Below are 115,343 nucleotides of genomic sequence, written 5' to 3' on the forward strand. Positions count from 1 at the left end.
GGCAACCGCATGATCCTCAAACCGCACCTGAGCAGCAGTTGGAAACACCTGTATGGCAACGTCGACAGCCGCGTGCGCCAGTCCTTCGTCCATGAAAAACGCGAGGACTTCAACAGTGAGTTCACCATCGGCGGCACGTCTCTTGACCGCAACAGCCTCGCGCTGCGCACCGGCCTGGACCTGACGCTGTCGGCGGAACACAGCGTCGGCCTGGCCTACACCGCGGAATTTGGCAGCAACAGCCGCAACCAGGGTCTGACGGGCCAGTGGGCGATGGCGTTTTAAAGGCGAAAAAAAAGGGGGCACATGCCCCCCGAGGATTAAACGTTAGTGTCGAAGGCTGTATCAGCCTTCGACTTCAATCAAGATTTCGCCAGGGTTCACCCGGTCGCCCTTGGCCACATGGACAGCGGTTACCTTGCCGGCAATCGGTGCCTGCACTTCGGTTTCCATCTTCATGGCTTCGGTAATCAACACCGCCTGACCGGCCTTGACCACGTCGCCTTCCTTGACCAGCACGTCAACGATATTGCCCGGCATTGCGGTGCTGACATGGCCCGGCTCGCTGGCCTGCTTGCGCTTGCTGCTGCCGCCGCCGACAAATTCGTTGAGCGGCTCGAACACCACTTCTTCCGGCATGCCGTCGATGGACAGGTAGAAATGACGCTTACCTTCGGCTTTTACGCCGACACCGGTGATGTCCACGCGGTAGCTTTCGCCGTGTACGTCGATGACGAACTCGGTCGGCACACCTTCGCCACCGGCACGGGCTACGCCGCCGGCTTCAGGGATGGGTAACAGCACTTCAGGGGCCAAGGTGCCGGCGTCGCGCTCTTCGAGGAACTTGCGGCCGATGTCCGGGAACATGGCGTAGGTCAGCACGTCTTCTTCGGATTTGGCCAATGCGCCGATTTCTCCGCGCAGCTTGGTCATCTCTGGCTTAAGCAGGTCGGCTGGGCGCACGTCGATCACTTCTTCGCTGCCGATGGCCTGGCGACGCAACTTCTCGTTCACAGTGCCCGGCGCTTTGCCGTAGCCGCCTTGCAGGTAGAGCTTCACCTCATTGGTGATGGTCTTGTAGCGCTCACCGGCCAGCACGTTGAAGAACGCTTGAGTGCCGACGATCTGCGACGTTGGCGTCACCAGCGGCGGGAAGCCGAGGTCTTCACGCACACGCGGGATTTCGGCCAGTACTTCGCTCATGCGGTTGAGGGCGCCCTGCTCTTTCAACTGGTTGGCCAGGTTGGAAATCATCCCGCCCGGTACCTGGTTGACTTGCACACGGGTGTCGACGGCGGTGAATTCGCTTTCGAACTGGTGGTACTTCTTGCGCACGGCGTAGAAGTACAGACCGATCTCTTGCAGCAGTTCCAAGTCGAGGCCGGTATCGAATTCGCTGCCTTTAAGGGCGGCGACCATCGACTCGGTACCCGGGTGGCTGGTGCCCCAGGCGAAGCTGGAGATGGCCGTGTCGATATGGTCGGCACCGTTTTCGATGGCCTTGAGTTGGCACATCGCGGCCAAGCCGGCGGTGTCATGGGAGTGGATGAAGATCGGCAGGTTCTGCTCGGCCTTCAGCGCCTTGACCAGCTCGCCGGTGGCGTATGGGGTCAGCAGGCCGGCCATGTCCTTGATCGCGATCGAATCGCAACCCATGGATTCCAGTTGCTTGGCCTGCGCCACGAACGCGTCGATGGTGTGCACCGGGCTCGTGGTGTAAGCGATGGTGCCTTGGGCATGTTTGCCGGCGGCTTTTACGGCTTCGATGGCCACGCGCAGGTTACGCACATCGTTCATCGCATCGAAGATACGGAACACATCGATGCCATTCACTGCTGCCTTGGCGACGAAGGCTTTCACCACATCGTCGCTGTAATGGCGGTAGCCCAGCAGGTTCTGACCACGCAGCAACATTTGCAGGCGGGTGTTAGGCAACGCGGCGCGCAGTTTGCGCAGACGCTCCCACGGGTCTTCTTTCAGAAAGCGTACGCAGGCGTCGAAGGTCGCGCCGCCCCAGACTTCCAGGGACCAGTAGCCGACTTTGTCGAGCTTGTCGCAGATCGGCAGCATGTCGTCGGTACGCATGCGGGTCGCCAGCAACGATTGGTGGGCGTCGCGCAGGATGGTGTCGGTTACGAAGATTTTCTTGGTCATTGTTGTATTCCTCACAGGCCTGCGTGGGCGGCGATGGCGGCGGCGATGGCCAGGGCCAGCTCTTCGGGTTTGCGCTTGATCGAGTAGTTGGTCAGCTCAGGGTGGCTTTCCACAAAACTGGTGTTGAACTGGCCGCTACGGAATTCCGGGTTACGCAGGATTTCCTGGTAGTAGGCGGCGGTGGTCTTCACGCCTTGCAGGCGCATGTCGTCCAGGGCACGCAGGCCGCGGTCCATGGCTTCTTCCCAGGTCAACGCCCACACCACCAGTTTCAGGCACATGGAGTCGTAGAACGGCGGGATGGTGTAGCCGGTATAGATAGCCGTGTCAGTGCGCACGCCGGGACCGCCGGGCGCGTAATAACGAGTGATCTTGCCGAAGCTTGGGAGGAAGTTGTTTTTCGGGTCTTCCGCGTTGATGCGGAACTGCAACGCGAAGCCACGGTGCTGGATGTCTTCCTGTTTCACCGACAGAGGCAGGCCCGAGGCGATGCGGATCTGCTCACGAACGATGTCGATCCCGGTGATTTCTTCGGTGATGGTGTGTTCCACCTGAACCCGGGTGTTCATTTCCATGAAGTACACCTCGCCCTCGGCGAGCAGGAACTCCACGGTACCGGCGTTCTCGTAGCCCACGGCCTTGGCCGCGCGCACCGACAGGTCGCCGATGTAGGCGCGCTGTTCAGGGGTCAGCTGTGGGCTTGGGGCGATCTCGATCAGCTTCTGGTTGCGACGCTGGATCGAGCAATCACGCTCGAACAGGTGCACCACGTTGCCGAAGCTGTCACCGAGGATCTGCGCCTCAATGTGCTTGGGATTGACGATGCATTTTTCCAGGAACACTTCCGCCGAACCAAAGGCCTTGGTGGCTTCGGAGATGACGCGGGGGAAGGCTTGTTCAAGTTCTTCGCGACTGTTGCAACGACGAATCCCGCGACCGCCACCACCCGAGGTGGCCTTGAGCATCACCGGGTAACCAATGCGGTCGCCTTCGGTGAGGGCTTCGGCGATGTCGGCGACGTTGCCTTCGGTGCCTGGCGTGACCGGCACGCCGGCTTTGATCATGCTGCGGCGCGCTTCGGTCTTGTCGCCCATGCGGCGGATCACTTCAGCGGACGGGCCGATGAACTTGATCCCACGCTCAGCACAGATGTCTGCCAACTCGGCATTTTCCGACAGGAAGCCATAGCCAGGATGCAGCGCATCACAACCGGTTTCCACGGCCAGGTTCACCAGCTTGCGCGGGTTTAGATAACCGGCCAAAGGCTCGGCACCAATGCTGTGAGCTTCGTCGGCACGTTTAACGTGCAACGCGTGGCGGTCGGCGTCGGAATAGACCGCGACCGAGCGAATGCCCATCTCGGCGCAGGCACGCACGATTCGTACGGCAATTTCACCACGGTTGGCGATCAGGATCTTTTTTATCACTTGGAAATTCCCTTGAGCCGATTGCTGCGTTCTTCGACCCCTGGAGCTGGGTCGGCGCGTGACTAAATGTTTCATGACAGTCGCGAGACACACACTAAGCCCCAGCAGGGATTAACAAAAATCAATAATTATTGGGTTGTGTATAAGTAAAGACTTATAGTCACCGCATTACGGCCGGGATGGGTATTTGAATTATGCGTAAGTCATTGATGCGTATGACATTGCGTCAATTGCAGATTTTCAATGAAGTGTGCGATTTACGCTCTTACAGCCGTGCAGCCGAGGAAATGTCTCTGACACAACCGGCCGTCAGCCTGCAAATTCGTCAGCTGGAGGAGCTGATCGGCCAGCCGCTCTTCGATTACGTCGGTAAAAAACTCTACATGACCGAGGCCGCCGAGGCGCTGCAACGGGCCAGTCGTGACATCTTCGGGCGCCTGGAAAACCTCGATATGCAGCTGTCGGACATGCAAGGTTCATTGCAAGGTCAGCTAAAGCTCGCGATTGAATCCAGTGCCAAGTATTTCGTGCCGCACCTGTTTGCCGCGTTCAAGCGCCAGCATCCGGAAGTACAACTGCACCTGACAGTGGTCAACCGCGCCCAGGTGATCCGGCGTCTTTCCGACAACCGCGACGACCTCGTGATTATGTCCATGGTGCCCCAAGACATGGGGTTGGAATTCCTGCCGTTTCTCAACAATCCGATTGTTGCCGTCGCTCCACCCGATCATCCATTGAGTCTGCAGGGGCCACTGCGTCTGCAAGACCTGGAGCCTTACACACTATTGGTGCGCGAACCGGGCTCCGGCACGCGACTGGCCTGCGAGGAGTATTTCAAGGAGAAGCGCGTGCACTTCACCCAGACGGTGGAAGTGGCTTCGGCCGAGGCGCAGCGTGAATGCGTGTGCGCAGGCTTGGGCGTGGCTTTGCTGACGCGCCATGCGGTGAATATGGAACTGGCCACCGGCGGGCTCAAGGAGCTGCCGGTGGAAGAGCTGCCGCTGTACCGCAGTTGGTGCCTGGTGCAGGCCAAGGCCAAGCGCCTGTCACCGGTGGCCCATGCGTTCCTGGGCTTTATCCGCAGCGAGCGGGTGCAAATCAGCGCACTGGCTGAACGCTTCGCTGGGCAGCCGCGGGTGCCTGCCAGTGGAGTTCTGGGTAGTCACTGATGCTCTGGAGCAGTTGGCGCTCCTGGCAACGGTCTTCAATTGCGCGACGGAACGCCATGCGACGCTGGTCTTCCTGCTGACGACGGGTCTTTACGGTGCTGTTGCTGTCTTCGTAGGGACGGGCCATTTGGTGTCTCCCAAAGCGAGTACGGGGAGTACAGGATGGGTCGTAGCGATGACGGTTTAACGGCGCGGGGGTTACAGGACGATGAATCTTCCGAATAGGTAAACAATCCAAATGTGGGAGGGGGCTTGCTCCCGATTACAGTACATCAGCCGATTTCTCTTTGACTGACCCACTGCTATCGGGAGCAAGCCCCCCCACATTTTGAGCGTGTATGGCCCTGGATCAGTCGTCGAGGGCTTTGACGGACTTGGGCGACAACCGCAGGCTACGCAAGCTGCGCTTCACACTCTTGAGGTGGTTGACCAGGCTCGGTCCGCGCGCCATGGCCACGCCCATCGCCAACACGTCGATCACCACCAGATGGGCGATGCGTGACGTCAGAGGCGTGTAGATCTCGGTGTCTTCATGCACGTCGATCGCCAGGTTGACTGTGGACAGTTCGGCCAACGGCGTCTGGCTCGGGCACAGAGTAATCAACGACGCGCCGCTTTCACGCACCAGATTGGCGGTGATCAGCAGGTCCTTGGAGCGGCCCGACTGGGAAATACAGATCGCCACATCCGTCGGTTTCAAAGTCACCGCCGACATCGCCTGCATATGCGGGTCGCTGTACGCCGCTGCTGTCAGCAGCAGGCGGAAGAATTTGTGCTGGGCATCTGCCGCCACCGCGCCGGACGCACCGAAGCCGTAGAACTCCACACGCTGAGCCTGGGACATGGCAGTCACGGCTTTTTGCAGCTCCACCGGGTCGAGCTTCTCGCGCACTTCCATGAGGGTGTGCAAGGTGGTGTCAAAGATCTTGAGGCTGTAATCGGCGACGGAGTCGTCTTCATGGATTGCAAACTGACCAAAACTGGCACCGGCGGCCAGGCTTTGGGCCAATTTGAGTTTCAGGTCCTGGAACCCGGAGCAACCGATGGCGCGGCAGAAGCGCACGATGGTGGGCTCGCTGATGCCAACGCTGTGGGCCAAGTCGGCCATGGAACTGTGCATCACAGCCGCAGGGTCAAGCAGCACGTGATCGGCAACCTTGAGTTCCGATTTGCGTAACAGGTGGCGCGACTGGGCGATATGTTGCAACAGGTTCAAAGGACGGACTCTTGTTATTGGCAGGGCCAGGGGATGTAGCAAGCTTGTAGTTATACTACAAGAATTGTCGTTTTGCCCGTCCGACGCATCACTTAATTGCCCTGCCACCCTCATATTCAAAGGCCAGGAGCTTTGTAGCCACTCCGGCGCCCTTGGCGTCGCTAAGGATAATCTGCATTTTTCCGTAACAATTCTGCCAACCCGTCAGCCTGCATCGGCCGGCTGATCAAATACCCCTGTACTTCGTCGCAACGCTCCGCCCGCAGGAAATCCAGCTGCTGCTGATCTTCCACGCCTTCGGCCACGACCTTGAGCGCCAAGCCGTGGGCCATAGCGATAATCGCTCGGGTGATGGCCGCATCCTCGCGCCCCTGTCCGAGCCCACGGATAAAGGTCTGGTCGATTTTCACGTAGTCCACAGGGATGCGCTTGAGGTAGCTGAGGGACGAGTAACCCGTGCCAAAGTCATCGATGGCAAGCTTCACCCCCAGGTCACGCAGTTGCTGGAAAGTGGCGATGATGTGTTCAACGCTGTCGAGCAGTTGGCTCTCAGTCAGTTCCAGCTCCAGGTATTGCGGGTCCAGGCCGGTTTCTTCCAATACTTGGCGCACCAGGCTGACCAGCTTGCCCTGGCGCAATTGGTGAACCGAGAGATTCACCGACACCCGAATCGAAGCCAACCCCTGGCGCTGCCATTCACAGGCTTGCCAGCAAGCCTCGCGCAACACGAATTCGCCCAGCGGCACGATAAGGCCCGTTTCTTCGGCCAGGCCGATAAAGTCGCAGGGCGGCACCATGCCCCATTGCGGGTGCTCCCAACGCACCAACGCTTCAGCAGCATTGAGCCTACCGGTGGCCAGGCACAGTTTCGGCTGGTAGAACACCGAAAGCTGGCGCTCCTCGATGGCTTTACGCAGATGGTTTTCCAACTGCAGGCGCTCAAGGGTGCTGCCTTGCAGGCTGTCGGTGTAGAACTGGAAGTTGTTGCCGCCCAGGTGCTTGGCGTGTTGCATGGCCATATTCGATTGGTTGACCAGCTCGGAAATTTCACGCGCATTGTCCGGCAGCAAACTCACGCCCATCGAAGCGCTAACCACCAGCTCATGCCCCTCCACCGTCACCGGCACTCGCAGCTTGGCCAGCAGCCGCGTGGCCACCCGCGCCAGGCTCGACAGGCTACCGTAGGCGTCGAACAAGACAGCGAACTCATCGCCGGACAGGCGTGCAATGGTGTCGGCTTCGGGCAAGGCGTTGATCAACCGGCGGGCCATCTTTTGCAGCAACTGATCGGCCACCTCATGGCCCAAGCTGTCATTGAGCAGCTTGAAGCGGTCCAGGTTGATATGCAGCAACGCCAGACTGCGCCCGCCCTGGCGCACGCGCTGGTGGGCTTCGCGCAGCCGTTCGCGGAACAGCGAGCGGTTGGCCAGTCCGGTCAATTCATCGTAGTGAGTGAGGTAGCGCATGCGCTCCTCGGACTCGCGCCGCGCCGACAGATCAGCGAAGAAGCCCACGATGTGACTGACTTTTCCACGAACATCACGCACAACATTCAATTGCAGCCACTGCGGGTAAAGCTCGCCGTTCTTGCGTGTTTCCACCAGTTCACCCTGCCAGGTGCCGTGACTGAGCAAAGCTTGGCGGATCACCGGGAAGTGGCGTCGGGCATCGCGGCTGCTGGGTAGCTCCACCACGTTGCGACCGAGCATGTCATCAATGTCAAAACCGGTGACGCGACTGAAGGCCTGGTTGACTGCGATCAGCGCGTAATCCGGGTCGAGGATCACGATGCCTTCGCTGGCGGCTTCGAACACCGTCGAGGCCAGCCGCTGTTGTTCTTCGAGCGCCTTGCCGGCACTGATGTCGCGCCGCGTACCGAGCATTCGAATTACTCGCCCGCTCGCAGCGCGCTCCACCGCGCGGCCACGGTCTTCGATCCATACCCAGTGACCATCGCCATGGCGCACGCGGTATTCCACCTGGTAATCCTCGGTGCGCCCCTTGAGGTGCTCCACCAACGCGCGTTTGAGCAACGGTAAGTCATCCGGGTGCAAGCGCGGTTTGAGGTGGCCGAGCATGGCCGTGACGTACTCCGGCTCCAGGCCGAATAGCTCTTTGAGCTGGGTGTGATGGACTTCGTCGGTTTGCAGGTTCCAGTCCCACAAGCCCAGTTCGCTGGCTTGCAACGCCATGGCCAGACGCGCTTCACTTTTATTCAGGGCCAGGCTGGCGACGTCCAACTCCTGACTACGTTGCGCCACACGGTCCTGCAGGCCGATCTGGGCTTCGCGCAGCTCTTGTTCGACCTGACGGCGCTGCTCGACTTCACGCACCAAATCCTGATTCAACTGTTCGCTGCGCTGCTGCGCCTGCTGGAGATGCTCGATCAGCGCCTGGTTCTGGAAACGCCGCAGGAGTTCACGCTGGATCAGGCGGTTGACCTGCCAGGCCACCAGGTTCAGCGACACCAGCAGGATCAGGCCGAGCACACCCCAACCTTGTTGCTGCGGGCTACCATCCCATAACAGGTAGACAATAGACGGCACCAGGCACGGCACAGCGAAGGATAGAAACGCCGGCAGGCTCACGGCGTAGGCCACGCTGGCCGATAATGTCGCCGCGCCGATCAGGCCGAACACCCAGGCTTGCTGCATGAAGCTGTTGACCGGCGCCAGGGCGATGGCCGCAGTGGCCAGCGTCAGGCCACTGACCGCCGAACCGAGCATGAACATGCGCCGCCACACCGGCTGCGCCTGTCGGCTGGGCATCGCCGAATCAAACGCTGCCACCTGGATCACGCGCATGGCCACCAGGGCGAGGAGCCACACCAGCCAGATGCTGTCGAGCACGTATTGTTTGGGGTTCCACAGCAGCCAGGCGCATACCAGGCCGTTCACCAACATTAATAGGGTCGGCAGCAGCGAACCTTGATACAACAGGCGAGTGCGCTCGACCGCCATCTCAGTGGCGTAGTGTTTACGGATAACCTGCGCAGGCGCCATCGAGGGGCCAGGCAGGTCGGTGCTGAGGGTCATAGGCAGTGTTCTTATAATGGTGAGCCCGAAACGTGGACGGAGCATACACAAGCAAACGCTTGGGCCAAACTGCTCCACGTCATAAAAACTGCGTGGTCACACGCCGCAAAGCTCGGTGCCAGACGGCTTCAGCGAGACCCGGCGCGGGCTGTGGGCATTGACCGACCGGTCATCACCCTGAGCAGAATATTGAGCCGGCCCGGATCACGTTGAATATTTTCCATCGACCACCCGGCATTGGGATTTGCCCGACTCCCCCCAGCACCCTAGAATGCGCCGATGCGCGATGATCTCTCTCTTTTGCTGAACTCCCTCAACGATGCCCAACGCCAGGCCGTAGCGGCCCCCGTTGGCCGTCAGTTGGTCCTGGCCGGTGCTGGCTCCGGTAAAACCCGAGTGCTGGTGCACCGTATCGCCTGGTTGATCCAGGTCGAAAACGCGTCTCCGCACTCAATCCTGTCGGTGACGTTCACCAACAAGGCCGCTGCCGAGATGCGCCATCGCATCGAACAGTTGATGGGCATCAGCCCGGCCGGCATGTGGGTCGGCACCTTCCACGGCCTTGCGCACCGCCTGTTGCGGGCCCATTGGCAGGAAGCTGGCCTCGCCCAGACCTTCCAGATCCTTGACAGCGACGACCAGCAACGCCTGGTCAAGCGCGTGATCCGCGAACTCGGCCTCGACGAACAGCGTTGGCCCGTGCGCCAGGCGCAGTGGTTTATCAACGGCCAGAAAGACGAAGGCCTGCGCCCGCAACATATTCAAGCCAGCGGCGATCTTTTCTTGGCCACCATGCGCAGCATTTATGAAGCCTATGAGGCTGCTTGCGCACGTGCCGGCGTGATCGACTTCTCCGAACTGCTGCTGCGCGCCCTCGACCTGTGGCGCGACAACCCCGGCTTGCTGGCCCATTACCAGAAACGCTTCCGCCACATTCTGGTGGATGAGTTCCAGGACACCAACGCCGTGCAGTACGCCTGGTTGCGCCTGCTGGCCAAGGGCGGCGACAGCCTGATGGTAGTGGGTGACGACGACCAGTCCATCTACGGCTGGCGTGGCGCGAAAATCGAGAACATCTACCAGTATTCCGAAGACTTCCCGGACGCGGTCACTATCCGTCTGGAGCAGAACTACCGTTCTACCGCTGGCATCCTCAAGGCCGCCAACGCCTTGATCGCCAACAATACCGGACGCCTGGGCAAAGAGCTGTGGACCGACGGCGGCGAAGGCGAAGCGATCAATCTGTACGCAGCCTTCAACGAGCACGATGAAGCGCGCTATGTGGTGGAAACCATTGAAAGCGCCCTGAAAACCGGCCTGGCACGTAGCGATATCGCGATTCTGTACCGCTCCAACGCCCAATCGCGGGTATTGGAAGAAGCCTTGCTGCGCGAACGCATCCCGTACCGCATCTATGGCGGTCAGCGCTTCTTCGAGCGTGCGGAAATCAAGAACGCCATGGCCTACCTGCGCTTGCTGGAAGGTCGCGGCAATGATGCGGCGCTGGAGCGAGTGATCAATATCCCGGCCCGCGGTATCGGCGAAAAAACCGTCGAAGCAATCCGCGACCACGCGCGCCACGCCGACGTGTCGATGTGGGAAGCCATGCGCTTGCTGATCGCCAACAAAGGCCTGACCGGGCGGGCAGCGGGTGCGCTGGGCGTGTTTGTAGAGCTGATCGAGAATCTGGCCGCCAAGTGCCTGGAAATGCCCCTGCACTTGATGACCCAGACCGTGATCGAGCAGTCCGGACTGATCGCCTATCACGAAGCGGAAAAAGGCGAAAAAGGCCAGGCCCGAGTAGAAAACCTTGAGGAACTGGTCAGCGCCGCCCGCGCGTTCGAAAACACCGAGGAAGACGAAGAGCTGACCCCACTCGCCGCATTCCTCGGGCACGCCTCGCTGGAAGCCGGTGATACCCAGGCCGATGAGCATGAAGACAGCATCCAGCTGATGACCTTGCACAGCGCCAAGGGCCTGGAATTCCCGTACGTGTTCCTGGTGGGCATGGAAGAAGGCCTGTTCCCCCACAAGATGAGCCTGGAAGAGCCCGGCCGTCTTGAAGAAGAACGTCGCCTGGCCTACGTGGGTATCACTCGGGCGATGCAGAACCTGGTCATGACCTACGCCGAGACCCGACGCCTGTACGGCAGCGAGACCTACAACAAGGTGTCGCGCTTCGTACGTGAAGTACCGAAGGGCCTTATTCAGGAAGTTCGCCTGTCCAACAGCGTCAGCCGCCCGTTCGGTGGCGGCCAACAGCAGAACTCCAGCAGTATGTTTGCCGGTTCCGAGATTCCGGAAACTCCGTTCAGCTTGGGCCAGCAGGTCAGGCATGCGGTCTTCGGTGAGGGCGTGATCCTCAATTTCGAAGGTGCTGGCGCCCAGGCACGAGTGCAGGTGAACTTCGCCGAAGGTAGCAAATGGCTGATGATGGGTTACGCGAAGCTCGAAGCAGTCTGAAACATTTGCCTACATGAAGCTTATTGGCCCGCCCTTGTATTCAACGAGCGCGGGCCAATATCAGTAATCAGTCCTACAGATCCTTCGGAATCGGTCTTACGCAAAAGCCCGAAACATTATGCCGCTAGCCACTGCCACTACACCTGTGCAACATGGCGCGCGTGCAATCCACAAATGGGAATTCCCTTTATGAAACGTTTTCTTAGCATCGCCATGGCGTTGTGCATCGGCCTGACGATGAGCCTCGACGCCAACGCCAAACGCTTCGGTGGCGGCAAAAGCTCGGGTGCGGCACCGACTCACCAGACCAGCCAAATGGCTCCATCCGCCGGTGCAGGCGGTGCTGCCGCTTCCGCAGGCGCAGCCGGTGCTGCTGGCGCCGCAGCCAAGGCTGGCGGTGCTTCACGCTGGCTTGGCCCTCTGGCCGGTATCGCGGCCGGTGGCCTGCTCGCCTCCATGTTCATGGGCGGCGGCTTCGAGGGCATGCAGATCTTCGACATCCTGATCATGGCCGTCATCGCCTTCCTGGTCTTCCGCTTTATCGCCGCCCGTCGCCGCAAGCAGCAGGAGCACCTGGCTCCAGCCGGCGCGCCAATGCAGCGTGAAGTGTTCGAGCAGAAACCAGCCATGGGCTCGATCTTTGGTGGTTCGGCAGCGCCTGCTGCGGCCCGTCCGGTGATCAACGCACCGGCCTGGTTCAATGAAGAGCGCTTCGTCGAAGCGGCCCGCAGCCACTTCCAGTCCCTGCAGCAACACTGGGACGCCAACGAAATGGACAAGATCGCCGAGTTCGTGACCCCGCAACTGCTGGAGTTCCTCAAACGCGAACGTGCCGAGATCGGCGACGCGTTCCAGTCGACCTACATTGACGACCTGCGCGTTCAGTTGGACGGTGTGGATGATCGCGCCGACAAGACCATCGCTACCCTGACCTTCAGCGGTGTGTCGAAGACCTCGCGTTTCGACCAGGGCGAAGTGTTCAGCGAAAGCTGGAACATGGAACGCCCTCAAGGCGAGAACCAGCCATGGCTGGTCGCCGGTATTCGCCAAAACGGCTGATACCCACGCGCTTGAGCACGCCGTAACGAAAAACCCCGGACATGTCTCATGTCCGGGGTTTTCTATTTCACGGTTGCACTTATAGCGAGCTACTGTATAAAACGCCCCTATAAACCGCGCCATCTAGCAAGAGGATCCCGGCCGTGGAAGAAATCATCGAACAATTGCGTGAAGCCAACGAACCGGTCCCGGTTCCTCTGGAACTGCCTGACGAAGATCAACTGGTGGAAATCGAAGAACAACTGTTCATCGACATCCCGTTTGTCTTCCGTGAATTCCTGCTGACCGTCAGCGATGTGGTGTACGGCAGCCTGGAACCGGTGACCGTCACCGACCCGCAATCCCACACGTACCTGCCGGATGTGGCAGCCAACGCCTGGGATGCCGGCGTTGACCGCAGCATGATCCCGATCTGCCAGGACGGCGACGACTACTACTGCGTTGAAGAAGACGGCACCGTGGTGTTGTGGTCCGGCGAAGAAGAACTCGTCACCGAAGAAACGTGGGAATCGGTGTGGCACTGGGCGCGGGATGTTTGGCTGGAAAGCTGAGTCCTGTTACCCGTGGCGGACCGGTTTTTGTGGCGAGCAAGCTCGCTCGCCACAAGCGAATGCACCGCAGCATCTTAGTGCTCCGACGTGTCCTTGTGATTATCCAGAGTCTCCAGCAAGGCCACCTGCACCCGCGTATGCACGCGAATGAACCAGCGCCACAGAACGGCCGCTACCGCCGCCGCGACTACTGCAATCAGCACCAGCAACTTGTTGGTCGGCAAAATGCTGGCCGACAAGGCTGCCAATAGCAGAAAGATCACCAGCAACGACAGAATCGGGATCAGCTCCGAGATTACCCTTCGCACGCGCTGGGTATGTCGCCCGGCCATTTCCGGCTTCACGCTCATTTCTGCCAGCAGCATCGACAGCGCCTTGAGCTTGCGGTAAGCCGCTATCAAGAACGGCAGCGACAACAACAACGCCCCTCCCCAGATCAACGCCTTCTGCCAGCTCGGATCACTGATCCAACCCTCCAGATACCCGCCAATGCGCACCGCAAAAAAGCTGCCAGCGAAGAAGATCGCGATCACCAGCGCGAGGTTCACCCCTACTTGCAGGATGATCTTGCGGATCATCGACGCCAGCATCGCGCCCTCGCCCTGAGGCTGAATGCTGCGCAACCACTCGCCGTACATCCCGAAGACCCGACTCATGCGCTTGGGCATCACTGCCGCAATCTTCAGCGACAGGGGATCAGCACCGCGAATCAGGTAGGGCGTGAGCAGTGTAGTGATCGCCGAAACCGCCACCGCCACCGGATACAGGAAGTCGCTGGTTACCTGCAAGGTCATGCCCAGCGCGGCGATAATGAAGGAGAACTCGCCAATCTGTGACAGCCCCATGCCCACGCGCAGTGAGGTGCGGCCGTCATTACCGGCGATAAATGCGCCCAGGCCGCAGGACAGCATCTTGCCCAGCACCACGGCCACGGTGATTACCGCGATTGGCCAGGCATATTGCAGCAGGATCTGCGGGTCAATCATCAAGCCAATCGCCACAAAAAAGATGGCGCTGAACATGTCGCGAACCGGCTCGATCAGGCGTTCTATCTTAATCAACTGCTTGGACTCGGCCATGATCGCGCCGATCAGGAATGCCCCCAGCACCATGCTGTATTCCAGCTTGACCACCAGCAGGCAAAAGCCGAAGCACAGGCCCAATACGGTGATCAGCAGCATCTCATTGCTTTCGAACTTAGCTACGTAAGCCAGCAGACGCGGCACCAGCAAGATGCCAATCACCAAGGCGACGATCATGAACAGCGAGAGCTTGCCGACGGTGGAGAACACCTCGCCGGAGCTCACGGTGCCGCTGACGGCGATGCTCGACAGCAAGGCGATGATGCCGATGCCAAGGATGTCTTCAACGATCAACACGCCGAAAATCAGCTGGGCAAAACGCTGGTTCTTCATTTTCAGGTCATTGAGGGCCTTGACGATGATGGTGGTCGAGGAAATCGCCAGGATCGCGCCGAGGAAGAGTGAGTCCATGGTGTTCCAGTCGAACCAGCGGCCGATTTCGTAGCCGATCCAGATCATCAGGATGATTTCCAGGAAGGCTGCGATAAACGCCGTCGCGCCCACCTTGAACAACTTGCGCAGGCTGAACTCCAGGCCCAGGCAGAACATCAGGAAGATCACCCCTAGCTCGGCGAGGGTCTTGATGGTGTCTTCGTCGTGGATCAGACCGAACGGCGGCGTGTGGGGACCGATGATGAAGCCGGCGACGATGTAACCCAGCACCACCGGCTGCTTGAGGCGGTGAAACAGGATGGTGACCACCCCTGCCACCAGCATGATCACGGCCAAGTCCTGGATAAAGCTGATGGCGTGCATGGCGAGGGGCTCCTTGAGGGTACTGGCGCTTTTCCCACTTCCGCCCACGCACATGAAAATGCGCAAAGTGCGGAAGGAAAAGTCTGCCTTGATCGTAAGAAATGCCCTGACATGGGCTTTTGAAGGTTAACACCGCGACTTCCAGCAGAAAGCCGGTGCAATATATGGAAACAGATCGGTGCAGGCGTGACGGCAAGCCGCCCACCGGCGTCCCGTAAGGGATGGCGCTGCAAAGATTCCAGCACCCGCAGAGGTGCACCCCAACCAATGCCTACAACCCGTGAGTGTGTTATGGAACCCGGAAACGCCCAGCTGTCGATGACGGTATTGATGACCCCTGACATGGCCAACTTCTCAGGCAATGTCCACGGCGGCACCCTGCTCAAGTACCTCGACGAAGTGGCCTACGCCTGTGCGAGCCGTTATGCCGGTCGCTATGTGGTGACGTTGTCGGTGGATCAGGTGATTTTTCGCGAACCGATCCATGTCGGCGAATTGGTGACGTTCCTTGCATCAGTCAACTACACCGGCAATACGTCGATGGAAGTGGGCATCAAGGTGGTGACCGAGAACATCCGCGAGCGCTCGGTGCGTCATACCAACAGCTGCTTCTTCACCATGGTGGCCGTGGACGACCAGCGTAAACCCGCTGCCGTACCACCGCTGCAACCCCATAACAGTGAAGACAAGCGCCGGTTCATGCAGGCCCAGCAACGCCGGCAGATTCGCCAGGAGCTGGAGAAGCGCTACCAGGAAATCAAGGCAGACGCGCTGTAAGTCCCAAGCCGCAAACCCGATCAAAAATGTGGGGGGGCTTGCCCCCGATTGCAGTGGGTCAGCCATTACTTAGGTAGCTGATACACCGCCATCGGGAGCAAGCCCCCTCCTACATTGGGTGTTGTGTACTTACAGTCCGATCGGGGTGGCTTCAAAGCGCACACGTGGATGGGCAATGCGATCCTGGGCCCGCACCAACTCCAACTCGTAACTGGCGCAAGCCTGGGTTTCCAGCAGCACTTCATGCACGGCCGCTGCGGTGAATTCAAACGCGGCCAGCAGGCTGTCGCCTAACAACACCCGCGCCAGGAACAACCCCGAGGTCAGGTCGCCCACGCCCACCGGTTGGCGCGGGAACGCCAGCAGCGGTCGACGCAGGTGCCAGCTGCCGTCAGCGGTCACCAGCAGCATCTCGAAACCATCCGGCAACTTGCCCGGGTAATCCAAGTGTTTGACCAACACGGCTTTAGGCCCGCGAGCCAGCAACGCCTTGGCCATAGCCAGACAATCGAACAGCGACTGCGGTTTGCGCCCGGCAAAGCTGTCCAATTCCAGTTGGTTGGGGCACAGGAAGTCGGCCATGGCGACGGCTTCATCGAGCAGGAAATCGCTGACTTCCTGGGGCACGATGCAGCCTTTTTCAGGATGACCCATCACCGGGTCGCACAGGTACAAGGCCTTGGGATTGATCGCTTTAATACGCGCCACACCGGTGAGAATCGCCCGGCCCTGAGCCGCGCTGCCCAGATAGCCGGACAGCACCGCATCACAGTTGCCCAACTCACCGATGGCGGCAATCCCTTCCACCAACGCCGGAATTTGCTGCGGCGCCAACACTTCGCCCGCCCACTGGCCATACTGGGTGTGGTTGGAGAACTGCACAGTGTTAAGCGGCCAGGCGTTCACCCCGACCCGCTGCATGGGGAACACGGCGGCGCTGTTTCCGGCGTGGCCAAAGACCACATGAGACTGGATCGCAAGCAGATGAGGTGTGCGTTTCATGCAGGGGATTTCCGTAAAGCCATTGAAATTCTGGCCGCGCAGTATGCGACTAAACACAGCCTGTACGACAGGCCAGCGACACAGTTAAGCTGCTCTCACTTTGTTGGAGTTTTTCGCATGCTGACCCTGGGAAACATCTTCGTGTTGATGCTGCTGGCGACCGGCGCCGCCTGGGTTTGGCACAACCACGGCCTGCGCGAACGGGCACTCGCGCGGGTGAAGCAGCATTGCGCCAAGCTCGATATCGAATTGCTCGACGGTGCCGTAGCGTTGAAACGCATCGGTTTTGTGAAGGACGCCAATGGCCGGCGGCGTCTGGCGCGTATCTATAATTTCGAGTTCACCGTCACGGGCGAGACCCGTCACAGCGGGACCATCACGCAGTTTGGCGCCCATAGCGCGCAGATCGAACTGGCGCCCTACCCGTTCGAGGCCAAGGAAGCGCTGCCCAGTGCTGAAGTCATTGAGCTGAGCCAATGGCGTCAGAACCATGCGACTAAAAACCGTCAGTAACGGCAGGCAGTCAGCGCGGCCTGCAATGCAGCCATATCCTGTGGTGTGCTGAAGATCAATTCGATACGTGAGTCGCGGCGCCATTCGCTGGGGTGCCAGGCGAGCGGGCTGTTATCCACAGCGTTGGCCGATATCCACCCATCACGGCTGTGGATAACCAGTTTGGCGCGGCGCCACTCAAGCGATGTCAGCCACAGGTGCAGACGCACGGAATCGAATTTCTGGCTCGGGTGCCAGCGCCAACCGATACTCCAACCGCCCTCCTGGGCCTGGCTCAGGCAGATCGGCAATGCCGGATCGCTCCAGATAGCCGGCAATTGAGCCAGCCCCTTGGGCACCTCGACGTTATCCACAGCCTCTTCAGCCTGCGCATTCAAACCTGGCAGTTTGCCGAGCGGCACGTACGCCTGCCGCGTCCAATAAATGCAACGGGCGGGTAGCTGTCGTTCGACGGCCTCGCGTTGCGCAGCATCCAGCCCCTCATCCTTGTTCAACACCAACAGCCCGGCACTGGCCAACGCTTCCTGCTGCGCTGGCGGCAAGGGTTTGCCCGCAGCCAGCGCTTGGGCATCCAGCACCAGCACACAAGGCTGAACCGCAAGCACCGTCTGCCACGGCGCTTCGCGCAACTGCTGGAGCAACTGCGCAGGATGACCCAGGCCCGAGGGTTCGATAAACAACCGATCCGGCTTGGCCTTACGCAGCAACCGGCCCAGGCCTACCTGGAACGGTGCGCCATTCACACAACACAGGCAGCCACCGGCGACCTCGCCCAAGGCAATGCCGTCGTCGTCCTGGGTCAGCAACGCAGCATCCAGGCCGATCTGCCCAAACTCATTAATCAGCACCGCCCAGCGCTCGTTGGCCGGGCGTTGGGCGAGCAGGTGCTTGATCAGGCTGGTCTTGCCAGCGCCCAGGGGCCCGGCAATCACGTGGGTGGGAATGTTCTGCAGCATAAGTGCCATCGTTCGGACCGTGTAGAGCGTTTGATCCTACGCGGTTACGCGAGCCAATCCAGCGTCAGAATCAATCGGCGCTCATCCGCTTTCAGCGCGGGGGAGCGGTGGATCAGGCCGTGGCCTTCGTTGCCATGCCATTTGGTGCCCTTGAGCAGTGCCACTTCACCGCACTGAATCTGCTCAATGCGCTCGCTGGGCTCGGCGTCCGGTTGGCTGAGTTTGCGCCGGTCCATTACCCCTTCACGCAACCACTGGCTGCCGATACCTGCATAGGTGGTGATCAGCCGCACCGGCACATGATCGACGTGAAAACGCGGGCACATGGCTTTATCCAACAATCGCAGACGAACGCCTATGCGCTTGGCGCCGAGCAGACAGGCAAAAGCACTGACCAGCCACGACACATCGGCGACAAAGCCTTCATAACCTTCAAGATCGCGGCAACTGGACGCCAATCCTCGCAAGTTCGGCTTGGCGTCTTCGCTGTTGAGTTCGATCACTATCGAATCAGCCAACGGCTCGTTGAGTGCCACCAGCAAGGCGCCGAACTCAGCGATATGCAGCGGCAACTGGCGCTGCCATAGCGCCAGGTTCACGCCGTCTTCGAGGATGTCGGACAGCACCAGCGGGGTTTCACCGCGGGTCTGGCGAATCACGGGGCGCAGGGGGATAGCCGGTGCCAGCATCAGGCTGCCTCTTCATACCAGGGACCAAACGGATCAGCCAAAAGGCGCCACCCTTCCACGCCAAGGGCCATTTCTTCATCGGTGAGCAAGCACGCATCCAACTCGACGCGCATGTGGGCGAAGTCGATGTTCTGCCCGATAAACACCAGTTCCTGGCGGCAGTCGCCGGTGCTCAGTTGCCAGTTGCCCATAATCGCCGCGACGCTTTCTTGGTCTTGTGGCCATTGGCTTTTCGGTACGAAACGCCACCAGCGTCCGGCAAACCCGTGACGCATCAGGCCGCCTGCCTGGGACCAGCTACCGGCGTCCTGATGCTTGCTGGCCAGCCAGAAAAAGCCCTTTGAGCGCAGCAGTTTGCCGTTCACCCAAGGTCGATCGATAAAGTCGAAGAAGCGTTGCGGATGGAACGGGCGGCGTGCGCGATAGGCCATGGACGCGATGCCATATTCTTCGGTTTCCGGTACATGCTCACCGCGCAGCTCCTGCAACCAGCCTGGCGCTTGGGCCGCACGCTCGAAGTCAAAGCGGCCGGTGTTGAGGATCTTGTGCAGCGGCACCTCGCCCATGACCATCGGGATGATTTCCGCCTGAGCATTGAGGCGCTCAAGGATAGCCATCAGCTCTTCGCGTTCGCTGCTGCTGATCAGGTCGATCTTGCTGATCAAGATGACGTCGGCGAATTCGATCTGCTCGATCAACAGGTCGGTGATTGAACGCTCGTCTTCTTCCCCGAGGGTTTCGCCCCGCGAGGCCAGGCTTTCGGCGGCCTGGTAGTCGAGCAAGAAGTTCATGCCATCGACCACGGTAACCATGGTATCCAGGCGCGCAACATCGGCCAGGCTTTGGTCATTTTCATCGCGAAAGGTGAAGGTTTCTGCCACCGGCAACGGTTCGGAGATACCGGTGGATTCAATCAACAAGTAATCGAACCGACCTTCCTTGGCGAGTTTTCCGACTTCTTCAAGCAAGTCTTCACGCAAGGTGCAGCAGATACAGCCGTTGCTCATCTCCACCAGCTTTTCTTCGGAACGGTTGAGGGTGACGTCACGCTGCACCTCGCTGCCGTCGATGTTGATTTCACTCATGTCGTTGACAATCACCGCCACGCGCAGATTTTCGCGGTTGCGCAGGACATAGTTGAGCAATGTGCTTTTACCGGCGCCGAGAAAGCCGGACAACACGGTAACGGGGAGACGATTGGGCATCAGGTAATCCTCATCAGGGTTGGCCGGTCAAATCGCCCGTTTATGGCGTTCGCGCAGCTCTTCACGTTCTTTGGCTTCGATACACAGGGTGGCGGTGGGACGTAGCAGAAGACGTTGCAGGCCGATGGGTTCGCCGGTTTCGCGGCACCAGCCATATTCGCCACGGGCCAGCAGTTCGAGGGCGTCGTCGATCTTGTCCAGCAGCTTCTTCTCCCGTTCCAGCAGGCGCAGTTGCCATTGGCGCTGCTCTTCGGCGCTGCCCACGTCAGCCGGGTCGCTGTTGGTTTCCTGCTCGCGCAGCACCAGGAATTCGCCTTCGATACGCGCTTGCAGTTCAGTGCGCTGAGCCAACAACAGTTCGCGGAAGAAGCCATGCTGGGCTTCATTCATGTAGTCGGCAGGCGGTTGGGTCAGCAGGTCTTGTTCAGTCATGGGGAGAAGTTCACGGGTCAGGCTGTTTTTCAATGTTATAGTATAACAATACAAATAATCCAATCCCCCCTTGCTCGCTTCGACAAAGAGGGCAATGCTTGAACGCATCCCTGCCCCGAGAAACCTTATGAAATACCTGTTGTGCGCCCTGTTACTGGCAGCGGCAGGGACTGCTTGCGCCCAAGCGCCCAGCCTGCTGGCCAACTGCACGCGCAGCGCCAACCTGCTGGCCTGTGTCGACCCACTGGGCAACGCCTACAGTGTGTCGACCGAGGGCAGAACCACGTATTTGCGCGGTTTCGAGGTGGTCGGCAAACGCTATTGGGCACAGACCAACAGCCGTTATGGGCAACTGACGTTTTTTACTGGTTTGGCGTCAGATGGGGAGGCGTGGGTCGGCTACACGCGGCGCGTGGGTTGGACCACGATCAATCGCTTCTCCAGCTCCGGCGGGGCCAGCGCCAAGTTCACCTGCAGCCGCATTACCGGCTGTTAGGCCTGACCATTCTTTTGTTCCTGCACCCACGCCATGTAGCTGTTCATCGGCGGACTCTTCTGGAAGTAGTTTTTCAGGCCATCGAACAAGCCATCCGCCACCGCCTGTTGATGACGCGCCGTCACCAAGCGCTGGGCGTCTCGGGCATTGGAGATAAAGCCCGTCTCCACCAGGATCGAGGGCACATCCGGTGACTTGAGCACTGCAAACGCGGCCTGTTCCACACGTTTCTGATGCAGGCTGGTAATGCTTTGCAGGCTCCCGAGCACCGAACTGCCCAGTTGCAGGCTTGAGGCGATGGTGGCGTTCATCGACATGTCGAGAATCACGCCGGCCAGCATCGGGTCTTTATCCTTCAGATTGAGCAACGTGGTAGCGCCCAACAGGTCCGCGCCGTTTTCGCGCTGGGCCATAAAGCGTGCGGTGGCCGAGGTCGCGCCGCCCTCCGACAGCGCATACACCGACGCCCCTGAAGCGGTGAGCCGCGGCGCAGCATCGGCGTGCACCGAGATAAACATATCGGCCTTGTGCTGACGGGCGATGTCCACGCGCTTGCGCAGCGGCACGAAGAAGTCGTCGTTGCGCACCAGTTTCACGTCAAAGCCCTTCTCGCGCTTCAAACGCTTGGCCAGCAGTTGGGCGATGGACAACACCACGTCTTTTTCGCGCTGGCCCTTGGAGCCGATAGCGCCCGGGTCTTTGCCGCCGTGGCCGGGGTCGACCACCACCATGATGTCGCGCTTCGGATGCGCCTTGCCCTCTGGCGCCACCAAAGGCGCAGGGGCAGCCGCGATCTGATGTGGCGCCTGAGTGGCACCAGTGAGATCGAGCACCAGGCGATGCCCCTGACCCTCCTGAGGCGGCAACACAAAGCTGGTGAGCCGCATCGGTGCGGCCAGATCGAGCACGATGCGCGTATCCGCCTTGCCGAAATGCCCCGAGCGAATCGAGGTGATTCCGGTGTTCTTCAACTCCAGTTGAGAAAAGTCGCCACTGAGAACCGCGCCGCTCAGGTCGATGATCAGGCGCTCCGGCGCCGTCAGGGAGAAGGTCTTGTACTGCACCGGACCGCTGAGGTCGAACACCAACCGCAGCTTGTCATCTGAGCGCCATAAACGCGCGTTACGAATCTGCGTGGCGTGGGCCGTGAACGGCAAAACAAAAAAGGGGCTGGCCAAGAGCAGATTGAGAAGCTGACGTCTGTGCATGACAAATACCGCAGATAAAGGAGCGTCCGTACTCGACATGACTGAAAAAAGCCTACGACAGAAAATTCATCGTAGACTCTATTGTTATACTATAACATGTCGAATTATTTCCAACGATGGACCTGCTCATGAACGCGCTGACTCTGCCGGATATCGCCGCGCAGGCTTCACGCCAAGCCTTGCCACTCGACTGGGTCGGCATGTGCGGCATCGCCCTACCAATCCTGATCGACGGTCAGCGCTTGACCGCCACCGCCGATGCCGGCGTGAGCCTGGATGACGGCACCGCCCGTGGCATTCATATGTCACGCCTGTACCTGGCACTGGAGATGCTCGACCAGCAGCCCCTCACGCCTGCACTTCTGCGCAATGTACTTCAGCGTTTTCTCGACAGTCATGAAGATTTATCTAAGAACGCCTACCTGCGTCTGCACACGAATTTGCTGTTGAAACGCCCGGCGCTGGTCAGCCCCTTAGCTGGCTGGAAAGGCTACCCAGTCAGCATCGAAGCGCGCCTGGAAAACCAGATGTTCCACGTGGAACTAAAAATTAACGTTACTTATTCCTCAACTTGCCCCTGTTCCGCTGCCCTGGCCAGGCAGTTGATTCAGCAGCAATTTCTCGAAGACTTCGCCGACACGCCGTTGCAGCATGAAGACGTACTGACCTGGCTCGGTAGCGCAGACGGCATCGTCGCCACACCCCACAGCCAGCGCAGCAGCGCGCAGTTGCACGTACACCTGCGAGGCGAGCAACTGGCGCTGACCGACATCATCAACGACGCCGAAGCTGCTCTCGGCACCGCCGTACAAACCGCTGTGAAACGTGCGGACGAACAAGCCTTCGCCCTGGCCAACGGACAGAACCTAATGTTCTGCGAAGACGCCGCCCGCCGCCTGAACCTCGCCTTGAAACGCTCGGATGCCGTCAACGCCTTCCACCTCAAAGTGATCCACGCCGAAAGCCTGCACGCGCACGATGCCGTGGCTGAAAGCCGCTGGACGAGACACCCTGAATGATCACCTGCAACGCTTTGCGCTGGGGCGCCCCCGGACAACCACTCACACCCGCCATAGATCTCATCCTGGAAAAAGGTAGCCTCACCGGCGTAATTGGCCCCAATGGCTGCGGCAAAAGTAGCCTGCTCAAAGTCATCGCCGGGCTGCAAAAGCCGCTGGCTGGCAAGGTGGTCGTCAATGTTCCACGCCGTGGCGGCCTAGCGTTCCTGCCTCAGCAGCAACACCTTGACCGCCAATTTCCCATTAGCCTGCAAGAACTGGTCGCCGCCGGTTTCTGGGGCACCCGACTCCCCCCACAACAACGCAATCAGCGCCTGCAAGCAGTGCTGGAAGACTGGTGCCTCAGCGGCCTGGAACAGCGCCCGCTGATGGCGTTGTCCGGCGGCCAATTGCAACGCGCCCTGCTCGCCCGCATGAGTTTGGCCGATTCGCCGGTGTTGCTGCTCGATGAACCCCACGCAGCCCTCGATGAGGACGGCCAGACGCTGTGCTGGAAACATATCCACGCCTGGCATGCCGAAGGCCGCACGCTGGTCATCGTTTGCCACGATTTGGCGTCCGTACGCCACCACACCGAGCAAGTACTGCAAATCAAAAACACCGGTTGTGTGTTCGGCGATAGCAAAGAGCTGATCCGCCCGCAGCCCCAGATGCAGGTGGCCTGATGCACTTCGCCGCCCACTTATGGATGCCCTTCCTCGACTTCGTCTTTATGCGCCGCGCATTGATCGGCGGACTTGTACTCGCGTGCAGCACTGCCCCGCTGGGTGTCTTCCTGATCCTGCGCCGCATGAGCCTGATCGGTGACGCCGTGGCCCACGGCATCCTTCCCGGCGCTGCGCTGGGTTTCTGGTTCGCCGGGCTCAGCCTGCCGGCGCTGACCATCGGCGGCCTCGGCGCCGGCCTGAGCATGGCTGGCCTCTCCGCTTGGATCACTCGCCGTACCGGCCTGCGCGAAGACGCCAGCCTCGCCGCCATCTACCCCATTTCCCTTGCCGCTGGCGTACTGATCCTCGGCCTCGCCGGTAAACGCCTGGATCTTTTGCACTTGCTGTTCGGCTCTGCCTTGGCCGTCGACGCAACCACCCTTACCGGAATGCTCTGGGTGTCCGGGTTCAGCCTGGTCGCCATGGGACTGATCTACAAACCACTGCTGCTGGACACCCTCGACCCGCTGTTCCTGCAAACCGTCAGCCGCCTTGGCCCGCTGGCCCATGGGCTGTTTTTAACCCTGGTGGTGCTGAACCTGGTGATCGGTTTCCAGGCCATCGGCGCGTTGATGGTGGTGGGTCTGATGATGTTACCCGCCATCGCTTCACGTTTCTGGAGCCGGCGCCTGCCGGTGTTGATTGCGGTGTCGGCGGTGCTGGGATGCCTGTCGGTATGGCTTGGTTTGTTGTTGTCGTTCTACTACTCACTGCCCAGCGGCCCAGCGATTGTGCTGGTGGCTGGCGCTGGGTACCTGCTGTCCGTGGTCTTCGGTCCGGTGCACGGTTTGATGCGCCGCCCGCCCCTGCTTACATCCCAATGAGGTGTCTCCCGATGCGCGCTCTACTCGTGCTGTTCAGCCTGCTGCTGCCGCTGTCGATGGCCCAGGCCGCCGACAAACTCCAGGTGGTCACCAGCTTCAGTATTCTCAATGACATTACGCACCAGATCGGTGGCGACCACATTCAGATCAGCAACATGGTCGGCCCGGATGCCGACGCCCACACCTACGAGCCCACACCGGACGATGCCAAGGCGCTGCTCAAGGCCAAGCTGATCATCAAGAACGGCCTCGGTTTCGAACCCTGGCTGGACCGCTTAGTCACCAGCACCGAAACCAAAGCCACGGTGGTCACCGCCAGCAAAGGCGTGATCTCCCACACCATGGAAGAGGATGGCGAAACCATCCCCGACCCGCACGCTTGGCATAACCTGGCCAACGCTGAAATCTATGTGAACAACATCACCAAGGCGCTGGTGGCTGCCGACCCGGCCAACAAGGCCGACTACCTGCGCAACAGCCAAACCTACCTGAAAGAAATCTACCGCCTGCTGGCCGAAGCCAAGACCAAGTTCAGTGCTCTGCCCCCAGGCAACCGCCGCATCGTCACCTCCCATGACGCTTTCGGTTACCTGGGCCAGGCCTATGGCATTCAGTTCCTCGCCCCCCAAGGCCTGTCTACCGAACGTGAACCCTCTGCCGCTGAAGTCGCTGCGCTGATCACACAGATCCGCAAAGACAAGGTCAAAGCCGTGTTCATGGAAAACATCAAGGACTCGCGCCTGCTCAAGCAAATCGCCGACGAAAGCGGCGCGCAGATCGGCGGCACGCTGTACTCCGACGCCCTCGCCGCCGAAGGCCCGGCCAGCACTTTTACCGGGCTGTTCGAATACAACCTCAACACCTTGTGCGCCGCCCTGAGCAAGCCATGAACCTGAGCATGCTCGAACTGGAAGGCGCTGCCAAAGGCAGTCGCTTCCCACTCAAACCGGTACTCGATGCCCTGCCATGGAACAGCGATGGCCTGATTGCCGCCATCGCCCAGCAACACAGCAGCGGCGAGGTATTGATGCTGGCCTGGATGAACCGCCGGGCCCTCACCGAAACCCTCGCTACCGGGCAAGTTTGCTACTGGTCACGCTCGCGCCAGCAACTGTGGCGCAAAGGTGAACGCTCCGGTCACTGGCAGCAGTTGGTGGAAGCACGCCTGGATTGCGACGGCGACGCGGTGCTGCTGATCGTCAACCAACTCGGCCCGGCTTGCCACACAGGCCGGCCCACCTGTTTCTACAACGCCATTGATGGCGGCTACGTCCACATCATCACGGAGCCCAGCGCATGATCCGCAAGAACCCTTCCGGCGATCTGCCAGTGATTGCCGAATCGGCCTACGTCGACAAGACCGCCATCATCTGCGGCAAGGTCATCATTGGCGAGAACGTCTTCGTCGGCCCGTATGCTGTGATCCGCGCAGACGAAGTCGACGCCAGCGGCGCCATGGATCCGATCACCATCGGCGCCAATTCCAATATTCAGGACGGTGTGGTCATCCACTCCAAATCCGGCGCAGCAGTGACCATCGGTGAGTTCACCTCCATCGCCCACCGCTCCATCGTCCACGGCCCGTGCTCAGTTGGCGACCGCGTATTCATCGGTTTCAACAGCGTGCTGTTCAACTGCGCCGTGGGCGATGGGTGCGTGGTGCGCCATAACTCGGTGGTCGACGGTCGTGATTTACCCGCCGCGTTCTACGTGCCCTCCACCACCCGCATCGGACCGAATACCGACCTGTCGCAATTCCCACCGGTGAGCGTCAGCGCCTCGGAGTTTTCCGAAGACGTGGCACTTACCAACGTCGACTTGGTGCGCGGTTACAAAGCCCTGCAAAACGAGTTCTAAGCCATGAGCCGCCTGCTGATCCGCAACGCCCGCCTGGTCAACGAGGGCCAGATTTTCGACGCCGACGTGCTGGTCGCCAATGGCCGCATCGAAAAGATCGCCAGCAGCATCACCGGCTGTAACGCGCCACTGGCCATCGACGCCAAGGGGCAATGGCTACTGCCGGGCATGATCGACGACCAGGTGCACTTTCGTGACCCCGGCGCGCCGGACAAAGGCAGTTTCTACAGTGAGTCCCGCGCGGCCGCGGCTGGCGGCATCACCAGTGTGATGGACATGCCCAACACCAACCCGGCCACCCTGAACCTGGAGGCGCTGGCCGATAAAAAACGCCGCGCGGCCCTGCACTCGGTGGTCAACTACGGCTTTCACTTCGGGGTAAGTAACGACAATCTCGACATCGTCGCCGCCCTCGACCCCTGCGAGGTGGCGGGAGTCAAAGTGTTCATGGGCGCGTCCACCGGCAATATGCTGGTGGACGACCCACGGATCCTGGAGCGTCTGTTTGCCGAAGTCCCGACCATCCTCCTGGCCCACTGCGAACACACGCCCAGTATCCAGGCCAACGAACGGCGCTTGCGCGAGCGTTTCGGCGATGACATCCCCGCCGTCGCGCACCCCCTGATCCGCGACGCCGAGGCCTGCTATCGCTCGTCCTCTTTCGCGGTGGAGTTAGCCCAGCGCCACGGCACGCGCCTGCATGTGCTGCACCTCACCAGCGCGCGCGAATTGGCTCTGTTTGAAGACAAGCCCCTGGCACAAAAACGCATCACCGCTGAAGTCTGTGTGCATCACTTGCTGTTCGATGACCGGGACTATCACCGCCTCGGCCATCAGATCAAATGCAACCCGGCGATCAAGACCCGCGCCGACCGCGACGCGTTGCGCCAGGCGTTATTGAATGATCGTTTGGATGTGATTGGCACAGACCACGCGCCGCATACCTGGGCGCAAAAACAACTGGCTTATCGCGAAGCGCCGTCGGGATTGCCCCTGGTGCAACATGCGCTGCCGGCGTTACTGGAGCTGGTGGCAGACGGGCTGCTGCCGCTGGCCACGCTGGTCGCGAAGACCAGCCACCGGGTCGCCGACCTGTTTGCTATCCCGGACCGTGGTTATCTGCGTGAAGGGTATTGGGCCGACCTGGTGCTGATCAAACCCGAGCCCGAAGGTAAGCCGGTCAGGGATGAGCCGATTCTTGCCCGCTGCGGCTGGACGCCCTTTGCAGAGCGCAGCTTTCGCCACAGCGTCAGCACCACGCTGGTCTCCGGCCACCTGGCCTGGCACAACGGCGAGGTGGTCGACAGCTGCCAGGGTTTGCCGCTGCACTTTCTGCGTTAAGCGCGTGGTTTGACCGTACCGCAATCGTTGCCCAGCCACTGGGCGTGAGTGTCCAGGCTGCCCTTCTGCTGAATGCCGGTGGCATTGAAGGTGCCGTTGACGGTCGTGGTGAATTCTTTCTGGCTTTGGAAAGTGGCGACTCCGGTGCCCTGAGCTTTCGGGCAGCTGAAACGGAATTTCCACTGGTTGCCGGTTTTGTCGGTCACTTCCTGTTTGCAGCCCGATTGCGGGTCGGTCAAAGGGATTGAGTCCGAGGCGACCTGGGCTGGAGTGAGGCACACCTGCACGCCTTTACCTGCCATGGTGATGCCCTGCTTTTCGAGCATCGCGCGCTGTTCGGGGGTCATCTGTTGCTTGAGCTGACCGAGGATCAGCGACAGGTCCGGCAGGTCCTGGTTATCGACTTTCATATTGCTGGTGGTCAATTCCCACAAGCCCGGCGCCAGCATCTGCGCCTGCGCTGCCACCGGCAACGACAAACCAACAACCATGGATAAACAGAGCAGACGAGCATTCATCGGGTAACTCCTGGGCAATTGTGGGCGTTAGACGCTGCAAAGGCGCCAGTGTTGCACGCCAAATAAAATAGCGACATTCGCAGCCGAACATGGTCTGTTAGGCATTGGATTGTCTGGAGTACTGTCGTCCATGGATTTCTTTGGCCCGCACCTGCTCGCCTACTTCATCGCCACGCTGCACTTTCTCGGGACTCTCGCCGCGATCCACGCGGTGCTGACCGTCAGGACCGCTCAAGGCTCGATAGCCTGGGCCTTGTCGCTGATGTTCATGCCCTATCTCACGTTGATCCCCTACCTGATTTTTGGCCGCAGCACCTTCGACGCGTATATCCAGGCGCGGCGCCAGGCCAATCAGGAAATGCACACCGCCATCACCGCGCTGAACTGGCGTCCTTGGGTTGAGGAGGCGCTCGCTGCGCGCAACTCCAGTGCTTACGCCTCGTTGCGCGCCATGCCCAAACTGGGTCGCATGCCGTGCCTGGCCAACAATGAAGTACGCCTGCTGATCAATGGCGACGCCACCTTCAGCGCGATCTTTGAAGCCATTCGCAACGCCAAAACCGCTGTGTTGTTTCAGTTTTTCATCATTCATGACGATGATCTTGGCCGCCAATTACATACGCTGCTGAAAGAAAAGGCTGCCCAAGGCGTGGCCATCTACGTGCTCTACGACCGCATTGGCAGTCACGCCCTGCCCCATCGCTACGTGCAATCACTGCGCGACGCCGGCGTGCAGGTCAAGGCCTTCGCCACCCGCAGTGGATGGCTCAACCGCTTCCAGGTCAACTTTCGCAACCATCGCAAAATCGTGGTGGTGGATGGCATCACCGGGTTTGTCGGCGGACATAACGTGGGTGATGAATACCTGGGCAAAAAACCGCCATTGGCGCCATGGCGCGACACCCATGTACAGGTCACCGGTCCCGTGGTGGCGTGCCTGCAGGAGTCGTTTGCCGAAGACTGGTTCTGGGCCGCGCGCGAACTACCGCCGCTGATCCTACCGGACACCTATCCCGAAGACGGCGTGCTCTGCCAATTGCTCGCCAGCGGTCCGGCCGATCCGTATGAAACCTGTTCGCTGTTTTTCGTCGAGGCCATCCACGCAGCGACCGAGCGGGTATGGATCACCAGCCCGTATTTCGTCCCCGATGAAGCGGTGTTTGCCGCCCTGCGCCTGGCGGTACTACGCGGAGTGGATGTGCGCCTGCTGCTGCCGTCGCGGCCGGATCACCGCATTGTGTATGCCGCCTCCAGCCTCTACGCCATCGAAGCCGTGCGCGCCGGAGTGCGGGTGTTCCGCTACACGCCGGGCTTTCTGCATCAGAAGGTGGTGTTGGTGGACAGCGAGATCAGCGCCATTGGCAGTGCCAACATGGACAATCGTTCGTTCCGGCTGAATTTTGAAGTGATGCTGCTGACCGTCGACGAAGCGTTCGCCCAGGAGGTGGAGCATATGCTGCTCGATGACTTCGCGCAGGCCCATGAAGTCAGCCAGGAAGAAAGCCGCGAAACACGGCGCCTGCAACAACTTGGGATGCGTGTGGCGCGCTTGATCTCACCAATCCTTTAACCAGACAACACAAAACAAAATGTGGGAGGGGGCTTGCTCCCGATAGCGGGGGGTCAGTCAACGGGTGGCGACTGATATACCGCTATCGGGAGCAAGCCCCCTCCCACAGTTGGATCTCCACCTTTCTGGAACATCAGCTCAGCGATAGATGTCTTCCCGCGTCCACGGCAGTTCATGGCTGCCATCCGCGTGAGGCTTCACCGCGAGGATCTGGTGCAGGTTGATCCAACCCCGTGCAAACGCATAGGCGCAACCGGCCAGGTACAACCGCCAGATACGCAACGCCTGTTCTGGCACCATCTTGGCCGCCGCTTCCAGGTTGTCCTCCAGCCGCTCACTCCAGTGGTCCAGGGTTCGGGCGTAGTGCAGGCGCAGGCTTTCGACGTCGACGACTTCCAGCCCGACTTCGCTGATCTCGGCGGTCATCATTGCCAAGTGTGGCAACTCACCGTTTGGGAAAACGTACCGCTCGATAAACTCCCCGGCGCCACGGCCCACCGGGCGGCCATCGGTGTGCTTGGCGGTGATGCCATGGTTCATCACCAGGCCGCCTTCACGCACCACACCGAACAGGGTCTGGCAGTACTGCGCCAGGTTGGCGTGGCCGACGTGTTCGAACATGCCCACGCTTACCACTTTGTCGAACCGGCCGTCCTGGGGTAGATCGCGGTAGTCCAGCAATTGCAGGTCGATCTGGTCTTCCAGTCCCTCGGCTTTGACTCGCTCCCGAGCCAATACCAACTGCTCTTTGCTCAGGGTGATGCCAAACACTTTCACCCCGAACTCCCGCGCCGCAAACCGCGCCAGCCCGCCCCATCCGCAACCGACGTCGAGCAAATACTCCCCCGCCTGCAAGCGTAGCTTGCGGCACAGGTGGCGGAATTTGTCTTGTTGGGCCTGGTCGATGGATTCGCTGCCGGTTTCGAAATAGCCGCAGGAGTACGCCATGTCCTGATCCAGCCACAGCTGATAGAACTCATTGGACAGGTCGTAATGGTAGGAAATCGCCGCTGCATCCGTGGCCTTGTCGTGGATCGAGCGCACCGGATGACTGTCGCCGTCGCCCTCGATCAAGGCATGACTCAGCTCATCACAGACCCGGATCACTTCGCTGATGGAACCTTCCAGCTCCAGTTTGCCCTCGACGAAGGCTTCGCCCAGTGAGTCGAGTGTGGGATGGGTCAGTTGCGAGACGACCGTGGGGTCCTTCACCACGATGGTCACACTGGGCTCTGGGCCCAAGTTGAATTCATGGCCGTCCCAGAGTCGCAGACGCAGCGGTAGCTGAAGATTCTGTAAGGCCGGTGGAAGTTGCGCGAGCATGAGTAGTCCCCCCTTGTTTCAGACGTCTGAACTGAGGGTAGACCATCCCAATAAAAGTAGGAGGCTATCGATTTGATAGCCCTCTTCTATGGAGCTCGGCGTTGGAGCAAACCGTCCTGGACCCACTGTTTCAGCCATGTAACAGCCTGCAACGGCGCACCCTCTGCATAAGTGACTGCTAGCTGCTCACACAGTTCTGCGAAGGTCCAACCGGTCGTCACCATACCGGCCAATGCTAAGGCTTCCGCAGGTTCCAGGCTGCGGTAATGGCACACATGATGAAGGCGCCATACCAGGCAGATCTGCGCCAGGTCCAAGGTGTAGCTGCCTGGGAAATCCGCCCCATCTTTGCTGGCACGCCAGATGCCCACGCTGTTGAAGTGACACAGTCGCTGCTGCACGGACGGCGTCAGGGCAACCTGCAAACCCGGCCAATCTTCGGGCGGCAGGAGCGCCATGTCATTCAGGGACAGCGGCTGACCCTGCGGCGCATCGAAGGCCAGGGTAAAAGCCCACTCCAACTTAGCCAGCTCTGCCAGCGGTGCACTTTGTTCGGCCACGAGGTGCTCGTGGATAAACGCCGGCAACCGTTCGCCAAACCAACGCAAGCTGTAATGGGCCGACGGATAACGGCGTACATAAGCGTGGGTCAGCGCCGCAAACTCATCATCCCCTAGCCAATAGAGGATGGCGCTGAAGTCGTGCCGCAGTACTTCCTGCAACCGCGCGATATAGGCGTTGTGATAGATCGCCAGGCCGGTGTCTACGTCCAGCGTCGGCCCGCCCAATAAAGTGGCGGCAAAGCCACTGTTGGCGTCGGGAGTTTGGGCTAATAAATGCTGTTCGAAGGCCAACTGCCAATCGGTCAGGCGCATACCGCTCTCCTGGACAAGGCGGTGGCGCCCAGTTCGCGGGCCTTGCTCAACTCGGTGAGCAGCTCTTCGAACGGCGGAAAATGGTCATCGCGCTCCAACAGCGTCGACACAGGCCCCACGTGCTCCAGGGTCTGTTGGTACAGCGCCCACACCGGATCACAGACCGGATGGTCGTGGGTATCGACCACGTAGTCGCCATAGTCCATATGCCCCGCCAAATGCAGCTGACGAATGCTGTCGGGCGGCAGGTTGCGGATAAAGGTCCAGGCATCGAAGCCATGGTTGCGAGAGCTGACGTACACATTATTGACGTCCAGCAACAACTGGCACCCCGACAGATGAGCCAAGGCGTTGAGGAATTCCCACTCGGTGAATTCATCTGCCTTGGAACGCACGTAACTGGAGACGTTTTCCAGCACCAGCGGGCGCTGCAACACGTCCTGCACTTGGCGAACGCGGCTGGCGACGTGATAGAGGCTTTCTTCGGTGTAAGGCAGAGGCAGCAGGTCGTGCAACTGGTGCGCACTGCCGCGGCTCCAGCACAGATGATCGGAAACCCACGCCGGGTGAATACGCTCGGCGAGCTGTTTGATCTGCTTGAGGTAATCGATATCGATGGCGTGGGGCCCGCCAATGGACAGGGACACCCCGTGCATCACCAGGGGATAGCGCTCGGCTATCGCGTCCAGGAAGTACAAGGCTTTACCGCCCTGCACCAGATAATTCTCGGAGATCACTTCGAACCAATCCACGGCCGGCGATTGTTCAAGGATCTGCTGGTAGTACTCACTGCGTAAACCCAGGCCGTAACCCAGACTTGGAAGGGAAGCGGACATGGCTGACTCCTGGGGAAAGTGTGTCCGCAGCGGAGGGGGGCTGCCGCTGCGGTTGCACTCGTTTGCCGGTTATTCGCCGACTTTGCCGCCAGCCGCGTCACAGGCTGCCTTGGTCATAGCCTTGAAGCCGTGGCCCTTGCACTCTGCCTGGCCTTTGCAGGCGTTTTCAGCGGTCTTGCAGTCGTTCATGCCCTTGCAGGAGGTTACGCCGTAGCAATGCACTGGCGCGTCTGCGGCTTGTACCTGGGTGGCGACACCAGCAAACATGGTAGCGGCGGCCATCGCGAAAGCGGCACCAGCAGCAGCGGATTTAATGTTCATTGTTGTATTCCTCATGATCAGTAGTGGCGTCGGTCTGAACGGATTGTTCAGTCTCGACACACCACTAGAGTGAGGCCCCCCACCGGCGTTACAGCGGTGCGCAAATATTGCTGAAAATTATTCGTCGAGTTTCAAAAGCGGCTCGTGGAAGCGTAGCAAACGCCCGGCGTTACCCAGCACCAGCAACGTGCTGAGGTTGTGCAACACTGCCGCGATCATTGCCCCTGCGGCCCCCAACCAGCCAAATGCGGCGAACACCACAATCGCCAGCGTCCAGCCCAGACCGATGATCACATTGACCTGCAACGTGTGCCGACACTGGCGACTCAAGCGCACACAGGTGCCGAGGCGGCGCAGGTCGCTGCCGATCAGCACCACGTCCGCCGAAGCCAGCGCGATGTCCGCCCCGCCCGCCCCCATTGCCACGCCCACCACGCCGGCCTTGAGCGCCAGGGAGTCATTGATCCCGTCGCCCACCACCATCGGCCGAAAGCCGCTGCCGATTTCGCCCAGCACGCGGTTGAGCTTGTCCTCAGGTAACGCCTGGGCTTCGACATCGCTGATGCCCACGTCCAAGGCCAAGCTGTCGGCCACGCTTTGACGGTCGCCGGTCAGCAGCAATTGGCGGCCCAGGCCCAGCTCACGCAATTCTTGCAGCGCCAGGCGGGCTTCCGGCTTGACGCTGTCAGCCAGCAACAGCCAGGCGAGAAATCGCCCGTTCAGGGCCAGCCCGGCAATCGGGCCGTCATGGTTGGGCACGCCCGTGGTGGCAATGCCCAACTGCTCGAACAACTCCGGACGCCCAAGGGCCGCTTCGCCCTGCTCGGTCTGCGCCACCACGCCGAGGCCCTGGCGTTCGCGGATGTCGGTCAGCATCAACAGTTGTTGCTGGGTAGCCAACCCCGCCAGCGCGCGGCTGACTGGGTGACTGCTCGCCGAGCCCAGGCTGGCCGCCAGATTCAACAACGCCTGCCGGTCCGGCTCAAGGGTTTCGATGGACTGTAATCGCAGCGTGCCAAAGGTCAGGGTGCCGGTCTTGTCGACCACCAGCGAGGTCAAGTCCGCCAGCTCTTCCAGGAACGCCGAGCTGCGAATCAGAATCCCATGGCGCGCCGCCACGGCGATCCCGGCAATCGCCGTGGCAGGTGCCGACAACACCAACGCACAGGGGCACGCCGCCACCAGCACGGCGAGCATCGCCTGGGCGTCATTGGTCACAAACCAGGTGACCGCCGCCAGCAGCAGCACCAACACCATATAACTGCCCGCATAGCGCTCCAGCAGTCGCGTGATCGGCGGCTTGGACCGCTCGGCGTTCTGCATCAGCGCGATGACCTTGCCCAAGGTCGACTCGTTGCCGGTGCGCGTCACTTCAAGGCGCAGCAGACCGTCGAGGTTGATCGCCCCGCCAAACACCTGCACGCCGACGCTGGCTTCCAACGGCACCGACTCACCGGTGATCGGCGCCGTGTCCAGACTCGCCTGGCCCGACAACACCACACCATCGGCGGGCACACGGTCACCCGCGCGCACTTCCACGATATCGCCGGTGTTCAGCGTGCCGTTGTCCACTTCAACAATGCTGCCGTCGGCCTGCACCAACCGCGCATGGCTGCGGGTCAGTTTGCCCAGAGCATGGATCGCTTCCTGGGAACCGATCACGCTGCGCTCCTCCAGCACATGCCCAAAGATCATGATGATCGGCAGCAACGCCGCCGTTAGCAGATCCCCCGTAGCCCAGGCGCCAAGCATGGCCAAGGCGATAAGTTGATCGGTAATGCCATGCAGGCTGGGAAACCGCAGGCTGTACCACGCCGAACGCATCACCGGCACGGCCACCAGCAGTGATGCCACACCCAGTAATAGCTGACTGACGCCAGTCTGGTCCGGCGCCAGCCAGCGCCACACCAGACCCAGCACGAGTAATCCCAAGGCCAGCATGGCCAGGGTCAATTGCCGGGCAGCGCTGCGCTGCTCGGCGGACGTCAACATAGGTGCGCTCATTGCTCGGCTCCCTGGATGATCAAGCGGGAGTCGTCTTTAGGGTCGACCGTGGTCACGGAGCCCGCCTGGCCGAGAATCTTCGGCAAGCGCTCGCGGTACAGACGCAGAAGCAAACCCGGATCTTTGACCTGGGCGAGGCTGGCGACGGTGGCGGTTTGCGCCTGGGCGTTGGCCAAGCGTTCGCTGGCCTGGGCGTGGGCAACCTGCACCACACGGTCAGCTTGCTGATTGGCGGTTTGGGTGAGCTTTTCCGCTTCGGTGCGCGCATTGGCCACCGCTTTATCGGCTTGCTGACTGGCCGTCAGCACCGCATTGAACGCATTCACCGCCGGGCCCGGCAGGCTCGACTGCACATCGACACGGGTGACTTCGATCCCCAAGCCCAAGCCGCTTGAGGTCAACTCCGCCAGCCGCTTATTGATGCCTTGCACCAGGTCACCGCGCAACCGTTCACGACGCTCGGCGGCGCTATTGTCGGCGCCGATCAGTTCCGGGCGCGCCACCAGAATCGTGTCCAGGTCCCGCGCCGCCGTCAGGGCCACGGCGCTGCGCGTGACCAGGCGATCCAAGGCCGGCAACACATGCTCGCCCTGCAATACAAAGGAATACGGTTCGGTGACCTTATAGAACACCCGCACATCCAGCTGCACCACTCCGCCATCCCCGGTCAGCAGGTAGCCGGAGCCGGCCATGGCATCGCTCAAGGGCGTGGCGAAACTGGCCACGCGGTCAGCCTGCACCGCCGCCTCCGAACGCAGCAGGTTTTCCACCCGCCGCTCGATCACCCGATCGGCGGCCGGCAGCAACACCACCTGCTCAAATGGCTGCGGCCAGGCCAATAGCAAGCCAGCATTCTGGATACGGTCGAGGGCGCCGAAGTGCAGCACCACGGCGCGGTTCTGCGGGTCGATCTGGCGCACATTGGAAAATGCCCAGGCCAACGCCGCCAACACAGTCACCGCGTACAGCGCCATGAACGTCAGGCGCCCGGCCTGAATCCATGGGCTGTCCGGGCTGTCACGCTCGGTCATGGCTGGACGTCCTTCGGTCCGTCCACCAGCGCACGGAATGGTGCGGCGTCGGTGCGCAGGATGATCTTGGTGCCCGGCGTCACCACCGTGCCCAAGGTATCCAGCGAGCGCAGCAAGTTGTACAGCTGGGGATTACCCGCGTAGGCCCGCCCGTAAATCTGCGCGGCCTCGACACGCGATTGCGCTTCGATATCGGCGGCTTTCACCGTGGCGTCGGCCTGCACGATGCGCGCGTCGCGCTCGGCGGCGGAACGGATTTGGGCCGCTTCGCGCTTACCCACGGCAGTGCGTTCGGTGGCGATGGTTTCGCGCTCGGCACGCATGCGGTCGACGGTGGCGGTCAGCGTCACCGAGGGCAACGTCAGCCGCTCGATACCGACTTGGGCCACGCGTACGCCGTAGGTAGTGAGCAATTGTTGATCAATTTGCTGGCGCAACTGCGCCTCGAAATCGGCGATACGTACCTGGCTGGCGTCGGTGTTGATCAGGCTGGACAGGTCAAAACTGGCCGCCGTGGTTTCCAATGCCGAGCCGACGAAGGTGCGAATCTGCCGCGCCGCCTCGTCCGGCTGGTTCTGCACCGCACGCATAAAGCGCTGCACATTGTCGGCATCGCCCTGCACCTGCCACGCCACATAGGCCTGCACGATGATGCGCAAGCCATCGCGGGTGCCCACGTCCTGCAAGCCGCTGGAAGTAGTGCGCAGGCGCAGGTCCACCGGGATCGCCGCTTCGAACGGCGCCGGCCAGCGCCAACCAAGGCCCGGCTCCAGCAACACCCGCGACGGGTTGCCGAACCGCGTAATCACCGTGGCTTCGCCGGACCGCACTTGCACCAGGCTTGCCGCAGCGACCGCAAACAATACGAGCAACACGGCCCAGCCCATACGCCGCCAAGGGAATGGACCAGCAGCGTGCTCATCACCGTGATGGTGGTGGCCGTGATGATGGTGATGACCGTGATCGTGAGAATGAGCGCTCAACAGACAGACTCCTTATTGAACGGCTTTACGCGGCACCGAGGGATCGGCCGGCAAGGTAAAAGAACGCAGATCGATCGTCGGTGCGCCATCGGCGCCCAGGCGATGATCCAGAATCAGCAGTTTGGCGTGGGCCAGACCCTGGCTGAGTTGGCCAAGGTACTGCTCTAACACGAAGGCCTGACCTGCACTGGCATAGGCCTTTTGTTCGGCGGCGAAACGCAGGTCGGCCGCCTGTGCGCCAGCATTCACTTCATGAGCCGTGGCCGTGGCTTGATCGCGGGCAATGCTGGCTTGCAACAGGGCCTGGTTGGTCTGCTCACTGGCGGCTCCGCGCTCGCGGGAGATCAGGGCCTGAGCACCGATCTGCGCAGCTTGCACGCCGTGATAGGCGTTGGCGGCACCGGCCGGTGGGTGGATGGCTTCCACAACGGTGGCGAGGATTTCCACACCGCTGTGGAGTTTCTGCAGATCCGCCTGCACCGCGCGCCCCACTTCGTCAGCCAGGCTGGTGCGTTGTTCGCCGAGCAATTCGTCGAGGGTGCGCGAAGCAAAGTCGTGCACGAGGATGCGGCTGGCGGTGCTGCGGATCAGGGTCGGTACATCCGCACTGTTATACGTCGCCGCCAGCGCGGCCTCGTCGGTAAGGCCAATGCGGTAGACGAAGCGCACATCCATATTGACGATCTGGAAGCCCTGCTTATCGCCGCTGCTGCTGGCGATGACTTGGGATTTGTCATTCACATGGCTGGCGTCCCACAGTCGATTGGCAATCAACGGCGCCGGACCTTCCGCAGGTGTCAGCTCGGGCGAAGCAGTTTCGCTGACGCTGGTGGCCAATTCATGCACCACGCCGTTTTCCACTTTAATGACGCGACCCAATGGCCAAGGCAACCCGGCATGCAGGCCAGGGCCGAAGACTTGCACGGGTTTGCCGAAGCGTTCATAGATCCCACGGCCTTGCAGGGGCACTTCATGCACACCGGTCAGCGCCCAACCGATCACGAGCACCACCAGCAGCACCGGAAAAAATGCGCGGCGCATGTAGGTAAAGGCCCAGATCTGACGCAGGTCAATGCCGAAGCGGTTGTGCAACTCGTGCTGCAACGCCAGCAACGGTTGTGGCGGCCAGCGCAGCAAACCAGCGATAAAACTTTGCGCCATCAGGCGGGGTTCAAGATGCGGTTGGCGCGGGCTGAACAATGACAACGCGCCCCTGAGCAGAAACTCCGCCGCCACCAGTGCCGGCAGCAGGCCAATCAACACCGCCAGACGCAACGGCCACACGGACTCGGCACCGGCAAACAGCAGGCAAATCGCGCTGACCACCAGGCAACTGATCGCCACTCGGCTCAACTGCGCCAGTTGCGAAGCTTCCGGCCATTGCGCGGCGGTTTCCTGGGCCAGGCGACGTTCGAACACCAGCAAGCCAAACGCCAGGGCCAAGGCCAACGCGGCGCCAATACTGGCGGACTGACCTACAGCCGCAGCCGGCAACGCCAGGTTCCAGAATTCGATAACGCTAACCAGCGCGAGCAGCGACCAGCCGCCAAGCCACAACACCGGCGCGCCAATCTGCTTGCCAAAGCGCCCAACCAGCCGCGCGTACCCGCCCGTTTGCTCAACCGGTACTTCAACCACGGGTTCCTCCAGCGCCTGGGCGCGCCAATCGGCCACCCACCACGCCGACTGTAAACCCGCCACCAGCACCAGCAACGCGCAGGCGCTGTTGATCAATACCACCGGCCAGATCGACAGCGGCGCAAACAAGGCGACAAACAGCGCCAGCACCCAACCGGCGACGGCCAGCACTGTCAGGCTGATACCGGCCTGACGCAATCGACGGGCATGGAACTGCCCCTGTTGAAAGCGCGCGAGGCCTTCTACAGAAGCGCCGTCAGCTTCTAGATCCACTTGCATCCCAACACGCCCGTCTGTACACAATTCGTTACGATATAACACGCGACGTGAAATTTTTGTTCGTCAAAAAGCGCTTTTGAACACGACACACATCCCCTGTGACAGGGGGCTTGCTCCCGATAACGCCCTGTCAGTTGGTGCCTGTGCTGGCTGATCCATCGCCATCGGGAGCAAGCCCCCTCCTACATTTGTTTCTCAGTGCTCTCCAGAGCGTGACTAAACCCCCATAAACACGAGCCATCACTGGTAGATCTCATGATTAATCGGCACACTCCAAACCAGTTTTTCGCGGGCTCACGGACAAGGAAGCGTCACCCCCCATGATTTCGATCTATCAGCTCAAACCGCGTTTTCAAAACCTGCTGCGTCCTCTCGTGCAGCGCCTCTACGACAACGGCACCACCGCCAATCAAATCACCGTTCTGGCCGGAGTGATTTCTCTGCTGGTGGGCCTGCTGATTGCCAGCTTCGCCCAACACCTGTGGCTGTTTGCGTTGATCCCGCTGTGGATGGTTGCGCGCATGGCCCTTAATGCCATCGACGGCATGCTCGCCCGTGAATTCGGCCAGCAGTCGCGCTTGGGCGCCTACCTCAATGAATTGTGTGACGTGATCGCGGACAGCGCGCTGATCCTGCCCTTTGCACTGATCCCGGGCGTGAGCCTGGCGCCGGTGCTCTTGGTGGCATTGCTGGCGGTATTCAGCGAATACGCCGGTGTGCTCGGGCCCATGGTCGGCTCTTCACGGCGCTACGACGGGCCGATGGGCAAAAGTGATCGGGCGTTTGTACTCGGCGTGCTGGCCACCGGTGTAGCGCTGGGCTGGCTCGGCGCAGGTTGGGTCGACACGGTGATGTGGCTGGTCGCCGCCCTGCTCGCCTACACCCTGGTCAACCGCGTACGACAAGGCCTGAAAGAAACCCCTTCCCCTTCTGCATAAGGATTTTGCGATGCGCGAACAGCAAGCACACACCTTCAGTACCCATGATGGCGTCGAGCTTTTTTACCGACACTGGCCGGCCACTTCCCCTGCGGACGGCGAGCCACGCCAGGCGATCGTGCTGTTCCATCGCGGCCACGAGCATTCGGGCCGCATCGCCCATCTGGTCGATGAGCTGAACCTGCCCCAGTTCGACTTCTTCGCCTGGGACGCCCGCGGCCACGGCCAATCCCCCGGCGAGCGCGGTGACAGCCCCAGCTTCGCCACCAGCGCCCGCGACGTGCAAACCTTTTGTGACCATATCGGCGCCACCTACGGCATCGAAGAGGAAAACTTCGCTGTCATCGCCCAAAGCGTCGGTGCGGTAATCGCGGCCACATGGGTGCACGATTACGCGCCGAAAATCCGCGCGTTGGTGCTCGCCTCGCCAGCGTTCAAGGTCAAGCTGTACGTGCCGTTCGCTCGTCCAGGCCTGGCGCTGATGCGCAAGTTTCGCGGCAACTTTTTCGTCAACAGCTACGTCAAGGCCAAGTTCCTCAGCCATGACCCGGAGCGGGTGGCGTCCTACGACAGCGATCCGCTGATCACCAAGGCGATTTCAGTGAATGTGCTGCTGGGTCTGTACGAAGCAGCCGACCGGGTTGTAGCGGATGCCCAGGCCATCCAAGTGCCGACTCAGTTGCTCATCTCCGGCTCCGACTTCGTGGTGCATCGCAAACCCCAGCAGCAATTTTTCGACCGCCTAGGCAGCCTGAAAAAAGAGCTGCATATCCTGCCCGGTTTTTTCCACGACACCCTCGGCGAACGTGACCGCGCCGTGGCGGTGAGCAGTGCCAGGCGCTTTATCCTGCAAAACTTTGCTCACCCGCTGGACCGCGCCTCCCTGCTCGACGCCGACAAACTGGGCGCCACCTGCGCCGAGTCCGAATCCCTCGCCGCGCCGCTGCCGCGCAACTCCCTGCGTGACCTGTACTGGCGCATGACCCGCGCCAGCATGGGCTTGGGCAAGAACCTGTCAGATGGTGTGAAACTGGGCTTCGACACCGGTTTCGACTCCGGCAGTACCCTGGACTACGTCTACCGCAACAAACCCACCGGCAAGGGCGGGCTGGGGCGGATGATCGACACCAACTACCTCAACTCCATCGGCTGGCGCGGCATCCGTCAGCGCAAGCTGAACGTCGAAGAACTGCTGCGCCTGGCCATGGCCAAGTTGCGGGATGAACAGCGTGAAGTACGTATCGTCGACATCGCAGCCGGCCACGGGCGTTACATTCTGGAGGCCTTGCAGGGCGTGTCGCCGCTGCCGGAATCGATCCTGCTACGCGACTACAGCGACATCAACGTGCGCGACGGTGGCGCGCTGATCCGCGAGAAAGGCCTGGGGGATATCGCGCAGTTCGTCAAAGGCGATGCGTTTGATCGCGCGGACCTGGCGGCGCTGGAACCCAAGCCGACGTTGGCGGTGGTGTCTGGGCTGTATGAATTGTTTGCCGATAACAGCATGGTCGGCGGTTCGCTGGCCGGCCTCGCCGAAGCGGTCGAACCCGGTGGCTACTTGGTGTACACCGGCCAGCCATGGCACCCGCAACTGGAGCTGATTGCCCGCGCATTGACCAGCCATCGCCAAGGCCAGGCCTGGGTGATGCGCCGTCGCAGCCAGGCGGAAATGGACCAACTGGTGGAAGCCGCCGGTTTCCGCAAAATCACCCAGCGTGTGGATGAGTGGGGCATCTTTACCGTGTCCCTGGCACAGAAGATCTGAGCATGCGCGAACCCGGTTTGTTGAAACCAGCCGTCCTGTGGCTGCTGCTATTAGCGCCGTTGTTCTTCAGCACCTACGGCTTTGCCACCTGGGTCACCAGCCAGCGCAGCGACGTGGGCACGCTGGTGTTCGGCTGGGAAACCCATATGCCGTTCTGGGCCTGGACCATCGTGCCTTACTGGTCCATCGACCTGCTCTACGGTTTCTCCCTGCTGCTGCCCAGCACCCGTCATGAACTCAAGCAACACGCACTGCGCCTGCTGAGTGCCCAGGTGATCGCGGTGAGCTGCTTCCTAATCTGGCCACTGCGTTTCACCTTCGAGCGGCCCGAGCTGGATGGCGTGTTTGGCTGGTTGTTTGCGGTGTTGGCGGGCTTCGACAAGCCATTCAACCAGGCACCGTCGCTGCACATCGCGCTGCTGGTGATCCTGTGGGTCATGTTCCAACGTCATACCCAAGGTTTCTGGCGCTGGCTGGTGCATGGCTGGTTCGCATTGATCGGAATTTCGGTGCTGACCACTTATCAACACCACTTTATCGACTTACCCACAGGCGCCCTCGCGGGTTGGATTTGCGTGTGGTTGTGGCCGCTCGAACATCCGAGCCCGCTGCTCAATACGCGGCTTACCCAAGACCGCAAGCGCTGGCAGCTGGGCGTGCGCTACGGCCTGGGCGCCCTGGCGCTGATCATCGTGGCGTTAAGCCTGGGCGGTTGGTGGCTGTGGCTGCTGTGGCCAGCGGTTTCCCTTGGGCTGATCAAGGCGAATTACTTCGTGCTGGGCGCGGCGGGTTTCCAGAAGCGCGCTGATGGTCAGCTCACACCCGCCGCGCGCTGGTTATATGCGCCCTATCTAGTGGCCGCCTGGATCAATTCCCGGCTGTGGACACGCAACCATCCACAGCCCAACGTGATTGTGGATAACGTTTGGCTGGGGCGGATTCCTACCTCAAAGGAGCAGAGTTCATTCAGCGCTATTGTGGATCTATGCGCCGAACTGCCGATTAATCCACAGGGCCGCGCGTATCAATGCATCCCGGTGCTCGATCTGATAGCGCCGACACCCACCGAATGCCGGCAAGCTGCTGAAGCAATCGAACGCCTCCGCGCACGCGGCCCGCTGTTGGTGTGCTGCGCCCTCGGCTACTCACGCAGCGCTACCGCCGTCGCCGCCTGGCTGTTGCACAGCGGGCGCGCCACGACGGTGGACGAAGCGCTGACTATTATTCGTGCAGCACGGACCGATGTGGTCCTGCACCCCGCTCACCGTGAAGCATTGGAGGGTTTGCCCCATGCCCGCTGATATGGAACTCCAGGTGGTGGCCAGCCTGCTGCGCCGTGGCCGTTCGCTGGATCAGTTATCCACAGGACTGACCGTGGCCGGTGTGCTATTCGGCCTGGCCCAATTGCTGATGGCGAGTATTTCGATCATCTGCCTGCTGCTCAGCCTGTGGATGATTATCCTCGGCCTGCTGCAAAAGTACTGGGCGCTGCGCGTGGCCTTCGACGCCGACCTGTTCGCCCTGCTGGCCCGCGATACTGAGCGCACCACCGACCTCGACCAAGCCCTGCAGACCCTCGGCCTGCAATCGCCCAATCGGGCCGGCCGACCTTGGGCCGAGCGCCGTCGCGGCGCCCTCAAATTGTTGCGCAAACAAGCCTGGCTGCTGGGCGCGCAAGCGCTGCTGACCCTGGGCGTGATCCTCGCCAGCCCTTGGCTGCCTTTCGCCGGATAAGGAATCCCCATGTTCGAACCTGTGGTCGCCACGCTGATTACCTCCATGGCCCGCACCGTCACCGGCGCCCGCAGCCTGTGGCTGGGTTGCGCGCCCGTGCCGGTGCAACGCATCTACTTCGCCAACCACAGCAGCCACGGCGACTTTGTGCTGCTGTGGGCCTCGTTACCGCAAAACCTGCGCAAATTCACGCGCCCGGTGGCCGGCAGTGATTACTGGAATAAAAGCGCGCTGCGTCGTTACATCATCAACCGCGTGTTTAATGGTGTGCTGATCGACCGCGAACGCAAGGACCCTGTGGATAACCCTCTACAGCCTATGCTCGCTGCCCTGGAGGGTGGCGATTCGCTGATCATCTTCCCTGAAGGCACGCGCAATCTGGAGGACGGCTTACTGCCGTTCAAAAGCGGCCTGTACCACCTGGCAAAAAGTTACCCACAGGCCGAATTGATCCCCGTGTGGATCGCCAACCTCAACCGGGTCATGCCCAAGGGGCGCGTTTTGCCGCTGCCGTTGTTATGCACAACCAGCTTCGGTGCACCGCTGCAACTGGAAGACGGTGAAGACAAGGCGCTATTTCTAGCCCGCACACGCGACGCCCTGCTCGCCCTCGCCCCGGAGCATGTCTGACATGGATAGCCAAACCCTGATGCTGTTCGGCGGAATCGGCGCGATCCTGGTGCTCGCCTCACTGATCGGCCTGATCCTCAAACTGCGCACCCGTGGCACGCCGAACGCGGTGATCGACAACCTCAACGCCCGTATCAATGCCTGGTGGGTGATGGTGGTGGTGATCGGTATCGCCTTCTGGCTCGGCACCGGTGCGGTGATTCTGTTGTTCTACGCGGTGTCCTTCTACGCCCTGCGCGAGTTCCTCACCCTCACCCCGACCCGACGCAGCGACTACCCGGCGCTGGTGGCCGCGTTCTACCTCGCCCTGCCGCTGCAATACCTGCTGATTTATTCGGACTGGTACGGGCTGTTCTCGATCTTCATCCCTGTGTACGTGTTTTTGCTGCTGCCGATCCTCGCCTCATTGGGCGGCGACACCACACACTTCCTCGAACGTGCCTCGAAAGTGCAATGGGGCTTGATGATCGCGGTGTTCTGCGTGTCTTTCGTCCCGGCCCTGCTGACGTTGGACATCCCCGGCTACGAAGGCCGCAACCTGCTGCTGATCGCCTATCTAGTGATCGTCGTGCAACTCTCGGACGTGTTGCAGTACGTGTGCGGCAAGCTGTTCGGCAAACACAAGATCGCGCCCAACCTGTCACCGTCCAAAACCGTGGAAGGTTTTGTCGGCGGGATTCTGCTGTCCTCCCTGATCGGCGCCGCGCTGTGGTGGACCACGCCGTTCAACCCATGGCAGTCGTTCCTGATCGCCTTGCTGATCAACCTGCTCGGTTTTGCCGGTGGGATCGTCATGTCAGCCATCAAGCGGGATCGGGGCGTTAAGGATTGGGGGCATATGATCGAAGGCCACGGCGGTATGCTGGATAGGCTGGATTCGGTGTGCTTCGCCGCGCCGATTTTCTTCCACCTCGTACGCTACTGGTGGACCTGACCACCAGCATTCTCAGCTCAATGGAGCGCTAAATGTGGGAGGAGCTTGCTCCCGATGGCGGTGTGTCAGTCGCTGAAGATGTTGACTGATCGACCGTCATCGGGAGCTCGCCCACTCCCACAAAAGCCGCCGGACACCTGAAGGACATGGCCAACCTCATGGTCGACCGCTCGCTGGCATGCATGGGCGCTCACTAACCCTATAAACATCCCGCCATACGGCGTATCGGCGTCATCTTTTGTATCAAAGACGCTGTAAGATACGCCGCACTTAGCCAGGGATGCTCACCATGTTCGATTCGCTCAAAGCCATCAGCCGTCGTGTTGTCGGCGTGTTTCTGACCGTGGTGGGGGCCGTTTTAGGCCAATGGCATCCTCCGCTGTGGCTGCGTGCTATCGGCCGTGGCGTGGAAAAACTTGGGAGTAAAGCCCGTGCTTACCCGCGTCAGACGGGTGCCGGAGTGCTCGGGCTAGCACTGCTCGTGGCCGCTGGCTTCTACGGCTGGCACTGGTATTCCAATCTGCCGCAGCCGCATACCGCGAGCTACTCGCTGCACAAGCCCAACCTGACTGACTACACCCAGCCAACGCCAGTTGTGGATAACTTACAGGTGCGCTTCGCCGAGTCCGTGGCGCCCCTTGCGGCCATCGGCAAACCCGTCACCGAGGGCATTACCCTAAAGCCCGAGGTCGCAGGCACCTGGCGCTGGGCGGATGACCGTAGCCTGTTGTTCGTGCCGGAGAAAGACTGGCCTATCGACGCCCATTACACCCTTGATCTGGCCAAGAGAAACCTGTTGGCAGATGGCGTATTGCTGGATCAGTACAGCACCCAGTTCTCCACCCAACCGTTCCGCGCCACCCTGGCCGCCAACGAGTTGTACCAGGATCCATCCAACCCGACGCTGAAGCAGCTGGTGGCGACCTTCCATTTTTCCCACCCTGTGGATGAAGACAGCCTGCGCAAGCACGTAACGGTGACCCTCGACAAAGGCCTGACCTACCGCGACGCCCAATTGCCAAATCGCCCGGAGATCACCTTCGACGAGAAAAAACTCAACGCCTACGTACGCTCCGCAGCCCTGGCCACCCCGCTGGAAAGCACCCCGGTCAGCGCCAAACTCGACGAAGGCATCAAGGCCCGCGATGGCGGCAACGCCAGCGCCGCATCGTTGTTGGCCAAAGTCACCGTACCCGGTCGCTATCGCCTGACATTTACGGGCGCCGAAATCAGCTTTGTGGATAACGAACGCGCAGAGCCAGAGCCAGTGCTGATGTTCAGCAGTTCCAGCGCTGTAGCCGATGACACCATCGCCGGTAAAGTCCAAGCCTGGCTGTTGCCGGAAAAAGCCCAGGACGACACCCGCCCCTATAACACCAATGAGATCGACGACGCCTTGCTCGCCCGCAGCACCAAGGTCAACCTGACCCACGTGCCGAGCGTCGAACCGCTGAACACCCTGCACGCCTTCAAGTTCAAGGCCCCTGCCGGACGTGCGCTGTATGTACGCGTGCCCGCTAACCTGGAGGCCATCGGCGGCTATCTGGCGAAGGATCCTACGGCGTCGCTGGTAAGCATGCCGGCGTATCCGCGCACCTTGCAGTTCCTGTCTGACGGCGCCCTGCTCAGCCTCACTGGCGAGAAACGCTTGGGCTTCATGGCCAGGGGAGTGCCCGGCGCCCACGTGGAAATCGCCCGCCTGTTGCCCAACCAGTTGCAACACTTGGTGGACCAGAGCAGCGGCAGTTTTGCACGGCCGAACTTTGGCAATGAGTACTTCGATCGTATGGTCGAGCGTCAGTCTCTGGACATTCCTCTGTCATCCAATGACCCGGCCAAAACCGTCTACGACAACGTAGATTTGAGCCACTACCTCACCGCCAACGGCGGCCGTCGCGGCATTTTCGTGCTCAAGCTGAGCCCACAGGATGAACCGGCCGAGCGTACGTTCGAATATGAACGCAGCAGTACCAGCGACCTGCGGTTTATCGTAGTGACCGACCTCGGCATCATCGCCAAACGCTCCAGCGACGGCAGTCACGACGTGTATGTGCAGTCCATCGGTAATGGTTCGCCGGTGGCCGACGCGCAAGTCGACATCATCGGTCGCAATGGCTTGCCGGTGAGCAGCGGTCACACGGACGGCGAAGGCCATGTGCATTTCGCCAAGCTGGATGAACTGCGCCGTGAGAAAACGCCGCTTATGTATGTGGTCAGTCGCGGCAATGACCAATCGTTCCTGCCAATCGCCCGTCAGTCCCAGCAGCTGGATTTGTCGCGCTTTGATGTAGGCGGTTTGGAAGAAGACGGTGCGATTGATCGCCTCAGCGCCTACCTGTTTACCGACCGCGGCCTGTACCGACCCGGCGAAACCGCCCACCTGGGCATGATCGTGCGCAGCGGCAACTGGAAAGGCGCCTTGCAAGGTCTGCCGGTGGAGCTGCAAATCACCGACCCGCGCGGTCTGGAAGTGATTCGCCAGCCACTGAAGCTCTCCGCCAGCGGGTTTGAAACCTTTGATTTCCCCAGCAGCGAAGTGGCCCCAGCCGGGGAATACACCGCGACCTTGCAGTTGATTGGCCAGAAGCAAACGCGCACAGACCTGGGCAGTGTCAGCTTCAAAGTCCGCGATTTCGAGCCGGACCGCATGAAAGTCAGTTTGAGCCTGCACGACACGCCGGTGCAGGGCTGGATTCCCCCGGACCAAGTGGTGGCTAAAGTCACCGCCATGCACCTTTTCGGCGCCCCGGCCTCGGGCCGTCGCGTTACTGCAAAAATGTCACTGAGCCCGACGCTCGCGGCATTCGACCGTTACCCCGATTACCGCTTCCGCCTCAATGATTCCCTGGAAGACGCCAGCACCGAAGACCTGGCCGAAACCACCGTCGACGATAACGGCCAGGCCGTGCTCGACCTCAACCTGCAACGTTTCGCCAACAGCACCTATCGTTTGCAAGTGATGACCCAGGTGTTCGAGGCTGAAGGTGGCCGCAACGTGGCGGCGCAAAGTGCACTGCTGGTGTCGTCCGCGCCGTACCTGGTGGGTGTGAAAAGTCAGGATTCGCTGTCATACGTCGCTAAGGACGCCCCACGCCAGGTGCAATGGCTGGCCGTCGCGCCAGATCTCACACCGCTTGCGGTGGATGGCTTGACCAGCGAAGTGGTCGAGCACCGTTATGTGTCGGTGCTGGTGAAGCAATCCAACGGCACCTACAAGTACGAGTCACGTATCAAGAACATCAGCCAACCGGCCTCACCGCTGGTGATGACCAAAGACGGCGCCAAGCAGACCCTGAACACCGGCACGCCAGGGGATTTCACCCTGCAACTCAAGGACGCCAACGGCAACCTGCTCAACCAGATCGACTACAGCGTGGCCGGGCGCGGCAACACCTCGCGCTCCCTGGAGCGTAACGCCGAGCTGCAACTGCGCCTGGATAAACGCAGCTACGCCACCGGTGATGAGATCGCCATCAGCATTCGCGCGCCGTACACCGGCGCGGGCTTGATCACCATCGAGCGCGACAAGGTCTACACCCAGCAGTGGTTCAAGGCAGACAGCACCAACAGCGTGCAACATATCCGCGTGCCTGCGGGCCTTGAGGGCAATGCCTACGTCAACGTGCAGTTCGTGCGGGACATCGGTTCGTCCGAGGTTTATATGAGCCCGCTTTCCTACGGTGTGGTGCCCTTCAGCATTAACCTGGACGCGCGGCGCATGGCACTGAAGGTCGACGGCCCGGCGAAGATCGAGCCGGGGCAAATCCTCGACATTAAGGTCAACATCGACCGCCCGGGCCGCGCCGTGATCTACGCGGTGGACGAAGGCATCCTGCAAGTAGCGCGCTATCAAACGCCTGATCCGCTGGGTTTCTTCTTCCAGAAGCGTGCGCTGGAAGTCGGCACCAGTCAGATTCTTGACCTGATCCTGCCGGAGTTCAGCCGCCTGCTCAGTGGGGCGGCGCCTGGAGGCGATACGGAAGGCGCCCTGGCCAATCACCTCAACCCGTTCAAACGTAAACATCAGCCGCCAGTGGCGTGGTGGTCCGGGCTGGTGGATTTGCCGGTCGGTGAAACCGTGCTGCATTACCAGGTACCCGACAGCTTCAACGGCAAGTTGCACCTGTTTGCCGTCGCGGTGGATACCGACAGCGTGGGCGTCAGCGAGACCACTACCGACGTGCGCGGGCCGATCGTGATCACGCCCAATGTGCCGGCCTTCGTGGCGCCGGGGGATGTGTTCAACGTCAGCGCCGGGGTGTTCAGCAACCTCGACGCGGCAGCGGATGTGAAATTTGAAGTGCAGACCAGCGCCGGCCTCGTGGTGCAGGGCGACAAGGGCAGCACCTTGTCACTGCAACCGCGCAAAGAAGGCACTGCCGAATTCAAGATCAAGGTCGGCGACACCCTCGGTTCGGCAGACCTGCGCTTTGTCGCGGTGCTGCCGGATGGCAAACGGATCCAGGTGGCGGAAACCACGTCAATCCGGCCCTTGAGCGAACACCGCGTCGCTCTGAGCCTGGGCCGTTTCGAGAGCGCCAGCAAAGAACTCAAGCCCACACGTGAACTGTTCAGCCAGCTTCGTGATGTGCAGTTGGGCGTGGCCGCCTCGCCGCTGGTATGGGCCAACGGCCTCAAGCATTACCTGGATGACTACGGCTATGCATGCACCGAGCAATTGGTGTCCAAGGCCATGCCGGCATTGATCTGGGGCGGCACCGCACCCGAGGCAGAACAAGCCTTCAGCAGCGCGGTCCGCATGTTGCGCCAGCGTCAAAACCAGGCCGGTGGCTTTGGATTGTGGGCTGCCAACCCTGACGTGGCGCCGTACGCCAGCCTGTACGCCACTGATTTCCTGATCGAAGCCAAGGAGCGCGGGCTGCCGGTGCCGGAAGACCTGCTGGTGCGTTCCAACGCGTATCTGACAGACCTGGCCAACGGCCCGAGCGAAGGCCTGTCGGAATTGCGCAACCGTGCCTACGCCAGTTACCTGCTGAGCCGTCAGGGGATTCTGGTGAGCGGCGCCTTGAGCGATATACGCGAACGCTACGAGAGTTACTTCAAGGACAGCTGGCAGAACGACCTGGGCGCCGCCTACCTGGCTGCCAGCTACAAACTGCTCAAGCAGGATCGGCAGGCCGATACGCTGTTCCGCAAAATCCCGTGGCGTTCGCTTGTGGATAAGTGGGACAGCGACGGCCTGTACTACGACCCGCTGGTGCACGATGCCGAACACTTGCACCTGCTGGCGCGCCATTTCCCTGAACTGATGGATGACGTGCCCACCGCGCTACTGGATAAGCTCGGCAAACGCCTCAACGAGCAGCGCTACAACTCGCTGTCGGCGGCATTGTTGCTGCGCGCCCTGGACAACTATGGCCAGCGCGCGCAAAGCGACATGACCCTCAAGGCCACAGCCTGGCTGGGCGATAAACAGCAACAATTGCTGGAAATGGCCGGCCAGCCACCGCGCGCCGCCGTACCGCGCGCCACGCAGAAGCTGGTCATGGAAAAATCCGATGGCCCGGCAGCGTTCTACATGCTCAGCGAAGCCGGTTTTGATAAAGGCGCCAAGCTCAAAGCCATCAACAACGGCCTGGAAATCATCCACGAATACCTCGACCTCAAAGGCGAGCCGGTGAGTAAGGTAGCCGTGGGTGATGAGTTCCTGGTGCGCTTGCGCCTGCGGGCTACCGACCGTGACCAAGTGCAGCAAGTGGCCGTGGTCGACTTGCTGCCCGGCGGTGTCGAGCCTGTGTATAACTTGCCTCCAGAGCCGGAAGCCGCGAGCAGCGAGGAAAGCGAAGGCGAAGGCGAAGAATCCGAGTACGTAGAAGCCAGCGAAGAGGAAGCTGACACCTGGCAAGCCCCCATCGGCGAAACCGAGCTGAGCAACTGGCAGCCAGACTACGTGGATGTGCGGGATGATCGGGTGGTGTTGTACGGCACTGCGCTACGTGATGTAGGCACTTTCGTTTACCGCGTACGCGCCACCAACGCAGGGACGTTCAATACGCCACCGGCCTACGCCGAAGGCATGTACGAAACCACCCTGCAGGGACGCGGCAAAGTAGGCCAGCTTGAAATTACCAAGCCTTAAACGTCTGACGCCGCTGCTGGCAGCTGCGGCGTTACTGGCCGGCGTGCGGCTTTGGCCCCATGCGCCGCTGGAACAGGCCATTACCTCCTCCAGGGTCGTATTGGCCGATGACGGCTCGCTGTTGCGTATGACGCTGGCCCAGGACGGTCAATATCGCCTATGGCTACCACTGGAGCGCATTTCACCTTCATTGATTGAGGCACTGCTGCTCAAGGAAGACCGCAATTTCTACTGGCACCCGGGGATCAATCCCCCGGCGTTGCTGCGGGCGGCCATGGCCACCTACAGCGGAGGCCAGCGCCAAGGCGGCTCGACGTTGAGCATGCAACTGGCGCGTCGCCTGTGGGATCTCAACACCCGCCAAGTGCCCGGCAAATTGCAGCAGATGGCGTTGGCGCTGTGGCTGGAAGCGCGCTACAGCAAGCACGACATCCTTGAGGCGTACCTGAACCTGGCGCCCATGGGCGGCAATATCGAAGGCGCCGAAGCGGCCAGTCGCATCTACTTTGGCAAGGCGGCGGCGCACTTGTCGCTGTCCGAAGCGTTGGCATTGGCGGTAATCCCCCAACAGCCCGGCCGTCGAGCACGCTTCGGGCCTTCGCTGCAAAACGCCCGGCTGCGCTTGATGGCTGATTGGCGCGAGACTTATCCACAAGACCCGCGTAATGACAGTTTGCTGGACTTGCCCTTGGAAGCGCGCAACCGCCAGGAGATTCCTTTTTTGGCGCCACACTTGAGCGAGCAATTGCTGGCAGCTCAAGCCGGTAACGAGTTGAACAGCACGCTCAATCTGCCTTTGCAACAATTGCTAGAACGTCTGATCACCGGGTTTATCGCCGAACGGCGCAGCACCGGGGTGGAGAACGCCACCGCGATCCTGGTCGACAGCCGCGATCAGAGCGTCAAGGCGCTGGTGGGCTCAGCGGACTACTTATCCACAGACATCCATGGACAGGTGAATGGTGTGCTATCACGGCGCTCGCCGGGGTCTACGCTCAAACCGTTTCTCTATGGGCTGGCGCTGGACCAAGGGGTGATCCACCCCATGAGCATCCTTAAAGACTTACCGAGTAACTTCGGCTACTTCCAACCGGAAAACTTCGACGGCAGTTTTGTCGGCCCACTGACGGCCCGCGACGCGTTGATCCGCAGTCGCAATATCCCCGCCGTGTGGCTGGCCAGCCAGGTCAAGTCGCCTTCTCTATACGGCTTACTGCAACGCGCCGGCATCAAAGGCCTACGCGACGAAAGCCATTACGGCCTGGCCCTGGCACTGGGTGGCGGCGAGATGACCCCGGAGGAGCTGGCGCGGCTGTATGTGATGTTGGCGGGAGACGGGCATTTACGGCCGTTGCGCTACTTGCAGCAACAGCCGCAAACCACCGGCGCACAACTGCTCAGCCCGCAGGCCGCGTTTATGGTGCGCGACATGCTGCGCCGCAACCCACGCCCAGATGGCCTGCCCGGCCGCCATTGGCGAACCGCCTGGAAAACCGGTACGTCATGGGGTTTTCACGATGCGTGGAGCGCCGGACTGGTCGGCCCGTATGTGTTGGTGGTGTGGGTGGGTAACTTCGATGGTCGGCCAAATCCAGCCTTTATTGGTGCCAAGACCGCCGCGCCGCTATTCTTCCGCATTGCTGACGCTTTGCCCCTGGCATTACCCAACGTCGCGATCAAAGCCGACAAGCCGCCCGCGGGGCTGGTGCGCATTGATGTCTGCGCTGCCTCCGGTGAGCTGCCCAACCGCTGGTGCCCGCAAACCCGCAAGACCTGGTACATCCCCGGCGTCTCGCCGATCCGTGTTTCCAACCTGCACCGCCCGGTGCTGATCGACACCCGCACCGGCAAAGCCGCGTGCCCGCCGTTCGATCCGCAATACACACGAGAGGACATATTCGAGTTCTGGCCCAGCGACGTTCAACGCCTGTACCGAGCAGCCGGCCTGCCCCGCCGAACCCCGCCCAACGTGATGAAAAACTGCCAACCCAACCGCATCACCGACCAGAGCGAAGCGCCGCAGATTCGCTCGCCACTGACTCAGGTGAGCTACCAACTGCGCCTGTCTCAACCCCAGGAAAGCATCCCGCTGAACGCGAATGCGGCCAGCGATGTGGCGACGCTGTACTGGTTCGCTGATCAACCCTTGATCGGCCAAGGCCCGCCGCAAGCCACGCTGAACTGGAGGCCGGGCAAGTCAGGGGAATATCGGTTGCGGGTCAGTGATGATCAAGGACGCAGCACAAGTCGGGGGTTGCGGGTGGAGTTTGTGCCTTAAGAGCAGTTATCACCCTCAGCAAGCTCAACATAATTCGATTCCCCGCCTCCGGTCGCACCCGATAACCAACCCCATACAAAGCTCAGGCTGGTACGCCCAGACGTATCCACACTCACAGTGCCTCGCGACCAACCGGACAGCAGCTCACCGTCCAGCGTCAGGCACTGAAAAAGCAGCTCAATGGTATCGGCGCCGGTCACGCGACCGACTTGCGTCCCCGTGCGGATTCGGCCGCCTTGGTAGGTGCTGGATAGGGCATCACCGTCGACACGGTAATGAAACACCGTGCCGGTACCGGAAAGCCCATGGGTGTTATTCGCGACCACAAATCGGCGATTGTGCAAACGCTCGCCGAGGTGGGGAAAGGAAGATGGCATCAACGTGGCGTCCTTGCGTTGAAACCTGGAGACCCGATGGGCCTCCAGGTGAGCGAGGTATTACTCGACTGTCACCGACTTGGCCAAATTACGTGGCTGGTCTACGTCAGTGCCCTTGAGCACGGCCACGTAGTACGACAGCAGCTGCAGCGGGATGGTGTAGAGGATCGGCGACAAGGTGTCGTTGATGTGCGGCATGTTGATGACGTGGGTGCCTTCGCCATTGATCATGCTCGCCTTCTCGTCGGCGAATACCACCAGTTGGCCGCCACGGGCGCGTACTTCCTGCAGGTTGGATTTGAGCTTTTCCAGCAGTTCGTTGTTCGGCGCCACAGTGACCACCGGCATGTCGTCATCCACCAGGGCCAACGGGCCGTGTTTCAGCTCGCCGGCCGGGTAGGCTTCGGCGTGGATGTACGAGATTTCCTTGAGCTTGAGGGCACCTTCCATCGCCACCGGGTACTGCGCGCCACGGCCAAGGAACAGGGTGTGGTTCTTGTCGGCGAACAGCTCGGCGACTTTTTCCACGACGCTGTCCATAGCCAGTGCTTCGCCCAGGCGAGTCGGCAGGCGGCGCAATTCTTCCACCAAGGTAGCTTCAACACCTTCGGCCAGGGTGCCTCGCACTTGGCCCAGGGACAGGGTCAGTAGCAACAAACCAACCAGTTGGGTGGTGAAGGCTTTGGTGGAAGCTACGCCGATTTCGCGACCCGCCTGGGTCAGGAGGGTCAGGTCGGACTCACGTACCAAGGAGCTGATACTGACGTTGCAGATCGCCAGGCTGGCGAGGAAGCCCAACTCTTTGGCGTTGCGCAGCGCGGCCAGGGTGTCGGCGGTTTCGCCGGACTGGGAGATAGTCACGAACAGGGTATCGGGCTGCACCACCACCTTGCGGTAGCGGAACTCACTGGCGACTTCGACCTGGCACGGGATGCCAGCCAGGTCTTCCAGCCAATAACGGGCAACCATGCCGGCGTGGTAGCTGGTGCCACAAGCGACGATCTGCACATTGCGCACTTTGGCGAACAGCTCGGCGGCCTGGGGGCCGAACGCGTTGACCAGCACTTGGCTCTGACTCAGTCGACCTTCCAACGTGCGCTGGACCACGGCAGGTTGCTCGTGGATCTCTTTGAGCATGAAATGGCGGTATTCGCCTTTATCGGCCGCTTCGGCGCCGTCGCGGTATTGCACGGCTTCGCGTTCGACGGAATTACCGTTAACGTCCCAGATCGCCACGCTTTCACGGCGTATATCGGCGATATCGCCTTCTTCCAAGTACATGAATCGGTCGGTGACCTGACGCAGGGCCAGTTGGTCGGAAGCGAGAAAGTTCTCGCCCAGGCCCAGGCCGATCACCAGCGGGCTGCCACTGCGGGCGGCTACCACACGGTCCGGTTGGCTGGCACTGACGACGGCCAGGCCATAGGCGCCGTGCAGTTCCTTGACCGTGGCCTTGAGGGCGGTGGTCAGGTCGCTGTGGTCCTTGAGCTTGTGATTGAGCAGGTGGGCGATGACTTCAGTGTCGGTGTCTGAGGTGAACACGTACCCCAGGCTCTTGAGCTGTTCGCGCAGCACTTCGTGGTTTTCGATGATGCCGTTGTGCACCACGGCCAGGTCACCGGAGAAGTGCGGGTGGGCGTTGCGTTCGCACGGAGCGCCGTGAGTGGCCCAGCGGGTGTGGGCAATCCCCAGGCGACCTACCAGCGGTTCGCCGGCCAGGGCCTGCTCCAACTCACTGACCTTGCCCGGGCGACGCATGCGCTCAAGCTTGCCGGCGTTGGTGAAGACGGCCACGCCGGCGCTGTCGTAGCCACGGTATTCAAGGCGCTTGAGGCCTTCGATCAGAATGGCGGTAACGTTACGTTCGGCGACTGCGCCAACAATTCCACACATGTTGCTTCTCCTAGATGATTGCCGCGCATATCAGCGTAATGCCGCGGGCTTGGATCTGGTCGCGGGCCTCAAGCGGCAGGCGATCATCGGTGATAAGGGTATGGACGCTGCTCCAGGGCAGTTCCAGGTTGGGAATCTTGCGGCCGATCTTGTCGGATTCGACCATCACTACCACTTCACGGGCGACCTCGGCCATCACACGGCTCAGACCCAGTAATTCGTTGAAGGTGGTAGTGCCACGCTGCAGATCGATGCCGTCGGCGCCGATGAACAGTTGATCAAAGTCGTAGGAACGCAACACCTGCTCGGCGACCTGGCCTTGGAACGAGTCCGAATGCGGGTCCCAGGTGCCGCCGGTCATCAACAGCACCGGCTCGTGTTCCAATTCGCTCAAGGCGCTGGCTACGTGCAGGGAGTTGGTCATGACCACGAGTCCGGGCTGGTGGCCCAGTTCCGGGATCATGGCGGCGGTGGTGCTGCCGCTGTCGATGATGATGCGGGCGTGTTCCCGCAAACGCATCACGGCAGCACGGGCGATCGCACGCTTATAGGCCGAGATCGGTTGGGCAGGATCGCCTACCAGTTCCTGAGGCATGGTGATCGCACCACCGTAGCGGCGCAGCAACAGGCCGTTACTTTCTAGGGCGGCCAAATCCTTGCGGATAGTGACTTCGGAGGTTTCGAAACGCTTGGCCAATTCGTCCACGCTGACTTCGCCCTGTTCGTTGAGCAAGGTCAGGATGTTGTGGCGTCGTTGGGGTGTATTTCGTTTCGACATGGTATTGATAAGTTTCGTTTCGAAAGATAACGAAGGCAATCAAAACCTATTAGGACTATATCGTCAAGCGTCTGGAACAGATTCTTCAAACAACGCAGGCTAAATGTGGAAGGGGGCTTGCCCCCGATTGCAATAGATCAGTCGACTAGAACATTGACTGAAAATCCGCCATCGGGGACAAGCCCCCTCCCACATTTGGATAGCACTGCTGATGAGGCTGTGGATAACTCAGGTCTTTTTGATTTTGACCGGGCGTTTCCAGCCGTCGATATTGCGTTGGCGGGCCCGAGCTACGGCCAGTTGGGATTTATCCACATCCTGGTTGATGGTTGAGCCTGCGGCAGTATTCGAACCATCACCGATCGTCACTGGCGCAATCAGCGAGTTATTCGAGCCAATGAATACGTCCTCGCCAATAGTGGTCTGGTACTTGTTGGCGCCGTCGTAGTTGCAGGTGATTGCGCCAGCGCCGATGTTGCTGCGAGCACCGATCACCGCATCGCCGAGGTAGGCAAGGTGGCCGGCCTTTGCGTCGTCGCCCATTCGTGCATTTTTCAGTTCGACGAAGTTGCCGACATGCGCCCTGGCCCCCATCACAGTGCCCGGACGCAACCGAGCAAACGGGCCAGCATCGCTGCCCTCGCCCATCACCGCGCCGTCGATATGGCTGTTGGCCTTGATCACCACGCCCTTGCGCAGGGTGCTGTCCTTGATCACGCAGTTCGGGCCGATAACTACGTCGTCTTCGATGATTACGCGACCTTCGAGGATCACGTTGATGTCGATCAGCACGTCGCGCCCCACGGTGACCTCACCGCGTACGTCAAAACGCGCAGGGTCACGCAGGGTCACGCCCTCAGCCATCAGGCGGCGACCTTCTCGCAGTTGGTAGTGACGCTCCAGTTCGGCCAACTGCTTGCGGTCGTTGGCGCCCTGCACTTCCATAGGGTCGTGGGGCTGCTCGGTAGCTACCAGCAGGCCATCGCTCACGGCCATCTCAATCACGTCGGTGAGGTAGTACTCACCCTGAGCGTTGTTGTTGGACAGACGGCTCATCCAGTCGGCGAGCTTGTTGCCAGGGACGGCGAGAATACCGGTATTGCCTTCAGTGATGGCACGTTGGGCCTCGCTGGCGTCCTTGTGCTCAACGATGGCCGCGACCTTGCCATCGGCATTGCGCACGATGCGTCCGTAGCCGGTGGGGTCTTCCAGCTCCACGGTGAGCAGGCCCATCTGACCAGGCACTACGTGCTTAAGCAGGCGTTGCAGGGTTTCCACTTCGATCAGCGGCACGTCGCCGTAGAGGATCAGCACGGTGTCAGCGGTAATGAACGGCACAGCTTGCGCGGTGGCGTGGCCGGTCCCCAGTTGTTTGTCCTGCAATACGAAATTCAGGTCATCCGCAGCCAAGCGCTCACGCACTGCATCGGCACCGTGGCCGATCACTACGTGGATGCGTTGCGGGTCCAACTGCCGGGCGCTGTGGATAACATGGCCAAGCATGGAGTTGCCGGCCACCGGGTGCAGCACCTTGGGCAGGGCCGAGCGCATGCGGGTGCCCTGGCCTGCGGCGAGAATGACGATTTCAAGAGACATGAATGGCTACCAATCCTGGACGGTCCGGCTTCAGACCAAAGATGTGTTTTGCTAAAAAAGAAAAAGGGTAGCCGAGGCTACCCTTTTTAATCAATCGCGCATAAGCATCACGGCGTAGCCGCTTACTTCTTGCGGATCTGCTGGAGCGTGCGCAGCTGAGCTGCAGCCTCGGCCAGACGTACAGCAGCAGCGCTGTAGTCGAAGTCCGCACCCTTTTCGTTCAGGGCCTTCTCAGCAGCCTTGACGGCTTCCTGAGCGGAGGCTTCATCCAGATCGCCAGCACGTTGCACAGTGTCGGCAAGTACCTTGACCATGTTCGGCTGAACCTCAAGGAAACCACCGGAGATGTAAAACACCTCACGTTCCCCGCCTTGCTTGGTCAGAGTGATCGGACCTGGCTTCAAGCTGGTGATCAACGGCGCGTGGCCCATGGCAATACCCAGGTCACCGAGTTCGCCGTGTGCAATCACCATTTCTACCAGACCGGAGAAGATTTCCCCTTCCGCGCTGACGATATCGCAATGGACTGTCATAGCCATCTGATTGCCTCAACCTGATGAGCGCCCGTTTCCGGGCGCCTGGATTACAGTTTCTTGGCTTTCTCGATCGCTTCTTCGATGCCGCCGACCATGTAGAACGCTTGTTCTGGCAGGTGGTCGTAGTCACCGTTGAGGATGCCTTTGAAGCCAGCAATGGTGTCTTTCAGGGAAACGTATTTACCCGAAGCACCGGTGAAGACTTCAGCCACGAAGAACGGCTGCGACAAGAAGCGCTGGATCTTACGAGCACGGTTTACCAACTGCTTGTCGGCTTCCGACAGCTCGTCCATACCCAGGATCGCAATGATGTCCTTCAGTTCTTTGTAACGCTGCAGCACGTACTGAACGCCGCGAGCGGTGTCGTAGTGCTCCTGGCCGATCACGTTCGGGTCCAGCTGGCGCGAAGTCGAGTCGAGTGGATCGACCGCTGGGTAGATACCCAGGGAAGCGATGTCACGGGACAGAACGACGGTGGCGTCCAAGTGGGCGAAGGTGGTCGCAGGCGATGGGTCGGTCAAGTCATCCGCAGGTACGTATACCGCTTGGATCGAAGTGATCGAACCTTCCTTGGTCGAAGTGATACGTTCTTGCAGAACGCCCATCTCTTCAGCCAGGGTCGGCTGGTAACCTACTGCGGAAGGCATACGGCCCAGCAGTGCGGATACTTCAGTACCGGCCAGGGTGTAACGGTAGATGTTGTCGACGAACAGCAGAACGTCGTTACCTTCGTCACGGAACTTCTCGGCCATGGTCAGGCCAGTCAGTGCTACGCGCAGACGGTTTCCCGGCGGCTCGTTCATCTGACCGTAAACCAGTGCCACTTTGTCCAGAACGTTGGAGTCCTTCATCTCGTGGTAGAAGTCGTTACCCTCACGAGTACGCTCACCCACACCGGCGAACACGGAATAACCGCTGTGCTCGATGGCGATGTTACGGATCAGTTCCATCATGTTTACGGTCTTGCCTACACCGGCACCACCGAACAGACCGACTTTACCGCCCTTGGCGAACGGGCAAACCAGGTCGATAACCTTGATGCCGGTTTCCAGCAGGTCGTTGCCGCCAGCTTGTTCCGCGAACGAAGGTGCTGGACGGTGAATGCCCCAGCGCTCTTCGGTGTCGATCGGACCAGCTTCGTCAATCGGGTTGCCCAGCACGTCCATGATCCGGCCCAGAGTCGCTTTACCGACCGGTACGGAGATGGCTGCGCCAGAGTCGATTACGTCCAGACCGCGCTTCAAGCCTTCGGTGGAACCCATCGCAATGGTACGAACTACGCCGTCGCCCAGCTGCTGCTGAACTTCCAGAGTAGTTTCCGCGCCTTGTACTTTCAGCGCGTTGTAGATGCTCGGTACGCTGTCGCGTGGAAATTCCACGTCGATAACGGCGCCGATGATTTGAACGATACGTCCGCTACTCATAGCTGGATCCTCTGAATATTTGAACCGTTAAACCGCGGCAGCGCCGCCGACGATTTCCGAGATCTCTTGGGTGATCGCAGCCTGACGCGCCTTGTTGTAGATCAGCTGCAAATCGCTGATCAGATCACCGGCGTTATCGGTAGCGTTTTTCATCGCGATCATCCGCGCCGCTTGTTCAGCTGCGTTGTTCTCGACCACCGCCTGGTACACCTGCGACTCCACGTAGCGCACCATCAAGCCGTCAAGCAGCTCTTTGGCGTCTGGTTCGTAGAGGTAGTCCCAGTGGTGCTTGAGTTCCTGATCCGGAGTCGCCACCAGTGGAATCAATTGCTCCACGGTTGGCTGCTGGGTCATGGTGTTGATGAACTTGTTGGATACCACGGAGAGGCGGTCAATCCGGCCTTCCAGGTACGCATCCAGCATCACCTTCACACTGCCGATCAAATCATTGATCGACGGCTCTTCACCCAGGTGGCTGATAGCTGCAACGACGTTACCGCCGAAGTTACGGAAAAAGGCCGCACCCTTGCTACCAACAACACACAGATCGATCTCGACGCCGTTTTCGCGGTTTACCGCCATGTCCTTGACCAGGGCCTTGAACAGGTTGGTATTCAAACCACCGCACAAACCACGGTCACTGCTCACTATCACATAACCCACACGCTTAACTTCGCGGTCGATCATGAACGGGTGGCGGTATTCCGGGTTGGCGTTGGCCAGATGCCCAATTACCTGGCGGATACGCTCCGCATAAGGACGGCTAGCAGCCATGCGCATTTGTGCCTTGCGCATTTTGCTTACCGCCACTTTTTCCATGGCGCTGGTAATTTTTTGCGTGCTTTTGATGCTCGCAATCTTACTGCGAATCTCTTTTGCGCCTGCCATGTAACACCTATCAGGTTAGCAAGCGGGAGCCTTGCGGCTCCCGCTGCGGCTTACCAGGTTTGGGTGGCCTTGAACTTCTCGATACCGGCTTTCATGCCAGCGTCGATATCGTCATTGAAGTCACCCTTCACGTTGATCTTCGCCATCAATTCGGCGTGATCGCGGTTGAAGTAAGCAATCAGCGCTTGTTCAAAGCTGCCGACCTTGGCGATTTCAACGTCGGTCAGGAACCCACGCTCAGCGGCATACAGCGACAACGCCATGTCAGCGATCGACATTGGGGCGTATTGCTTCTGCTTCATCAGCTCGGTAACGCGCTGACCATGCTCAAGTTGCTTACGGGTCGCTTCGTCCAGGTCAGAAGCGAACTGGGCGAATGCCGCCAATTCACGGTACTGAGCCAGAGCGGTACGGATACCACCGGAGAGCTTCTTGATGATCTTGGTCTGAGCGGCACCACCCACACGGGATACCGAAACACCGGCGTTCACTGCAGGGCGGATGCCCGAGTTGAACATGGCCGATTCCAGGAAGATCTGACCGTCGGTGATGGAAATCACGTTGGTCGGAACGAACGCGGAAACGTCGCCAGCCTGGGTTTCGATGATCGGCAGAGCGGTCAGGGAGCCGGTTTTGCCGGTCACTGCGCCGTTGGTGAACTTCTCTACGTACTCTTCGGAAACGCGGGATGCACGCTCCAGCAGACGGGAGTGGAGATAGAACACGTCGCCTGGGTAAGCTTCACGGCCTGGTGGACGGCGCAGCAGCAGGGAAATCTGGCGGTAAGCCACTGCTTGCTTGGACAGATCGTCATAAACGATCAGCGCGTCTTCACCGCGGTCGCGGAAGAATTCACCCATGGTGCAACCGGAGTACGGTGCCAGGAATTGCAGCGCAGGAGATTCCGAAGCACTGGCAGCCACGATGATCGTGTTGGCCAGGGCGCCGTTTTCTTCCAGCTTGCGAACCACGTTGGCGATGGTCGATTGCTTCTGACCAATAGCTACGTAGACGCAGAAAATGCCGCTGTTCTTCTGGTTGATGATCGCGTCGATTGCCAGAGCGGTTTTACCGATCTGACGGTCACCGATGATCAGCTCACGCTGGCCACGGCCGACAGGGATCATGGCATCGACAGCCTTGTAGCCAGTCTGTACAGGCTGGTCTACCGACTTACGCCAGATCACGCCTGGAGCAACTTTCTCGACCGCGTCGGTCTCGGTGTTGCCCAGTGGACCTTTACCGTCAACAGGGTTACCCAGTGCGTCGACTACGCGACCCAGCAGTTCCTTACCAACCGGAACTTCCAGGATGCGGCCTGTGCACTTGGCGCTCATGCCTTCAGCAAGACTGGTGTATGCGCCCAATACAACGGCACCTACGGAGTCCTGCTCCAGGTTGAGGGCCATACCGTAGACGCCGCCCGGAAACTCGATCATCTCGCCGTACATAACGTCGGCCAGACCGTGAATCCGCACGATGCCGTCAGATACGCTGACGACAGTGCCTTCGTTACGGGCTTGGGAGGTCACATCGAGCTTGTCGATGCGGCCCTTGATAATTTCACTTATTTCGGAAGGATTGAGTTGCTGCATTGCTCTGCTGCCCCTTCAAACTCAAGATTTCAATGCTTCGGCAAGATTCGCGAGTTTGCCGCGAATCGAGCCATCGATAACCAGGTCGCCGGCGCGAATGATGACACCACCAATAAGGGTGGCATCCTCCGCAACTTGCAGGCGCACTTCCCGGTCGAGTCGTGCACTGAGAACCTTGGCGAGTTTGTCTTGCTGTTCTTGGTTCAATGCAAAAGCACTGGTGACTTCAACGTCTACCGATTTCTCTTGCTCGGCCTTGTACAGGTCGAACAGAGCGGCAATCTCCGGCAGAAGCAGGAGACGGTCGTTTTCGGCAACGACGTGCAAGAAGTTCTGCACTTTCACATCAAACTTGTCGCCGCACACTTCAATAAAAGTGGCGGCCTTGTCTGCGCTCGTCAGTCGCGGGGCCTTGAGCACGCGCTGCATGGTGTCGTCTTGCGACACTGCTGCAGCCAGGCCGAGCATGGCTGACCAAGAGGCCAGCTGCTGGTGGGCCTGGGCGTGCTCGAAGGCTGCCTTAGCGTAAGGTCGGGCCAACGTGGTCAATTCTGCCATGATCGCCCTCGCTTAAATTTCAGCAGCCAGTTTGTTAACCAGCTCCGCGTGCGCGTTTTGATCGATTGTGGCACCCAGGATCTTCTCAGCACCGCCGACGGCCAGAGCACCCAGTTGGGCACGCAACGCGTCTTTGACACCGTTCAGTTCCTGCTCGATCTCGGCCTGAGCCTGAACCTTCACACGGTCAGCGTCGATACGGGCTTTTTCAACAGCCTCTTCAACGATCTGGTTACCGCGTTTCTTGGCTTGCTCAATGATTTCGGCTGCTTGAGCTTTCGCTTCGCGCAGTTGTTGACCCGCTTTATCTTGGGCCAACTCCAGGTCGCGAGCTGCTCGTGCTGCAGCGTCCAGTCCATCCGCGATCTTCTTCTGACGTTCGTGCAGAGCTGCGATGACCGGAGGCCATACGAACTTCATGCAGAAAACGACAAAAATCAAGAACGCTAAGGACTGACCAATAATGGTTGCATTAATGTTCACGCCAATACCTCGCTCATTCGTTGCACAACACACCAATCACTCGAAAAGACGAGTGATTAACCGGCGAGTTGACCAACGAAAGGGTTCGCGAAGGTGAAGAACAGAGCGATACCAACACCGATCATGGTCACGGCGTCGAGCAGGCCGGCGACGATGAACATTTTAACTTGCAGCATTGGAACCATTTCTGGCTGACGCGCTGCGCCTTCCAGGAATTTGCCGCCCAGCAGGCCGAAACCAATGGCAGTACCCAGGGCGCCCAGGCCGATCAACAGTGCAACAGCGATAGCGGTTAGACCAACTACAGTTTCCATCTTTCCTCCCGACTTTTACGTCGTATGGTTTAGGTTTTTTAGATTTTAAAGCGGTAAAACAAATCGTTTCATAGCCCTGGTGGGCCACCTTCCCGTTTCACCGGGAAGGACATCAGACTAGTCGAGACTGGTCTTAATGGTTCTCTTCGTGCGCCATCGACAGGTAGACGATGGTCAGCATCATGAAGATGAAGGCCTGCAGGGTGATGATCAGGATGTGGAACACAGCCCACGCCCACTGCAGAACAATGCCCAGGCCGCTAAGCCAGAGCAGGCCGCTGCCGAACATCACAGCGATCAGAATGAACACCAGCTCGCCGGCATACATGTTGCCGAACAGTCGCAGGGCCAGGGAGATCGGCTTGGCGATCAGGGTCACGAATTCCAGCAGGAAGTTCACCGGGATCAGCAGGGCTTGAACAAAGATGTTCTTGCTGCCGAACGGGTGCAGGGTCAATTCGCCGATGAAGCCGCCGATGCCCTTGATCTTGATGCTGTAGAAAATGATCAGCGCGAATACCGACAGGGCCATGCCCAGGGTAGCGTTCGGGTCAGTGGTCGATACGGCACGGAATGGAATATGCGGGTCGCCGGAAATCGCCATGGCCAACTGAGGAATCCAGTCAACCGGGATCAAGTCGACGGCGTTCATCAGGAACACCCAGACGAAGATGGTCAGTGCCAACGGTGCAATCACCGGGCTACGGCCATGGAAGCTGTCTTTCACGCTGCCATCGACGAATTCGACCAATACTTCAACGAAGTTCTGCAAAGCACCTGGCTGACCGGAAGTCGCCTTCTTCGCCGCCATGCGGAAAATTAGGACGAAGATCAGACCCAAAGCGACCGACCAGCCCAGAGTATCCAGGTGGAAAGCCCAGAAGCCCATTTCTTTGGCTTCTGCTGCGGAGTGGGCAAAGCCCCAGCCGCCGTTGGGAAGCTGACCGAAGGTCAAGTTCTGCAAGTGGTGCTGGATATAGCCCGAAGCGGTTGTTTCTGCCATGGTTGCCTCAAACGCCCTAAGGTTTCGAAAGTCTTGTTTTCATTAGCAGGGGAGCGAACCAGCTGACCAGTTGGGTCAACACGAAGACGCCGAATACAGCCAGCGGCGCCAATGGCTTTACACCTGCAAAGGTCAGTGCAAACAGCACTGCCGTCAAAATCAGTTTCCCCGCCTCGCCGGCATAAAAAGACCGGACGATAGCCTGGGCTGCTCGGGCGCCGGAAAACCGAAAGGCCCTGTGAGCAAAATACATATTGGGCAGCAAGGCTATCAGGCCTCCGCAAAGTCCCGAATATCCGGCTACGACTCCATGCCAGTACCAAAGCGCCAATGCGGCGATTAGCAAAATGACAAATTGAGCCAATAAAACCGGAAAAACAGCCAAGCGATGGAAGGGCAACGTGTTTGGCGTGCGGGTTTCCATCACTCTTGCTCCTCAATAGTCGGCTGCCGGAAATCAATAACTTGGCATAATTTGTGCCGACAAAATGCGCGCAGAGTATAGGGGCGGTTCTGCCCCTATTCAACTGCCGGGTAGTGATTTCCGATCACACGCTACATAAGCAAATGTTTCAGCGGATGTGGGCAAGGACACCCTGAAGCTCATCAAGGGAGTTATATCCGATGACCAATTGCCCTTTGCCTTTCTTGCCGTGGCGAATTTGTACCGCAGAGCCCAGGCGCTCGGCCAGGCGCTGCTCGAGACGCGCGATATCCGGATCAGGTTTGGCCGTCTCGACCGGTGCAGGTTTGCCGCTCAGCCACTGGCGAACCAGGGCCTCAGTCTGACGAACGGTAAGCCCTCGTGCGACAACGTGTCGCGCCCCTTCAACCTGTTGATTTTCCGGCAAACCGAGCAAAGCACGGGCGTGGCCCATTTCCAGATCGCCATGGGACAACATGGTCTTGATGACTTCCGGCAAAGCGATCAGGCGCAGCAAGTTGGACACGGTGACGCGGGACTTACCCACCGCTTCGGCCACTTGTTGCTGCGTCAGCTGGAATTCTTGCTGCAGGCGCTGCAAGGCGATCGCTTCTTCGATCGGATTGAGGTCTTCGCGCTGAATATTCTCGATCAACGCCATGGCGATCGCCGTTTCATCAGGCACATCGCGCACCATCGCGGGAATGGTCTCTTTGCCGGCCTGCTGACTGGCGCGCCAGCGGCGTTCACCGGCGATGATTTCAAAACGACCGCCACCAATCGGGCGCACCACGATCGGCTGCATCACGCCTTGAGCTTTGATCGAATTGGCCAGTTCCTCCAACGCCTGGGGATCCATGTCACGGCGTGGCTGGTATTTGCCGCGCTGGATCAAGTCCAGAGGCAGGTGCTGCAGCTCGCGCTCGTCGGCCTGCACCGCTTGTTCTTCAAGCGATGTGACGGTCGGACCACTCAACAGTGCATCCAGTCCACGTCCGAGACCTCGTTTCTTGACGGCCATGGGGATTCCTTAAGTTGGCTGGGCTGCAGCGGTGCGGGAGTTGCGGCGTTGGCGGCGAACCATCTCGCCAGCCAGAGCCAGGTAGGCGATGGCGCCACGGGACGATTTGTCATACGCCAACGCAGGCATGCCATAGCTTGGCGCTTCGGCCAAACGGATATTGCGCGGAATCACGGTGTCGTAAAGCTGCTCGCCGAAGTGTTCCTTGAGCTGTGCCGACACATCGTTCATCAGGCTCAGGCGCGGATCGAACATGGTCCGCAGCAGCCCTTCGATCTGCAGGTTTGGGTTGAGCAATTCGGCGATACGCTTGATGTTATCCACAAGGTCGCTCAAACCTTCCAGTGCGTAGTACTCACACTGCATGGGGATAATCACCCCATCGGCAGCCACCAACGCATTGAGCGTCAGCATCGACAGCGACGGTGGGCAATCGATCAAAATGTAATCATAGTTCTCGCGGATCGGCGCCAAGGCGCTGCGCAGACGGCTTTCTTTCATCTGCATTTCCAGCAACACCACTTCCGCCGCAGTCAGATCGCGGTTGGCCGGCAGCAATTGATAACCGCCATGCTCGGAATAGTGCATGGCCTGGGCCAGGTCACACTCGCCGATCAGCAAGTCGTAGACCGAGTTTTCCAGGCCATGTTTATCCACACCGCTACCCATGGTGGCGTTGCCCTGTGGATCGAGATCGATCAACAGCACCCGTCGCTTGGTAGCTACCAAGGATGCTGCGAGGTTGATGCAGGTGGTGGTTTTGCCCACGCCACCTTTCTGGTTCGCTATCGCGAATACCTTAGCCATTCTTGCTTGTGTTCCCAATCATGCCATGCGGCGCAGTATCAGCAGATGGCGTTGGCCTTGGCAACCTGGTACGGCCAAGGCGTGTTCGCTATCGAGGTGGAAGTCTGCCGGCAATGCTAACAGCTCATCACTCGGATGGACGCCCTTCATTGCCAACCAGCGGGTATCGCGGTCACCCAGGTGGCGTGTCCAGTTGCTGAAGTTCTCCATGCTGCTGAACGCCCGGGAAACAATTCCGTTGAAAGGCAGTTCAGGCGTGAATTCTTCGACACGGCTGTGGATAACGTGAAGGTTATCCAGCTTGAGTTCGAGTTTGACCTGGGTCAGGAAGCGGGTTTTCTTGCCATTGCTGTCCAGGCAGGTCACTTGGGACTCGGGAAACAGGATGGCCAAAGGGATACCTGGCATGCCGCCGCCACTGCCCACATCCAACCAGCGACCGTTTTGAATAAATGGCATCACGCTCAAGCTGTCGAGCAAATGCCGGGACACCATCTCATCGGGATTGCGCACTGCCGTGAGGTTGTAAGCCTTGTTCCATTTGATCAACAGGGCTAGGTAGCCCAACAGCAACTCATGCTGGGCGGACGTCAGATCGACGCCCAATTGGCGTGCACCTGTGGATAACTCTTCGGCGTGTTGCAGGGTGACCAACGAACTCAAGCGCTTTGCTCCAACTGACGGCCCGCGCCGCGTTTTTTCAAATGAATCATCAACAGCGAAATGGCTGCCGGGGTGACGCCGGGAATACGTGAAGCCTGACCCAGGGTTTCTGGTCGAGTTATCCCCAGCTTGCTCTGAATTTCTTTCGAAAGCCCGGAAATCCCGGTGTAGTCGATATCCACAGGCAGCTTGGTGTCTTCACTGGCGCGCAGACGAGCAATCTCGTCCTGCTGGCGGTCAATGTAACCGGCGTACTTCGTCTTGATTTCGACCTGCTCGGCAACCTGTGGATCTTCTGCGCCGCCGCCCGTCACTTCGACCAAGCCAGCGTAGTCGATTTCCGGACGTGACAGCAGGTTCAGCAAGTTGTACTCGTGAGTCAGCGGCGTGCCGAATTTCTCGGCAATTGCATCACCTTGTTCGGTACCGGGGCGAACCCAAGTGCCTTTCAGGCGCTGCTCTTCCAACGCAATGCTTTCACGTTTTTTGCAGAAGGCTTCCCAGCGCACGTCATCGACCAGCCCCAGTTCGCGGCCTTTTTCGGTCAGCCGCAGGTCGGCGTTGTCTTCGCGCAGGATCAGACGGTATTCCGCCCGAGAAGTGAACATCCGGTACGGTTCCTGGGTACCCAGGGTAATCAGGTCGTCCACCAACACACCGATGTACGCTTCATCGCGACGCGGGCACCAACTGTCTTTGCCTTGTGCACGCAATGCGGCGTTGGTCCCGGCCAGCAAACCTTGGGCGCCGGCTTCTTCGTAACCGGTTGTGCCATTGATTTGGCCGGCGAAGAACAGCCCGCCGATCACTTTGGTCTCCAGGCTGTACTTCAGATCACGAGGATCGAAGTAGTCATACTCGATGGCATAGCCAGGTCGCACGATATGTGCGTTTTCCATGCCGCGAATCGATTGCACGATCTGGATTTGCACGTCGAACGGCAGGGAAGTAGATATCCCGTTCGGGTACAGCTCGTGAGTAGTCAGGCCTTCGGGTTCGATGAAGACCTGATGGCTCTCCTTGTCGGCAAAGCGGTGGATCTTGTCTTCGATCGATGGGCAATAGCGCGGGCCAATCCCCTCGATCACACCGGAATACATCGGCGAACGGTCGAGGTTCGCGGCAATGATCTCGTGAGTTCGGGCATTGGTGTGGGTAATCCAGCAACTCACCTGTTTGGGGTGTTGCTCCTTGGAACCCATGAACGACATCACCGGGATCGGCGTATCGCCCGCTTGCTCAGTCATCAACGAGAAATCCACAGAACGCCCGTCGATACGCGGCGGGGTTCCGGTTTTCAGGCGACCGACACGCAGCGGCAATTCACGCAGGCGTTTTGCCAAAGCAATCGACGGAGGATCACCGGCACGGCCACCGGAATAATTCTGCATTCCGATGTGGATAAGTCCGCCAAGGAAGGTTCCGGTGGTCAAAACCACAGATTCTGCGAAGAAGCGCAGACCCATTTGGGTGACAACGCCCTTCACCACGTCTTGTTCGACGATCAGGTCATCCGCTGCTTGTTGAAATATCCACAGGTTCGGCTGGTTTTCCAGGGTTTCACGTACAGCAGCCTTGTACAGAATGCGGTCAGCTTGTGCCCGAGTGGCGCGCACTGCCGGGCCTTTGCGGCTGTTGAGAACGCGAAATTGAATACCACCCTTATCGGTTGCCATGGCCATTACGCCGCCAAGGGCGTCGATTTCCTTGACCAGATGGCTTTTGCCGATACCACCAATGGCGGGGTTGCAACTCATTGCACCGAGGGTTTCCACGTTGTGCGTGAGCAACAGGGTTTTTACGCCCATGCGTGCTGACGCCAGTGCTGCCTCGGTACCGGCATGACCGCCGCCGATGACGATCACTTCAAAACGGGAAGGGAAATCCACCACGCACCTCGTGCCTGCTTAAGTAGGTAATTAGGAATTGATTGATTGAACTGGTTTTAGAGCTTTGGCGGCAAGTATAGGGACTTAGCCCTTCCTAAAGAACCCTTTGCACAAAATTTAACCAGCTGTGGATGAATCACAGACAATAGAAATTAAAAGAGAGAAATTTATTAAATCTTTGTTTTTATGTTTATTTCTACTGAGCATCATTTCTGTGGATAGATCTCTACAGGCCTTTATTTACGGTATGTACAGAGATTCAAAAGTCTGTGGTCATGTGCCAATGAGGCCCTTGGATAAGTACGCTAAGCCTGTGGATTAAACAGGTACTTACCCACAGAGGGGTTTTTGCTCAGGTTTCAAGCCCTATTATCAACTGGGCACAGGGGCGGTTATTCACAGGGCTTAATCCACAGAAATCGAGCAAACACGCTATAACGAGGTCTCGGTGAAGCCACCGAAATCCTTCGACTCGGAAGTGAACAGCGTAAAAAGAGATCTATTGTGAGAAATCTGCAGTGCAGTTAATAATAGCGATTATCATTAACCTACCCTCTCGCACCCTATGTCTACTCCTTCACACACGGTTGCCGTCCAGCATATTTACGAACAGCACCATTCTTGGTTGCACGGGTGGCTCAGAGGTAAGTTGCATAACGCCTGCGATGCGGCCGATGTCGCACACGATACGTTCGTGCGCATTCTTGGTGGGCGCCATGCGGCGCAGATCCTTGAGCCACGTGATTATCTGGCGACCATCGCCAGGGGTCTGGTAATTGACCGCTACAGGCGTCACGCCATTGAACAGGCTTATAAGCAAAGCCTGGCCGAGCGTCCTGATGCCACTGCCATCAGTGAAGAAGATAAGGCGATCATCATCGAAACCCTGGTGGCTGTGGATAAAGCTCTCGCCAGCTTGGGCGAACGCTCGCGGCGGATCTTCATGCTGTCGCAGATTGACGGCCTGACTTATCAACAGATCGCCGATCAACTGCAGGTGTCACTGACGACCGTGAAGAAGCACATGGTTCGCGCGTTGACCGAATGTTCAATGATCATGGCCACCTTGTAATGGCAGCGCCTGATCGCAAGACCTTCGAGGCGGCCGCCGGCTGGTACGTGCAGTTTCAATCCCAGACGCCCACAGCGGCCGAGCGCCATGCCTGGCAGCAATGGCTCAACATCGATCCGTCCCATCAGGCGGCGTGGAATCAGCTGGAGCAATTGCAACGCAGCCTGGGTGCCTTGCCCCAGGATTTCACTCGCCGCGCTTTGTCGGCCACACAGCAACGTCGCCAGGTGCTCAAGTGGATGCTGGTACTCGGCAGCACCGGTTACTTGGGGTGGAATGTTCAGCAACATACGTCCCTGGGCAATGTTTGGGCCGATTTCCGTACACCTTTGGGCAAGCGCCGGCGCATCGAACTGGCCGACGGCACCCGGATTGACCTGAATACCCAAACCGCCATTGATGTGCTGTTCGACGGACGCCAGCGCTTGATACGCCTGCGCGAAGGCGAAGTTCTTATCCACACTGGCAAGTCGGGCGCGCAGATGCCCTTCTATGTTGAGACTCAGCAGGGTCGCATCCAGGCTTTGGGGACACACTTTACTGTGCGCCAACTGGCGGATTTCACACGGGTCGGAGTGCTGGAAGACCGCGTCAGCATTTCACCCACTGATCGACCAGACCTCAGCCGGCTGCTCGTTGCAGGCGAGAGTGCGCAATTCAATCGGCAAAGCGTAGGGGTAAGCCAACCTTACAGCGGAGCTGAAGCTGCCTGGGTCGACGGACAATTGATCGTGCTCGATGCCCGGCTCGGCGATGTGATCGACGAGCTCGGTCGTTATCGACCTGGGGTCCTGCAATGCGATCCAGCTTCGGCGCGCCTGCGGGTTTCCGGCACATTCCGATTGGATTCCACCGATGCGGTGCTGGCCAACCTGCAAGCGACGCTGCCGATCCAGGTCAATTACTTCACCCGTTACTGGGTTTCGGTGAAGCGAATCGGCTGAGCAAAAAAATAATCCACAGGGTTATCTTTTTTTTACCTGACGCGGCCCTACAGGTAATCACGACGCTACCTTCAGGGTTTATCCACCTATGCGCCTTCCTCCTAAGCTTCGCCAGCGACTCTCCTGCCACGGCCTGACCTACGGTTTGCTGCTTACCTCTACCGCCGCTGCCTGCGGGTTGTTATCAACAGGTGCCCTTGCAGCCAGTGTGGTGCAGCACTTCGCTATTGGCGCAGGTCCGCTCGACAGCGCCTTGAGCCAATTTGCGGCCAGGGCCAATGTGATCCTATCCTTTTCGCCCCAGCAGACCGCTCATTTGAACACCCCTGGGCTTGAGGGGGACTATTCGGTGGAGCAGGGCTTTGCGCTGCTGTTGCAAAACTCAGCGTTAGAGGCTGTGGCCCAGGCGCCTGGTAGCTACATATTGCAAGCGGCGCCCACAGGAGAACTGACCCTTGCGCCTACGACTGTAAGCACGGTTCAACTGGACGGTTTCAATCAGGAGATCGCCGGGGATGTGGGCTACAAAGCTCAAAACAGCCGGATTGGGACCAAAACCAGCACGCCACTGTCGGAAACACCGCGCTCGGTATCGGTCGTCACCGGTCAGCGCATCAAGGACCAGAAGTCCCAGTCCCTTACCGAAGTACTGGGCTACGTGCCGGGTATTTTCGCCCCGCCCTTCGCTGCCGGCGATAGTCTGGCCGGTGACCTGTTCTTCATTCGCGGTTTCAACGCCACAGACTATGGCTACGGCCTGCTGCGTGATGGACTACGTGTTCAGGGCAATCGGTACGACACCACCAGCGAGCCTTATAGCCTGGAGCGGGTCGAAATATTCCGTGGGCCTTCGTCGCTGCTCTACGGTGAAAATGCCCCCGGTGGCTTGGTAAACCTGGTCAGTAAACATCCAACCGCCACGCCGCAAGGCGAGGTACAACTGGGCTATGGTTCGAATAACCGCCGTCAGGTGGGTGTAGATATCTCCGGTCCGCTCAACGACAGCGGCGACATCCTTGGACGCGTGGTGATGCTGGGGCGCAAGTCTGATACCCAGACTGATCATGTGCCGGATGATCGCCTCTACGTTGCTCCCTCCCTGACCCTGAATTTCGACGACTACAACACCCTCACCCTGCTCGCCAGCTACCAGAAGGATCACACCAACCTGGAACTCGGCCTACCAGCTGCCGGCACGTTACTGACGAATCCCAACGGTAAGTTGTCCAAGCACACCATGCTCGGGAATCCAGACTGGAACACCTTCGAACGGGAAGCCTGGAGCACGGGGTATGAGCTCGCTCATAGCTTCAATGACGACTGGCAGTTCCGCCAGAACTCGCGCTACATGCAGTCGCGTATCAACCGTCACGAAACCTGGCCGGGCCAATTGAACAACGGCGGTTTCGGGACTCGGCTGAACATGAACGCTTACGATCGCTACAACAAGTCGATGGTTTATTCCTTGGATAACCAGCTGGAAGGCAAATTTCAGGTCGGCGGGCTGGAAAATACCCTGCTGTTCGGCGCCAGCTACGACCGTACTTCTTTCAATCAAGATTGGAATGCCGGGTTCGCCGGCACCATCGATGTGTATAACCCTGTTTACTTGCGCGATCCGACCACGCCTCTGGCAGTACAGAACACGTTGCTCGAACAGCAGATGAAAGGGGTTTATGCACAGCTGCAGAGCAAGTATGACCGCTGGTTATTCCTGTTGGGTGGCCGTCAGGACTGGGTCGAGAGTGATTTCCGCGACAAGGTCAACAAGGCCAGCGATACCGGCTCTGAAGATCGCAAGTTCACCTATCAAGGCGGGGTGATGTACCAGTTCGACAATGGCCTGACGCCGTATGTGAGCTATTCCACTGCATTCGTGCCGGTACAGCAGATTTCCAACGCCGGTTCACCCTTGAAGCCGATTACCAGCAGCCAATACGAAGTAGGCGTGAAGTACGAACCGATCGGCTGGGATACGGCAATGACTGTGTCGGTGTATGACTTGCGCAAGGAAGATGACACCTACCTCGACGCCACCACTAACAGCTACCGCCAAGTAGGCGAAAGTCGGTCCAAGGGCGTTGAAGTCGAGGTCAACAGCAACGTCACGCCTAACCTGAATTTAACGGCGGCCTACACCTACACTGACGCTCGAATCACTAAGGACTCCGCTACTTCTCTGGTCGAAGGGCACCAACTGACCGGGGTGCCGCGGAATCAGGCGTCTGTATGGGGCAAATACCGATTCCTCGACAGTCAGCTCAAGGGGTTGTCCCTGGGGGCGGGCGTGCGTTATTTCGACAGTACCTTTTCCTACACCGCGCCCACGCTGTACGGAAAATTGGACGCGGGAAGCGTCACCTTGGTGGATGCATCCGTTGGCTATCAGTTCGACAAAAACTGGTCGGTTGATGTGAATGCCAAGAACCTGTTCGACAAGGAATATGTATCCGGTTGCAACGATGCAGGGCGTTGTTACTGGGGTGACAGCCGTACCTTGCTCGGTACGGTGTCCTACAACTGGTAAACCATTGTGGATAACGTTGCTATTTACCGATGCAGAAGCTGGAAAAGATCCGTCCCAACAAATCATCGGAGCTGAAGGCGCCGGTGATTTCCCCCAGCAGCTGCTGTGCCTGACGTAGATCCTCGGCCAGCAGCTCCCCTGCCCCCGCCAAGGTCAGCTGCGCGCGTCCGTGCTCAAGGGCCGCACTGGCATGACGCAGTGCCTCCAGGTGCCTGCGACGCGCACTGAAGCTGCTTTCCGAGGTCTGCTCGTAACCCATGCAGGCCTTGAGATGGTCGCGCAGCAATTCCAGGCCATTACCCGCCGACTTGGCGCTCAGGCTGATCGTGACGTGGCCATCCTCACCCATTTCAAGCGCGATGGCTTCGCCTGTCAGGTCAGCCTTGTTGCGGATCAAGGTGACGTTAGCCGGGTCAGGTCGTTGTTCAAGAAACTCCGGCCAAAGGGCAAAAGGATCCGCAGCCTCAGGCGCAGTGGCATCAACCACCAGTAATACGCGGTCTGCTTCACTGATGGCTTTGAGGGCGCGCTCTACGCCGATCTTTTCCACCTGGTCATCGGTATCGCGCAAGCCTGCGGTATCAACCACGTGCAGCGGCATGCCGTCGATGTGGATATGTTCGCGCAGGATGTCCCGGGTGGTGCCGGCAATCTCGGTGACGATGGCAGCCTCACGTCCGGCCAAGGCATTCAGAAGGCTGGACTTACCCGCGTTGGGGCGACCGGCAATGACCACCGTCATGCCATCGCGCAGCAAGGCGCCTTGCCCCGCTTCACGCAGCACTGTGGATAACTCCTCGCGGACTTTATCCAACATTGCCAATACGTGGCCATCGGCGAGGAAGTCGATCTCTTCCTCAGGAAAATCAATCGCCGCCTCTACGTAGATACGCAGGCTGATCAATTGCTCGGTCAAGTTATGCACACGCAGGGAAAATGCCCCCTGCAGCGAACGCAACGCATTGCGTGCGGCCTGTGCGGAACTCGCTTCGATCAGGTCCGCGATAGCTTCGGCCTGGGCCAGATCGAGCTTGTCATTCAAAAACGCGCGTTCACTGAACTCACCCGGCCGGGCGAGACGGCAGCCTAATTGCAGGCAACGCTGCAGCAGCATATCCAGGACTACAGGACCACCGTGGCCTTGCAGTTCCAGGACATCCTCACCGGTGAAAGAGTTAGGTCCAGGGAAATAGAGGGCCAGACCCTCATCCAATACGCTGTGGTCTGCATCCAGAAACGGGCCGTAATGGGCATACCGCGGTTTCAATTCCCGGCCGCTGATGGCCTTGGCTGCCATGCCGGCGAGGGGCCCGGAAATTCGAACGATACCCACACCGCCGCGACCTTGAGCGGTTGCGACAGCAGCGATGGTTTCACGAGGAGCGCTCATCAGCAGGTTCCAGAACAAAAGTGACGGAAAGCAAAACGCCCCACTAGGGGGCGTCTTGAGTGGTTATCCACAGAGTAAATTACGCCTCGGCTTTTTTGGTAGCCGCTTCGATTTTACGTGTGATGTACCACTGTTGAGAGATCGACAAAACGTTGTTGACCACCCAGTACAGAACCAGACCAGCTGGGAACCACAGGAAGAAGAAGGTGAAGATGATTGGCATCATTTTCATCACTTTAGCCTGCATCGGATCCGGCGGTGTTGGGTTCAGACGCTGCTGGATGAACATGGTCGCGCCCATGATGATCGGCAGGATAAAGAATGGGTCCTTGATCGACAGATCAGTTATCCACAGCATGAACGGTGCCTGGCGCATTTCCACGCTTTCCAGGAGTACCCAGTACAGCGAAAGGAACACCGGCATCTGCACCAGAATAGGCAAGCATCCACCCAACGGGTTGATCTTCTCTTTCTTGTACAGCTCCATCATGGCCTGCGACATTTTCTGCCGATCATCACCATGCTGCTCTTTCAACGCAGCCAGTTTCGGAGCAACGGCACGCATACGGGCCATCGACTTGTAGCTGGCAGCCGACAGTGGGAAGAAGATCCCCTTGATCAGCATGGTCAGGAATATGATCGAGAAGCCCCAGTTACCCACAATGCTGTGGATATGTTGCAGCAGCCAGAAGATAGGCTGGGCAATAAACCACAGAATGCCGTAATCCACAGTCAGTTCCAGACCTGGGGACAACTCTTTCAGCACGGCCTGGCTTTTCGGGCCGGCGTACAGGGTAGCGCTGGTTTCAGCCTTGGCACCTGGAGCGACGGTCAACGCCGGGCCAGTAAAGCCAATGATGTAGTTACCTTGGCTGTCTTTACGGGTTTGAACCAGGTTGGCTTCACCCTTGTTCGGGATCCAGGCGGTCACGAAATAGTGTTGCAACCAGGCAACCCAGCCGCCTTGAACGGTTTCTTTCAGCGCGCCTTTGTCGATATCTTTCATCGACACTTTTTTGTACGGCTCGTTACTTGTCCACAGGGCTGCGCCCAAGTAGGTAGCGGTACCAGTAGCGGTGCTTGAAGAAGGATCGGAGCTGCCATCACGCTTGAGTTGGGCAAACAGATTGCCGCTCCAAGGTTTTTCGCTGGTGTTGTCGATCAGGTAAGTGACCTTCAGGTCGTACAAACCGCGAGTGAAACTGAAACGCTTGATGTAGTTGACGCCGTCGAGGCTGAATTTCAGGTCGACGTTCAACTGGTTTTGGCCATCAGCCAGTTGATAAACCTTCTTTTCGGTCGAATAAACCGGACGACCGGTAGCGCGCGCATCCGGACCATTAGTGCCGGTCAGACCGCTTTGCGCCAGATAAGTACGTTCACCACCGTTATCGAACAGTTGGAACGGTACATCCGGATGGTCTTGGCGACGTGGATACAGCGGCAGTTTCAACTGCGCGATATCACCACCTTGTGGGTCGATAGCCAAGTCGAGCACATCCGTTTTCACGAGGATGAGGTCTTTATTGGTGACCACTGGCGTTTCTAAAGGGGCGCTTGTCTCGCCATTCGCGCTGGGAACATCTGCACTCGCGGAAGCATTGGTACCCAGCGGGGTGTCCGGAATAGCCGGGGCAGCCTGATTGGTAGCAACATTCTGAGTCGGCAGGGCAGCTTGGCCATAATCCTGGTTCCACTTAAGAACCATGACGTAGGACACGATTGCCAGGGCGACGATCAGGATCGTGCGTTTAATATCCATGATTACTCGGCCATCGAAGAAGAACGGGAGGTAGGGATAGGTGGAACCGGGTCATAACCACCGGGATTCCACGGATGACAGCGACCTAAACGACGAAAGGTCAGCCAGCCACCGCGCAGAAGACCATGATTTTCTATGGCTTCTAACGCGTAGCAGGAACAACTGGGGTAGAAACGACAGTGACTGGCCATCAGAGGACTAATGGCATAGCGATAAAACTGGATCGGAACGAGTGCCAGTTTACGCATTGGTACTGTCTACCCCTACAGTTTCGGTGCTGACTGCTGGTGCTGGTTTGTTGGTACGCGCCAGACGTTTCCAGAGCTTGCCGAAATGCTGAATCAATTCGGGGTTTTCTACATCCCCCAAGCCTTTGCGCGCGACGATAACAATATCCCAACCAACCAGAGTGTCCTGGTGGAGGCGAAACGATTCGCGCATCAGACGCTTGAGGCGATTGCGCTCAACGGAGAGCTTTACGCTCTTCTTGCCAATCACCAACCCGAGACGGGGGTGATCAAGATCGTTGTTACGCGCAAGGAGCAGGAGATTTTTCCACGGAACCTTGCCGGTGGGGGAGTCAAAGACTGCCTTGAAGTGCCGGGGTGTTAGCAGACGCTTTTCCCGACTGAAGTCCTGACTCACCACCAGTACCGGATTATCAAACTGCCAGACGCGCACGACCTTTGGCGCGGCGACGCGACAGGACAGCACGGCCGTTCTTGGTAGCCATGCGAGCACGGAAGCCGTGAGTACGGGCGCGTTTGATGGTGCTTGGTTGGAAAGTACGTTTCATGGCGTTGTTACCTGGTTCGTCCACAACGGGCCGGAATGGCCCCCGTTTTAAGAGACCGGCGATTCTAGAGAAAGCAAGCCTCTAGGTCAATTTCCAACCAGCTTTTCCTTCAATTAGATCTCTATCGGGTAAAACCCCCTTTTCTATCCGCCTGGCTTCCATGAGCAATGTCATAGATATAAAAATAAAGAAGGAAGTTATTTAAAGCTTTTCTGTAAAGCTTATAAAAGCTAGGCAGACCATCCTCTGTGGATAACTACCTTGAGGCCATATTCCACTTGATGTACAGAGGATGAAAACATGGGGGAGAAGCGGTGCTCTGCCTGTGCTGCGCTGTCGGATAAGCTGTGTGTGGAATGGCATGTTATCCACAGCCCAGTTACCCACAGACTTTCACCCCCACTTGTACAACGAGCTCAGGGCCGCTTATCCACAGACCTTATGCACAGACCACTGGTCGGCTTTTTCCGGGATAAGACATTGATTTTGGGTGCCCTGTGGGCAACCTACATGTGGATAAGTGGGCGGCTCGCCGCTACAATGGCGGCTGTTTTTGCCTCACCGGCTTTCAACTTAGGGGATATCCGTGTCAGTGGAACTTTGGCAGCAGTGCGTGGAGCTTTTGCGCGATGAGCTGCCTGCCCAGCAATTCAACACCTGGATCCGTCCGCTACAGGTCGAAGCCGAAGGCGACGAGTTGCGTGTCTACGCACCTAATCGTTTTGTTCTCGACTGGGTCAACGAGAAGTACCTGAGCCGCGTTCTCGAATTGCTCGACGAACACGGCAATGGCCTTGCGCCTGTGCTCTCCTTATTAATAGGCAGCAAACGCAGCTCGGCGCCTCGCGCTGCGCCGAATGCGCCATTGGCGGCGAGCGCTTCTCAAGCTCAGGCCGCAGCGGCACCTGTTAATAACTCGCCTGCTCCCGTTGCCCAGACGCCTTCCAAATCGGCGTCACAGAAAAACGCACCTATTAATGAAGAGCCGTCTCGCGACAGCTTTGACCCCATGGCTGGTGCCAGCTCGCAGCAGGCACCGATTCGCGCCGAACAGCGCACCGTACAGGTCGAAGGCGCGCTCAAGCACACCAGCTACTTGAACCGCACCTTTACCTTCGAGAATTTCGTCGAAGGTAAATCTAACCAGCTGGCTCGCGCCGCGGCCTGGCAAGTGGCGGATAACCCCAAGCATGGTTACAACCCGCTCTTCCTTTATGGTGGCGTGGGCTTGGGTAAAACTCACTTGATGCATGCTGTGGGTAACCACCTATTAAAGAAGAACCCGAATGCCAAGGTCGTTTACCTGCACTCGGAGCGCTTCGTAGCGGACATGGTTAAGGCCTTGCAGCTAAATGCCATCAACGAGTTCAAGCGGTTCTACCGTTCCGTTGACGCCTTGCTGATCGATGACATTCAGTTCTTTGCTCGTAAGGAACGTTCACAGGAAGAGTTTTTCCATACCTTCAACGCCCTGCTCGAAGGCGGCCAACAGGTCATCTTGACCAGTGACCGTTATCCGAAGGAAATCGAAGGCCTGGAAGAACGCTTGAAGTCGCGCTTTGGCTGGGGCCTCACCGTTGCGGTAGAGCCGCCGGAGCTGGAAACCCGCGTTGCGATTCTGATGAAAAAAGCCGATCAGGCAAAAGTCGATCTGCCACACGACGCTGCTTTCTTTATCGCACAGCGTATTCGTTCCAACGTGCGTGAACTCGAAGGCGCGCTCAAGCGAGTCATCGCACACTCGCACTTTATGGGGCGCGACATCACCATCGAGCTGATTCGCGAATCCTTGAAAGACTTGCTGGCACTGCAGGACAAACTGGTGAGTGTGGATAACATCCAGCGCACCGTGGCCGAGTACTACAAGATCAAGATTTCCGACCTGCTGTCCAAGCGCCGTTCTCGCTCGGTGGCTCGTCCGCGACAAGTGGCCATGGCCCTCTCTAAGGAGTTGACCAACCATAGCCTGCCGGAAATCGGCGATGTGTTTGGTGGTCGCGACCACACCACAGTCTTGCACGCATGCCGCAAGATCAACGAACTTAAGGAATCCGACGCGGATATTCGCGAGGACTACAAGAACCTGCTGCGTACACTGACCACTTGATGACACCAGCGCAGCTTATTAAGGCAAGGGACTAGACCATGCATTTCACCATTCAACGCGAAGCCCTGTTGAAACCCCTGCAACTGGTCGCAGGCGTCGTCGAGCGCCGACAGACCTTGCCGGTGCTCTCCAACGTATTGCTGGTTGTCGAAGGCCAGCAGTTGTCCCTGACTGGTACCGACCTGGAAGTCGAATTGGTTGGCCGCGTGCAGCTGGAAGAGCCTGCAGAGCCTGGCGAGATTACTGTGCCAGCGCGTAAGCTGATGGACATCTGCAAGAGTCTGCCGAACGACGCGCTGATCGACATTAAGGTTGATGAGCAGAAGTTGGTGGTCAAGGCGGGTCGCAGTCGTTTCACGCTGTCCACTTTGCCGGCCAATGATTTCCCGACTGTGGAAGAAGGCCCAGGCTCACTGACCTGCAGCCTTGAGCAAAGTAAACTGCGCCGTCTTATCGAACGCACCAGCTTCGCCATGGCCCAGCAAGACGTGCGTTACTACCTCAACGGCATGTTGCTGGAAGTGTCGGAAGGCATCATCCGCGCCGTGGCCACCGACGGTCACCGTCTGGCGATGTGCTCGATGCGCGCCGATATCGGTCAACCTGATCGTCACCAGGTGATTGTTCCGCGTAAGGGTATTCTCGAACTGGCACGCCTGCTCACCGAGCCGGATGGCAATGTCAGCATCGTACTGGGTCAGCACCATATCCGCGCGACCACCGGCGAATTCACGTTCACGTCCAAGCTGGTCGACGGCAAATTCCCGGATTACGAGCGTGTGCTGCCTAAAGGTGGTGACAAGTTGGTAATCGGTGACCGTCAGGCCCTGCGTGAAGCGTTCAGCCGTACCGCGATTCTGTCCAACGAAAAGTACCGTGGTATTCGTCTGCAATTGGCCAACGGTCAGTTAAAAATCCAGGCCAATAACCCGGAGCAGGAAGAAGCGGAAGAAGAAGTCGGCGTTGACTACAACGGTGGTTCCCTGGAAATCGGCTTCAACGTGAGCTACTTGCTGGACGTGTTGGGTGTGATGACCACTGAACAGGTTCGCCTGATCCTGTCTGACTCCAACAGCAGCGCTCTGGTGCAGGAATCCGACAACGACGATTCGGCTTATGTTGTTATGCCGATGCGCCTGTAATCATGCTCAGCAGAAGCTAGATGTCCCTTAGTCGCGTCTCGGTCACCGCGGTGCGCAATTTGCACCCGGTGACCTTCTCCCCCTCCCCCCGCATCAACATCCTCCACGGCGCCAACGGTAGTGGCAAAACCAGCGTGCTGGAAGCCATCCACCTACTAGGGCTTGCCCGTTCCTTTCGCAGTGCCCGCTTGTTGCCGGTGATTCAGTACGAACAACTGGCCTGCACGGTCTTTGGCCAAGTCGAACTGGCAGAAGGAGGCCACAGCAGCCTGGGGATTTCTCGTGATCGCGGCGGTGAGTTCCAGATTCGCATCGACGGGCAAAACGCTCGCAGTGCTGCGCAACTGGCAGAGATCCTGCCGTTGCAACTGATCAACCCTGACAGCTTCCGATTACTGGAAGGTGCGCCGAAAATCCGCAGGCAGTTCCTCGACTGGGGAGTGTTCCACGTGGAACCACGATTCATGGCCACATGGCAGCGCCTGCAGAAGGCCCTGCGGCAGCGGAACTCGTGGCTGCGGCATGGTACACTTGACGCCGCTTCGCAAGCGGCCTGGGACCGGGAATTGTGCCTGGCCAGCGATGAAATAGATGAATACCGCCGCGCCTATATCAAAGCCTTGAAACCAGTCTTTGAGCAGACCTTGAGTGAGTTGTTGGATCTCGAGGGGCTGACGCTGAGTTACTACCGTGGTTGGGATAAAGAGCGTGAGCTGAGTGCAGTGCTCGCGACTTCCCTGCAACGGGATCAGCAAATTGGCCATACCCAGGCCGGACCCCAACGGGCTGATTTGCGTCTTAGATTAGGCGCACACAATGCTGCGGACATCTTGTCCCGTGGCCAGCAGAAGTTGGTGGTGTGTGCACTGCGTATCGCCCAGGGTCATCTGGTTAGCCAAGCCCGACGTGGTCAGTGTATTTATCTGGTGGATGACTTGCCGTCTGAACTCGACGAGCAACATCGCCGTGCGTTATGCCGCTTGTTGGAAGAATTACGCTGCCAGGTTTTTATCACCTGTGTAGACCACGAATTATTGAGGGAAGGCTGGCAGACGGAAACGCCAGTCGCTTTGTTCCACGTGGAACAAGGCCGTATCACCCAGACCCACGACCATCGGGAGTGAAGGCATGAGCGAAGAAAACACGTACGACTCGACCAGCATTAAAGTGCTGAAAGGTTTGGATGCCGTACGCAAACGTCCCGGTATGTACATTGGCGACACTGATGACGGTAGCGGTCTGCACCACATGGTGTTCGAGGTGGTCGACAACTCCATCGACGAAGCTTTGGCCGGTCACTGCGACGACATCAGCATCATCATCCACCCGGACGAATCCATCACCGTGCGCGACAACGGTCGTGGCATTCCGGTAGATGTGCACAAAGAAGAAGGTGTTTCGGCAGCAGAGGTCATCATGACCGTGCTCCACGCCGGCGGTAAGTTCGACGATAACTCCTATAAAGTATCTGGCGGTTTGCACGGTGTGGGTGTATCGGTAGTGAATGCTCTGTCCGAAGAGCTGATCCTGACCGTTCGCCGTAGCGGAAAGATCTGGGAACAGACCTACGTCCACGGTGTTCCACAGGAGCCGATGAAAATCGTTGGCGACAGTGAAACCACCGGTACTCAGATTCATTTCAAGCCGTCCGATGAAACATTCAAGAATATCCACTTCAGCTGGGACATTCTGGCCAAGCGTATTCGCGAACTCTCCTTCCTCAACTCCGGTGTGGGTATCGTCCTTAAGGACGAGCGCAGCGGCAAGGAAGAGCTGTTCAAGTACGAAGGTGGTCTGCGTGCATTCGTTGAATACCTGAACACCAACAAGACTGCGGTCAACCAGGTGTTTCACTTCAACATTCAGCGCGATGACGGCATCGGCGTGGAAATCGCCCTGCAGTGGAACGACAGCTTCAACGAGAACCTGTTGTGCTTCACCAACAATATTCCCCAGCGCGATGGCGGCACTCACTTGGTGGGTTTCCGTTCCGCGCTGACGCGTAACCTGAACACCTACATCGAAGCCGAAGGCCTGGCGAAGAAGCATAAAGTTGCCACCACCGGTGACGATGCGCGTGAAGGTCTGACCGCGATTATCTCAGTGAAAGTGCCGGATCCTAAGTTTAGTTCCCAGACTAAAGACAAGCTGGTGTCTTCCGAAGTGAAGACAGCCGTTGAACAGGAAATGGGTAAATACTTCTCGGACTTCCTGCTGGAGAATCCGAACGAAGCCAAGCTGGTCGTCGGTAAGATGATCGATGCTGCGCGTGCCCGGGAAGCCGCGCGTAAGGCTCGCGAGATGACCCGTCGTAAAGGCGCGTTGGATATCGCCGGCTTGCCGGGCAAACTGGCTGACTGCCAGGAAAAAGACCCTGCCCTCTCTGAACTGTACCTGGTGGAAGGTGACTCTGCTGGCGGTTCCGCCAAGCAGGGTCGTAACCGTCGCACCCAGGCCATCCTGCCGTTGAAGGGTAAGATCCTTAACGTAGAGAAAGCTCGCTTCGACAAGATGATTTCCTCCCAGGAAGTTGGCACCTTGATCACTGCGTTGGGCTGCGGTATCGGTCGCGACGAGTACAACATCGATAAGCTGCGCTATCACAACATCATCATCATGACCGATGCTGACGTCGACGGCTCTCACATCCGTACTCTGCTGCTGACTTTCTTCTTCCGTCAGTTGCCGGAGCTGATCGAGCGTGGCTACATCTACATCGCCCAGCCACCTTTGTACAAAGTGAAAAAGGGTAAGCAAGAGCAATACATCAAAGACGACGACGCCATGGAAGAGTACATGACGCAGTCGGCTCTGGAAGATGCGAGCCTGCACTTGAACGACGAAGCACCGGGTATTTCCGGTGAGGCGTTGGAGCGTCTGGTTAACGATTTCCGCATGGTGATGAAGACCCTCAAGCGGCTGTCGCGCCTGTACCCACAGGAACTGACCGAACACTTCATCTATCTGCCGGCCGTGAGCCTGGAGCAGTTGGGCGATCATGCAGCGATGCAGGAGTGGCTGGCCCAGTACGAAGTACGTCTGCGCACTGTGGAGAAATCTGGCCTGGTGTACAAAGCCAGTCTGCGTGAAGACCGTGAACGTAACGTATGGCTGCCAGAGGTCGAACTGATCTCCCATGGTCTGTCGAACTACGTCACCTTCAACCGCGACTTCTTCGGCAGCAATGACTACAAAACTGTGGTCACCTTGGGCGCGCAACTAAGCACCCTGCTGGACGACGGCGCCTACATTCAGCGTGGCGAGCGTAAGAAAGCAGTCAAGGAGTTCAAAGAGGCCCTGGACTGGTTGATGGCAGAAAGCACCAAGCGCCACACCATCCAGCGATACAAAGGTTTGGGTGAGATGAACCCTGATCAATTGTGGGAAACCACCATGGACCCTGCTCAGCGTCGCATGCTGCGCGTGACCATTGAAGACGCCATTGGGGCAGACCAGATCTTCAACACCCTGATGGGTGATGCGGTCGAGCCTCGCCGTGACTTCATCGAGAGTAATGCTCTGGCAGTGTCTAACCTGGATTTCTGATCCAGGCGAGACCCACAGAAAAAAGGCCAACGCTATGCGTTGGCCTTTTTTATTACGTGAAAATCAGTTTTTCTAAAAATGCTCCACGTGGAACATCACCGTTTTCACCCATGGGAAGCTGTCGCCACACTCTCCAACCGGTACCCATACCCATAGATCGTCAACAGCTGCCAACCCCTGTCAGCAGTAAGCCCCAGCTTGTTACGCAACCGATAGATATGCGTATCCAAGGGTCTCGATGACACCATTTCTTCATGGGTCCAGAACCGCTCATAGAGGTACTCGCGGGACAGTGGCCGGGCCAGGTTGGCGAACAAGCAGCTCGCCAAGCGGTATTCCCGCTCGGTGAGGTTGATCGGTTTTCCCGCACGAGTGACGGTCAATTCGGCGTCGTCAAAGGTCAGATCATTGAAGCTCTGTACTTCCTGGGTCGCCGGCTTCTGCAGACCATGGCGACGTAGAACGGCGGTCACCCGAGCCTTCAGTTCATTGGGGCGAAAGGGTTTGCTGACGTAATCATCGGCGCCACTGTTCAACGCGGTGACGATATCGCTTTCAGCATCGCGGCTAGTGAGCATGATCACGGCGGGTGGGGACTCCATGTGTTCACGGGTCCAGCGCAGCAATGCGATGCCAGTGATATCGGGCAGTTGCCAGTCGAGTATCAGCAGGTCAAAGGTTTCCCGACGCAATTGACGCAGCAGGTCTTCGCCACGCTCGAAGCAATGAAGGGTCCAGGGCTGTTCGGCGGTGCTGGGGATTTGTCGCAGTGTCTGTTCCACCCGTCTCAATTCAGCGGGTTCGTCATCCAGTATTGCGACACGCATGGGTGGGTCCTTTCTTCTCGAAGAGTACTGCAGCCGTAGTGAACGCACGTACTGCACAGATGCCGGCCGTCGAATCTGAAGAATTGTGCGCAGATTCGTCGGCCCCTTGGATCTCTCGGTACGCTGGGATCAATAAGTGATTAACCCAGTTAAAGTCCTCGGTACCTACGTGGGAAAGATACCGGCTCCAAGCGTTAAGGAAAAGGATCAGCCGACGCGTGCGCTGTCGTAAACTCCTGTGCCCTGATAGTGGATGCCCTTTGGAATTCCCACCTTTACGAGTCCCAAGCAGTAAAACTTTTCCACCGCGTCAAAAATGAGCTTCACTGGGCGCTATGCCACCTTCTACCGCATGCCAACAACAGGGACACGCTGATCAATGATGCTCTGGGGCAAGGCCGAAAAACGTCAACCCACCCATGCCCAACGGCTGTTCCACGGTCTGGTTCGTGAGTGGTTGTGGATCGGTTTGCTGTTGTTGCCGATCACAGCCTACCTCTCAATGAGTACTGGCCTGGCTTTGAACAACCCGCTGTATGACAGCCTTCGCCGTCTAACACCGCTGCCGGTGGATCCTCGTATCCTGCTGGTTACTATCGATGACGCCAGCCTGAAGAAGCTCGGCCAGTGGCCTTGGCCCCCTAGTTTGCACGCCGACCTGATCGATCGTCTGAGCGCTGCACAACCCGCCAGCATTCTGTTGGATGTAATCTTCAGCGATCCCGCCGATCCCCTCCAAGAAAAACGTTTGGCAGATGCGGTGTGCAACGCCGGCAACGTACTGTTGCCCTTGGGGCGTGACGACTCTGCCAGTTATAGCCCACCCAGAGTACAAATGCGGCCGCTGCTCAAATGTGCCAAGGGGGTTGGGCATATCAACGTGGAGGCTGACAGCGATGGCGTGGTGCGCAGCCTTTATTTACGTGAGGGCCCACCCAATGCGACGGCACCTCAGTTGGCGTGGTTGGCGTTCACGATGAGCGGCCAGCCTTCAGAGATGCCAGGTGAGCCTGTGGATTCGAATTCCCAGGATTGGCATCGAGAGTATGCAGTTCGCATCCCGTATATCGCCCCCGACAGCCATTTTCCAAGCGTCTCTTATGTCAGCGTATTACGTGGAGAAGTCTCCCCCGAGCGACTGCGCAATCGCCTGATTCTGGTAGGAGCGCCAGCATCGGGAATGGGTGATCGCTATGTCACGCCGCTCTCACCCATGGTGGGAACCACGGCGGGCGTGGAGATTCAGGCCAACGTGCTCAATGGATTGCTGCAAGGTCGCAGCATTGTGGACTTGCCCGACTGGGTGGCTGCCCTGATGGCAACATCCCTGGTGGCGGCACTACTGGGGCTGCTGCTCTACCGCCCACGCTTTGCACTGTGGATGACCCTTGGTTGTATGTTCACGGCTTTGCTCGGCTCATTTGCCCTATTGCGTATCGGCTACTGGTGGTCGCCTGCGGCCTGCCTGATCGGATTGCTGCTCAGCTACCTGATCTGGAACTGGCGACGTCTCAGCGTGATCCTGGCGTACTTTGGCTGGGAGTTGGCCCGATTGGATGACGAACCCAAAGTTCTGCCCGAGCGCCGACGTGCGCCTGCCAGCAAAGGTGATGTGTTGCAGGGGCGCATCTTTGCCCTGGAGCAAGCGGTAAGCCGTACAAGGGACACACGACGCTTTATGGCCGATGGGCTGGAGTGCCTGCCGGTGGCGACGCTGATCACAGACACACAAGGCAATATCCTGCTGGCCAATCGCATTGCCCGCGAAGTGTTCGGCAGCGATCTGGTCAACCAAAACCTATTGGACCAATTGGTTGATCTGGGTTATCCACCCCTGCACAACGGCGTGCGCCCTGCCCTTTCTGCGTTGGAGCTTGTTGAGTTCCGTGATATTCACCAACGCAGCCTGCGCATGGAGCTTGCTCCTTTACTACCTGCCGAAGGGGATGTGGCGCTGGGTTGGTTGCTAAGCCTCACAGACCTGAGCAAAGAGCGCGAGGCCCAGCAGCACCGGGAAACCATGCTGCGTTTCCTTTCCCATGATCTGCGTGCACCGCACTCGGCGATCCTCGCGCTGCTCGACGTGCACAACGCCGAGTCGCCAGTATTTTCTCAGATTGAGCAGCAAGTACGCCGAGCCTTGAGCCTGACTGAATCCTTCGTCCAGTTGGCGAAAGCGGAGGCCGATGGTTACCACTTCCAACCGACGCTGTTTGCCATGCTGGTAATGGATGCTTTTGACCAGGTAGCACTGATCGCCCAGCTCAAAGGTATTCACCTGGTCCACGATCTTGAAGAGGCGGATGAAGGGATGGTGTCAGCCGATCAGTCCCTACTCACTCGCGCGTTATTCAATGTGCTGGAGAACGCGATCAAGTACTCGCCATCCGGCACCACCGTCCGGTTGAGACACAGCAGCGAACAAGGTTGGTTGGAATGCCTTATCAGCGACCAGGGCCCCGGGATAGCCTCCAAGGATTTACCGGAGCTGTTCAGCCAGTACAAACGCTTTGATTCAGCCCAAGGCAGCGAAGGGTTGGGGCTAGGGCTCACCATGGTCAAGGCAGTCGTGGAGCGCCATGGAGGACGTATCGAATGTGAAAGCACCCTAGGCAAAGGCACCACATTCAGACTGCAATTGCCCTTGCTGGAAGACTGTTAAAACGTCCTTTTCTGCTGTGCATAAAAAACCGGTCACAAGGACCGGTTTTTTTATGCGGAAAAAACTTATGCACGTTTTTCGAGATTTTATCGGCTCTGGAAATATGTAAGTAAATCAGCTTCTTATGACTCAAAAAAGCTGATTCGCCAACAAACCGTACACAGGTTATCCACAGATCCTCATATCATCGGCGTATCCACAACAACTGGCTCCGGCGGTAGAGAACCCATGGCCCGCTGCTGTGCCTCATTCCACGCCTGGGCGCGCTCATTCAGCGCTGCAATAGCGCGTGGGCCTTCGCCTTCTGCGTACATTGGCTCGCCAATCACCACCGTGATGGTGCCCTCGCGTTTTGCCCAACCGGTCTTCGGCCAGAACCTGCCGGCGTTATGTGCAATCGGCAACACTGGCAGGTTGGCGTTGACCGCCAATGCTGTACCGCCACGGGAGAACTTGCCTACGGTCCCAAAGGGGACTCGTGTTCCTTCCGGAAAGATCAGCACCCACACGCCGTCTTTGAGCAGCTCATCGCCCTTCTTGGCGACATGCTTGAGCGCTGCCTTGGGGTTGTCACGGTCGATAGCAATCGGGCGCAACATGGCCATGGCCCAGCCGAAGAACGGCACGTACAGCAGCTCACGCTTGAGCACTTGGCTCAATGGCGAGAAGTAAGCCGAGAGAAAGAAGGTCTCCCAGGTGCTCTGGTGATTCGACAAAATCACGCACGGCTGGTCCGGTACGTTTTCCGCGCCCTTGACCTCGAAACGAATGTTCAGGAACACCTTGGTCAGCCACAACGCGCAGCGGCACCAATAGACGTTGATAAAGCGATAGCGCGCCTTGAACGGCAGGAACGGCGCAATAAAAAAGCTCAGGGTGCACCAGAGAAACGAACTGGTGCCCAGCAGCAGGTAAAAGAAAAAGGTTCTGATGGCCTGCAAAATCGACATGGCGGCATTTACCGTTGCGGGACAGGGCCCGCCTGTTAAAAGCGCACTCCCGAACAGTCCTTGGTCAGGAAGTCGAGGGCGGCTAGTTGTTGATAAGTTCTGCGGCAACCGCCGCCAGATCGTCAAAAATCAAGGTGCCTACCGGCAGGTTTTTCGCCTGGGTCTTTTCGCCTTTCCCGGTCTTTACCAAAACTGGCTGAGAGTCGACGGCTTTGGCCGCCTCCAGGTCACCGAGGCTGTCCCCGACGAACCATATCCCAGCCAAGGGCACCTTGTAATGTTCTGCAATGGTTTTCAACATGCCAGGTTTGGGTTTGCGGCAATCGCAGCCCTCATCCGGCCCGTGAGGGCAGTAAACCACCAGCCCCACCTCACCGCCCTGCTCCGCCACCAGCGTGCGCAAGCGCGCGTGCATGGCGTCCAGGGTAGCGATGTCGTAATAGCCACGGGCAATGCCGGACTGGTTGGTGGCGATGGCCACCGTCCAGCCGGCTTTGCTCAACTGCGCGATGGCCTCGATCGAACCGGGCAGTGGAATCCATTCCGCCACCGACTTGATGTAAGCGTCGGAGTCGTAGTTGATCACCCCGTCCCGATCGAGAATCAGCAGTTTCAACATGGTCAGCTCAGTGTCGAAATGTCAGCGATGTTGACGAACAAGCCGCGCAGACGCGCCAGCATGGCGTAACGGTTTTTCCGCACGCCGGCATCTTCGGCATTGATCATCACGGCTTCGAAGAACGCATCCACCGGCTCACGCAGGGTGGCCAGGCGCGCCAGCGCTTCGGCGTAGTTACGCTCGGCGATCAGCGGCTTGACGGCGTTTTCTGCCTTGGCGATGGCCGAATTCAGCGAGAACTCTTTGGCATCGGCAAACAGGCCAGGGTCGACGTCGCCATTGCCCAGGCCTTCGGCCTTGCTCAGCAGGTTCGACACACGCTTGTTCACAGCGGCCAGGGCATCGGCTTCCGGCAACTTACGGAAGGCCTGTACGGCTTGTACGCGCTGATCGAAGTCCAGCGCCGAACCCGGCTGCAGGGCGCGAACCGACAGGTAGACGGAAACGTCCACGCCTTCGTCTTCGTAACGCGCACGCAGGCGGTCGAACACGAACTCCAGCACTTGCTCGGCCAGACCCGCTTGCTTGACCTTAGTACCGAACTGACCCACCGCGAACACGATGGCCTGTGTCAGGTCCAGGTCGAGCTTCTTGTCGATCAGGATACGCAGCACGCCCAATGCCGCACGGCGCAGGGCGTACGGGTCCTTGCTACCGGTAGGCAGCATGCCGATACCGAAGATGCCCACCAGGGTATCCAGCTTGTCGGCGATGGCCACGGCCGCACCGGTCAAGGTAGTTGGCAGTTCTGCACCAGCACCGCGTGGCATGTACTGCTCGTTCAGCGCCAGGGCGACGTCTTCGGCCTCGCCATCGTTGAGGGCGTAGTAATAGCCGGCAACACCTTGCATCTCTGGGAATTCGCCGACCATCTCGGTCGCCAGGTCGCACTTGGACAGCAAACCAGCGCGGGCGGCCGAGGCCGCATCGCCGCCGATGCGTGGTGCGATGTAGGCAGCGAGTTTGGAAACACGCACAGCCTTGTCGTAGACGCTACCGAGTTTTTCCTGGAACACCACGTTTTGCAGGCGCAGGTTGAAGTCTTCGAGCTTCTGTTTCTTGTCTTGCTTGAAGAAGAACTCAGCGTCAGTCAGTCGCGGGCGAACGACTTTCTCGTTACCGGCGATGATCTGCTGCGGGTCTTTGCTTTCAATGTTGGCTACGGTGATAAAGCGCGGCAGCAACTTACCGTCCACGTCCAGCAGGCAGAAGTACTTCTGGTTGTCCTGCATGGTGGTGATCAGTGCTTCTTGCGGCACATCGAGGAAGCGCTCTTCGAACGAGCACACCAGCGGTACAGGCCATTCAACCAGCGCGGTCACTTCGTCGAGCAGGCTTGGCGGCACGATGGCGGTGCCTTCCTGCAGGCGGGCCAGTTCTTCGGTGCGCTTGCTGATCAGCTCGCGACGCTCGTTGGCGTCGGCCAGCACATAAGCTGCACGCAGATCGGCGGCATAGTTCGCCGGCGAGGTGATGCGTACGGCTTCTGGATGGTGGAAGCGGTGACCGCGGGAATCGCGGCCGGCCTTCTGGGCGAGGATGGTGCAGTCAATGACCTGGTCACCGAGCAGCATCACCAGCCATTGGGTTGGGCGGACGAATTCTTCTTTGCGTGCACCCCAGCGCATGCGCTTGGGGATCGGCAGGTCGTTCAGGGAGTCTTCAACGATGGTCGGCAGCAGGCTGGCAGTCGGCTTACCGGTGATGACCTGGCTGAAACGCAGTTTCGGACCACTCTGGTCGATCTCACTCAGTTCCACGCCACACTTCTTGGCAAAACCAAGGGCAGCCTGGGTCGGATTGCCTTCAGCGTCGAAAGCCGCCTGGCGCGGCGGGCCGTCGAGGTTAATGCTGCGGTCCGGTTGCTGGGTTTCCAGCGCGGTCAGCAACACGGCCAGGCGACGTGGCGCGGCGTAGACTTTCTTGGCTTCAAACTTCAGGCCAGCGCTTTGCAGGCCTTTTTCGATCCCGGCCAGGAACGCATCGGCCAGGGTGTTGAGTGCCTTCGGTGGCAACTCTTCGGTGCCCAGTTCAACCAGGAAATCTTGAGCACTCATTGTGCAGCCTCCAGCTTAGCCAACACTTCATCACGCAGGTCCGGGGTTGCCATCGGGAAGCCCAGCTTGGCGCGAGCCAGCAGGTAGGCTTGGGCGACGGAACGCGCCAGGGTGCGTACACGCAGGATGTATTGCTGGCGCGCGGTTACCGAGATGGCACGGCGGGCGTCCAGCAGGTTGAAGGTATGGGACGCCTTCAACACCATTTCATAGCTTGGCAGCGGCAGCGGCTGATCGAGTTCGATCAGACGCTTGGCTTCGCTTTCGTAGAAGTCGAACAGTTCGAACAGCTTTTCGACGTTGGCGTGTTCGAAGTTGTAGGTGGATTGCTCCACTTCGTTCTGGTGGAACACATCGCCGTAGGTCACTTTGCCGAACGGGCCGTCAGCCCACACCAAGTCGTAGACCGAGTCCACGCCTTGCAGGTACATGGCCAGGCGCTCAAGGCCGTAGGTGATTTCGCCGGTCACCGGGTAGCACTCGATGCCACCGGCTTGCTGGAAGTAAGTGAACTGCGTCACTTCCATGCCGTTGAGCCAGACTTCCCAGCCCAAGCCCCAGGCGCCCAAGGTCGGCGACTCCCAGTTGTCTTCGACGAAGCGGATATCGTGGACCAGCGGATCAAGGCCAACATGCTTGAGCGAGCCCAGATACAGTTCCTGGAAATTGTCCGGGTTCGGCTTCAATACCACCTGGAACTGGTAGTAGTGCTGCAGACGGTTCGGGTTTTCGCCGTAGCGGCCGTCAGTCGGGCGACGACTGGGCTGCACATAAGCGGCGTTCCAGGTTTCCGGGCCAATGGCCCGCAGGAAGGTAGCGGTGTGGAAAGTGCCGGCGCCTACTTCCATATCGTAGGGCTGAAGTACCACACAACCTTGCTCGGCCCAGTATTGCTGGAGGGCGAGGATCAAGTCTTGGAAGGTACGCACGGCTGGCGTAGGCTGGCTCACGAAATTCACCTGTTACTTGGGCTGCGATTTAAAGAGCGGGAGTATACCCGATTCGGCCGCGCCACCATCCCCTGGAGCCTTATGCCACGCTGCTTTTGGTGTTCTGAAGATCCGCTGTACATGGCTTATCACGATCAGGAGTGGGGAACGCCGCTACGCGATGCGCAGGGTTTGTTCGAGTTGCTTTTACTCGAAGGGTTCCAGGCGGGCCTTTCCTGGATCACCGTTTTACGCAAACGCGAGCATTATCGAAAGGTCTTGTTCGGTTTTGATCCGCAGCGGTTGGCGCAATTGAGCGATGACGAGATCGAAGCGCTGATGCTCGACCCAGGTATCGTGCGCAACCGCCTCAAGCTCAACGCCACCCGGCGCAACGCTGCGGCTTGGCTGGCGCTGGAGGACCCGGTGGGGTTGCTCTGGTCGTTTGTCGGCGGGGTGCCCAAGGTCAACCATTTCAAGGACCGCAGCGAAGTGCCGGCGATTACGCCGGAGGCTGAAGCCATGAGCAAAGCACTCAAGAAAGCCGGTTTCACCTTTGTTGGCCCGACCATCTGTTACGCGTTCATGCAGGCCTCTGGCATGGTCATGGACCACACTCAGGACTGCGACCGTTACGCGGACTTGGTCAACGCCGGTTAGAATGCGCGCTTTGCGCACCACACACGATCAGGAGTGACCTGTGGAAAAGTTTAAAGGCGCCTTGCTGGTAGGCGCTCTTCGGTTGTTTGCCCTGCTGCCATGGCGCGCAGTGCAAGCCGTGGGTTCGGCCATCGGCTGGATCATGTGGAAAACCCCCAACCGATCCCGCGAAACGGTGCGGATCAACCTATCAAAATGCTTTCCGGACATGGACCCCGCCGCTCGGGAGCGCCTGGTCGGCCAAAGCCTGATGGACATCGGCAAGTCCCTGACTGAAAGCGCCTGCGCCTGGATCTGGCCGGCCCAGCGTTCCATCGACCTAGTGCGTGAAGTCGAAGGCCTGGAAGTGCTGCACGAAGCCCTGGCCTCGGGCAAAGGCGTAGTCGGCATCACCAGCCACCTGGGCAACTGGGAAGTGTTGAACCACTTTTACTGCAACCAGTGCAAACCGATCATTTTTTACCGCCCGCCCAAGCTCAAGGCAGTGGATGAGTTGCTGCGCAAGCAGCGCGTGCAGTTGGGCAACCGTGTGGCGGCTTCCACTAAGGAAGGCATCCTCAGTGTGATCAAGGAAGTGCGTAAAGGTGGCCAAGTGGGTATTCCCGCTGACCCGGAGCCGGCGGAATCGGCGGGGATCTTCGTGCCATTCTTTGCAACCCAGGCGCTCACCAGCAAGTTCGTGCCGAATATGCTCGCGGGCCATAAGGCGGTCGGTGTATTCCTGCATGCCCTGCGACTGCCGGATGGTTCGGGCTACAAAGTGATCCTGGAAGCGGCGCCGGAAGACATGTACAGCACCGACACTGCCACGTCTTGCGCCGCGATGAGCAAGGTCGTTGAGCGTTATGTCGGCGCCTACCCGAGCCAGTACATGTGGAGCATGAAGCGCTTCAAGAAACGCCCGCCGGGTGAAGAGCGGTGGTATTGACCCAAAGACAATACAAAACCAAATGTGGGAGGGGCGGTGCGACGATTCGACTTGCCCCTCCCACATTTTCGATCTGCTTAGCTTTGGCGGTCGAGTTTCTTCAGGAACACCGTCATCTCTTTCTCGGCCTGCTTGTCGCCATGGGCCTGGGCCGCGTCAACGCCCTTCTCCCACGCCTGTCGCGCTGCGGAGTTATCACCCTGGCCTAACTGTGCCTTGCCCAACAACTTCCACGCCGCCGAATACTTCGGATCGAACTCGACGCATTTCTGCAAATGCTCCGCCGCCTTGGCGTTGTCCTTCAGATCCAAATAACCCTTGCCCAGTCCAAAGCGCAGCAGCGAGTTATCCACACCCTTGGCGAGCATTTTTTCCAGGGATTCGAGCATGTCGGTCACTCCGGTTGATCAGAAAAAGCTCAATCCCACGTGGAACAACTTCTCCACATCGCGGATATGTTTTTTATCCACCAGGAACAGGATCACGTGGTCACCCGTGGCGATCATCGTATCGTCGTGGGCAATGATCACCTCTTCGTCACGAATGATCGCGCCAATGGTTGTGCCCGGCGGCAGGCCGATATCGCGGATGGCTTTGCCGATCACTTTGCTCGACTTCGAATCCCCATGGGCGATCGCCTCAATGGCTTCCGCCGCGCCGCGCCGCAGGGAGTGCACGCTGACGATATCGCCACGGCGTACGTGGGCCAGCAAGGTGCCGATGGTCGCCAGTTGCGGGCTGATGGCGATGTCGATATCGCCGCCCTGGATCAGGTCGACATAGGCCGGGTTGTTGATGATGGTCATCACCTTCTTCGCCCCCAGTCGCTTGGCCAGCAGCGACGACATGATGTTGGCTTCGTCATCGTTGGTCAGGGCCAGGAAGATGTCGGCGTCGGCGATGTTCTCTTCCATCAACAGGTCGCGGTCCGAGGCGCTGCCTTGCAGGACGACGGTGCTGTCGAGGGTGTCGGACAAATGCCGGCAGCGCGCCGGATTCATCTCGATGATCTTCACTTGGTAACGACTCTCGATGGCCTCGGCCAGCCGCTCGCCGATCTGGCCGCCGCCGGCGATAACGATGCGCTTGTAGTTCTCGTCGAGCCGGCGCATTTCGCTCATGACGGCGCGAATATTCGCTTTGGCCGCGATGAAAAACACCTCGTCGTCGGCTTCGATCACTGTATCGCCCTGCGGCAGGATCGGCCGGTCACGCCGAAAAATCGCCGCTACGCGGGTTTCCACATTGGGCATGTGTTCACGCAGTTGGCGCAGTTGTTGGCCGACCAGTGGACCGCCGTAATAGGCCTTCACTGCGACCAATTGGGCTTTGCCACCGGCGAAGTCGATCACCTGCAAGGCGCCCGGGATTTCGATCAGGCGCTTGATGTAGTGGGTCACCACTTGCTCAGGACTGATGAGCACATCTACAGGAATGGCGTCGTTATCGAACAGACCGGCGCGGGTCAGGTAGGCGGCTTCGCGGACCCGGGCGATCTTGGTCGGGGTGTGGAACAGGGTATGGGCGACTTGGCAGGCGACCATATTGGTCTCGTCGCTGTTGGTCACGGCCACGAGCATGTCGGCATCGTCGGCACCGGCCTGACGCAGCACCGTAGGAAACGATGCACGACCTTGTACGGTGCGGATATCCAGGCGGTCGCCCAAGTCGCGCAGGCGTTCGCTATCGGTGTCGACCACGGTAATGTCGTTGGCTTCACTGGCCAAATGTTCGGCCAGTGTGCCGCCGACCTGCCCTGCCCCAAGGATGATGATTTTCATCCGGTCACTCCCTCAATAACCATTCAGCCACGCGCGGCGGCGATCTTGATCAGTTTGGCGTAGTAGAAGCCATCGTGTCCGCCTTCTTGCGCGAGCAGTTGGCGACCGTGAGGCTGCTTGATACCGGCCGTCGTGGCGAGATCCAGCTCACGGGCGCCGCTGGTGCGAGCGAGGAAGGCTTCGATCACCTCAGTGTTTTCGGTGGGCAATGTCGAGCAGGTGGCGTAGAGCAGGATGCCGCCGACTTCGAGGGTCGGCCACATCGCGTCCAACAGTTCACCTTGCAGCGCGGCCAGGGCGGCGATGTCGTCGGGTTGGCGTGTGAGCTTGATGTCCGGGTGGCGGCGGATCACACCGGTCGCGGAGCAAGGCGCGTCCAGCAGAATGCGCTGGAACGGTTTGCCGTCCCACCATGCGGCGGTGTCACGGCCGTCGGCGGCGATCAGTTCGGCGCTCAGGCCCAGGCGTGCGAGGTTTTCCCTTACACGCACGAGGCGCTTGGCTTCCAGGTCAACAGCGACGACACCGGCCAAGCCTTTTTCGACTTCCAGGATGTGACATGTCTTACCGCCTGGTGCACAACAAGCGTCCAGCACGCGCTGGCCCGGTGCCAGATCGAGCAGGTCGGCGGCCAGTTGCGCGGCTTCGTCCTGCACACTGATCCAACCCTCGGCAAAGCCCGGCAGGCTGCGTACATCGGCGGCGGCCTCCAGCACGATGCCGTCGGTGCTGTACACGCACGGCGTCGCGTTGATGCCTGCGGCCGTCAGCAATTGCAGGTACGCGTCACGGCTGTGATGGCGACGGTTGACCCGCAGGATCATCGGCGGGTGCGCATTGTTCGCCGCGCAAATGGCTTCCCACTGCTCGGGCCAGAACGCCTTGAGGGATTTTTGCAGCCAGCGCGGGTGGGCGGTGCGCACTACCGGGTCATGTTCCAGCTCCGCCAGCAGCGCCTCGCTTTCGCGTTGGGCACGGCGCAGCACAGCGTTGAGCAGGGCCTTGGCCCAAGGTTTTTTCAGCTTGTCGGCGCATCCGACGGTTTCACCGATGGCGGCGTGGGCCGGCACGCGGGTGTAGAGCAACTGATAAAGCCCCACCAGCAACAGCGCCTCGACGTCAGCATCGGCCGCCTTGAAAGGCTTTTGCAGCAGCTTGGCCGCCAGCGCCGACAAACGAGGTTGCCAACGGGCGGTGCCAAAGGCCAGGTCCTGGGTGAAGCCGCGGTCACGGTCTTCGACTTTATCCAACTGCGTGGGCAGTGAACTGTTCAGCGAAGCCTTGCCGTTGAGTACGGCGGCGAGAGCCTTGGCGGCGGCCAGACGTGGGTTCATTGCGCGGCCACCCCAAGTACAGTGCCCAGGGAAAATTTCTCACGACGGCTGTTGAACAAGTCGCTGAAATTCAGCGCCTTGCCGCCGGGTAATTGCAGACGCGTCAGGCACAGCGCCTGTTCACCGCAGGCGACCAACAGGCCTTCCTTGCTGGCGCCGATTATCTCGCCGGGGGCGCCTTTGCCGTCCGCCAAATGGGCAGCCAACACTTTCAAGGCTTCGCCGTTGAGGGTGCTGTGGCAGACCGGCCACGGGTTGAAGGCACGCACCAGCCGTTCCAGCTCCACCGCCGGGCGGCTCCAGTCGATGCGTGCTTCGTCTTTGTTCAATTTGTGGGCGTAGGTGGCCAGGCTATCGTCCTGCACTTCGCCTTCCAAGGTGCCTTCGGCGAGGCCGGCGATGGCATGGATGACGGCAGTTGGGCCCATTTCGGCCAGGCGGTCGTGCAGGCTGCCGCCAGTGTCTTCGGCGGTGATCGGCGTAACCACTTTGAGCAGCATCGGGCCGGTGTCCAAACCTGCCTCCATGCGCATCACGGTCACACCGCTTTGCGCATCACCGGCTTCCACCGCTCGCTGGATCGGCGCCGCACCGCGCCAGCGTGGCAGCAGCGACGCATGGCTGTTGATGCAACCCAGGCGCGGGATATCCAGCACCACTTGCGGCAGGATCAAGCCGTAAGCCACCACCACCAGTAGGTCAGGGCTGAGCGCAGCCAGCTCGGCCTGGGCCTCGGCGTTGCGCAGGGTAGGCGGCTGCAGTACAGGAATGTTGTGCTCAAGCGCCAACTGCTTGACCGGGCTCGGCATCAGTTTTTGCCCGCGACCGGCCGGGCGATCCGGCTGGGTATACACCGCAATGACATCGTGAGGGCTGGCAAGCAGCGCCTTGAGGTGTTCGGCGGCGAATTCAGGGGTGCCGGCAAAAACAATGCGCAATGGCTCGGTCATGGGAAGTCTCGGTTAAAAACAGTCACAAAAGAAAAAGGCTTGCCGCAGCAAGCCTTTGGAAGGAGGGCATCAAGCTTGCTGGCGATGCTTTTTTTCCAGCTTCTTCTTGATCCTGTCGCGCTTGAGCGTGGACAGGTAATCGACAAATAGTTTGCCGTTGAGGTGGTCGCATTCGTGCTGGATGCACACTGCCAGCAGGCCTTCGGCAATCAGCTCGAACGGCTTACCGTCACGGTCCAAGGCTTTGATCTTCACGCGCAGCGGGCGCTCGACGTTCTCGTAGAACTCCGGCACCGACAGGCAACCTTCCTGATATTCGCCCATCTCTTCGGTCAGTGGTTCGAACTCAGGGTTGATGTACACCATCGGCTCGCTACGGTCTTCCGACAGGTCCATGACCACGACGCGCTGATGCACGTTGACCTGGGTGGCGGCGAGGCCAATGCCCGGGGCTTCATACATTGTTTCAAACATGTCATCGACCAACTGACGAACCTTGTCGTCCACTACGGCCACCGGTTTGGCGATCGTGCGCAGGCGCGAGTCGGGGAATTCGAGGATGTTCAAAATAGCCATAAGCGTAATTGCTGCACATGTGAGGTAAAGGCAAATCGGCGGTGGGATGGACCCATACGGCCGGTGTGAAAGGTTCGAAAGCCGCGAAGGCTCTGGCATTTCACGCGAACGCACATAATAAAGGAGATTCACCCCATGAGGAAATCGCTACTCGTCTTGCTGCTATGGGCCCCGTTCGCCGCAGCCCTGCTTCCCCAACCTGGCTCGCGTCTGGATCAACCGACGCAACAGGCCATTCAGCGGTTTTTATTGCATAACCGTATTCTTGATACGCCTCAGGATCTGGACAATGCGCCTTACATTGTCGCGACCGACGGCGGGCGCGTGCTGGGGGCCAATGGCGAACGTGTGCACGCCAGAGGCGACCTGGATCCGGCCCAGCCAAGCTATGGGATCTTTCGCCGAGGCAAGGTCTACGCCGACCCCCAAACGCAGGAATTGCTGGGTATCAACGCCGATGACATCGGTACCGCGCGCTTTGTGATGGCGGGCGACCTCACCACCCTCGCTGTGCAACGGGTAACTCAGGAGGTACGCCCTGGCGACCGCCTGCTCCGCGCGCAATTGCCTACGGCGCTGGAGCCCGTAAAGTCAGCGCCTTTCATCGAAGGAAAAATCATCGATATCCCCAGGGGCGTCACCCAGATTGGCGTGCTGGACGCCGTCACCCTGAGTAAAGGCCGGCGCGACGGTCTGATGGAGGGTCAACTGCTGACCGTCATTAAAACCGGCGCCACCGTCCGCGACCCGCTCACCGGTGTTCCCACGAAGCTACCCGATGAGCGCGCCGGCACTCTGCTGGTGTTCCGCACCTACGAAAAACTCAGTTATGGCCTGGTTCTCAGCGCCTCACGCCCGTTGGCAGTCATGGACCGTTTCGAGACTGCTGCGCAAACGCAATAAATAGCCTGCTAAATAAGTTACCAACAGAGTTATCCACAGCTTGTTCCGGTCAAGGATGATCAGATGTTTCCGATAAACAGCAGTGAAATTTCCCCTTCAGAACTGGAGGCCCGACTACGCTTGCACAGGCTGCCAGAAGTAGGCCCGAAGCGTTTTAGGTTGTTGATCGAAGCGTTCGGCAGCGCTTCAAAGGCCATCAGCGCGCCTGCCAGTGCCTGGCGTGCACTGGGCTTGCCACCCATCAGCGCAGACGCTCGCCGCAGTCCCGAAATCCGAGATGGCGCCAGTGAGTCATTGGCGTGGTTGAGTCGTCCGGCCCAGCATTTGCTGATGTGGGACCAGCCTGAGTACCCGGCATTACTAGCCCAGATCGACGATGCGCCACCGCTGTTATTCGTCGCTGGCGACCCTTCAATCCTCGAAAAACCTCAACTGGCGATGGTCGGCAGCCGGCGCGCGTCGCGCCCTGGCATGGACACCGCTGCCGCTTTTTCCCGTAGTTTGGCCAGCGCCGGTTTTGTCATCACCAGTGGCCTCGCACTGGGTATCGACGGCGCGGCGCATCAGGCGGCATTGGATGTGGGTGGACACACCATCGGCGTGCTTGGCACCGGCCTGGAAAATGTTTATCCACAGCGCCATCGACGGCTCGCAGAGGCGATGATTGCCCAGGGCAGCGCAGTGATTTCCGAGTTCCCACTGGACGCTGGGCCTCAGGCGAGCAACTTTCCGCGGCGCAATCGAATCATCAGTGGTCTGTCGCTGGGCGTGCTGGTGGTGGAAGCCAGTGTGGCCAGTGGCTCGCTGATCACCGCGAAGCTGGCTGCCGAGCAAGGCCGGGAGGTGTATGCCATCCCGGGCTCCATCCATCACCCTGGGGCCAAAGGCTGTCATCAGTTGATCCGCGATGGTGCAATGCTGGTGGAAACCATTGAGCACATCCTCGAAGGCTTGCGGGGCTGGCAGGCTTTGTCGCGCCCGGCGCCGATGCCGGTGATCCATCCGCTGGTGGCGTTGCTGCACGCGGCGCCCCACACCAGCGAAGCCCTGGCGATTGCCAGCGGTCGGCCTTTGTCCCAAGTGTTGGCGACCCTCACGGAGCTGGAGCTTGAAGGCCAGGTGATTTGCGAAAGCGGTCGCTGGCTGGCGCGTGGTCAGCTTTTATAGCTGCCGGTTTTTTGGAACTAGGTTTTGTAAAGAAGATCGGTAAACTGCCCAGAGCTTTAGTCCGGAGAATGAGCAATGGTCAACAGGTGGCGTGTGTTGGAAACCGCACGAGAAATTCGCGCAGGCGCGGTGATTGCCTATCCAACCGAGGCGGTATGGGGCTTGGGCTGCGACCCGTGGAATGAAGAAGCAGTCGACCGTTTGCTCGCCATCAAGAATCGCTCGGTGGACAAGGGCCTGATCCTGGTGGCCGACAACATTCGTCAGTTTGATTTTCTCTTCGAAGATTTCCCCCAAGACTGGATCGACCGTATGGCCAGCACCTGGCCAGGGCCGAACACTTGGCTGGTGCCCCATCAGGACTTGCTGCCGGCATGGGTGACCGGTGTGCACGACACGGTCGCGCTACGGGTTACTGACCATCCGCTTGTGCGGGATTTGTGTTCGCTGGTCGGGCCGTTGATTTCCACGTCGGCCAACCCTCAAGGCCGCCCGGCTGCGCGCTCGCGGATTCGCGTGGAGCAGTATTTCCGTGGTCAGGTCGACTTGGTACTGGGCGGTGCCCTCGGCGGTCGCAAGAATCCAAGCCTGATTCGTAATCTGGCAACCGGTGAGGTGGTGCGACCGTCGTAATACTGAGGTGTGGCTGATCGCCGGCAAGGCACCTCCTACAGAGGATTGCGTGCTCTTGCCGGCGATAGCGTTCTGAAGCCTTACGGCAACAGGATGGTCGACCCAGTGGTACGCCGCGCCGACAACTCCGTCTGTGCCTTCGCCGCTTCCGCCAGCGAATACCGCTGGTTGATATCAATGCGCACCTTGCCGCTCTGGATCATCGAAAACAGATCATCCGCCATCGCCTGCAAGTTCGCCGGGTTGTTGGCGTAGGTCGCCAGGGTCGGTCGTGTCACGTACAGCGAGCCCTTGGCCGAGAGTATCCCCAAGTTCACCCCATCCACCGCGCCCGAGGCATTGCCAAAGCTCACCACCAACCCACGGGGCGCCGCGCTGTCCAGGGAAGTCAGCCACGTGTCCTTGCCGACACCGTCGTACACCACCGGGACCTTTTTGCCGTCGGTCAATTCCAGCACGCGCTGTGCGACGTTTTCCTTGCTGTAGTCGATGGTTTCCCAGGCACCGAGGGATTTGGCCAAAGCGGCTTTCTCTGGCGAACTCACGGTACCGATCAACTTCACGCCGAGCGCCTTGGCCCATTGGCAGGCCAGGGAGCCCACGCCACCGGCAGCAGCGTGGAACAGGATGGTCTCGCCGCCCTTCAGTTCATAGGTCTGGCGCAACAGGTACTGCACGGTCAGGCCCTTGAGCATGGCACCGGCGGCTTGTTCGAAGCTGATGTCGTCCGGCAGGTGCACCAGGTTAGCGGCGGGCAGTACGTGCAGTTCGCTGTACGCGCCGAGCGGGCCGCTGCCGTAGGCCACGCGGTCGCCGACCTTGAATTGGGTGACTTCGCTGCCAACCGCGTCAACTACGCCGGCGCCTTCTGCGCCCAGACCGGACGGCAAGGCCGGTGGTGCGTACAGGCCGCTGCGGAAATAGGTGTCGATGAAGTTCAGGCCAATGGCCTCGTTACGCACACGAACCTGCTGCGGGCCCGGCTCCGCCGGCGTGTAGTCCACATATTCAAGTACATCGGGGCCGCCATGGGCGCTGAACTGGATACGTTTGGCCATCTGCACTTCTCCTTGGGTCGAATTCGCGTAGCCCCCTATCGGACTCCTAAGCTTGATCTTCGTCAACTGCGACGGCATAGGGTGCAGTGGTATCCTGTGCGCCCATTTGCCGCCGACGCCCAATGGCCTCGCGTAGCTTTGCCCGATTCAAGGTGATGCCATGACTACCCGCACCGAGGCTGTAAAGGCCTACCTGCTTGACCTGCAAGACCGCATTTGCAGCGCCCTGGAAACCTTTGAGACGGACACTCGCTTTATCGAAGACGCCTGGACCCGGCCTGCCGGCGGTGGCGGTCGCACCCGTGTGATCGAAAACGGTTCGGTGATCGAAAAAGGCGGCGTTAACTTTTCTCACGTATTCGGCAGCGGCCTGCCACCATCCGCCAGCGCACACCGCCCAGAGCTGGCCGGTCGTGGCTTTGAAGCCCTCGGCGTGTCGCTGGTGATCCACCCGCACAACCCTCATGTGCCGACGTCCCATGCCAACGTGCGTTTTTTCATCGCTGAAAAAGAAGGCGAAGAGCCGGTGTGGTGGTTCGGTGGTGGCTTTGACCTCACTCCGTATTACGGCAACGAAGAAGACTGCATCCACTGGCACCGTGTTGCCGAGCAGGCCTGCGCACCTTTTGGCCCGGACGTGTACTCGCGCTACAAGGCCTGGTGTGACACCTACTTCCATATCAAGCATCGCAACGAACCCCGTGGTATCGGCGGCCTGTTTTTCGATGACTTGAACGAGTGGGACTTCGACACCTGCTTCGCCTTCATCCGCGCCATCGGCGATGCCTATATCGATGCTTATCTGCCGATCGTGCAGCGTCGCAAAGCCATGGCCTATACCGAGCAGCAGCGCCAGTTTCAGGAATTCCGTCGTGGCCGCTATGTTGAATTCAACCTGGTCTACGACCGTGGCACCCTATTTGGTCTGCAATCGGGCGGGCGTACCGAATCGATCCTGATGTCGCTGCCGCCGCAAGTGCGCTGGAGCTATGACTGGAAGGCCGAGGCCGGCAGCGAAGAGGCGCGGCTCACTGATTACTTCCTGCAAGACCGCGACTGGCTTGGCGTTGTCGCGCCTAAGGCGGCGGTCTGATGGATCGTTATGTTGTCTTCGGCAACCCCATCGGTCACAGCAAGTCGCCGCTGATTCACCGCATGTTCGCCGAGCAGACCGGCGAACAATTGGACTACAGCACTTTGCTTGCGCCCTTGGAGGATTTCACCGGTTGTGCCCGTGAGTTTTTCCAGCAAGGCCGTGGCGCTAACGTCACCGTACCGTTCAAGGAAGACGCTTACCGTCTGGCCAATAGCCTCACCGAGCGCGCCCAACGCGCCGGTGCGGTGAACACCCTGAGCAAGTTGGCCGATGGCACGCTGCTGGGTGATAACACCGACGGCGCGGGCCTGGTGCGCGACCTGACGGTAAACGCCGGGTTGAGCCTGCAAGGCAAACGCATCCTGTTGCTGGGTGCCGGTGGCGCGGTACGCGGGGCGTTGGAACCGTTGCTGGCTGAGCGTCCTGCTTCATTGATCATCGCCAATCGCACTGTGGAAAAGGCTGAATTGCTCGCCGAGTTGTTCGACGACTTGGGCCCGGTGTCGGCCAGTGGTTTCGACTGGCTGCGTGAGCCGGTGGACGTAATCATCAATGCCACGTCTGCCAGCCTGTCAGGCGATTTACCGCCGATTGCCGGCAGCTTGATAGAACCGGGCAAGACCTTTTGCTACGACATGATGTATGCCAAGGAGCCGACCGCGTTTTGCCGCTGGGCGGCTGAGCAAGGTGCAGCTGTGGCAATGGATGGCCTGGGCATGCTGGTTGAACAGGCCGCTGAAGCGTTCTTTCTATGGCGCGGTGTGCGCCCGGATTCGGCGCCGGTGTTGGCTGAACTGCGCCGTCAGTTGGCGCAGTAATCAATCTTCAAACTGGATGGGGCAGTTATCGGCCCCTTCCAGTTTCTTCAGCTCTTCAACCACCTGCGGCCGTGCCCCGCGTAATGTCAGGCTACGCCCCAACCCCTTCAATCTCCGCGCCTCCTGGTGCAGCATCTCTACCCCGGAATAGTCGATAAAGTTGATCTGCTGCGCCTCGATCACCACCCGCTTGCCCTGCAAACTTTGCAGGCGCACTTGCAGGTAATGGCTGGCGCCAAAAAAGATCGAGCCGCCGACTCGCAATATATCTTCGTCACCGTCTCGCCATTGTTGAACCCGTGGCTGCGACGTGCGTTTGAGATAGAAAAACAGCGACGCCAGCACTCCCGCATAGATCGCCGTTTGCAGCTCCAGTAATAACGTGGCGACACAGGTCAGGCTCATCACCACAAACTCTGCACGGCTGACGCGAAACAGCGCGCGAATAGCACGATGATCCACCAAGCCCCAGCAAATCAGCAGGATGCTCGCCGCCATGCTCGGAATTGGAATATGCGCGATCAATGCCGCACCAAATAACGCAAACAGCGCCACCCATAACGCGGAAAACACCCCGGCCAAAGGCGAGCAGGCACCTGCCTCGTAGCTGAGGCCTGAGCGGGTAAAGGAACCGGCCGACAGATAGCCGGAGAAAAATCCGCCGACGATATTGGATAAACCCTGCGCGCGAACTTCCTGATTCGCGTCGAGCAACTGTTGGGAACGAGCCGACAGCGAGCGGGCAATCGACAGGCTGGTCACCAGTCCCAGCATGCCCACCGCCACGGCACTGGGCAGCAGGCGCAGGATCATGTCCAGGTCCAACGGTAACGGGCTGAACGGCGGCAGTTTGCCGATAAACGAACTGACCAACGCCACATGCCCGAGCATCGCCGGCCACAGCCATGCCGCGAGGCTGCTCAACGTCAGTGCGATCAACAGTGTCGGCCAGCGTGGCACCAGGTACTTGAGCAATGCGCCCACCAGCAAGGTGCACAAGCCCAAGGCGAGTGAAGCGTGGTCCCATTCGCCGCCATGGTCGATCAACGCCAGCAGGCTATTGATCGCCGTCGCCTGGCTCGGCAAGTCCAGCCCCAGCAGATTGGGTAGCTGCCCGAGCGCGATTACTATTGCGGCGCCTAAAGTGAACCCCAGCACCACCGAGTGAGACACAAAGTTCACCAGCGCGCCAAAGCGCAGCATTCCCAGTAACCACTGGAACACGCCCGCGATGAACGTCAGCAACAGGATCAAAGTGATGTAGTCCTGCGATCCCGGTACGGCCAGTGGACTGACGCTGGCATACAGCACGATGGAAATCGCCGCCGTCGGGCCGCAAATCAGGTGCCAGGACGAGCCCCACAAGCAGGCAATCAGTACCGGAATGATTGCGGCATACAGGCCGTATTCCGGTGGGAGGCCGGCGATCAATGCGTAGGCAATCGACTGCGGCAGGGCAAGTACGGCGCCACTGAGGCCGACCAGCGCGTCCCGGCCCACAGTGGCTCGGGTTTGACGCGGGAGCCAGCTGAGGAAGGGGAAGAGTGTATGGCGGTTGGGCCGGGGCATTTATAACTCGGCTGAAAAGGTTTGACTCAGGGTATCAGTACACACTGGTCCTTGTGGGAGGGGGCTTGCTCCCGATATAGGTGGACCCGTCTAAATCTCTCTGACTGGCACTCCGCTATCGGGAGCAAGCCCCCTCCCACATTGGAATAGCGCAAGGCCCTAGAGTTTGGCCTTTACTGCCGGCAACGCGTCCTTGCCATCCACGGTTTTCACACCGTCCAACCATTTATCCAGCACCGCCGGGTTCGCCTTGATCCACGCCTTCGCCGCTTCGGCATTGCTGACCTTTTTATTAACCACCTCAGCCATGATGCTGTTCTCCATCTCCTGGGTGAAACTCAGGTTGGTCAGCAGTTTTCCTACGTTTGGGCAGGCTTGTGCATAACCTTTGCGGGTCAAGGTATAAACGCTGCCGGTGTCACCAAAATACTTTTCCCCACCTTTGAGGTAGTGCATTTTCAACTGCACGTTCATCGGATGCGGGGTCCAACCGAGGAAGGTGACGAAGCGCTGTTTCTTCACCGCCCGCGACACTTCCGCGAGCATCGCTTGTTCGCTGGACTCGACCAGCTTCCATTGGCCCAGATCAAAGTCATTCTTCTTGATGATCTCCTGCAACGAGATATTCGCCGGCGCGCCGGAGCCGATGCCGTAGATCTTCTTGTCGAACTTGTCGGCAAATTTGTTCAGGTCGGCGAAGTCATGCACACCCGCGTCCCACACGTAGTCCGGCACGGCGAGGGTGAACTCGGTGCCGTCGAGGTTTTTCGCCAGTTGCACCACATCGCCATTGGCCACGAACTTGTCGTAAAAACCCTGCTGCGCGGGCATCCAGTTGCCGAGGAACACATCCACCTGGCCGTCTTTGAGCCCGCCGAAGGTAATCGGCACCGCCAGGGTGTCGACCTTGGGTTTGTAGCCCATGCCCGTCAGCAGAAAACCGGTGATGGCATTGGTGGCCGCGATATCGCTCCAGCCCGGATCGGCCATTTTTACGGCTTCACAGCTGGTGTCTGCATACACATTGGCGCTGCCCAGCACCAGCATGCCCACTATCACAGATAACTTTTGCATGGCCTTCCCTCTGTATTTATTGGTTTTGGCAGGGTTGTGGATAACGTGCCTTGCGCTCCAGGTCATCGAGGTCGATATGGTTGCGCATGTATTGCTGACTGGCGTCGACCAGTGGCTGGTGATCCCAGCTCTTCAGCTTGCCTTGGGTCAGCGCCTCAAACACCAGGCGTCGACGGCGTTGGCTGGCGAGCACCTGCTGGTGGATCGCCGCGATGTCCCATTTGGCCCGCGCCTCAGCCAGGAAGGCGTCGAACAGTGCCCGGTGCTGCGGCGACTGGCTGAGTTCTTCCTGCTCCTGTGGGTCGTTGTGAACATCGAACAATAGACAAGGGTCGTCTTCGCTGTAGATGAATTTGTAGGCGCCACGGCGAATCATCATCAGCGGGCTGATGGTGCCTTCGGCCATGTATTCGCCGAACACTTCGTCGTGCCCGCCCTGCCCTTGCAAGTGCGGGATCAGCGAGCGGCCATCGAGTGGCAGGTGTGGGTCGAGTTGACCGCCGGCCAGTTCCACCAGGGTCGGCAGCAGGTCGGCGGTGGACACGGCGTTGGACACGCGGCCCGCCGCAAACTGCCCCGGAGCGCAGATCAGCAGCGGCACGCGGGCTGCCATTTCAAACCAGTGCATTTTGTACCAGAGGCCGCGCTCGCCGAGCATGTCGCCGTGGTCGCCGGAGAACACGATAACTGTGTCGTCGGCCAGGCCGGTGTCTTCCAGGGTTTGCAGCAGCTTGCCGACATTGCTGTCGATGTAACTGCAGGCGCCAAAGTAAGCCCGGCGCGCATCGCGGATCTTATCCACAGGCAGCGGCTTGTCCCACAGGTCATAGACCTTGAGCAGGCGCTGGGAATGCGGGTCGAGATCACTTTGCGCGGGCGTTGCAGGCAAAGGAATGTCGTTGTCGTCGTACAGATCCCAGAACGGCTTGGGAATGGTGTACGGGTCGTGGGGATGGGTCATGGATACGGTCAGGCAGAACGGCTGGTCGCCGTCCTCACGAATATGGTCGAATAGGTACTGCTGGGCCTTGAACACCACCTCTTCGTCAAAATCCAGCTGATTGGTGCGCACGCAAGGACCTGCTTGCAGCACCGAGGACATGTTGTGGTACCAGCTGGGGCGCACGTCCGGCTCGTCCCAGTTCACTGCCCAGCCGTAGTCGGCGGGGTAGATGTCGCTGGTCAGGCGTTCCTCGTAGCCGTGCAGTTGGTCGGGGCCGCAGAAATGCATCTTGCCCGACAGTGCAGTGCGGTAACCGAGACGACGCAGGTAGTGAGCGTAGGTCGGTACATCGGCGGGGAAATCAGCCGCGTTGTCGTAGGCGCCAATCTTGCTCGGCAATTGGCCGCTGACCAAGGTAAAGCGCGACGGCGCGCACAGCGGGCTGTTGCAATAGGCGGCGTCGAACACCACGCCTTGCTCGGCGAGGCGGCTCAGATTCGGCAGCTTGATCGGGGAGGAACCGTAGAACGGCAGCATCGGCGCGGCCATTTGATCGGCCATGATGAAAAGAATGTTCTTGCGCTTCATGGGTTCTCGGCATTCCATAGGCGGTGTTTATGCGATTGAGCATGCGGCCCATGGAAAATGGGGTAAAGCCCATGAAAAGCAATGTCTAGGATAAGCACAGCTTATGTATGAATCCCTTGGTGACCTGTCCCTCGACCTGCTGCGCGCGTTTGAAGCGGCGGCACGTCATCGCAGCTTTACCGCCGCCGCGATGGAACTGGGCACCACTCAACCAGCGATCAGCCAGCAGATCAAGCGCCTGGAAGAACAGTTGGCGGTCCGCCTGTTTGATCGCATCTACCGCGGCATCGAACTGACGGACGCCGGCGCCTTGCTGTTCGAGCATGTGCAGGGCGGTTTGCAGGCCATTAACCACGGCTTGAGCGTGATCACCCAGCAGGACCAGCACGAAGTGCTGCAAGTGGCCACAGACTTTGCGTTCGCTGCCTACTGGCTGATGCCGCGCCTGCATCGCTTCCACGCCGCCAATCCGCAGGTGGACGTGAGCCTGGTGACCAGCGAGCGCAACCACGCCACCTTGCGCAGCGATATCGACGTGGCGGTGCTGTTTGGCGATGGCCGCTTCAAGCAGGGCGACAGCCTGTGGCTGTTCAATGAGGAAGTGTTCCCGGTGTGCAGCCCGCAGTGGCTCAAGGACCAATCCGCGCCGCTGACGTTACAGAATCTGCACGATGTGCCTTTGCTGCACTTGCGCCAGGAAAACAACAGCCAGTGGTTCGACTGGAGTGGCGTATTCCGCGAGCTGGGCATCAGCGCTGCGCCCACTCCCGGCCAGCTTCGCTTCGACAACTACACCTTGCTGATCCAGGCAGCGATTGCCGGCCAAGGGGTGGCGATCGGCTGGCGCCATTTGGTGGATAACCTGCTGGAACAGAACTGGTTGTGCCGACCGATCGGCAACACGGTGATTTCGCGCTTTGGCTATTACGTGGTGCAGCCCCAGCGCAAGCGGCGTGGACAGTTGGTCGAACGTTTCGTCGACTGGTTGCAGGCAGAACAGGCCAGCAGCGCGCAGTCCCTGACCGGACTGGCCCTGCCGTCGATTGCGGTCTAGGATTTGCCGCACATTGGATCCGGAGTCCGTCATGCAACGTATCAAGGGTTACCACGCCCATATCTACTTCGACGCAAGCACCATTGAGCAGGCGCGCACCCTGTGCGAAGACGCCGCCAAACTCTTCCCACTGCGTATGGGACGTGTGCACGAAAAACCCGTAGGCCCACACCCGGACTGGAGCTGCCAGTTGGCGTTCGACCCCGAATACATCGGCGTGGTGCTGCCGTGGCTGGTGATCCATCGCAACGGTTTGGTGGTGTTCCTGCACCCTGATACCGGTGATGACTTGAAGGATCACACCGACTACGCGATCTGGATGGGTGCGATGCGCGAGCTGGACCTGTCGGTTTTTTAACCTCTCTTTATCAGATGAAACCCGTTCCTTCGCGCAGTAAAAGGCGAGGAAGTTGTAGGATTTATCTTGCTTCGTCTCACTATATGGGACTGTTATTTATATATTGAGATATATCCGGCCATAGGTTTATATTCGCCCATCTGCTTTTTTCAGCACCCACTCATTTCAGGTGAAGCAATGCAGGCGCAATTGATCGCGCTCGATTGGGGGACCAGCTCCCTTCGTGCTTATAAACTCGGCCCCGCGGGCGTAGTGCTGGAACAGCGCTCGCTGGCGTCGGGCATCATGCATTTGCCCAGCGAGCCCCGGGACATCGCCGGTGTGCGCTGCAGCGATGGCTTCGAGTTGGCGTTCGATACGGCGTGCGGCGATTGGCTCGACGCCCAACCCAATCTTGCGGTGATTGCCTGCGGCATGGTCGGCAGCGCCCAAGGCTGGAGCGAAGCGGCGTATCGCAGCACGCCGGTCGACGTCGCCAGCCTGGGCAAGGCGTTGCACACGGTACGCAGCCTGCGCGGTGTCGATGTGCATATCGTGCCCGGCGTGATCGAGCAGGTCGGCTTGCCCAACGTGATGCGCGGCGAAGAAACCCAGGTGCTGGGTGTGCTGCAAAGCCTGTCGGTCGCTGGTGAATTGCTGATCGGCCTGCCCGGCAGTCATTCCAAATGGGTCGAGGTGGTGGAAGGTTGCATCACCCACTTCGATACCTTCATGACCGGTGAACTGTTCGCGGTGCTGAGCAAGCACAGCCTCTTGGGGCGTACGCAAAAGGTATCCGAGCAGTTCCAGGCCGAGGCTTTCGACCGCGGCGTTCAAGTGGCGCTGTCAAAAGATGGCCAGCGCGGCGTGCTGTCGACCTTGTTCAGTGCGCGCACCCTGGGCCTGACCGCCGAACTCACCCCTGAGCAGCAGCCCGATTACTTATCCGGCCTGCTGATCGGTCATGAACTGGCCGGCTTGCCAGTCAGTGCACGGCACATCCCCATCATCCTGGTAGGCGCCGGCCCGCTGTGCGTGCGCTACCAACGCGCCCTCGCCCTCTGCGGTTTCACCCACGTCAGCCTGGCGCAGGAAGCGACCGAGCGCGGCCTGTGGCAACTGGCAGTGGCCGCCGGGCTCACTCAACCTGCAACGGAGGCCTGACATGCTCAAGCAAGCACTCGCACAAAACGGTTTGATCGCGATCCTGCGCGGCCTGCGCCCTGACGAAGCCCAGGCGGTCGGCCAGGTGCTGTACGACGCCGGTTTTCGTGTGATCGAAGTCCCGCTGAATTCGCCGGACCCTTACACCAGCATCCGCACCCTGCGCGACAGCCTGCCCGCCGATTGCCTGATCGGCGCCGGGACGGTGTTGACGCCGGAGCAGGTCGAGCAGGTCAAAGCCGCTGGAGGCCAGGTGATCGTTATGCCCCACAGCGATGCCAAGGTCTTGCGCGCCGCGAAAGCCGCAGGCCTGTACCTGTCGCCGGGTGTGGCTACGCCCACCGAAGCGTTCGCCGCGCTGGACGAAGGCGCCGACGTGTTGAAGCTGTTCCCGGCCGAGCAAATGGGCCCTGCGGTGATCAAGGCGTGGCTTGCAGTATTGCCAGCCGGCACGCTGTTGCTGCCGGTGGGCGGCATCACCCCGGACAACATGCAGGTGTTTACCGATGCCGGCGCCAAAGGGTTCGGGCTGGGTTCCGGGTTGTTCAAACCGGGTATGACAGTGGATCAGGTAGCGAGCCGCGCCCAAGCGTATGTCGCCGCATGGAAAGCCCTGAGCTGATATCAAGTTCCGCGCCCCTGGCGCTGCATCTATAAGAGAGATAACAGATGAAAATCACCAAACTGACGACCTTTATCGTCCCGCCGCGCTGGTGCTTCCTCAAGGTTGAAACCGACCAGGGCGTGACCGGTTGGGGTGAGCCCGTGGTCGAAGGCCGCGCACACACTGTGGCGGCTGCCGTTGAAGAACTGTCCGACTACCTGATCGGCAAAGACCCACGCAATATCGAAGACATCTGGACCGTGCTCTACCGCGGCGGCTTCTACCGTGGCGGCGCTGTTCACATGAGCGCCCTCGCGGGTATCGATCAGGCGCTGTGGGACATCAAGGGCAAGGCCCTCGGTGTGTCCGTCAGCGACCTGTTGGGTGGCCAGGTGCGCGACAAGATTCGCGTGTACTCGTGGATCGGCGGCGACCGCCCGGCCGACACCGCCCGCGCTGCCAAAGAGGCCGTGGCTCGCGGTTTTACCGCCGTGAAAATGAACGGCACCGAAGAATTGCAGTTCGTCGACAGCTTCGAAAAAGTCGACCTGGCCCTGGCCAACGTGGCTGCCGTGCGTGATGCGGTCGGCCCTAACGTGGGCATCGGCGTCGACTTCCATGGCCGGGTGCACAAGCCCATGGCCAAGGTACTGATGAAAGAGCTGGACCCGTACAAGCTGATGTTTATCGAAGAGCCGGTGCTCAGCGAAAACTACGAAGCGCTCAAGGAACTGGCACCGCTGACCAGCACGCCGATTGCCCTGGGCGAGCGCCTGTTCTCGCGTTGGGACTTCAAGCGCGTGCTCAGTGAAGGCTACGTCGACATCATCCAGCCGGATGCCTCCCACGCCGGCGGCATCACCGAAACCCGCAAGATCGCCAACATGGCCGAAGCCTACGACGTGGCCCTGGCCCTGCACTGCCCGCTGGGCCCGATCGCCCTGGCGGCGTGCCTGCAACTGGATGCGGTTTGCTACAACGCGTTTATCCAGGAGCAAAGCCTGGGCATTCACTACAACGAGAGCAATGACCTGCTCGACTATGTGCGTGATCCGGGCGTGTTCGACTATGACCAGGGTTTCGTGAAGATCCCTAACGGGCCGGGCCTGGGCATTGAGATCAACGAGGAATACGTGATCGAACGCGCCGCCATTGGCCACCGCTGGCGCAACCCGATCTGGCGTCATGCTGATGGCAGCTTTGCCGAGTGGTAATAGCCTCTGACTGAATCAATGCGGTCAAAAAATGTGGGAGGGGGCTTGCCCCCGATAGTGGTGTGTCAGCTAGCACATCCATAGCAGGCAGACTGCAATCGGGGGCAAGCCCCCTCCCACAGGTTGATCCGATTTCTTCAGCCAGCTCAGTTTCAGTCCTCAACAAACATAAGAAGAGGCAACCCCCATGCACCCTGAATCCTTCACCGGGCAGGCTTCTTTAGTCACGCCTACCAGAAAGCGCTTCTTCATCATGGTGCTGTTGTTTATCACCGTGGTGATCAACTACCTCGACCGCAGCAACCTGTCGATTGCCGCCCCGGCGTTGACCAGCGAATTGGGGATCGACCCGGTGCATGTCGGGCTGATTTTCTCGGCGTTCGGCTGGACCTATGCCGCCATGCAGATCCCCGGCGGTTGGCTGGTGGATCGAGTGCCGCCGCGTATCCTCTACACCGTCGCCCTGCTGCTTTGGTCCATCGCCACCGTGATGCTCGGTTTCGCCGCCAGCTTTATTGCGCTGTTTGTATTGCGCATGGCCGTTGGCGCGCTGGAAGCACCGGCCTACCCGATCAACAGCCGCGTGGTCACCACTTGGTTTCCTGAGCGTGAGCGCGCGACGGCGATCGGTTTCTACACCTCCGGGCAATTCGTCGGGTTGGCGTTCCTCACGCCGGTACTGGCTTGGCTTCAACACTATTACGGCTGGCACATGGTGTTTGTCGTGACCGGTGGTGTCGGTATTTTGTGGGCGGGGATCTGGTACGCCGTGTACCGCGAGCCGAAGGACTTCAAAGGCGCCAACGACGCTGAAATCCAACTGATCCGTGATGGCGGCGGCCTCGTGGATATGCAGGAAAAAGCCACCAAGGCACCATTCAGCTGGGTCGACCTGGGCATCGTGCTGAGCAAGCGCAAGCTCTGGGGCATCTACCTGGGCCAGTTTTGCCTGAACTCAACGCTGTGGTTTTTCCTGACGTGGTTCCCAACCTACCTGGTGAAATATCGCGGCATGGACTTCATCAAGTCCGGCCTGCTGGCGTCGCTGCCGTTCCTGGCCGCGTTTGTGGGTGTGCTGTGTTCGGGGATTTTTTCCGACTGGCTGATTCGCCGAGGCGCTTCGGTGGGTTTTGCGCGTAAGTTGCCGATCATTGGCGGGCTGTTGATTTCCACGGCGATCATCGGCGCCAACTACGTGGACTCAACGGCGTGGGTGATTGCGTTCCTGGCGGTGGCGTTCTTTGGTAACGGCCTGGCGTCGATTACCTGGTCTTTGGTATCGACCCTCGCGCCTGCGCGTTTGCTGGGTCTGACCGGCGGCGTGTTCAATTTCATCGGCAACCTGTCGGCGATTGCCACGCCCATCGTGATTGGCTTTTTGGCCAGCGGCGATTCGTTTGCGCCGGCGATTACCTATATTGCGGTGCTGGCGTTGCTTGGGGCGCTTTCTTACATATTGCTTGTAGGCAAAGTCGAACGTATTGAGCTGAATGAATAACCTGTGGCGAGCGGGCTTGCTCTGGCAAGCCCCCTCGCCAGTAAGGCCTTAGTTCAGCACACCATCAAGAATTTCGTAGACGATGCCGGTGCCCACCGCGATCAACACCACATCCGGGCC

General features: G+C 59.4%; 103 protein-coding genes (2 of these 103 cut by a window edge). 45 read left to right on the top strand and 58 right to left on the bottom strand.

Annotated elements, in window-relative coordinates:
• Nucleotides 1–285, top strand: partial view of an autotransporter domain-containing protein gene (locus tag AOA61_RS11600; RefSeq protein ID WP_099601779.1) — the final stretch only. 1,026 nt of this gene lie to the left of the window's left edge; only the last 285 of its 1,311 coding nucleotides appear in the window; its start codon lies beyond the left edge, outside the window; the stop codon is at nt 283–285.
• Nucleotides 286–345: 60 nt separating this feature from the next.
• Here AOA61_RS11600 and oadA read toward each other — a convergent pair whose 3' ends face one another.
• Nucleotides 346–2,154, bottom strand: coding sequence for a sodium-extruding oxaloacetate decarboxylase subunit alpha (gene oadA / locus AOA61_RS11605; RefSeq protein WP_099601780.1), 1,809 nt, complete (start codon nt 2,152–2,154; stop codon nt 346–348).
• Between the two features lie 11 nt (nt 2,155–2,165).
• Entirely contained in the window at nt 2,166–3,581 is a 1,416-nt protein-coding gene (locus tag AOA61_RS11610) for an acetyl-CoA carboxylase biotin carboxylase subunit (protein WP_003213442.1), read from the bottom strand.
• A gap of 194 nt (nt 3,582–3,775) precedes the next feature.
• Between AOA61_RS11610 and AOA61_RS11615 the strand changes: the two genes are divergently transcribed.
• Complete coding sequence (locus tag AOA61_RS11615; RefSeq protein ID WP_032884482.1) at nt 3,776–4,750, top strand: LysR family transcriptional regulator; 975 nt, start codon at nt 3,776–3,778, stop codon at nt 4,748–4,750.
• On the opposite strand, the gene AOA61_RS11620 is transcribed toward AOA61_RS11615, so the two are convergent.
• The 3 genes from AOA61_RS11620 to AOA61_RS11630 form a co-directional block, all read right to left on the bottom strand.
• A complete protein-coding gene (locus tag AOA61_RS11620; protein WP_099601781.1) occupies nt 4,680–4,877 on the bottom strand; it encodes a PA3496 family putative envelope integrity protein in 198 nt (65 codons plus the stop codon). The genes AOA61_RS11615 and AOA61_RS11620 overlap by 71 nt on opposite strands.
• A gap of 222 nt (nt 4,878–5,099) precedes the next feature.
• Nucleotides 5,100–5,966 carry a transcriptional regulator HexR gene (hexR, locus tag AOA61_RS11625; protein ID WP_003177007.1) on the bottom strand — a complete coding sequence of 289 codons (867 nt, stop codon included), beginning with the start codon at nt 5,964–5,966 and terminating at the stop codon, nt 5,100–5,102.
• Between the two features lie 161 nt (nt 5,967–6,127).
• On the bottom strand, nt 6,128–9,001 hold the full coding sequence (locus AOA61_RS11630) for an EAL domain-containing protein (RefSeq protein WP_099601782.1): 2,874 nt from the start codon (nt 8,999–9,001) through the stop codon (nt 6,128–6,130).
• A 279-nt stretch (nt 9,002–9,280) separates the two neighbouring features.
• Here AOA61_RS11630 and uvrD point away from each other — a divergent pair, with 279 nt between their 5' ends.
• From uvrD to AOA61_RS11645, 3 genes are all read left to right on the top strand, one after another.
• Nucleotides 9,281–11,464 carry a DNA helicase II gene (gene uvrD / locus AOA61_RS11635; RefSeq protein WP_095185244.1) on the top strand — a complete coding sequence of 728 codons (2,184 nt, stop codon included), beginning with the start codon at nt 9,281–9,283 and terminating at the stop codon, nt 11,462–11,464.
• A 189-nt stretch (nt 11,465–11,653) separates the two neighbouring features.
• Nucleotides 11,654–12,523: a Tim44 domain-containing protein gene (locus AOA61_RS11640; protein WP_032884485.1), complete on the top strand. Its 870-nt coding sequence runs from the start codon at nt 11,654–11,656 to the stop codon at nt 12,521–12,523.
• 143 nt (nt 12,524–12,666) lie between these two features.
• A complete protein-coding gene (locus AOA61_RS11645) occupies nt 12,667–13,074 on the top strand; it encodes an SMI1/KNR4 family protein (RefSeq protein ID WP_017739032.1) in 408 nt (135 codons plus the stop codon).
• A gap of 74 nt (nt 13,075–13,148) precedes the next feature.
• Here AOA61_RS11645 and AOA61_RS11650 read toward each other — a convergent pair whose 3' ends face one another.
• Nucleotides 13,149–14,912 carry a cation:proton antiporter gene (locus AOA61_RS11650; RefSeq protein WP_099601783.1) on the bottom strand — a complete coding sequence of 588 codons (1,764 nt, stop codon included), beginning with the start codon at nt 14,910–14,912 and terminating at the stop codon, nt 13,149–13,151.
• A gap of 291 nt (nt 14,913–15,203) precedes the next feature.
• Here AOA61_RS11650 and AOA61_RS11655 point away from each other — a divergent pair, with 291 nt between their 5' ends.
• On the top strand, nt 15,204–15,689 hold the full coding sequence (locus AOA61_RS11655; RefSeq protein ID WP_099601784.1) for an acyl-CoA thioesterase: 486 nt from the start codon (nt 15,204–15,206) through the stop codon (nt 15,687–15,689).
• Nucleotides 15,690–15,818: 129 nt separating this feature from the next.
• Here the strand turns inward: AOA61_RS11655 and pdxY are convergent, their stop codons facing one another.
• A complete protein-coding gene (pdxY, locus tag AOA61_RS11660; protein ID WP_099601785.1) occupies nt 15,819–16,691 on the bottom strand; it encodes a pyridoxal kinase PdxY in 873 nt (290 codons plus the stop codon).
• Nucleotides 16,692–16,808: 117 nt separating this feature from the next.
• Between pdxY and AOA61_RS11665 the strand changes: the two genes are divergently transcribed.
• Nucleotides 16,809–17,204, top strand: coding sequence for a DUF3301 domain-containing protein (locus tag AOA61_RS11665; RefSeq protein WP_032884488.1), 396 nt, complete (start codon nt 16,809–16,811; stop codon nt 17,202–17,204).
• Here the strand turns inward: AOA61_RS11665 and AOA61_RS11670 are convergent.
• The 4 genes from AOA61_RS11670 to dksA are packed head-to-tail and all read right to left on the bottom strand — an operon-like array spanning nt 17,198 to nt 20,486.
• Entirely contained in the window at nt 17,198–18,160 is a 963-nt protein-coding gene (locus AOA61_RS11670) for a GTP-binding protein (protein WP_099601786.1), read from the bottom strand. The two genes, AOA61_RS11665 and AOA61_RS11670, sit on opposite strands and share 7 nt — an antisense overlap.
• A gap of 44 nt (nt 18,161–18,204) precedes the next feature.
• Nucleotides 18,205–18,849, bottom strand: coding sequence for a DUF1826 domain-containing protein (locus tag AOA61_RS11675; RefSeq protein WP_099601787.1), 645 nt, complete (start codon nt 18,847–18,849; stop codon nt 18,205–18,207).
• Nucleotides 18,849–20,054 (bottom strand): zinc metallochaperone GTPase ZigA, encoded by a 1,206-nt coding sequence (zigA, locus tag AOA61_RS11680; RefSeq protein ID WP_095185249.1) that lies wholly within the window; start codon nt 20,052–20,054, stop codon nt 18,849–18,851. The genes AOA61_RS11675 and zigA overlap by 1 nt, the downstream gene beginning before the upstream one ends.
• A 27-nt stretch (nt 20,055–20,081) precedes the next feature.
• Nucleotides 20,082–20,486 carry an RNA polymerase-binding protein DksA gene (gene dksA / locus AOA61_RS11685; RefSeq protein ID WP_032884492.1) on the bottom strand — a complete coding sequence of 135 codons (405 nt, stop codon included), beginning with the start codon at nt 20,484–20,486 and terminating at the stop codon, nt 20,082–20,084.
• A 127-nt stretch (nt 20,487–20,613) separates the two neighbouring features.
• Between dksA and AOA61_RS11690 the strand changes: the two genes are divergently transcribed.
• Nucleotides 20,614–20,982, top strand: coding sequence for a glutamine synthetase (locus AOA61_RS11690; protein WP_095185250.1), 369 nt, complete (start codon nt 20,614–20,616; stop codon nt 20,980–20,982).
• On the opposite strand, the gene AOA61_RS11695 is transcribed toward AOA61_RS11690, so the two are convergent.
• Nucleotides 20,979–22,190 carry an N-acetylmuramoyl-L-alanine amidase gene (locus AOA61_RS11695; RefSeq protein ID WP_099601788.1) on the bottom strand — a complete coding sequence of 404 codons (1,212 nt, stop codon included), beginning with the start codon at nt 22,188–22,190 and terminating at the stop codon, nt 20,979–20,981. The two genes, AOA61_RS11690 and AOA61_RS11695, sit on opposite strands and share 4 nt — an antisense overlap.
• 128 nt (nt 22,191–22,318) lie before the next feature.
• Between AOA61_RS11695 and folE2 the strand changes: the two genes are divergently transcribed.
• From folE2 to AOA61_RS11730, 7 genes are read left to right on the top strand one after another with little or no spacing between them, the layout of a single operon-like run.
• Nucleotides 22,319–23,209: a GTP cyclohydrolase FolE2 gene (gene folE2, locus AOA61_RS11700; protein ID WP_032884495.1), complete on the top strand. Its 891-nt coding sequence runs from the start codon at nt 22,319–22,321 to the stop codon at nt 23,207–23,209.
• Complete coding sequence (locus AOA61_RS11705) at nt 23,206–23,874, top strand: metal ABC transporter ATP-binding protein (protein ID WP_099601789.1); 669 nt, start codon at nt 23,206–23,208, stop codon at nt 23,872–23,874. Before folE2 ends, AOA61_RS11705 begins: the two co-directional genes overlap by 4 nt.
• A complete protein-coding gene (locus AOA61_RS11710; RefSeq protein WP_032884497.1) occupies nt 23,874–24,740 on the top strand; it encodes a metal ABC transporter permease in 867 nt (288 codons plus the stop codon). The genes AOA61_RS11705 and AOA61_RS11710 overlap by 1 nt, the downstream gene beginning before the upstream one ends.
• A gap of 11 nt (nt 24,741–24,751) precedes the next feature.
• Nucleotides 24,752–25,630 carry a metal ABC transporter substrate-binding protein gene (locus tag AOA61_RS11715; RefSeq protein WP_032884498.1) on the top strand — a complete coding sequence of 293 codons (879 nt, stop codon included), beginning with the start codon at nt 24,752–24,754 and terminating at the stop codon, nt 25,628–25,630.
• Nucleotides 25,627–26,040 (top strand): phosphoribosyl-AMP cyclohydrolase, encoded by a 414-nt coding sequence (hisI, locus tag AOA61_RS11720; RefSeq protein WP_099601790.1) that lies wholly within the window; start codon nt 25,627–25,629, stop codon nt 26,038–26,040. The genes AOA61_RS11715 and hisI overlap by 4 nt, the downstream gene beginning before the upstream one ends.
• The gene (locus AOA61_RS11725; protein ID WP_032884500.1) at nt 26,037–26,597 is read left to right on the top strand and encodes a DapH/DapD/GlmU-related protein; all 561 of its coding nucleotides are present in this window, start codon (nt 26,037–26,039) and stop codon (nt 26,595–26,597) included. The genes hisI and AOA61_RS11725 overlap by 4 nt, the downstream gene beginning before the upstream one ends.
• A 3-nt stretch (nt 26,598–26,600) precedes the next feature.
• A complete protein-coding gene (locus AOA61_RS11730; RefSeq protein WP_099601791.1) occupies nt 26,601–27,938 on the top strand; it encodes a dihydroorotase in 1,338 nt (445 codons plus the stop codon).
• Here the strand turns inward: AOA61_RS11730 and AOA61_RS11735 are convergent.
• On the bottom strand, nt 27,935–28,456 hold the full coding sequence (locus AOA61_RS11735; RefSeq protein ID WP_032884502.1) for a DUF3617 domain-containing protein: 522 nt from the start codon (nt 28,454–28,456) through the stop codon (nt 27,935–27,937). The genes AOA61_RS11730 and AOA61_RS11735 overlap by 4 nt on opposite strands.
• A 130-nt stretch (nt 28,457–28,586) precedes the next feature.
• Here AOA61_RS11735 and cls point away from each other — a divergent pair, with 130 nt between their 5' ends.
• Nucleotides 28,587–30,026, top strand: coding sequence for a cardiolipin synthase (cls, locus tag AOA61_RS11740; RefSeq protein WP_099601792.1), 1,440 nt, complete (start codon nt 28,587–28,589; stop codon nt 30,024–30,026).
• A 138-nt stretch (nt 30,027–30,164) separates the two neighbouring features.
• On the opposite strand, the gene cfaB is transcribed toward cls, so the two are convergent.
• The 8 genes from cfaB to hflK (AOA61_RS11780) all read right to left on the bottom strand — a co-directional run bounded on the left by cfaB (nt 30,165) and on the right by hflK (AOA61_RS11780) (nt 39,316).
• Nucleotides 30,165–31,349, bottom strand: coding sequence for a C17 cyclopropane fatty acid synthase CfaB (gene cfaB / locus AOA61_RS11745; protein ID WP_099601793.1), 1,185 nt, complete (start codon nt 31,347–31,349; stop codon nt 30,165–30,167).
• Between the two features lie 86 nt (nt 31,350–31,435).
• Nucleotides 31,436–32,224 carry a DNA-binding domain-containing protein gene (locus AOA61_RS11750; RefSeq protein WP_099601794.1) on the bottom strand — a complete coding sequence of 263 codons (789 nt, stop codon included), beginning with the start codon at nt 32,222–32,224 and terminating at the stop codon, nt 31,436–31,438.
• Nucleotides 32,215–33,060, bottom strand: coding sequence for a DUF692 domain-containing protein (locus AOA61_RS11755; RefSeq protein WP_099601795.1), 846 nt, complete (start codon nt 33,058–33,060; stop codon nt 32,215–32,217). The genes AOA61_RS11750 and AOA61_RS11755 overlap by 10 nt, the downstream gene beginning before the upstream one ends.
• A 69-nt stretch (nt 33,061–33,129) precedes the next feature.
• Entirely contained in the window at nt 33,130–33,381 is a 252-nt protein-coding gene (locus AOA61_RS11760) for a membrane protein (RefSeq protein ID WP_032884507.1), read from the bottom strand.
• 117 nt (nt 33,382–33,498) lie between these two features.
• Complete coding sequence (locus tag AOA61_RS11765) at nt 33,499–35,385, bottom strand: cation-translocating P-type ATPase (RefSeq protein WP_099601796.1); 1,887 nt, start codon at nt 35,383–35,385, stop codon at nt 33,499–33,501.
• Nucleotides 35,382–36,416 carry a protease modulator HflK gene (hflK, locus tag AOA61_RS11770; RefSeq protein ID WP_099601797.1) on the bottom strand — a complete coding sequence of 345 codons (1,035 nt, stop codon included), beginning with the start codon at nt 36,414–36,416 and terminating at the stop codon, nt 35,382–35,384. Before hflK (AOA61_RS11770) ends, AOA61_RS11765 begins: the two co-directional genes overlap by 4 nt.
• Nucleotides 36,413–37,399, bottom strand: a complete 987-nt coding sequence (gene hflC, locus AOA61_RS11775) for a protease modulator HflC (RefSeq protein WP_032885187.1) — start codon at nt 37,397–37,399, stop codon at nt 36,413–36,415. Before hflC ends, hflK (AOA61_RS11770) begins: the two co-directional genes overlap by 4 nt.
• 12 nt (nt 37,400–37,411) lie before the next feature.
• Nucleotides 37,412–39,316, bottom strand: a complete 1,905-nt coding sequence (gene hflK / locus AOA61_RS11780; RefSeq protein WP_099601798.1) for a protease modulator HflK — start codon at nt 39,314–39,316, stop codon at nt 37,412–37,414.
• A gap of 320 nt (nt 39,317–39,636) precedes the next feature.
• Between hflK (AOA61_RS11780) and AOA61_RS11785 the strand changes: the two genes are divergently transcribed.
• The 8 genes from AOA61_RS11785 to pbpC all read left to right on the top strand — a co-directional run bounded on the left by AOA61_RS11785 (nt 39,637) and on the right by pbpC (nt 53,695).
• The gene (locus tag AOA61_RS11785; RefSeq protein WP_099601799.1) at nt 39,637–40,254 is read left to right on the top strand and encodes a CDP-alcohol phosphatidyltransferase family protein; all 618 of its coding nucleotides are present in this window, start codon (nt 39,637–39,639) and stop codon (nt 40,252–40,254) included.
• A 10-nt stretch (nt 40,255–40,264) separates the two neighbouring features.
• On the top strand, nt 40,265–42,019 hold the full coding sequence (locus AOA61_RS11790; RefSeq protein ID WP_032885182.1) for a bifunctional alpha/beta hydrolase/class I SAM-dependent methyltransferase: 1,755 nt from the start codon (nt 40,265–40,267) through the stop codon (nt 42,017–42,019).
• Between the two features lie 2 nt (nt 42,020–42,021).
• Complete coding sequence (locus AOA61_RS11795; RefSeq protein ID WP_032885181.1) at nt 42,022–43,320, top strand: phosphatase PAP2/dual specificity phosphatase family protein; 1,299 nt, start codon at nt 42,022–42,024, stop codon at nt 43,318–43,320.
• The gene (locus AOA61_RS11800) at nt 43,310–43,753 is read left to right on the top strand and encodes a hypothetical protein (protein ID WP_032885180.1); all 444 of its coding nucleotides are present in this window, start codon (nt 43,310–43,312) and stop codon (nt 43,751–43,753) included. The genes AOA61_RS11795 and AOA61_RS11800 overlap by 11 nt, the downstream gene beginning before the upstream one ends.
• 9 nt (nt 43,754–43,762) lie before the next feature.
• On the top strand, nt 43,763–44,383 hold the full coding sequence (locus AOA61_RS11805; RefSeq protein ID WP_099601800.1) for a 1-acyl-sn-glycerol-3-phosphate acyltransferase: 621 nt from the start codon (nt 43,763–43,765) through the stop codon (nt 44,381–44,383).
• A 1-nt stretch (nt 44,384) separates the two neighbouring features.
• Nucleotides 44,385–45,317, top strand: a complete 933-nt coding sequence (locus tag AOA61_RS11810; RefSeq protein WP_032885177.1) for a phosphatidate cytidylyltransferase — start codon at nt 44,385–44,387, stop codon at nt 45,315–45,317.
• Nucleotides 45,318–45,606: 289 nt separating this feature from the next.
• Nucleotides 45,607–51,417 carry an alpha-2-macroglobulin gene (locus AOA61_RS11815; RefSeq protein ID WP_099601801.1) on the top strand — a complete coding sequence of 1,937 codons (5,811 nt, stop codon included), beginning with the start codon at nt 45,607–45,609 and terminating at the stop codon, nt 51,415–51,417.
• Nucleotides 51,398–53,695, top strand: coding sequence for a penicillin-binding protein 1C (gene pbpC, locus AOA61_RS11820; protein WP_099601802.1), 2,298 nt, complete (start codon nt 51,398–51,400; stop codon nt 53,693–53,695). The genes AOA61_RS11815 and pbpC overlap by 20 nt, the downstream gene beginning before the upstream one ends.
• Here pbpC and AOA61_RS11825 read toward each other — a convergent pair.
• The 17 genes from AOA61_RS11825 to mnmG all read right to left on the bottom strand — a co-directional run bounded on the left by AOA61_RS11825 (nt 53,692) and on the right by mnmG (nt 69,944).
• Nucleotides 53,692–54,072: a hypothetical protein gene (locus AOA61_RS11825; protein WP_095185265.1), complete on the bottom strand. Its 381-nt coding sequence runs from the start codon at nt 54,070–54,072 to the stop codon at nt 53,692–53,694. The two genes, pbpC and AOA61_RS11825, sit on opposite strands and share 4 nt — an antisense overlap.
• A gap of 60 nt (nt 54,073–54,132) precedes the next feature.
• A complete protein-coding gene (glmS, locus tag AOA61_RS11830) occupies nt 54,133–55,965 on the bottom strand; it encodes a glutamine--fructose-6-phosphate transaminase (isomerizing) (protein ID WP_032885169.1) in 1,833 nt (610 codons plus the stop codon).
• 10 nt (nt 55,966–55,975) lie between these two features.
• Nucleotides 55,976–56,743 (bottom strand): DeoR/GlpR family DNA-binding transcription regulator, encoded by a 768-nt coding sequence (locus AOA61_RS11835; RefSeq protein ID WP_024078249.1) that lies wholly within the window; start codon nt 56,741–56,743, stop codon nt 55,976–55,978.
• 228 nt (nt 56,744–56,971) lie between these two features.
• Nucleotides 56,972–58,339, bottom strand: a complete 1,368-nt coding sequence (gene glmU / locus AOA61_RS11840; protein WP_032885167.1) for a bifunctional UDP-N-acetylglucosamine diphosphorylase/glucosamine-1-phosphate N-acetyltransferase GlmU — start codon at nt 58,337–58,339, stop codon at nt 56,972–56,974.
• A gap of 122 nt (nt 58,340–58,461) precedes the next feature.
• The gene (locus tag AOA61_RS11845) at nt 58,462–58,878 is read right to left on the bottom strand and encodes a F0F1 ATP synthase subunit epsilon (protein ID WP_032885166.1); all 417 of its coding nucleotides are present in this window, start codon (nt 58,876–58,878) and stop codon (nt 58,462–58,464) included.
• 44 nt (nt 58,879–58,922) lie between these two features.
• Nucleotides 58,923–60,299 (bottom strand): F0F1 ATP synthase subunit beta, encoded by a 1,377-nt coding sequence (atpD, locus tag AOA61_RS11850; RefSeq protein WP_003177062.1) that lies wholly within the window; start codon nt 60,297–60,299, stop codon nt 58,923–58,925.
• A 27-nt stretch (nt 60,300–60,326) separates the two neighbouring features.
• Nucleotides 60,327–61,187 (bottom strand): F0F1 ATP synthase subunit gamma, encoded by an 861-nt coding sequence (gene atpG / locus AOA61_RS11855; protein WP_099601803.1) that lies wholly within the window; start codon nt 61,185–61,187, stop codon nt 60,327–60,329.
• Nucleotides 61,188–61,237: 50 nt separating this feature from the next.
• Nucleotides 61,238–62,782 carry a F0F1 ATP synthase subunit alpha gene (gene atpA / locus AOA61_RS11860; protein ID WP_003177064.1) on the bottom strand — a complete coding sequence of 515 codons (1,545 nt, stop codon included), beginning with the start codon at nt 62,780–62,782 and terminating at the stop codon, nt 61,238–61,240.
• A gap of 21 nt (nt 62,783–62,803) precedes the next feature.
• A complete protein-coding gene (locus AOA61_RS11865) occupies nt 62,804–63,340 on the bottom strand; it encodes a F0F1 ATP synthase subunit delta (protein WP_032885165.1) in 537 nt (178 codons plus the stop codon).
• A gap of 12 nt (nt 63,341–63,352) precedes the next feature.
• Nucleotides 63,353–63,823, bottom strand: a complete 471-nt coding sequence (locus AOA61_RS11870; RefSeq protein WP_008439543.1) for a F0F1 ATP synthase subunit B — start codon at nt 63,821–63,823, stop codon at nt 63,353–63,355.
• 56 nt (nt 63,824–63,879) lie between these two features.
• The gene (gene atpE / locus AOA61_RS11875) at nt 63,880–64,137 is read right to left on the bottom strand and encodes a F0F1 ATP synthase subunit C (protein ID WP_002555987.1); all 258 of its coding nucleotides are present in this window, start codon (nt 64,135–64,137) and stop codon (nt 63,880–63,882) included.
• 133 nt (nt 64,138–64,270) lie between these two features.
• Complete coding sequence (gene atpB, locus AOA61_RS11880) at nt 64,271–65,140, bottom strand: F0F1 ATP synthase subunit A (RefSeq protein WP_017736231.1); 870 nt, start codon at nt 65,138–65,140, stop codon at nt 64,271–64,273.
• Nucleotides 65,141–65,156: 16 nt separating this feature from the next.
• Nucleotides 65,157–65,564 (bottom strand): F0F1 ATP synthase subunit I, encoded by a 408-nt coding sequence (locus tag AOA61_RS11885; RefSeq protein ID WP_010565865.1) that lies wholly within the window; start codon nt 65,562–65,564, stop codon nt 65,157–65,159.
• A gap of 148 nt (nt 65,565–65,712) precedes the next feature.
• On the bottom strand, nt 65,713–66,585 hold the full coding sequence (locus AOA61_RS11890; protein WP_016970690.1) for a ParB/RepB/Spo0J family partition protein: 873 nt from the start codon (nt 66,583–66,585) through the stop codon (nt 65,713–65,715).
• 9 nt (nt 66,586–66,594) lie between these two features.
• A complete protein-coding gene (locus AOA61_RS11895; protein ID WP_032885161.1) occupies nt 66,595–67,392 on the bottom strand; it encodes a ParA family protein in 798 nt (265 codons plus the stop codon).
• Nucleotides 67,393–67,410: 18 nt separating this feature from the next.
• Complete coding sequence (gene rsmG / locus AOA61_RS11900; protein ID WP_099601804.1) at nt 67,411–68,055, bottom strand: 16S rRNA (guanine(527)-N(7))-methyltransferase RsmG; 645 nt, start codon at nt 68,053–68,055, stop codon at nt 67,411–67,413.
• A complete protein-coding gene (gene mnmG, locus AOA61_RS11905; RefSeq protein ID WP_095185320.1) occupies nt 68,052–69,944 on the bottom strand; it encodes a tRNA uridine-5-carboxymethylaminomethyl(34) synthesis enzyme MnmG in 1,893 nt (630 codons plus the stop codon). Before mnmG ends, rsmG begins: the two co-directional genes overlap by 4 nt.
• A gap of 565 nt (nt 69,945–70,509) precedes the next feature.
• Between mnmG and AOA61_RS11910 the strand changes: the two genes are divergently transcribed.
• The 3 genes from AOA61_RS11910 (at nt 70,510) to AOA61_RS11920 (ending at nt 74,487) form a co-directional block, all read left to right on the top strand.
• Nucleotides 70,510–71,016, top strand: a complete 507-nt coding sequence (locus AOA61_RS11910) for a sigma-70 family RNA polymerase sigma factor (protein WP_099601805.1) — start codon at nt 70,510–70,512, stop codon at nt 71,014–71,016.
• Entirely contained in the window at nt 71,016–71,960 is a 945-nt protein-coding gene (locus tag AOA61_RS11915; RefSeq protein WP_099601806.1) for a FecR domain-containing protein, read from the top strand. The genes AOA61_RS11910 and AOA61_RS11915 overlap by 1 nt, the downstream gene beginning before the upstream one ends.
• Before the next feature lie 88 nt (nt 71,961–72,048).
• Nucleotides 72,049–74,487: a TonB-dependent siderophore receptor gene (locus AOA61_RS11920; protein WP_099601807.1), complete on the top strand. Its 2,439-nt coding sequence runs from the start codon at nt 72,049–72,051 to the stop codon at nt 74,485–74,487.
• Between the two features lie 19 nt (nt 74,488–74,506).
• Here AOA61_RS11920 and mnmE read toward each other — a convergent pair whose 3' ends face one another.
• The 5 genes from mnmE to rpmH all read right to left on the bottom strand — a co-directional run bounded on the left by mnmE (nt 74,507) and on the right by rpmH (nt 78,435).
• Entirely contained in the window at nt 74,507–75,877 is a 1,371-nt protein-coding gene (mnmE, locus tag AOA61_RS11925) for a tRNA uridine-5-carboxymethylaminomethyl(34) synthesis GTPase MnmE (protein WP_032885154.1), read from the bottom strand.
• Between the two features lie 79 nt (nt 75,878–75,956).
• Nucleotides 75,957–77,639: a membrane protein insertase YidC gene (yidC, locus tag AOA61_RS11930; protein ID WP_032885153.1), complete on the bottom strand. Its 1,683-nt coding sequence runs from the start codon at nt 77,637–77,639 to the stop codon at nt 75,957–75,959.
• Between the two features lie 2 nt (nt 77,640–77,641).
• Nucleotides 77,642–77,887 (bottom strand): membrane protein insertion efficiency factor YidD, encoded by a 246-nt coding sequence (gene yidD / locus AOA61_RS11935; RefSeq protein ID WP_010207715.1) that lies wholly within the window; start codon nt 77,885–77,887, stop codon nt 77,642–77,644.
• Nucleotides 77,880–78,284 carry a ribonuclease P protein component gene (gene rnpA / locus AOA61_RS11940; RefSeq protein WP_218197349.1) on the bottom strand — a complete coding sequence of 135 codons (405 nt, stop codon included), beginning with the start codon at nt 78,282–78,284 and terminating at the stop codon, nt 77,880–77,882. Before rnpA ends, yidD begins: the two co-directional genes overlap by 8 nt.
• Before the next feature lie 16 nt (nt 78,285–78,300).
• A complete protein-coding gene (gene rpmH / locus AOA61_RS11945; RefSeq protein ID WP_003213577.1) occupies nt 78,301–78,435 on the bottom strand; it encodes a 50S ribosomal protein L34 in 135 nt (44 codons plus the stop codon).
• 586 nt (nt 78,436–79,021) lie between these two features.
• On the opposite strand from rpmH, the gene dnaA reads away from it, so the two are divergent.
• Genes dnaA through gyrB form a run of 4 tightly spaced genes read left to right on the top strand, consistent with a single transcriptional unit; the run spans nt 79,022 to nt 85,230 of the window.
• A complete protein-coding gene (dnaA, locus tag AOA61_RS11950) occupies nt 79,022–80,542 on the top strand; it encodes a chromosomal replication initiator protein DnaA (protein ID WP_032885151.1) in 1,521 nt (506 codons plus the stop codon).
• 38 nt (nt 80,543–80,580) lie between these two features.
• The gene (gene dnaN, locus AOA61_RS11955; protein WP_005783345.1) at nt 80,581–81,684 is read left to right on the top strand and encodes a DNA polymerase III subunit beta; all 1,104 of its coding nucleotides are present in this window, start codon (nt 80,581–80,583) and stop codon (nt 81,682–81,684) included.
• A gap of 20 nt (nt 81,685–81,704) precedes the next feature.
• Entirely contained in the window at nt 81,705–82,808 is a 1,104-nt protein-coding gene (gene recF / locus AOA61_RS11960) for a DNA replication/repair protein RecF (RefSeq protein ID WP_012721452.1), read from the top strand.
• Nucleotides 82,809–82,812: 4 nt separating this feature from the next.
• Entirely contained in the window at nt 82,813–85,230 is a 2,418-nt protein-coding gene (gene gyrB / locus AOA61_RS11965) for a DNA topoisomerase (ATP-hydrolyzing) subunit B (RefSeq protein ID WP_032885149.1), read from the top strand.
• Nucleotides 85,231–85,334: 104 nt separating this feature from the next.
• On the opposite strand, the gene AOA61_RS11970 is transcribed toward gyrB, so the two are convergent.
• Nucleotides 85,335–86,057, bottom strand: coding sequence for a response regulator transcription factor (locus AOA61_RS11970; RefSeq protein ID WP_032885147.1), 723 nt, complete (start codon nt 86,055–86,057; stop codon nt 85,335–85,337).
• Between the two features lie 379 nt (nt 86,058–86,436).
• Here AOA61_RS11970 and AOA61_RS11975 point away from each other — a divergent pair, with 379 nt between their 5' ends.
• Nucleotides 86,437–88,719 carry a CHASE2 domain-containing protein gene (locus tag AOA61_RS11975; protein ID WP_099601809.1) on the top strand — a complete coding sequence of 761 codons (2,283 nt, stop codon included), beginning with the start codon at nt 86,437–86,439 and terminating at the stop codon, nt 88,717–88,719.
• Nucleotides 88,720–88,898: 179 nt separating this feature from the next.
• Here AOA61_RS11975 and AOA61_RS11980 read toward each other — a convergent pair whose 3' ends face one another.
• From AOA61_RS11980 to glyQ, 4 genes are all read right to left on the bottom strand, one after another.
• Complete coding sequence (locus tag AOA61_RS11980) at nt 88,899–89,669, bottom strand: 1-acyl-sn-glycerol-3-phosphate acyltransferase (RefSeq protein ID WP_032885145.1); 771 nt, start codon at nt 89,667–89,669, stop codon at nt 88,899–88,901.
• Between the two features lie 82 nt (nt 89,670–89,751).
• A complete protein-coding gene (gmhB, locus tag AOA61_RS11985) occupies nt 89,752–90,288 on the bottom strand; it encodes a D-glycero-beta-D-manno-heptose 1,7-bisphosphate 7-phosphatase (protein ID WP_012721458.1) in 537 nt (178 codons plus the stop codon).
• A 2-nt stretch (nt 90,289–90,290) separates the two neighbouring features.
• Nucleotides 90,291–92,345, bottom strand: a complete 2,055-nt coding sequence (gene glyS / locus AOA61_RS11990; RefSeq protein WP_095185271.1) for a glycine--tRNA ligase subunit beta — start codon at nt 92,343–92,345, stop codon at nt 90,291–90,293.
• Nucleotides 92,342–93,295, bottom strand: coding sequence for a glycine--tRNA ligase subunit alpha (gene glyQ / locus AOA61_RS11995; RefSeq protein WP_003213601.1), 954 nt, complete (start codon nt 93,293–93,295; stop codon nt 92,342–92,344). The genes glyS and glyQ overlap by 4 nt, the downstream gene beginning before the upstream one ends.
• An 81-nt stretch (nt 93,296–93,376) precedes the next feature.
• On the opposite strand from glyQ, the gene AOA61_RS12000 reads away from it, so the two are divergent.
• On the top strand, nt 93,377–93,934 hold the full coding sequence (locus tag AOA61_RS12000; RefSeq protein ID WP_099601810.1) for a DNA-3-methyladenine glycosylase I: 558 nt from the start codon (nt 93,377–93,379) through the stop codon (nt 93,932–93,934).
• Nucleotides 93,935–93,974: 40 nt separating this feature from the next.
• Nucleotides 93,975–94,862: a lysophospholipid acyltransferase gene (locus tag AOA61_RS12005; RefSeq protein WP_032885142.1), complete on the top strand. Its 888-nt coding sequence runs from the start codon at nt 93,975–93,977 to the stop codon at nt 94,860–94,862.
• 77 nt (nt 94,863–94,939) lie between these two features.
• On the opposite strand, the gene AOA61_RS12010 is transcribed toward AOA61_RS12005, so the two are convergent.
• The 5 genes from AOA61_RS12010 to def all read right to left on the bottom strand — a co-directional run bounded on the left by AOA61_RS12010 (nt 94,940) and on the right by def (nt 99,503).
• Nucleotides 94,940–95,251: a lipopolysaccharide assembly protein LapB gene (locus tag AOA61_RS12010; protein ID WP_099601811.1), complete on the bottom strand. Its 312-nt coding sequence runs from the start codon at nt 95,249–95,251 to the stop codon at nt 94,940–94,942.
• Between the two features lie 18 nt (nt 95,252–95,269).
• On the bottom strand, nt 95,270–96,643 hold the full coding sequence (trkA, locus tag AOA61_RS12015) for a Trk system potassium transporter TrkA (RefSeq protein ID WP_032885140.1): 1,374 nt from the start codon (nt 96,641–96,643) through the stop codon (nt 95,270–95,272).
• A gap of 23 nt (nt 96,644–96,666) precedes the next feature.
• Complete coding sequence (gene rsmB, locus AOA61_RS12020; RefSeq protein ID WP_032885139.1) at nt 96,667–97,977, bottom strand: 16S rRNA (cytosine(967)-C(5))-methyltransferase RsmB; 1,311 nt, start codon at nt 97,975–97,977, stop codon at nt 96,667–96,669.
• Nucleotides 97,974–98,927, bottom strand: coding sequence for a methionyl-tRNA formyltransferase (fmt, locus tag AOA61_RS12025; protein WP_099601812.1), 954 nt, complete (start codon nt 98,925–98,927; stop codon nt 97,974–97,976). The genes rsmB and fmt overlap by 4 nt, the downstream gene beginning before the upstream one ends.
• A 69-nt stretch (nt 98,928–98,996) precedes the next feature.
• Nucleotides 98,997–99,503 carry a peptide deformylase gene (gene def / locus AOA61_RS12030; protein ID WP_032885135.1) on the bottom strand — a complete coding sequence of 169 codons (507 nt, stop codon included), beginning with the start codon at nt 99,501–99,503 and terminating at the stop codon, nt 98,997–98,999.
• Between the two features lie 135 nt (nt 99,504–99,638).
• Between def and AOA61_RS12035 the strand changes: the two genes are divergently transcribed.
• The 3 genes from AOA61_RS12035 to AOA61_RS12045 all read left to right on the top strand — a co-directional run bounded on the left by AOA61_RS12035 (nt 99,639) and on the right by AOA61_RS12045 (nt 102,206).
• Nucleotides 99,639–100,406, top strand: coding sequence for a peptidoglycan-binding protein (locus AOA61_RS12035; RefSeq protein WP_099601813.1), 768 nt, complete (start codon nt 99,639–99,641; stop codon nt 100,404–100,406).
• A 63-nt stretch (nt 100,407–100,469) separates the two neighbouring features.
• On the top strand, nt 100,470–101,573 hold the full coding sequence (gene dprA / locus AOA61_RS12040) for a DNA-processing protein DprA (protein ID WP_099601814.1): 1,104 nt from the start codon (nt 100,470–100,472) through the stop codon (nt 101,571–101,573).
• 75 nt (nt 101,574–101,648) lie between these two features.
• On the top strand, nt 101,649–102,206 hold the full coding sequence (locus tag AOA61_RS12045; RefSeq protein ID WP_032885130.1) for an L-threonylcarbamoyladenylate synthase: 558 nt from the start codon (nt 101,649–101,651) through the stop codon (nt 102,204–102,206).
• An 80-nt stretch (nt 102,207–102,286) separates the two neighbouring features.
• Here AOA61_RS12045 and AOA61_RS12050 read toward each other — a convergent pair whose 3' ends face one another.
• A complete protein-coding gene (locus AOA61_RS12050; RefSeq protein ID WP_099601815.1) occupies nt 102,287–103,264 on the bottom strand; it encodes a quinone oxidoreductase in 978 nt (325 codons plus the stop codon).
• Between the two features lie 160 nt (nt 103,265–103,424).
• Between AOA61_RS12050 and hemF the strand changes: the two genes are divergently transcribed.
• A complete protein-coding gene (gene hemF / locus AOA61_RS12055; RefSeq protein WP_032885127.1) occupies nt 103,425–104,357 on the top strand; it encodes an oxygen-dependent coproporphyrinogen oxidase in 933 nt (310 codons plus the stop codon).
• Nucleotides 104,357–105,178, top strand: a complete 822-nt coding sequence (aroE, locus tag AOA61_RS12060) for a shikimate dehydrogenase (RefSeq protein ID WP_032885125.1) — start codon at nt 104,357–104,359, stop codon at nt 105,176–105,178. Before hemF ends, aroE begins: the two co-directional genes overlap by 1 nt.
• On the opposite strand, the gene AOA61_RS12065 is transcribed toward aroE, so the two are convergent.
• The 3 genes from AOA61_RS12065 to betC form a co-directional block, all read right to left on the bottom strand.
• Entirely contained in the window at nt 105,179–106,747 is a 1,569-nt protein-coding gene (locus tag AOA61_RS12065) for a SulP family inorganic anion transporter (protein WP_099601816.1), read from the bottom strand.
• 159 nt (nt 106,748–106,906) lie between these two features.
• The gene (gene choX, locus AOA61_RS12070; protein WP_099601817.1) at nt 106,907–107,821 is read right to left on the bottom strand and encodes a choline ABC transporter substrate-binding protein; all 915 of its coding nucleotides are present in this window, start codon (nt 107,819–107,821) and stop codon (nt 106,907–106,909) included.
• Between the two features lie 16 nt (nt 107,822–107,837).
• A complete protein-coding gene (gene betC / locus AOA61_RS12075) occupies nt 107,838–109,352 on the bottom strand; it encodes a choline-sulfatase (protein ID WP_099601818.1) in 1,515 nt (504 codons plus the stop codon).
• Nucleotides 109,353–109,455: 103 nt separating this feature from the next.
• Here betC and AOA61_RS12080 point away from each other — a divergent pair, with 103 nt between their 5' ends.
• From AOA61_RS12080 to AOA61_RS12105, 6 genes are all read left to right on the top strand, one after another.
• The gene (locus AOA61_RS12080; protein ID WP_099601819.1) at nt 109,456–110,406 is read left to right on the top strand and encodes a LysR family transcriptional regulator; all 951 of its coding nucleotides are present in this window, start codon (nt 109,456–109,458) and stop codon (nt 110,404–110,406) included.
• A gap of 31 nt (nt 110,407–110,437) precedes the next feature.
• Entirely contained in the window at nt 110,438–110,764 is a 327-nt protein-coding gene (locus tag AOA61_RS12085) for a DOPA 4,5-dioxygenase family protein (protein WP_032885120.1), read from the top strand.
• Between the two features lie 177 nt (nt 110,765–110,941).
• Nucleotides 110,942–111,907 (top strand): 2-dehydro-3-deoxygalactonokinase, encoded by a 966-nt coding sequence (locus tag AOA61_RS12090; RefSeq protein WP_099601820.1) that lies wholly within the window; start codon nt 110,942–110,944, stop codon nt 111,905–111,907.
• A gap of 1 nt (nt 111,908) precedes the next feature.
• Entirely contained in the window at nt 111,909–112,529 is a 621-nt protein-coding gene (locus AOA61_RS12095) for a 2-dehydro-3-deoxy-6-phosphogalactonate aldolase (protein WP_099601821.1), read from the top strand.
• Nucleotides 112,530–112,576: 47 nt separating this feature from the next.
• Nucleotides 112,577–113,725, top strand: a complete 1,149-nt coding sequence (gene dgoD, locus AOA61_RS12100) for a galactonate dehydratase (protein ID WP_003170741.1) — start codon at nt 112,577–112,579, stop codon at nt 113,723–113,725.
• A 187-nt stretch (nt 113,726–113,912) separates the two neighbouring features.
• On the top strand, nt 113,913–115,223 hold the full coding sequence (locus tag AOA61_RS12105) for an MFS transporter (protein WP_095185281.1): 1,311 nt from the start codon (nt 113,913–113,915) through the stop codon (nt 115,221–115,223).
• A gap of 48 nt (nt 115,224–115,271) precedes the next feature.
• On the opposite strand, the gene AOA61_RS12110 is transcribed toward AOA61_RS12105, so the two are convergent.
• Nucleotides 115,272–115,343, bottom strand: partial view of an anti-virulence regulator CigR family protein gene (locus tag AOA61_RS12110; protein ID WP_099601822.1) — the 3' end only. 369 nt of this gene lie beyond the right edge of the window; only the last 72 of its 441 coding nucleotides appear in the window; its start codon lies beyond the right edge, outside the window — the gene reads right to left on this strand; it ends in the stop codon at nt 115,272–115,274.

It is taken from the genome of Pseudomonas sp. 2995-1 (assembly GCF_002742505.1).
Taxonomy (GTDB): Bacteria; Pseudomonadota; Gammaproteobacteria; order Pseudomonadales; family Pseudomonadaceae; genus Aquipseudomonas; species Aquipseudomonas sivasensis.

Excerpts from the sequence above, each read along its gene's own strand:
- oadA (WP_099601780.1), bottom strand. The coding sequence starts at position 2,154 with ATGACCAAGAAAATCTTCGTAACCGACACCATCCTGCGCGACGCCCAC.
- AOA61_RS11615 (WP_032884482.1), top strand. The coding sequence starts at position 3,776 with ATGCGTAAGTCATTGATGCGTATGACATTGCGTCAATTGCAGATTTTC.
- AOA61_RS11620 (WP_099601781.1), bottom strand. The coding sequence starts at position 4,877 with ATGGCCCGTCCCTACGAAGACAGCAACAGCACCGTAAAGACCCGTCGT.
- AOA61_RS11630 (WP_099601782.1), bottom strand. The coding sequence starts at position 9,001 with ATGACCCTCAGCACCGACCTGCCTGGCCCCTCGATGGCGCCTGCGCAG.
- uvrD (WP_095185244.1), top strand. The coding sequence starts at position 9,281 with ATGCGCGATGATCTCTCTCTTTTGCTGAACTCCCTCAACGATGCCCAA.
- AOA61_RS11640 (WP_032884485.1), top strand. The coding sequence starts at position 11,654 with ATGAAACGTTTTCTTAGCATCGCCATGGCGTTGTGCATCGGCCTGACG.
- AOA61_RS11650 (WP_099601783.1), bottom strand. The coding sequence starts at position 14,912 with ATGCACGCCATCAGCTTTATCCAGGACTTGGCCGTGATCATGCTGGTG.
- AOA61_RS11655 (WP_099601784.1), top strand. The coding sequence starts at position 15,204 with ATGGAACCCGGAAACGCCCAGCTGTCGATGACGGTATTGATGACCCCT.
- pdxY (WP_099601785.1), bottom strand. The coding sequence starts at position 16,691 with ATGAAACGCACACCTCATCTGCTTGCGATCCAGTCTCATGTGGTCTTT.
- AOA61_RS11665 (WP_032884488.1), top strand. The coding sequence starts at position 16,809 with ATGCTGACCCTGGGAAACATCTTCGTGTTGATGCTGCTGGCGACCGGC.
- AOA61_RS11670 (WP_099601786.1), bottom strand. The coding sequence starts at position 18,160 with ATGCTGCAGAACATTCCCACCCACGTGATTGCCGGGCCCCTGGGCGCT.
- AOA61_RS11675 (WP_099601787.1), bottom strand. The coding sequence starts at position 18,849 with ATGCTGGCACCGGCTATCCCCCTGCGCCCCGTGATTCGCCAGACCCGC.
- zigA (WP_095185249.1), bottom strand. The coding sequence starts at position 20,054 with ATGCCCAATCGTCTCCCCGTTACCGTGTTGTCCGGCTTTCTCGGCGCC.
- dksA (WP_032884492.1), bottom strand. The coding sequence starts at position 20,486 with ATGACTGAACAAGACCTGCTGACCCAACCGCCTGCCGACTACATGAAT.
- AOA61_RS11690 (WP_095185250.1), top strand. The coding sequence starts at position 20,614 with ATGAAATACCTGTTGTGCGCCCTGTTACTGGCAGCGGCAGGGACTGCT.
- AOA61_RS11695 (WP_099601788.1), bottom strand. The coding sequence starts at position 22,190 with ATGCACAGACGTCAGCTTCTCAATCTGCTCTTGGCCAGCCCCTTTTTT.
- folE2 (WP_032884495.1), top strand. The coding sequence starts at position 22,319 with ATGAACGCGCTGACTCTGCCGGATATCGCCGCGCAGGCTTCACGCCAA.
- AOA61_RS11705 (WP_099601789.1), top strand. The coding sequence starts at position 23,206 with ATGATCACCTGCAACGCTTTGCGCTGGGGCGCCCCCGGACAACCACTC.
- AOA61_RS11710 (WP_032884497.1), top strand. The coding sequence starts at position 23,874 with ATGCACTTCGCCGCCCACTTATGGATGCCCTTCCTCGACTTCGTCTTT.
- AOA61_RS11715 (WP_032884498.1), top strand. The coding sequence starts at position 24,752 with ATGCGCGCTCTACTCGTGCTGTTCAGCCTGCTGCTGCCGCTGTCGATG.
- hisI (WP_099601790.1), top strand. The coding sequence starts at position 25,627 with ATGAACCTGAGCATGCTCGAACTGGAAGGCGCTGCCAAAGGCAGTCGC.
- AOA61_RS11725 (WP_032884500.1), top strand. The coding sequence starts at position 26,037 with ATGATCCGCAAGAACCCTTCCGGCGATCTGCCAGTGATTGCCGAATCG.
- AOA61_RS11730 (WP_099601791.1), top strand. The coding sequence starts at position 26,601 with ATGAGCCGCCTGCTGATCCGCAACGCCCGCCTGGTCAACGAGGGCCAG.
- AOA61_RS11735 (WP_032884502.1), bottom strand. The coding sequence starts at position 28,456 with ATGAATGCTCGTCTGCTCTGTTTATCCATGGTTGTTGGTTTGTCGTTG.
- cls (WP_099601792.1), top strand. The coding sequence starts at position 28,587 with ATGGATTTCTTTGGCCCGCACCTGCTCGCCTACTTCATCGCCACGCTG.
- cfaB (WP_099601793.1), bottom strand. The coding sequence starts at position 31,349 with ATGCTCGCGCAACTTCCACCGGCCTTACAGAATCTTCAGCTACCGCTG.
- AOA61_RS11750 (WP_099601794.1), bottom strand. The coding sequence starts at position 32,224 with ATGCGCCTGACCGATTGGCAGTTGGCCTTCGAACAGCATTTATTAGCC.
- AOA61_RS11755 (WP_099601795.1), bottom strand. The coding sequence starts at position 33,060 with ATGTCCGCTTCCCTTCCAAGTCTGGGTTACGGCCTGGGTTTACGCAGT.
- AOA61_RS11760 (WP_032884507.1), bottom strand. The coding sequence starts at position 33,381 with ATGAACATTAAATCCGCTGCTGCTGGTGCCGCTTTCGCGATGGCCGCC.
- AOA61_RS11765 (WP_099601796.1), bottom strand. The coding sequence starts at position 35,385 with ATGAGCGCACCTATGTTGACGTCCGCCGAGCAGCGCAGCGCTGCCCGG.
- hflK (WP_099601797.1), bottom strand. The coding sequence starts at position 36,416 with ATGACCGAGCGTGACAGCCCGGACAGCCCATGGATTCAGGCCGGGCGC.
- hflK (WP_099601798.1), bottom strand. The coding sequence starts at position 39,316 with ATGCAAGTGGATCTAGAAGCTGACGGCGCTTCTGTAGAAGGCCTCGCG.
- AOA61_RS11785 (WP_099601799.1), top strand. The coding sequence starts at position 39,637 with ATGATTTCGATCTATCAGCTCAAACCGCGTTTTCAAAACCTGCTGCGT.
- AOA61_RS11790 (WP_032885182.1), top strand. The coding sequence starts at position 40,265 with ATGCGCGAACAGCAAGCACACACCTTCAGTACCCATGATGGCGTCGAG.
- AOA61_RS11795 (WP_032885181.1), top strand. The coding sequence starts at position 42,022 with ATGCGCGAACCCGGTTTGTTGAAACCAGCCGTCCTGTGGCTGCTGCTA.
- AOA61_RS11800 (WP_032885180.1), top strand. The coding sequence starts at position 43,310 with ATGCCCGCTGATATGGAACTCCAGGTGGTGGCCAGCCTGCTGCGCCGT.
- AOA61_RS11805 (WP_099601800.1), top strand. The coding sequence starts at position 43,763 with ATGTTCGAACCTGTGGTCGCCACGCTGATTACCTCCATGGCCCGCACC.
- AOA61_RS11810 (WP_032885177.1), top strand. The coding sequence starts at position 44,385 with ATGGATAGCCAAACCCTGATGCTGTTCGGCGGAATCGGCGCGATCCTG.
- AOA61_RS11815 (WP_099601801.1), top strand. The coding sequence starts at position 45,607 with ATGTTCGATTCGCTCAAAGCCATCAGCCGTCGTGTTGTCGGCGTGTTT.
- AOA61_RS11825 (WP_095185265.1), bottom strand. The coding sequence starts at position 54,072 with ATGCCATCTTCCTTTCCCCACCTCGGCGAGCGTTTGCACAATCGCCGA.
- glmS (WP_032885169.1), bottom strand. The coding sequence starts at position 55,965 with ATGTGTGGAATTGTTGGCGCAGTCGCCGAACGTAACGTTACCGCCATT.
- AOA61_RS11835 (WP_024078249.1), bottom strand. The coding sequence starts at position 56,743 with ATGTCGAAACGAAATACACCCCAACGACGCCACAACATCCTGACCTTG.
- glmU (WP_032885167.1), bottom strand. The coding sequence starts at position 58,339 with ATGTCTCTTGAAATCGTCATTCTCGCCGCAGGCCAGGGCACCCGCATG.
- AOA61_RS11845 (WP_032885166.1), bottom strand. The coding sequence starts at position 58,878 with ATGGCTATGACAGTCCATTGCGATATCGTCAGCGCGGAAGGGGAAATC.
- atpD (WP_003177062.1), bottom strand. The coding sequence starts at position 60,299 with ATGAGTAGCGGACGTATCGTTCAAATCATCGGCGCCGTTATCGACGTG.
- atpG (WP_099601803.1), bottom strand. The coding sequence starts at position 61,187 with ATGGCAGGCGCAAAAGAGATTCGCAGTAAGATTGCGAGCATCAAAAGC.
- atpA (WP_003177064.1), bottom strand. The coding sequence starts at position 62,782 with ATGCAGCAACTCAATCCTTCCGAAATAAGTGAAATTATCAAGGGCCGC.
- AOA61_RS11865 (WP_032885165.1), bottom strand. The coding sequence starts at position 63,340 with ATGGCAGAATTGACCACGTTGGCCCGACCTTACGCTAAGGCAGCCTTC.
- atpE (WP_002555987.1), bottom strand. The coding sequence starts at position 64,137 with ATGGAAACTGTAGTTGGTCTAACCGCTATCGCTGTTGCACTGTTGATC.
- atpB (WP_017736231.1), bottom strand. The coding sequence starts at position 65,140 with ATGGCAGAAACAACCGCTTCGGGCTATATCCAGCACCACTTGCAGAAC.
- AOA61_RS11885 (WP_010565865.1), bottom strand. The coding sequence starts at position 65,564 with ATGGAAACCCGCACGCCAAACACGTTGCCCTTCCATCGCTTGGCTGTT.
- AOA61_RS11890 (WP_016970690.1), bottom strand. The coding sequence starts at position 66,585 with ATGGCCGTCAAGAAACGAGGTCTCGGACGTGGACTGGATGCACTGTTG.
- AOA61_RS11895 (WP_032885161.1), bottom strand. The coding sequence starts at position 67,392 with ATGGCTAAGGTATTCGCGATAGCGAACCAGAAAGGTGGCGTGGGCAAA.
- AOA61_RS11910 (WP_099601805.1), top strand. The coding sequence starts at position 70,510 with ATGTCTACTCCTTCACACACGGTTGCCGTCCAGCATATTTACGAACAG.
- AOA61_RS11915 (WP_099601806.1), top strand. The coding sequence starts at position 71,016 with ATGGCAGCGCCTGATCGCAAGACCTTCGAGGCGGCCGCCGGCTGGTAC.
- AOA61_RS11920 (WP_099601807.1), top strand. The coding sequence starts at position 72,049 with ATGCGCCTTCCTCCTAAGCTTCGCCAGCGACTCTCCTGCCACGGCCTG.
- mnmE (WP_032885154.1), bottom strand. The coding sequence starts at position 75,877 with ATGAGCGCTCCTCGTGAAACCATCGCTGCTGTCGCAACCGCTCAAGGT.
- yidC (WP_032885153.1), bottom strand. The coding sequence starts at position 77,639 with ATGGATATTAAACGCACGATCCTGATCGTCGCCCTGGCAATCGTGTCC.
- yidD (WP_010207715.1), bottom strand. The coding sequence starts at position 77,887 with ATGCGTAAACTGGCACTCGTTCCGATCCAGTTTTATCGCTATGCCATT.
- rpmH (WP_003213577.1), bottom strand. The coding sequence starts at position 78,435 with ATGAAACGTACTTTCCAACCAAGCACCATCAAACGCGCCCGTACTCAC.
- dnaN (WP_005783345.1), top strand. The coding sequence starts at position 80,581 with ATGCATTTCACCATTCAACGCGAAGCCCTGTTGAAACCCCTGCAACTG.
- recF (WP_012721452.1), top strand. The coding sequence starts at position 81,705 with ATGTCCCTTAGTCGCGTCTCGGTCACCGCGGTGCGCAATTTGCACCCG.
- gyrB (WP_032885149.1), top strand. The coding sequence starts at position 82,813 with ATGAGCGAAGAAAACACGTACGACTCGACCAGCATTAAAGTGCTGAAA.
- AOA61_RS11970 (WP_032885147.1), bottom strand. The coding sequence starts at position 86,057 with ATGCGTGTCGCAATACTGGATGACGAACCCGCTGAATTGAGACGGGTG.
- AOA61_RS11975 (WP_099601809.1), top strand. The coding sequence starts at position 86,437 with ATGATGCTCTGGGGCAAGGCCGAAAAACGTCAACCCACCCATGCCCAA.
- AOA61_RS11980 (WP_032885145.1), bottom strand. The coding sequence starts at position 89,669 with ATGTCGATTTTGCAGGCCATCAGAACCTTTTTCTTTTACCTGCTGCTG.
- gmhB (WP_012721458.1), bottom strand. The coding sequence starts at position 90,288 with ATGTTGAAACTGCTGATTCTCGATCGGGACGGGGTGATCAACTACGAC.
- glyS (WP_095185271.1), bottom strand. The coding sequence starts at position 92,345 with ATGAGTGCTCAAGATTTCCTGGTTGAACTGGGCACCGAAGAGTTGCCA.
- AOA61_RS12000 (WP_099601810.1), top strand. The coding sequence starts at position 93,377 with ATGCCACGCTGCTTTTGGTGTTCTGAAGATCCGCTGTACATGGCTTAT.
- AOA61_RS12010 (WP_099601811.1), bottom strand. The coding sequence starts at position 95,251 with ATGCTCGAATCCCTGGAAAAAATGCTCGCCAAGGGTGTGGATAACTCG.
- trkA (WP_032885140.1), bottom strand. The coding sequence starts at position 96,643 with ATGAAAATCATCATCCTTGGGGCAGGGCAGGTCGGCGGCACACTGGCC.
- rsmB (WP_032885139.1), bottom strand. The coding sequence starts at position 97,977 with ATGAACCCACGTCTGGCCGCCGCCAAGGCTCTCGCCGCCGTACTCAAC.
- fmt (WP_099601812.1), bottom strand. The coding sequence starts at position 98,927 with ATGACCGAGCCATTGCGCATTGTTTTTGCCGGCACCCCTGAATTCGCC.
- def (WP_032885135.1), bottom strand. The coding sequence starts at position 99,503 with ATGGCTATTTTGAACATCCTCGAATTCCCCGACTCGCGCCTGCGCACG.
- AOA61_RS12035 (WP_099601813.1), top strand. The coding sequence starts at position 99,639 with ATGAGGAAATCGCTACTCGTCTTGCTGCTATGGGCCCCGTTCGCCGCA.
- dprA (WP_099601814.1), top strand. The coding sequence starts at position 100,470 with ATGTTTCCGATAAACAGCAGTGAAATTTCCCCTTCAGAACTGGAGGCC.
- AOA61_RS12045 (WP_032885130.1), top strand. The coding sequence starts at position 101,649 with ATGGTCAACAGGTGGCGTGTGTTGGAAACCGCACGAGAAATTCGCGCA.
- AOA61_RS12050 (WP_099601815.1), bottom strand. The coding sequence starts at position 103,264 with ATGGCCAAACGTATCCAGTTCAGCGCCCATGGCGGCCCCGATGTACTT.
- hemF (WP_032885127.1), top strand. The coding sequence starts at position 103,425 with ATGACTACCCGCACCGAGGCTGTAAAGGCCTACCTGCTTGACCTGCAA.
- aroE (WP_032885125.1), top strand. The coding sequence starts at position 104,357 with ATGGATCGTTATGTTGTCTTCGGCAACCCCATCGGTCACAGCAAGTCG.
- AOA61_RS12065 (WP_099601816.1), bottom strand. The coding sequence starts at position 106,747 with ATGCCCCGGCCCAACCGCCATACACTCTTCCCCTTCCTCAGCTGGCTC.
- choX (WP_099601817.1), bottom strand. The coding sequence starts at position 107,821 with ATGCAAAAGTTATCTGTGATAGTGGGCATGCTGGTGCTGGGCAGCGCC.
- betC (WP_099601818.1), bottom strand. The coding sequence starts at position 109,352 with ATGAAGCGCAAGAACATTCTTTTCATCATGGCCGATCAAATGGCCGCG.
- AOA61_RS12080 (WP_099601819.1), top strand. The coding sequence starts at position 109,456 with ATGTATGAATCCCTTGGTGACCTGTCCCTCGACCTGCTGCGCGCGTTT.
- AOA61_RS12085 (WP_032885120.1), top strand. The coding sequence starts at position 110,438 with ATGCAACGTATCAAGGGTTACCACGCCCATATCTACTTCGACGCAAGC.
- AOA61_RS12090 (WP_099601820.1), top strand. The coding sequence starts at position 110,942 with ATGCAGGCGCAATTGATCGCGCTCGATTGGGGGACCAGCTCCCTTCGT.
- AOA61_RS12095 (WP_099601821.1), top strand. The coding sequence starts at position 111,909 with ATGCTCAAGCAAGCACTCGCACAAAACGGTTTGATCGCGATCCTGCGC.
- dgoD (WP_003170741.1), top strand. The coding sequence starts at position 112,577 with ATGAAAATCACCAAACTGACGACCTTTATCGTCCCGCCGCGCTGGTGC.
- AOA61_RS12105 (WP_095185281.1), top strand. The coding sequence starts at position 113,913 with ATGCACCCTGAATCCTTCACCGGGCAGGCTTCTTTAGTCACGCCTACC.